110 protein-coding genes and 2 pseudogenes (1 of these 112 cut by a window edge) are annotated in these 114,205 nt (G+C 56.5%); 20 read left to right on the forward strand and 92 right to left on the reverse strand.

Translation table 11 applies throughout. The annotated features are described in order from the left end of the window. The 6 genes and pseudogenes from H6A20_RS05545 to H6A20_RS05570 form a co-directional block, all read right to left on the reverse strand. A pseudogene (locus H6A20_RS05545) lies at positions 1-210 on the reverse strand (23S rRNA (uracil-5-)-methyltransferase RumA); the annotation flags it as partial. An 88-nt stretch (positions 211-298) separates the two neighbouring features. Further along, positions 299-544, reverse strand: a complete 246-nt coding sequence (locus H6A20_RS05550; RefSeq protein ID WP_204906155.1) for a DUF4366 domain-containing protein — start codon at positions 542-544, stop codon at positions 299-301. Positions 545-680: 136 nt separating this feature from the next. Then, positions 681-2,918 carry a DNA helicase PcrA gene (gene pcrA, locus H6A20_RS05555; RefSeq protein ID WP_204906156.1) on the reverse strand — a complete coding sequence of 746 codons (2,238 nt, stop codon included), beginning with the start codon at positions 2,916-2,918 and terminating at the stop codon, positions 681-683. Positions 2,919-3,008: 90 nt separating this feature from the next. Next, positions 3,009-3,224, reverse strand: a complete 216-nt coding sequence (locus tag H6A20_RS13545) for a FeoB-associated Cys-rich membrane protein (RefSeq protein WP_243426142.1) — start codon at positions 3,222-3,224, stop codon at positions 3,009-3,011. 99 nt (positions 3,225-3,323) lie between these two features. Continuing rightward, positions 3,324-5,333, reverse strand: coding sequence for a ferrous iron transport protein B (feoB, locus tag H6A20_RS05565; protein WP_204906157.1), 2,010 nt, complete (start codon positions 5,331-5,333; stop codon positions 3,324-3,326). A gap of 48 nt (positions 5,334-5,381) precedes the next feature. Beyond that, the gene (locus H6A20_RS05570) at positions 5,382-5,594 is read right to left on the reverse strand and encodes a FeoA family protein (RefSeq protein WP_204906158.1); all 213 of its coding nucleotides are present in this window, start codon (positions 5,592-5,594) and stop codon (positions 5,382-5,384) included. A gap of 239 nt (positions 5,595-5,833) precedes the next feature. Here H6A20_RS05570 and H6A20_RS05575 point away from each other — a divergent pair, with 239 nt between their 5' ends. Further along, entirely contained in the window at positions 5,834-6,199 is a 366-nt protein-coding gene (locus H6A20_RS05575; RefSeq protein WP_204906159.1) for a metal-dependent transcriptional regulator, read from the forward strand. A gap of 95 nt (positions 6,200-6,294) precedes the next feature. Here H6A20_RS05575 and H6A20_RS05580 read toward each other — a convergent pair whose 3' ends face one another. Beyond that, the gene (locus tag H6A20_RS05580; protein WP_204906160.1) at positions 6,295-9,840 is read right to left on the reverse strand and encodes an ABC transporter ATP-binding protein/permease; all 3,546 of its coding nucleotides are present in this window, start codon (positions 9,838-9,840) and stop codon (positions 6,295-6,297) included. Between the two features lie 156 nt (positions 9,841-9,996). Between H6A20_RS05580 and H6A20_RS05585 the strand changes: the two genes are divergently transcribed. Continuing rightward, positions 9,997-10,626: an HAD family hydrolase gene (locus tag H6A20_RS05585; protein WP_204906161.1), complete on the forward strand. Its 630-nt coding sequence runs from the start codon at positions 9,997-9,999 to the stop codon at positions 10,624-10,626. 61 nt (positions 10,627-10,687) lie between these two features. Here the strand turns inward: H6A20_RS05585 and H6A20_RS05590 are convergent, their stop codons facing one another. Continuing rightward, the gene (locus H6A20_RS05590; protein ID WP_204906162.1) at positions 10,688-11,614 is read right to left on the reverse strand and encodes an AEC family transporter; all 927 of its coding nucleotides are present in this window, start codon (positions 11,612-11,614) and stop codon (positions 10,688-10,690) included. Beyond that, positions 11,611-12,531 carry an NYN domain-containing protein gene (locus H6A20_RS05595; RefSeq protein ID WP_204906163.1) on the reverse strand — a complete coding sequence of 307 codons (921 nt, stop codon included), beginning with the start codon at positions 12,529-12,531 and terminating at the stop codon, positions 11,611-11,613. The genes H6A20_RS05590 and H6A20_RS05595 overlap by 4 nt, the downstream gene beginning before the upstream one ends. A 160-nt stretch (positions 12,532-12,691) precedes the next feature. Between H6A20_RS05595 and H6A20_RS05600 the strand changes: the two genes are divergently transcribed. Then, positions 12,692-13,297, forward strand: coding sequence for a DUF1836 domain-containing protein (locus H6A20_RS05600; protein ID WP_204906164.1), 606 nt, complete (start codon positions 12,692-12,694; stop codon positions 13,295-13,297). Between the two features lie 50 nt (positions 13,298-13,347). Here H6A20_RS05600 and H6A20_RS05605 read toward each other — a convergent pair whose 3' ends face one another. Both H6A20_RS05605 and H6A20_RS05610 read right to left on the reverse strand, forming a co-directional pair. Further along, positions 13,348-13,653, reverse strand: coding sequence for a YerC/YecD family TrpR-related protein (locus H6A20_RS05605; RefSeq protein ID WP_204906165.1), 306 nt, complete (start codon positions 13,651-13,653; stop codon positions 13,348-13,350). A gap of 110 nt (positions 13,654-13,763) precedes the next feature. Continuing rightward, a complete protein-coding gene (locus H6A20_RS05610) occupies positions 13,764-14,495 on the reverse strand; it encodes a phosphatase (protein ID WP_204906166.1) in 732 nt (243 codons plus the stop codon). A 140-nt stretch (positions 14,496-14,635) separates the two neighbouring features. Here H6A20_RS05610 and H6A20_RS05615 point away from each other — a divergent pair, with 140 nt between their 5' ends. The 3 genes from H6A20_RS05615 to H6A20_RS05625 all read left to right on the forward strand — a co-directional run bounded on the left by H6A20_RS05615 (position 14,636) and on the right by H6A20_RS05625 (position 16,568). Further along, positions 14,636-14,860, forward strand: a complete 225-nt coding sequence (locus tag H6A20_RS05615; protein WP_204906167.1) for a hypothetical protein — start codon at positions 14,636-14,638, stop codon at positions 14,858-14,860. 64 nt (positions 14,861-14,924) lie between these two features. Beyond that, positions 14,925-15,401, forward strand: a complete 477-nt coding sequence (locus H6A20_RS05620) for a hypothetical protein (RefSeq protein ID WP_204906168.1) — start codon at positions 14,925-14,927, stop codon at positions 15,399-15,401. Between the two features lie 135 nt (positions 15,402-15,536). Continuing rightward, the gene (locus H6A20_RS05625; RefSeq protein WP_204906169.1) at positions 15,537-16,568 is read left to right on the forward strand and encodes an ABC transporter substrate-binding protein; all 1,032 of its coding nucleotides are present in this window, start codon (positions 15,537-15,539) and stop codon (positions 16,566-16,568) included. A 122-nt stretch (positions 16,569-16,690) separates the two neighbouring features. Here the strand turns inward: H6A20_RS05625 and H6A20_RS05630 are convergent, their stop codons facing one another. Both H6A20_RS05630 and H6A20_RS05635 read right to left on the reverse strand, forming a co-directional pair. Beyond that, on the reverse strand, positions 16,691-21,340 hold the full coding sequence (locus tag H6A20_RS05630) for a DUF4062 domain-containing protein (protein ID WP_204906170.1): 4,650 nt from the start codon (positions 21,338-21,340) through the stop codon (positions 16,691-16,693). Positions 21,341-21,431: 91 nt separating this feature from the next. Continuing rightward, positions 21,432-22,301, reverse strand: coding sequence for a hypothetical protein (locus H6A20_RS05635; protein WP_204906171.1), 870 nt, complete (start codon positions 22,299-22,301; stop codon positions 21,432-21,434). Between the two features lie 111 nt (positions 22,302-22,412). Here H6A20_RS05635 and H6A20_RS05640 point away from each other — a divergent pair, with 111 nt between their 5' ends. Beyond that, positions 22,413-23,420 (forward strand): hypothetical protein, encoded by a 1,008-nt coding sequence (locus H6A20_RS05640; RefSeq protein ID WP_204906172.1) that lies wholly within the window; start codon positions 22,413-22,415, stop codon positions 23,418-23,420. 83 nt (positions 23,421-23,503) lie between these two features. Here the strand turns inward: H6A20_RS05640 and fliB are convergent, their stop codons facing one another. Genes fliB through H6A20_RS05660 form a run of 4 tightly spaced genes read right to left on the reverse strand, consistent with a single transcriptional unit; the run spans position 23,504 to position 28,671 of the window. Then, positions 23,504-24,643 carry a flagellin lysine-N-methylase gene (fliB, locus tag H6A20_RS05645; RefSeq protein ID WP_204906173.1) on the reverse strand — a complete coding sequence of 380 codons (1,140 nt, stop codon included), beginning with the start codon at positions 24,641-24,643 and terminating at the stop codon, positions 23,504-23,506. A 23-nt stretch (positions 24,644-24,666) separates the two neighbouring features. Then, complete coding sequence (gene ptsP, locus H6A20_RS05650) at positions 24,667-26,292, reverse strand: phosphoenolpyruvate--protein phosphotransferase (RefSeq protein WP_204906174.1); 1,626 nt, start codon at positions 26,290-26,292, stop codon at positions 24,667-24,669. Positions 26,293-26,299: 7 nt separating this feature from the next. Beyond that, positions 26,300-27,232, reverse strand: coding sequence for a cysteine synthase A (cysK, locus tag H6A20_RS05655; RefSeq protein ID WP_204906175.1), 933 nt, complete (start codon positions 27,230-27,232; stop codon positions 26,300-26,302). 26 nt (positions 27,233-27,258) lie between these two features. Continuing rightward, positions 27,259-28,671 carry an amidophosphoribosyltransferase gene (locus tag H6A20_RS05660; RefSeq protein ID WP_204906176.1) on the reverse strand — a complete coding sequence of 471 codons (1,413 nt, stop codon included), beginning with the start codon at positions 28,669-28,671 and terminating at the stop codon, positions 27,259-27,261. Between the two features lie 259 nt (positions 28,672-28,930). Here H6A20_RS05660 and H6A20_RS05665 point away from each other — a divergent pair, with 259 nt between their 5' ends. Continuing rightward, on the forward strand, positions 28,931-29,131 hold the full coding sequence (locus H6A20_RS05665; RefSeq protein ID WP_204906177.1) for a cold-shock protein: 201 nt from the start codon (positions 28,931-28,933) through the stop codon (positions 29,129-29,131). Positions 29,132-29,302: 171 nt separating this feature from the next. On the opposite strand, the gene H6A20_RS05670 is transcribed toward H6A20_RS05665, so the two are convergent. The 17 genes from H6A20_RS05670 to H6A20_RS05750 form a co-directional block, all read right to left on the reverse strand. Next, positions 29,303-30,004 (reverse strand): P-II family nitrogen regulator, encoded by a 702-nt coding sequence (locus H6A20_RS05670; protein WP_204906178.1) that lies wholly within the window; start codon positions 30,002-30,004, stop codon positions 29,303-29,305. Positions 30,005-30,018: 14 nt separating this feature from the next. Further along, complete coding sequence (locus H6A20_RS05675) at positions 30,019-31,560, reverse strand: DUF1538 domain-containing protein (RefSeq protein WP_204906179.1); 1,542 nt, start codon at positions 31,558-31,560, stop codon at positions 30,019-30,021. A 15-nt stretch (positions 31,561-31,575) separates the two neighbouring features. Beyond that, positions 31,576-32,442, reverse strand: a complete 867-nt coding sequence (locus H6A20_RS05680) for a bifunctional 5,10-methylenetetrahydrofolate dehydrogenase/5,10-methenyltetrahydrofolate cyclohydrolase (RefSeq protein WP_204906180.1) — start codon at positions 32,440-32,442, stop codon at positions 31,576-31,578. A gap of 82 nt (positions 32,443-32,524) precedes the next feature. Continuing rightward, on the reverse strand, positions 32,525-33,154 hold the full coding sequence (locus tag H6A20_RS05685; RefSeq protein WP_330398064.1) for a cyclodeaminase/cyclohydrolase family protein: 630 nt from the start codon (positions 33,152-33,154) through the stop codon (positions 32,525-32,527). 58 nt (positions 33,155-33,212) lie between these two features. After that, positions 33,213-34,619: a dihydrolipoyl dehydrogenase gene (gene lpdA / locus H6A20_RS05690; RefSeq protein WP_204906181.1), complete on the reverse strand. Its 1,407-nt coding sequence runs from the start codon at positions 34,617-34,619 to the stop codon at positions 33,213-33,215. A 22-nt stretch (positions 34,620-34,641) separates the two neighbouring features. Further along, a complete protein-coding gene (locus H6A20_RS05695; RefSeq protein ID WP_204906182.1) occupies positions 34,642-35,640 on the reverse strand; it encodes a lipoate--protein ligase in 999 nt (332 codons plus the stop codon). Then, positions 35,637-37,079: an aminomethyl-transferring glycine dehydrogenase subunit GcvPB gene (gene gcvPB / locus H6A20_RS05700; RefSeq protein WP_204906183.1), complete on the reverse strand. Its 1,443-nt coding sequence runs from the start codon at positions 37,077-37,079 to the stop codon at positions 35,637-35,639. Before gcvPB ends, H6A20_RS05695 begins: the two co-directional genes overlap by 4 nt. A 3-nt stretch (positions 37,080-37,082) precedes the next feature. Continuing rightward, a complete protein-coding gene (gene gcvPA / locus H6A20_RS05705) occupies positions 37,083-38,393 on the reverse strand; it encodes an aminomethyl-transferring glycine dehydrogenase subunit GcvPA (RefSeq protein ID WP_204906184.1) in 1,311 nt (436 codons plus the stop codon). Positions 38,394-38,437: 44 nt separating this feature from the next. Then, the gene (gene gcvH, locus H6A20_RS05710) at positions 38,438-38,821 is read right to left on the reverse strand and encodes a glycine cleavage system protein GcvH (protein WP_087174094.1); all 384 of its coding nucleotides are present in this window, start codon (positions 38,819-38,821) and stop codon (positions 38,438-38,440) included. A 26-nt stretch (positions 38,822-38,847) separates the two neighbouring features. Beyond that, a complete protein-coding gene (gene gcvT, locus H6A20_RS05715) occupies positions 38,848-39,936 on the reverse strand; it encodes a glycine cleavage system aminomethyltransferase GcvT (protein ID WP_204906185.1) in 1,089 nt (362 codons plus the stop codon). A 243-nt stretch (positions 39,937-40,179) separates the two neighbouring features. Beyond that, positions 40,180-40,623 carry an amino acid-binding protein gene (locus tag H6A20_RS05720; protein WP_087174092.1) on the reverse strand — a complete coding sequence of 148 codons (444 nt, stop codon included), beginning with the start codon at positions 40,621-40,623 and terminating at the stop codon, positions 40,180-40,182. 16 nt (positions 40,624-40,639) lie between these two features. Further along, a complete protein-coding gene (locus H6A20_RS05725; protein ID WP_033126930.1) occupies positions 40,640-41,971 on the reverse strand; it encodes a phenylacetate--CoA ligase family protein in 1,332 nt (443 codons plus the stop codon). 42 nt (positions 41,972-42,013) lie between these two features. After that, the gene (locus H6A20_RS05730; RefSeq protein WP_033126929.1) at positions 42,014-42,433 is read right to left on the reverse strand and encodes an ACT domain-containing protein; all 420 of its coding nucleotides are present in this window, start codon (positions 42,431-42,433) and stop codon (positions 42,014-42,016) included. 35 nt (positions 42,434-42,468) lie between these two features. Beyond that, positions 42,469-43,047, reverse strand: coding sequence for an indolepyruvate oxidoreductase subunit beta (locus H6A20_RS05735; RefSeq protein ID WP_204906186.1), 579 nt, complete (start codon positions 43,045-43,047; stop codon positions 42,469-42,471). Further along, positions 43,047-44,801 (reverse strand): indolepyruvate ferredoxin oxidoreductase subunit alpha, encoded by a 1,755-nt coding sequence (iorA, locus tag H6A20_RS05740; protein WP_033126927.1) that lies wholly within the window; start codon positions 44,799-44,801, stop codon positions 43,047-43,049. The genes H6A20_RS05735 and iorA overlap by 1 nt, the downstream gene beginning before the upstream one ends. A gap of 1 nt (position 44,802) precedes the next feature. Beyond that, positions 44,803-46,113, reverse strand: a complete 1,311-nt coding sequence (locus H6A20_RS05745; protein WP_033126926.1) for a phenylacetate--CoA ligase family protein — start codon at positions 46,111-46,113, stop codon at positions 44,803-44,805. Positions 46,114-46,216: 103 nt separating this feature from the next. Continuing rightward, positions 46,217-46,708, reverse strand: a complete 492-nt coding sequence (locus H6A20_RS05750; RefSeq protein WP_243426143.1) for a pyridoxamine 5'-phosphate oxidase family protein — start codon at positions 46,706-46,708, stop codon at positions 46,217-46,219. A gap of 207 nt (positions 46,709-46,915) precedes the next feature. Here H6A20_RS05750 and H6A20_RS05755 point away from each other — a divergent pair, with 207 nt between their 5' ends. Further along, positions 46,916-47,590, forward strand: a complete 675-nt coding sequence (locus H6A20_RS05755) for a J domain-containing protein (protein ID WP_204906187.1) — start codon at positions 46,916-46,918, stop codon at positions 47,588-47,590. A gap of 78 nt (positions 47,591-47,668) precedes the next feature. On the opposite strand, the gene H6A20_RS05760 is transcribed toward H6A20_RS05755, so the two are convergent. Next, positions 47,669-48,481: a putative ABC transporter permease gene (locus tag H6A20_RS05760; RefSeq protein ID WP_204906188.1), complete on the reverse strand. Its 813-nt coding sequence runs from the start codon at positions 48,479-48,481 to the stop codon at positions 47,669-47,671. A 119-nt stretch (positions 48,482-48,600) separates the two neighbouring features. Here H6A20_RS05760 and H6A20_RS05765 point away from each other — a divergent pair, with 119 nt between their 5' ends. Further along, positions 48,601-48,843, forward strand: a complete 243-nt coding sequence (locus H6A20_RS05765; RefSeq protein ID WP_204906189.1) for a FeoA family protein — start codon at positions 48,601-48,603, stop codon at positions 48,841-48,843. Continuing rightward, entirely contained in the window at positions 48,827-50,869 is a 2,043-nt protein-coding gene (feoB, locus tag H6A20_RS05770; protein ID WP_204906190.1) for a ferrous iron transport protein B, read from the forward strand. Before H6A20_RS05765 ends, feoB (H6A20_RS05770) begins: the two co-directional genes overlap by 17 nt. An 8-nt stretch (positions 50,870-50,877) precedes the next feature. Here feoB (H6A20_RS05770) and H6A20_RS05775 read toward each other — a convergent pair whose 3' ends face one another. The 9 genes from H6A20_RS05775 to H6A20_RS05815 form a co-directional block, all read right to left on the reverse strand. Then, positions 50,878-52,245: an aldehyde dehydrogenase gene (locus tag H6A20_RS05775; RefSeq protein WP_204906191.1), complete on the reverse strand. Its 1,368-nt coding sequence runs from the start codon at positions 52,243-52,245 to the stop codon at positions 50,878-50,880. Positions 52,246-52,259: 14 nt separating this feature from the next. After that, a complete protein-coding gene (locus H6A20_RS05780) occupies positions 52,260-53,462 on the reverse strand; it encodes an iron-containing alcohol dehydrogenase (RefSeq protein WP_204906192.1) in 1,203 nt (400 codons plus the stop codon). A 90-nt stretch (positions 53,463-53,552) separates the two neighbouring features. Continuing rightward, the gene (locus H6A20_RS05785) at positions 53,553-54,383 is read right to left on the reverse strand and encodes a PHP domain-containing protein (RefSeq protein WP_204906193.1); all 831 of its coding nucleotides are present in this window, start codon (positions 54,381-54,383) and stop codon (positions 53,553-53,555) included. A 69-nt stretch (positions 54,384-54,452) separates the two neighbouring features. Then, positions 54,453-54,629 (reverse strand): hypothetical protein, encoded by a 177-nt coding sequence (locus tag H6A20_RS05790; RefSeq protein ID WP_204906194.1) that lies wholly within the window; start codon positions 54,627-54,629, stop codon positions 54,453-54,455. 78 nt (positions 54,630-54,707) lie between these two features. Next, the gene (locus H6A20_RS05795) at positions 54,708-55,538 is read right to left on the reverse strand and encodes an ABC-2 transporter permease (protein ID WP_204906195.1); all 831 of its coding nucleotides are present in this window, start codon (positions 55,536-55,538) and stop codon (positions 54,708-54,710) included. A 735-nt stretch (positions 55,539-56,273) separates the two neighbouring features. Then, the gene (locus H6A20_RS05800) at positions 56,274-56,714 is read right to left on the reverse strand and encodes a DUF6465 family protein (protein WP_204906196.1); all 441 of its coding nucleotides are present in this window, start codon (positions 56,712-56,714) and stop codon (positions 56,274-56,276) included. 194 nt (positions 56,715-56,908) lie between these two features. Beyond that, positions 56,909-57,589, reverse strand: a complete 681-nt coding sequence (locus H6A20_RS05805) for a TIGR00266 family protein (RefSeq protein WP_204906197.1) — start codon at positions 57,587-57,589, stop codon at positions 56,909-56,911. 23 nt (positions 57,590-57,612) lie between these two features. Further along, the gene (locus H6A20_RS05810; protein ID WP_204906198.1) at positions 57,613-59,124 is read right to left on the reverse strand and encodes a CoA-transferase; all 1,512 of its coding nucleotides are present in this window, start codon (positions 59,122-59,124) and stop codon (positions 57,613-57,615) included. Positions 59,125-59,138: 14 nt separating this feature from the next. Then, positions 59,139-59,783: a cytidylate kinase-like family protein gene (locus tag H6A20_RS05815; protein ID WP_204906199.1), complete on the reverse strand. Its 645-nt coding sequence runs from the start codon at positions 59,781-59,783 to the stop codon at positions 59,139-59,141. A gap of 168 nt (positions 59,784-59,951) precedes the next feature. Here H6A20_RS05815 and H6A20_RS05820 point away from each other — a divergent pair, with 168 nt between their 5' ends. Next, positions 59,952-60,311, forward strand: coding sequence for a CidA/LrgA family protein (locus tag H6A20_RS05820; protein WP_204906200.1), 360 nt, complete (start codon positions 59,952-59,954; stop codon positions 60,309-60,311). Beyond that, positions 60,311-60,991, forward strand: coding sequence for an LrgB family protein (locus tag H6A20_RS05825; protein WP_204906201.1), 681 nt, complete (start codon positions 60,311-60,313; stop codon positions 60,989-60,991). The genes H6A20_RS05820 and H6A20_RS05825 overlap by 1 nt, the downstream gene beginning before the upstream one ends. 164 nt (positions 60,992-61,155) lie before the next feature. Here the strand turns inward: H6A20_RS05825 and H6A20_RS05830 are convergent, their stop codons facing one another. The 4 genes from H6A20_RS05830 to H6A20_RS05845 all read right to left on the reverse strand — a co-directional run bounded on the left by H6A20_RS05830 (position 61,156) and on the right by H6A20_RS05845 (position 66,498). Then, a complete protein-coding gene (locus tag H6A20_RS05830) occupies positions 61,156-62,997 on the reverse strand; it encodes an ABC transporter ATP-binding protein (protein WP_204906202.1) in 1,842 nt (613 codons plus the stop codon). A gap of 1 nt (position 62,998) precedes the next feature. Beyond that, positions 62,999-65,185 carry an ABC transporter ATP-binding protein gene (locus tag H6A20_RS05835; protein ID WP_204906203.1) on the reverse strand — a complete coding sequence of 729 codons (2,187 nt, stop codon included), beginning with the start codon at positions 65,183-65,185 and terminating at the stop codon, positions 62,999-63,001. A 30-nt stretch (positions 65,186-65,215) separates the two neighbouring features. Beyond that, positions 65,216-65,719, reverse strand: coding sequence for a MarR family winged helix-turn-helix transcriptional regulator (locus tag H6A20_RS05840; RefSeq protein WP_204906204.1), 504 nt, complete (start codon positions 65,717-65,719; stop codon positions 65,216-65,218). Positions 65,720-65,937: 218 nt separating this feature from the next. Beyond that, positions 65,938-66,498 carry a nucleotidyl transferase family protein gene (locus tag H6A20_RS05845; RefSeq protein ID WP_243426144.1) on the reverse strand — a complete coding sequence of 187 codons (561 nt, stop codon included), beginning with the start codon at positions 66,496-66,498 and terminating at the stop codon, positions 65,938-65,940. Positions 66,499-66,597: 99 nt separating this feature from the next. On the opposite strand from H6A20_RS05845, the gene H6A20_RS05850 reads away from it, so the two are divergent. Further along, positions 66,598-67,281 (forward strand): Crp/Fnr family transcriptional regulator, encoded by a 684-nt coding sequence (locus H6A20_RS05850; protein WP_204906205.1) that lies wholly within the window; start codon positions 66,598-66,600, stop codon positions 67,279-67,281. 27 nt (positions 67,282-67,308) lie between these two features. Here the strand turns inward: H6A20_RS05850 and proC are convergent, their stop codons facing one another. From proC to H6A20_RS05880, 6 genes are all read right to left on the reverse strand, one after another. Further along, complete coding sequence (gene proC, locus H6A20_RS05855) at positions 67,309-68,112, reverse strand: pyrroline-5-carboxylate reductase (RefSeq protein ID WP_204906206.1); 804 nt, start codon at positions 68,110-68,112, stop codon at positions 67,309-67,311. Positions 68,113-68,140: 28 nt separating this feature from the next. Then, positions 68,141-69,055 carry a ketopantoate reductase family protein gene (locus H6A20_RS05860; RefSeq protein ID WP_204906207.1) on the reverse strand — a complete coding sequence of 305 codons (915 nt, stop codon included), beginning with the start codon at positions 69,053-69,055 and terminating at the stop codon, positions 68,141-68,143. A 152-nt stretch (positions 69,056-69,207) separates the two neighbouring features. Further along, complete coding sequence (trxA, locus tag H6A20_RS05865; RefSeq protein ID WP_204906208.1) at positions 69,208-69,519, reverse strand: thioredoxin; 312 nt, start codon at positions 69,517-69,519, stop codon at positions 69,208-69,210. Positions 69,520-69,639: 120 nt separating this feature from the next. Beyond that, positions 69,640-71,088: a hypothetical protein gene (locus H6A20_RS05870; protein WP_204906209.1), complete on the reverse strand. Its 1,449-nt coding sequence runs from the start codon at positions 71,086-71,088 to the stop codon at positions 69,640-69,642. A 2-nt stretch (positions 71,089-71,090) separates the two neighbouring features. Next, positions 71,091-71,480, reverse strand: a complete 390-nt coding sequence (locus H6A20_RS05875; protein WP_204906210.1) for a GntR family transcriptional regulator — start codon at positions 71,478-71,480, stop codon at positions 71,091-71,093. 101 nt (positions 71,481-71,581) lie between these two features. Continuing rightward, positions 71,582-72,127, reverse strand: coding sequence for a TetR/AcrR family transcriptional regulator (locus tag H6A20_RS05880; protein WP_204906211.1), 546 nt, complete (start codon positions 72,125-72,127; stop codon positions 71,582-71,584). A 162-nt stretch (positions 72,128-72,289) separates the two neighbouring features. Between H6A20_RS05880 and glgB the strand changes: the two genes are divergently transcribed. Further along, the gene (gene glgB / locus H6A20_RS05885; protein WP_204906212.1) at positions 72,290-74,080 is read left to right on the forward strand and encodes a 1,4-alpha-glucan branching protein GlgB; all 1,791 of its coding nucleotides are present in this window, start codon (positions 72,290-72,292) and stop codon (positions 74,078-74,080) included. A 48-nt stretch (positions 74,081-74,128) separates the two neighbouring features. On the opposite strand, the gene H6A20_RS05890 is transcribed toward glgB, so the two are convergent. The 22 genes from H6A20_RS05890 to H6A20_RS05995 all read right to left on the reverse strand — a co-directional run bounded on the left by H6A20_RS05890 (position 74,129) and on the right by H6A20_RS05995 (position 93,215). Beyond that, complete coding sequence (locus tag H6A20_RS05890; protein ID WP_204906213.1) at positions 74,129-74,986, reverse strand: 3-isopropylmalate dehydrogenase; 858 nt, start codon at positions 74,984-74,986, stop codon at positions 74,129-74,131. 341 nt (positions 74,987-75,327) lie between these two features. Then, positions 75,328-76,032, reverse strand: coding sequence for a TVP38/TMEM64 family protein (locus tag H6A20_RS05895; RefSeq protein ID WP_420846592.1), 705 nt, complete (start codon positions 76,030-76,032; stop codon positions 75,328-75,330). 21 nt (positions 76,033-76,053) lie between these two features. Then, positions 76,054-76,989 carry a sulfurtransferase gene (locus H6A20_RS05900; protein ID WP_204906214.1) on the reverse strand — a complete coding sequence of 312 codons (936 nt, stop codon included), beginning with the start codon at positions 76,987-76,989 and terminating at the stop codon, positions 76,054-76,056. A 129-nt stretch (positions 76,990-77,118) separates the two neighbouring features. After that, positions 77,119-77,559 (reverse strand): C-GCAxxG-C-C family protein, encoded by a 441-nt coding sequence (locus H6A20_RS05905; protein WP_204906215.1) that lies wholly within the window; start codon positions 77,557-77,559, stop codon positions 77,119-77,121. Further along, entirely contained in the window at positions 77,556-77,861 is a 306-nt protein-coding gene (locus H6A20_RS05910; RefSeq protein WP_204906216.1) for an ArsR/SmtB family transcription factor, read from the reverse strand. Before H6A20_RS05910 ends, H6A20_RS05905 begins: the two co-directional genes overlap by 4 nt. A 165-nt stretch (positions 77,862-78,026) precedes the next feature. Continuing rightward, complete coding sequence (locus tag H6A20_RS05915; RefSeq protein WP_204906217.1) at positions 78,027-78,893, reverse strand: rhodanese-like domain-containing protein; 867 nt, start codon at positions 78,891-78,893, stop codon at positions 78,027-78,029. Positions 78,894-79,031: 138 nt separating this feature from the next. After that, complete coding sequence (locus H6A20_RS05920; protein ID WP_204906218.1) at positions 79,032-80,054, reverse strand: phosphotransferase family protein; 1,023 nt, start codon at positions 80,052-80,054, stop codon at positions 79,032-79,034. A 15-nt stretch (positions 80,055-80,069) separates the two neighbouring features. Further along, positions 80,070-81,404, reverse strand: a complete 1,335-nt coding sequence (locus H6A20_RS05925) for a TIGR04283 family arsenosugar biosynthesis glycosyltransferase (RefSeq protein ID WP_338106601.1) — start codon at positions 81,402-81,404, stop codon at positions 80,070-80,072. Beyond that, complete coding sequence (locus H6A20_RS05930; RefSeq protein ID WP_204906219.1) at positions 81,405-81,833, reverse strand: C-GCAxxG-C-C family protein; 429 nt, start codon at positions 81,831-81,833, stop codon at positions 81,405-81,407. A 9-nt stretch (positions 81,834-81,842) separates the two neighbouring features. Next, positions 81,843-82,826, reverse strand: a complete 984-nt coding sequence (arsS, locus tag H6A20_RS05935; protein ID WP_204906220.1) for an arsenosugar biosynthesis radical SAM (seleno)protein ArsS — start codon at positions 82,824-82,826, stop codon at positions 81,843-81,845. Positions 82,827-82,829: 3 nt separating this feature from the next. Beyond that, complete coding sequence (locus H6A20_RS05940; protein WP_204906221.1) at positions 82,830-83,162, reverse strand: arsenosugar biosynthesis-associated peroxidase-like protein; 333 nt, start codon at positions 83,160-83,162, stop codon at positions 82,830-82,832. Further along, positions 83,162-83,872, reverse strand: a complete 711-nt coding sequence (locus H6A20_RS05945; RefSeq protein ID WP_204906222.1) for a TVP38/TMEM64 family protein — start codon at positions 83,870-83,872, stop codon at positions 83,162-83,164. Before H6A20_RS05945 ends, H6A20_RS05940 begins: the two co-directional genes overlap by 1 nt. Then, positions 83,869-84,867, reverse strand: a complete 999-nt coding sequence (locus H6A20_RS05950; RefSeq protein ID WP_204906223.1) for a (Fe-S)-binding protein — start codon at positions 84,865-84,867, stop codon at positions 83,869-83,871. The genes H6A20_RS05945 and H6A20_RS05950 overlap by 4 nt, the downstream gene beginning before the upstream one ends. Further along, entirely contained in the window at positions 84,854-85,537 is a 684-nt protein-coding gene (locus tag H6A20_RS05955; protein WP_420846593.1) for a TVP38/TMEM64 family protein, read from the reverse strand. The genes H6A20_RS05950 and H6A20_RS05955 overlap by 14 nt, the downstream gene beginning before the upstream one ends. Then, on the reverse strand, positions 85,527-85,976 hold the full coding sequence (locus tag H6A20_RS05960) for a hypothetical protein (RefSeq protein ID WP_204906224.1): 450 nt from the start codon (positions 85,974-85,976) through the stop codon (positions 85,527-85,529). The genes H6A20_RS05955 and H6A20_RS05960 overlap by 11 nt, the downstream gene beginning before the upstream one ends. An 81-nt stretch (positions 85,977-86,057) precedes the next feature. Next, positions 86,058-87,023 carry a sulfurtransferase gene (locus H6A20_RS05965; RefSeq protein ID WP_338106603.1) on the reverse strand — a complete coding sequence of 322 codons (966 nt, stop codon included), beginning with the start codon at positions 87,021-87,023 and terminating at the stop codon, positions 86,058-86,060. Between the two features lie 301 nt (positions 87,024-87,324). After that, the gene (locus H6A20_RS05970) at positions 87,325-88,047 is read right to left on the reverse strand and encodes an Rpn family recombination-promoting nuclease/putative transposase (RefSeq protein ID WP_204906225.1); all 723 of its coding nucleotides are present in this window, start codon (positions 88,045-88,047) and stop codon (positions 87,325-87,327) included. Positions 88,048-88,366: 319 nt separating this feature from the next. After that, a complete protein-coding gene (locus H6A20_RS05975) occupies positions 88,367-89,518 on the reverse strand; it encodes a double-cubane-cluster-containing anaerobic reductase (RefSeq protein WP_204906226.1) in 1,152 nt (383 codons plus the stop codon). 18 nt (positions 89,519-89,536) lie between these two features. Next, positions 89,537-90,319, reverse strand: coding sequence for an acyl-CoA dehydratase activase (locus tag H6A20_RS05980; protein WP_204906227.1), 783 nt, complete (start codon positions 90,317-90,319; stop codon positions 89,537-89,539). Positions 90,320-90,335: 16 nt separating this feature from the next. Further along, positions 90,336-90,596, reverse strand: a complete 261-nt coding sequence (locus H6A20_RS05985) for a putative Se/S carrier protein (RefSeq protein ID WP_204906228.1) — start codon at positions 90,594-90,596, stop codon at positions 90,336-90,338. 5 nt (positions 90,597-90,601) lie between these two features. Then, positions 90,602-91,876 carry a double-cubane-cluster-containing anaerobic reductase gene (locus H6A20_RS05990; protein WP_204906229.1) on the reverse strand — a complete coding sequence of 425 codons (1,275 nt, stop codon included), beginning with the start codon at positions 91,874-91,876 and terminating at the stop codon, positions 90,602-90,604. Positions 91,877-92,036: 160 nt separating this feature from the next. Beyond that, the gene (locus H6A20_RS05995) at positions 92,037-93,215 is read right to left on the reverse strand and encodes an aminotransferase class V-fold PLP-dependent enzyme (RefSeq protein ID WP_204906230.1); all 1,179 of its coding nucleotides are present in this window, start codon (positions 93,213-93,215) and stop codon (positions 92,037-92,039) included. A 97-nt stretch (positions 93,216-93,312) separates the two neighbouring features. Here H6A20_RS05995 and H6A20_RS06000 point away from each other — a divergent pair, with 97 nt between their 5' ends. Continuing rightward, positions 93,313-94,245 carry a radical SAM protein gene (locus tag H6A20_RS06000; protein WP_338106605.1) on the forward strand — a complete coding sequence of 311 codons (933 nt, stop codon included), beginning with the start codon at positions 93,313-93,315 and terminating at the stop codon, positions 94,243-94,245. A gap of 22 nt (positions 94,246-94,267) precedes the next feature. On the opposite strand, the gene H6A20_RS06005 is transcribed toward H6A20_RS06000, so the two are convergent. Continuing rightward, positions 94,268-94,849 (reverse strand): hypothetical protein, encoded by a 582-nt coding sequence (locus H6A20_RS06005; protein WP_204906231.1) that lies wholly within the window; start codon positions 94,847-94,849, stop codon positions 94,268-94,270. A 47-nt stretch (positions 94,850-94,896) separates the two neighbouring features. Continuing rightward, a complete protein-coding gene (locus H6A20_RS06010; RefSeq protein ID WP_204906232.1) occupies positions 94,897-95,124 on the reverse strand; it encodes a helix-turn-helix domain-containing protein in 228 nt (75 codons plus the stop codon). Positions 95,125-95,324: 200 nt separating this feature from the next. Between H6A20_RS06010 and H6A20_RS06015 the strand changes: the two genes are divergently transcribed. After that, the gene (locus H6A20_RS06015) at positions 95,325-96,008 is read left to right on the forward strand and encodes a response regulator transcription factor (protein ID WP_204906233.1); all 684 of its coding nucleotides are present in this window, start codon (positions 95,325-95,327) and stop codon (positions 96,006-96,008) included. Beyond that, a complete protein-coding gene (locus tag H6A20_RS06020; protein ID WP_338106607.1) occupies positions 96,005-97,048 on the forward strand; it encodes a sensor histidine kinase in 1,044 nt (347 codons plus the stop codon). Before H6A20_RS06015 ends, H6A20_RS06020 begins: the two co-directional genes overlap by 4 nt. A 61-nt stretch (positions 97,049-97,109) precedes the next feature. Here H6A20_RS06020 and H6A20_RS06025 read toward each other — a convergent pair whose 3' ends face one another. The 7 genes from H6A20_RS06025 to H6A20_RS06055 form a co-directional block, all read right to left on the reverse strand. Continuing rightward, a complete protein-coding gene (locus tag H6A20_RS06025; protein WP_204906234.1) occupies positions 97,110-98,546 on the reverse strand; it encodes a DUF4340 domain-containing protein in 1,437 nt (478 codons plus the stop codon). Continuing rightward, positions 98,543-100,006 (reverse strand): GldG family protein, encoded by a 1,464-nt coding sequence (locus tag H6A20_RS06030; RefSeq protein WP_204906235.1) that lies wholly within the window; start codon positions 100,004-100,006, stop codon positions 98,543-98,545. Before H6A20_RS06030 ends, H6A20_RS06025 begins: the two co-directional genes overlap by 4 nt. After that, complete coding sequence (locus H6A20_RS06035; protein ID WP_204906236.1) at positions 100,006-100,869, reverse strand: ABC transporter permease subunit; 864 nt, start codon at positions 100,867-100,869, stop codon at positions 100,006-100,008. The genes H6A20_RS06030 and H6A20_RS06035 overlap by 1 nt, the downstream gene beginning before the upstream one ends. Further along, positions 100,870-101,841 carry an ABC transporter ATP-binding protein gene (locus H6A20_RS06040; RefSeq protein ID WP_204906237.1) on the reverse strand — a complete coding sequence of 324 codons (972 nt, stop codon included), beginning with the start codon at positions 101,839-101,841 and terminating at the stop codon, positions 100,870-100,872. A gap of 111 nt (positions 101,842-101,952) precedes the next feature. Then, positions 101,953-103,113 (reverse strand): ABC transporter permease, encoded by a 1,161-nt coding sequence (locus tag H6A20_RS06045; RefSeq protein ID WP_204906238.1) that lies wholly within the window; start codon positions 103,111-103,113, stop codon positions 101,953-101,955. Further along, positions 103,110-103,787 (reverse strand): ABC transporter ATP-binding protein, encoded by a 678-nt coding sequence (locus H6A20_RS06050; protein ID WP_204906239.1) that lies wholly within the window; start codon positions 103,785-103,787, stop codon positions 103,110-103,112. Before H6A20_RS06050 ends, H6A20_RS06045 begins: the two co-directional genes overlap by 4 nt. Before the next feature lie 18 nt (positions 103,788-103,805). Further along, positions 103,806-104,897: an efflux RND transporter periplasmic adaptor subunit gene (locus tag H6A20_RS06055; RefSeq protein ID WP_204906240.1), complete on the reverse strand. Its 1,092-nt coding sequence runs from the start codon at positions 104,895-104,897 to the stop codon at positions 103,806-103,808. A gap of 199 nt (positions 104,898-105,096) precedes the next feature. Here H6A20_RS06055 and H6A20_RS06060 point away from each other — a divergent pair, with 199 nt between their 5' ends. Continuing rightward, complete coding sequence (locus tag H6A20_RS06060; protein WP_204906241.1) at positions 105,097-106,989, forward strand: DUF975 family protein; 1,893 nt, start codon at positions 105,097-105,099, stop codon at positions 106,987-106,989. A 192-nt stretch (positions 106,990-107,181) separates the two neighbouring features. On the opposite strand, the gene H6A20_RS06065 is transcribed toward H6A20_RS06060, so the two are convergent. The 4 genes and pseudogenes from H6A20_RS06065 to H6A20_RS06080 form a co-directional block, all read right to left on the reverse strand. Next, positions 107,182-108,510, reverse strand: a complete 1,329-nt coding sequence (locus H6A20_RS06065) for an ATP-binding protein (RefSeq protein WP_204906242.1) — start codon at positions 108,508-108,510, stop codon at positions 107,182-107,184. Between the two features lie 285 nt (positions 108,511-108,795). Then, positions 108,796-109,572 (reverse strand): IS21-like element helper ATPase IstB, encoded by a 777-nt coding sequence (gene istB, locus H6A20_RS06070; RefSeq protein ID WP_204906243.1) that lies wholly within the window; start codon positions 109,570-109,572, stop codon positions 108,796-108,798. Continuing rightward, positions 109,569-110,983, reverse strand: a pseudogene (istA, locus tag H6A20_RS06075) (IS21 family transposase). Before istA ends, istB begins: the two are co-directional and overlap by 4 nt. Positions 110,984-111,314: 331 nt before the next feature. Beyond that, positions 111,315-111,881, reverse strand: a complete 567-nt coding sequence (locus tag H6A20_RS06080) for a flavin reductase family protein (RefSeq protein WP_204906244.1) — start codon at positions 111,879-111,881, stop codon at positions 111,315-111,317. 111 nt (positions 111,882-111,992) lie between these two features. Here H6A20_RS06080 and H6A20_RS06085 point away from each other — a divergent pair, with 111 nt between their 5' ends. After that, positions 111,993-112,328 carry a winged helix-turn-helix transcriptional regulator gene (locus H6A20_RS06085; protein WP_204906245.1) on the forward strand — a complete coding sequence of 112 codons (336 nt, stop codon included), beginning with the start codon at positions 111,993-111,995 and terminating at the stop codon, positions 112,326-112,328. Between the two features lie 198 nt (positions 112,329-112,526). Here the strand turns inward: H6A20_RS06085 and H6A20_RS06090 are convergent, their stop codons facing one another. The 3 genes in view from H6A20_RS06090 to H6A20_RS06100 are tightly spaced (at most 37 nt apart) and all read right to left on the reverse strand, a layout consistent with a single transcriptional unit that may run on beyond the window. Further along, complete coding sequence (locus H6A20_RS06090) at positions 112,527-113,021, reverse strand: HD domain-containing protein (protein ID WP_008981870.1); 495 nt, start codon at positions 113,019-113,021, stop codon at positions 112,527-112,529. 37 nt (positions 113,022-113,058) lie between these two features. Beyond that, a complete protein-coding gene (locus tag H6A20_RS06095) occupies positions 113,059-113,799 on the reverse strand; it encodes a class I SAM-dependent methyltransferase (protein WP_204906246.1) in 741 nt (246 codons plus the stop codon). Next, positions 113,780-114,205 carry the end of a nucleotidyltransferase domain-containing protein gene (locus tag H6A20_RS06100; RefSeq protein ID WP_204906247.1) on the reverse strand. The gene runs 444 nt beyond the window's last position, so only the last 426 of its 870 coding nucleotides appear in the window; its start codon lies off the right edge, out of view; the stop codon is at positions 113,780-113,782. Before H6A20_RS06100 ends, H6A20_RS06095 begins: the two co-directional genes overlap by 20 nt.

The raw sequence follows: 114,205 nt of genomic DNA on the forward strand, positions 1-114,205 counted from the left end.
GGGGATCTCCAGCGGGGAGGGGGCCAGCACTTCCAGGAGCCTTCCCTGCGCCCGCCCCGCGCGGATCTTGTTCACGCAGACCTGTACCTTCTGTCCGGGGATGGCGTTCTTTACAGTCACCTCCCGGTCCTCGCCGGGGATGCGCACCCGCCCCTTGTTGGGAAAATCCACTCTCTCTACTGTTCCCTCCAGTATCTGTCCTTTTTTCATCTATCGTAAACTCCTTGTCTTTCTTTTCTTTATGGCAAAAAGAAAGACAGAACATCCGATGTCCTGTCTCCTCTTTTCCGCTTTGATCTTACACCTCGTCTTCTTCGTTAAAGAAGTCATCGTCAAAATCATCGTCAAAATCTTCTTCAAAATCCTCCAGATAATCGGGGGTAAAGAAGCAATATACCGCATACGCGATGGCCGCCACTGCCGCGATGGCTCCTACGATCGCCAGCACCCAGAGTACGGTCCTGCAGGTCTTGTCGTCTTCGTCTTTCCTGCGGATCAGCTCGTTCAGCTTTGTAGCTGCAATGATGTCCTCTACCTTGCTCATATTTCCCACACATCCTTTCTTATGCTTGTACTGCAAGTATAATCTGTTGGACTTATTATAACACCTTCCCGTGCATATTACTACTTCTTTTTGTGTGAAATTTTCAGAAAAATCATTTCGTATTGTATGTAAGCCCCTATATTTTCTGCAATTTTGCAAATGCAGCGAACATTTTTTTCGTGCCGAACCGGTCGAATTCCACGGTCACCTCGTAGTCCCGGCCGCCCTCCACGATGGCGGTCACAAGGCCGTCTCCGAATTTCACGTGGCGCACCCGGTCCCCCACATCATAGCCCGGCCCGTTCCCGCCGGCCACTTTAAACTGCTGCACCGGCTTCGGCGACGCGAAGGCCTTTGTGCGGAAGGCCTGCCTGGCCTGCTGCCAGGACGTCTGGATGCGCGGTTCCTCCTCCTTCTCCTGGGCCGCAAACGTTGCGCCGGTGGAGAGAAGGTCCAGGGGGATCTCCTTCAGGAAGCGGGACATCTTGTTGTACTGGGTCTCCCCGCGCACCATCCGCCTGCGGGCGCAGGTGAGGGTCAGCTTCTCCATGGCGCGGGTGATGCCCACGTAGCAGAGCCTCCGCTCCTCCTCCAGCTCCTCGGGATTGTCCGAGGTGACTGTCATATAGCTGGGGAAAAGGCCGTCCTCCATGCCTGCCAGATAGACGTGTGGGAACTCCAGCCCCTTGGCGCTGTGGAGGGTCATGAGGATCACGTAGTCGCTGTTCTCATCCAGGCTGTCCACGTCAGCCACAAGGGCCACTTCCTCCAGGAAGCCGCTCAGTGTCGGCTCCCCGCCCTGCTCCCGGCAGCTCTCCTCGTAGTCCGCGGCCTTGTTTTTCAGCTCCTCGATATTCTCGATCCGCGCCTCCGCCTCGATCTCTCCCTCGCTCTTCAGGTCCTCGATGTAGCCGGTCACGTCAAGGATCACCTCCAGAAGCTCCAGGATACCCTTCCCGGCCGCCTCCGCCTTGAAATGCTCCATGAGGGCGGCAAACGATTCCAGCTTCGCCAGACCCCTGCCGATGCCCGGTATGAGATCCGCGCACAGGAGCGCCTCGTAGAAACCGATCTCTTTGCGGAGGGCATACTCCTGCACCCGGTTCACGCTTGTCAGGCCGATGCCCCGCTTGGGCACGTTGATGATGCGCCGCACAGCCAGGTCGTCCTTCGCATTGTCGATGGTCTTTAAGTAGGCCAGCAGATCCTTGATCTCCTTCCTGGCATAGAAGTTGACGCCGCCCACCAGCTTGTAGGGCACGCCGGCGGACACGAGTTTTTCCTCAAAGAGACGGGACTGGGCATTGGTGCGGTAGAGGATGGCGTTCTCATTGTAGGAGCCCTCCCCGGCGCGCACGCTGTCCTGGATCTCCCCTACGATGTACTCCGCCTCCTCATACCCGGAGTCGAACTGGCGCACTTCGATCTTCTCCCCCTGCCCGTTCTCGGTCCACAGCGTCTTCTCCTTGCGCCCCCGGTTGTTCCGGATCACGGCGTTGGCCGCGTCCAGGATGGTGGAGGTGGAGCGGTAGTTCTGCTCCAGTTTGATGACGCAGGCGTCCCGGAATACCTTTTCAAAGTTCAGGATGTTTCCGATATCCGCGCCCCGGAACTTGTAGATGGACTGATCGTCGTCCCCCACCACGCACAGGTTCCTGTACTTTGCCGCCAGGGTGCTGACGAACTGGAACTGCACGCTGTTCGTATCCTGGTACTCGTCCACCATGATGTAGCGGAACCGCTCCTGGTAGTAGTCCAGCACGTCGGGCTGGGTCTGGAAGAGCTGGACTGCCTTCACGAGAAGGTCGTCGAAGTCCAGGGCATTGTTGGCCTGCATCTGCTTCTCGTACTCCTCGTAGACGGAGGCGATCTTCTGCCGGCCAAAGTCGCCCTCGGCGCGCAGGCGGTACTCCTGCGGGGTGACCATCTCATTTTTGGCAGCAGAAATGGCGGCCAGAAGATTCCTCTCTTTGTAGATCTTCGTGTCGATCTGGAGGTGCTTGCAGATATCCCGCATCAGCGTCTTCTGGTCGTCTGTGTCATAGATGGTAAAGTTCGTATCAAATCCAAGCCGGTCTATGAACCTGCGCAGGATGCGCACGCAGGTGGAGTGAAAAGTGCTCACCCAGATGCTCTCGGAGCCGAAGCCCACGATCTGGTCCACCCGCTCCCGCATCTCCCCGGCCGCCTTGTTTGTGAAGGTGATGGCCAGGATATTCCACGGATTCACGCCCTTCTCGTCGATCAGGTAGGCGATCCGGTGGGTGAGGACGCGGGTCTTGCCTGATCCGGCCCCGGCCAGGATCAGGAGGGGGCCCTCCGTATGGTACACAGCCTGTCTCTGCTGCTCGTTCAGCGTATCGTAAATGCTCATGTTCTCTCCTTTGGCTTCTGTGGTATGACGGGTTTCGTTTTATCGGTAAGGACTATCATACCACAGTTTCCCCCGGCTTTCCAGATGCATTTACGCCGCGCCGTCCTCCCCGCCGCCGGTCTGCCCCTCCTCTTTCTGCGACTGGCAGGCGCACGCCCTGCAGGAGTTCCCGCCGCCGTGGCAACTGCCGCCCGCCGGACACCCGATGCATTTGACGCCTCTTTTTTTCGCCCTCACGATATAGGTCACGGCGGCCCCGAGAATGACGGCCAGGACGGCCGCTACGATCACGTCTGCTGCTGTCATGTCTGTTCCTTCCTTTCTACTGTCTCAGTTTATCATACATACAGGAAGTGGACAAAGCCTTTCCTGCTCTGTCCACTGTCACTTTGCTCTTAGTTATATCTATGCCGTATGTGCGCTGTGCAGACTATAGGTCTGTGCGAATTCCCGGTCGGATATGCGGATCCGCCAGATGATCACCGCCGCGAACACGAGGACCGCGATCAGTCCCGGCACAAAGGCGGTTCCGAGAGACCCTGTCGTCACAAACGTCCCGATCTGATATACGCCGAAGGCTACCGTGTAGCCTGTCGCCAGCTGGAGGCAGATGCCGCCCAGCAGCCACTTTGAACTCTTCATCTCAGAGTTCATCGCACCCAGGGCCGCGAAGCAGGGCGGTGTGTAGAGGTTGAACATAAGGTAGGCAAGGGCTGCCACCTTCGTAAGCCCCATCACGGTCGCCACTTCATTGCCGCTTCCCACCAGGGCCAGCTCATCCGTGTCGATCAGGTTGGTGACGCCGTACACGACAGCCAGCGTGCCGACCACGTTCTCCTTGGCGATAAAGCCGGTCACAGCCGCTGCAGCAAGCTGCCATACGCCGAAGCCGAGCGGGATGAACAGGATGGAGATGGGATGCGCGATGCTGGCCAGGATGGATGTGTCCTCGGCTCCCTCCGCCACAAGCTGGAACTGCCAGTTAAATGTCTGCATGATCTGGACCACCGTGTTGCACACAAGGATGATGGTCCCGGCTTTGATGATGTACGCCTTGCCGCGCTCCAGCATGGAGACGCAGGCCCGCTTCAGGCTGGGGATCTTGTACTCCGGCAGCTCAATGATAAAGAAGGACTTGCGGTATTTCTGTCCGGTGATCCTCTTGACGAGCAGCGCGCCCAGAAGCACAAGCACGATGCCCACCAGGTACATGGTGGCGGACACCCACCAGGCGTCCGCGAAGAAGGCGCCGGCGAACAGGGCGATCACAGGGATCTTGGCGCCGCATGGCATGAAGGGCGTCAGCATGGCTGTCGTTCTTCTCTCCCTCTCGTTGCGGATCGTGCGGGACGCCATGACGCCCGGGATCGCGCAGCCGGTTCCGATCACCATGGGGATCACGGATTTACCGGAGAGGCCCACACGTTTGAAGATGGGATCCAGCACAACAGTGGCCCGCGCCATGTAGCCGCAGTCTTCCAGAAGCGCGATCAGGAAGTACATGACCATGACAAGGGGCAGGAATCCGACTACTGCGCCTACGCCGCCGATGATGCCGTCCACAAGGAGGGCGTACAGAAGCGGGTTTGCGTTCTCCATCAGGCCGCCCACCCAGCCCTGGAATGTCTCGATCCACGCCACAAGCCAGTCTGCGATCCAGGTTCCTACGGTTGTCTGCGATATGTAGAATACAAGGAAGATCACAAGCGCGAAAAGGGGGATGCCGATGATCTTGTGGGTGATCACGCCGTCGATCTGATCCTGGAAGTTCTTGTCTTTCGTGAAGACTTTCCTCTGCTCCACCTGTTTCACAATGCCGTTGACAAAGTCAAACCGCTTCCTGTCCGCGGCCTCGACCGCGGCTTTGTCTTTCAGGTCGATGTCCTCCTGCACATAGGGCGCTTCCTGGCCCATCCCGCACAGGGACGCCGCCTGGCTCACCGCCTCCTTCAGCCCCTCGTGCCCCGCAGAGGTGGATACAGTCTTCACCACCGGGCACCCGAGCTTCCTGGCAAGGAGCGCCTCGTCGATCTTTGTCCCTTTCCTGTCTGTGAGGTCGCTCTTGTTGAGGGCCACGACCACCGGGATGCCGAGTTCCAGAAGCTGTGTGGTGAAAAACAGGCTCCGGCTTAAGTTTGTGGCATCCACAATGTTGATGATGGCATCCGGGTTCTCATTTTTTACATAGCTGCTCGTGATGCTCTCCTCGGATGTAAACGGGGACATGGAGTAGGCTCCCGGCAGGTCGACTGCCACCAGATCCTCCCGCCCGTCACAGTAGATCCTGCGGATCGGGCTCTCCTTCCTCTCCACGGTAACGCCCGCCCAGTTTCCGACGCGCTCGTTTCTTCCCGTGAGCGCATTGTACATGGTCGTTTTCCCGCTGTTCGGGTTTCCGGCAAACGCAATTCTCATGATACGATTCTCCTCCTTCATCTCTGCTTTCCATTAGAAGCTGCTGTTTTATATTGATATAGCTTGCGCCAGATCAGTATCGATGTTGTATCTCCCGTCTTTGATGGAGACCACGCAGCCGCCCCGCATCCGGGACACAACTGTGATCGGCTCCCCGCTGTAGCAGCCGAGTGAAAAAAGAAAGGATTCCAGTTCTTCGTCATCTGTTCCGATGTCCCTGACAATATATTCCTTTCCCTCTTCGGCATCCAGTAAAGTCATCCTGCATCGTCCTCCTCTTCTATCTTTCTCCTGACAAAAGTCTTTTCTAACTATTATTATGCTCATCTAACACTAGGTAGTATAGACTAACTCTCTTTGTTTGTCAATTCCTTTCCGCAAAAAAACTGCCGCTGATTTCGGTTTGCGAGCCGCGGCCTTCTGTGGTATACTTGCTATATTATGAGAACGTACCTTTCTTCCCCGCCGGAAGGGAAGACGGATAAAGCGAGGTGAAGACGATGCACACAAACTCAAACGAATCTGCCGAGAACTACCTGGAGACCATCCTGATCCTGAGCAGGGAGCACCCCGTCGTGCGCGCCGTGGATATTGCCAATGAACTGGACTTCAAGAAATCCAGCGTCAGCGTGGCCATGAAAAAGCTGCGGGAGGGCGGGCACATCGAGGTGTCTCCGGAGGGGTACATCACGCTTACCCGCTCCGGCAGGGAGATCGCCGACCGCATCTACGAGCGGCATCAGCTCATCTCCACCTGGCTCATCCGGCTTGGCGTGGATCCTGACACGGCTGCGGCCGACGCCTGCCGCATGGAGCATGTGATCAGCTCCGAGAGCTTCGAGGCCATCAAGCGGCACATCAGATAGGATGTATGGAACGCACAAAAAAGGATATATCTGCCTGCGGCACGCACCGCTCACAGCAGATATATCCTTTTTATTTTCCTTTGTTTATACTTTTATTACTCTACCCGCAGGGCTGTCACCGGGTCGCTGCCCGCCGCCTTCCGGGACGGGATGAGACCTCCGAGCAGCGTGAGCAGGATGCTCAGCAGGATGAGGATCACAGCCGGGCCGGGAGCGAGCACCGCGCTCACATCGTCGGAGCCGGCCAGGTAGTGGATCAGGGCGTTGCCCGGGATCAGAAGGAGCAGGCTCAGCCCGATGCCGATCAGCCCCGCGCAGGCGCCGATGATGAACGTCTCTGCATTGAACACCTGGGAGATGTTCCGCTTGGAGGCGCCGATGGCCCGCAGGATGCCGATCTCCTTGCGGCGCTCCAGCACGCTGATGTACGTGATGACGCCGATCATGATGGAGGAGACGATCAGGGAGATGGCCACAAAGGCGATGAGCACATAGCTGATCACGTTCACGATGTTTGTGACTGAGCTCATCAGGGTTCCCACCATGTCCGTGTAGGTGATGACCTGCTCCTCCTTCCCCTCCGCCTCCATGCGGCTGTTGTAGGCGTCCAGGATGCCCACGGCCTCGTCCTTGCTCTCAAAATCCTTCGGGTAGATGCTGATGCCCGACGGCTCGTCAAAGTCCGCGTACCCCAGCGCGCGCAGGTTGCTGTCGCTGGTGGCGGTCCCGGATGTCTCCATGGACAGGAGCAGTTCCGTCAGCTGCTCCCCGTCCATGTTCATCTCAAAGGCGTTGCGGAACGCCTCCGGGTCCAGGCTGAGGGCGTTCTCAATGTTGCTGCCGATCTGAACGGCCGCGCTTTGCATGGCGGACTGAAGCCCCTCCGAGATCTGCGCCATCATGGCCTGCACTGCGGCGGTGATCTGTCCGGTCAGCGACTGGGCGGCCCCGCTCTCCATAACGGTCTGCATGTAGTCTTCCACAGCGCCTGTCAGCTGCTGCTCCAGCGCCTCTGTGTCCAGCAGGCCTGCCATGCCCTGGGCAAGCTGCTCCCGGGCGCTGTCCGTGCCCAGGTAGGCGAGGAAGCTGTCCTGCATCTTTGACGGGTCCGGCAGGCCGTTGGCCGCCGCGTAGGACTGGTAGCCTGCCGCCAGCTCCTGTGCCAGTTTTTCAAGCTGCTCCCCGGTGATGCTGATCTGCGCGCCTCCGGCAAAGACTTCATCCACCCACTGCTGCGCGATCTGCTGGGCCTCCCCGGTCTGGAGGTAGGCCTCCAGGTAGGCGTCCATCTGGGAGGGGTCCGTCATCCCCTGTCCCTGCGCGTATGCAAGGAATCCCTGCAGGATCCGTTTTGCGAGATCCCCAAGCTGCTCCGGCGTGACGGAAAGGCCGGATGACTCTATGATCTCCCGGATATGGTCCGCCAGCACCTGCCGGGCCTCCCCGGTATTCAGATAGGCAAGGAGCGCCTCCCCCAGGTTCGCGTAGTCTGTGGAGGGATCCTGGGCCGCATAGGCGAGGTAGCCGTCAAGAAGCCCGCCCGCCATGGCGCCAAGCTGCTCCGATGAGACGTCCAGGTTGAGGGCGCCGCTGATCTGGGACAGGTCAAAGCCCTCCATCTCCGGAAGCTGCTGCGCGATCTGCTCCAGATCGATCATGCCGGACAGGTCGAGGGATCCGCTTCCCGCCCCCTGAAGGCCGGACAGGTCAAGACCGCCCTCCAGCCCCGCCGTCATGGCCGTGGAATCAAAGGAAAACGCGTTTTCCAGCTCTTCCTCGTTGATGCCGAACATCTCTCCCAGATCCAGGTCCCCCTGGCTTACTTCCCCGAACGGTTTCCCCGTAAAGACGTCCGTGCCCGGATCCGCAAGCTGGTCCTGTACGATCTGGCTCTCTGCCGCCTTTTCCACCACGTGCTGCGTCAGGGAGGCCGGATAGCCGATGCCGGCAGAGAGCATCATGGCGTTCCCGTCTTCCGCCGGCTGTACGATGCCGACGATCTTCAGCTCTTCCCCGTTTTCCGCCAGATTTCTCACATAGGCTTCATCCCTTGATTTGTCCGTCCACACATGGTACTGGCTGTCATAGGTATAGTAATCCGTGCTGTCCACCAGTCTGAAGGTGGTGCTAAGGATATCCCCGTATGTGTAGGCGCGGCTGTCCTCCTTTGTCTCCACCTGCTCCTCGTCGATGAACTGCCGCACCATCTCATCCAGCTCCAGGGGATCCCTGAGCCCCAGCGCATAGAGCATCAGGTCGCTGACGCTCCCGCCCTGCGTGAGCACGACCACGCACTCGTTGTATGCCTGCGGCCACCTGCCCGCCTTCACGTCATACTGCCCCTCATAGAGCGCCGGGTTCTCCGGCATCTCGTAGAAGACATCCGTGCTCATCATGGTGGACATGAGGCTGCTGGAGCTGCTGGAAGAGCCGAACCCCAGCGCGTCAAAGGAATGGTCCGGGTTCACCTGGCGCACCTTCCCGTCCCCGACCCGGTAGATCTGGGGCGTCACATCATAGCTGTACTCCACGGCGTTTGTGCAGTCCTCGATGCCGCTTTTGCCGCTGTCAAAATACGCCTTCAGGGAGCCCAGGTCGTTGGAGTCCATCTTGGAAAACATATCCGTCGCCACGTTGATGACATTCACGTCACCGGACGACTCCCCGCCGCCTCCAGATGTGAGCAGCATGGAGGTCATGTCAAACCCCGTGCTCATGATCTCCAGCGGATACTCCGACAGGGTCTCCTCCTCCATGTTGTTGATGTACGTATTGACCCCGGTGGAGAGCGCCAGGATAAGGGCGATCCCGATGATGCCGATGGAGCCGGCAAAAGAAGTGAGGATCGTCCTGGCCTTCTTGGTCCGCAGGTTATTGAAACTCAGGGAGAGGGCCGTCAGGAAGGACATGGAGGTCTTTCCCAGATTCCGGTGCTCCGGCTCCCCCATGCCGCTCTCCTCCGGCACGAACGGATCTGAGTCCTCCCGGATCCGCCCGTCTTTGAGTTTCACGATCCTGGTGGCATATTCCACCGCCAGCTCCGGGTTGTGGGTGACCATGACGACAAGCCGGTCCCTGGCCACCTCTTTTAACAGTTCCATGACCTGCACGCTCGTCTCGCTGTCCAGGGCGCCTGTGGGCTCGTCGGCCAGCAGGATGTCCGGGTTGTTGACGAGGGCCCGTGCGATGGCCACCCGCTGCATCTGCCCGCCGGAGAGCTGGCCCGGCTTTTTGTGGATCTGCTCTCCCAGCCCCACCTTCTCCAGCGCCTCCACCGCCAGCCGGCGGCGTTTTGCCCGGCTCACGCCGGAGATGGTAAGCGCCAGCTCCACGTTTGCCAGGATCGTCTGGTGGGTGATCAGGTTGTAGCTCTGGAAGACAAAGCCGATCGTATGGTTCCGGTAGGAATCCCAGTCCCTGTCCTTATATTTTTTCGTTGAGACATCGTTGATAATAAGATCCCCGCTGTCGTACCGGTCCAGCCCGCCTATGATGTTGAGAAGGGTCGTCTTGCCCGACCCGCTGGGCCCGAGAATGGCCACAAACTCGTTGTCCCGCAGGCTCAGGCTCACATGGTCAAGCGCCTTCTGCACCAGGCTTCCCGTCCGGTATTCCTTACAGATATCTCTGATCTGAAGCATAGATTCATTCACGTCCTTTTCCGTTCTCATTATAGCGGGCGGGATTTTTACAGTCAACTAAGCCATTTGTTAAATTTTTATAACTTTCCTCCCCCAAATACGAAAGTATATGTTAGACTGGAATGGAAGTTTTCAATTCCGGGAAAGGATTTTGCTATGAAATATGAAACGATAATCTTTGATGTAGACGGAACCCTGTGGGACACAACCGAAACAGTCGCAGACGCATGGAATTATGCCGCCGCGCAGCTTGGACTTCCCCCGGCCGGCATTACCGGCGAGCAGCTGAAACAGGAATTCGGAAAGACGATGGACGTGATCGCCGAGGACCTTTTCCCCCACCTGCCCGTGTCTGAGAGGGAGGCCCTGATGGAGGTCTGCTGCCACTGGGAAGATGTCTTTCTGGACCGGCTGGATACGCCGCCCCTCTATCCGGGCGTCTGCGGGGCCATACAGGATCTGTCCCGGTGCCACCGGCTCTTTATCGTCAGCAACTGTCAGAGCGGCTATATCGAGCTGTTTCTTCGCAAGACGGGACTTGCGCCCTATATCACGGACATCGAATGTTTTGGGAACACAAAGAGGCCAAAAGGCGAGAACATCCGCCTCATCCTGGAGCGCAATGCGGCCGGCAGCGCCTGCTATGTGGGCGACACAGCGGGCGACGAGGCCGCTGCCGCGCAGGCCGGCATCCCCTTTATCCACGCCGCCTACGGCTTTGGAGAGGCCGCTGCTCCCGCCGCCTCCATCGCCTCCATCCGGGAACTTGCCGCGGTGGCAGACTGATCCCTGTCGCCAGTACAAAAAAAAGAAACGCTGCACGGTCTTTTGCGCCGCGCAGCGTTTCTTATGTCGGAAATACGGTATGGATGATGATGCTCCAGACCGGAATGGCCACCACAGACAGGAGCGTCGTGAGCACCACGCACTGGGTGGCGAACTCCTCGTCCCCGTGATACTTCAAAGCCAGGATCGCGGTCGTCGTGCCGGCCGGCATCGCTGCCAGGATCACGGACACGCCGGCCACCAGGGAGTCCACGCCGGCCAGACGGCAGCCGGCCAGGACCACGGTTGGGATGAGCACAAAGCGGATGCATGTGTACGCAGCCGTAAGCTTTGTCAGGATGTGCCGCAGGTCCGCATCCAGCAGGATCGTGCCGATGAGGATCATGGTGAGCGGCGTCGTACAGCTGCCGATGCTGTCGATGGCCGAGCTCACGATGCCGGGCAGCCGGATCTGCGTCAGCATGAGGAACACCCCGATGTAGACCGCCACAATACAGGGGTGGCGGACGACCTTTTTAAGCACTTCTTTTCTGCTCGGGCAGTCGGTAAAATAGGAGACCCCCGCAGACCACATGACGATCCGCTGCGGGATCAGGTAGAAGGACGCGTACAAAAGCCCGATAGAGCCGAACAGCCCCTCTGCCACCGGGTTGCCAAGGAAGCCTGCATTGGAGCAGACCGTGGCGTACTGCAGGACCATCCGCTTCCCTTTTGGCACCCTGCGGTACAGGATCCCGCTGATGCACGTACAGAAGATCTGGATCAGGATGGAGATCACGAGGATCTCCGCCTCCGCGATGAGCACGGAGCGGTCCATGGGCATATAAAACGCCGAGATGATGTTGCAGGGCAGGATCAGATCCAGCACAAGATCCGTCAGGACCGCCGTCCCCTCCCTTGGAACAATGTTTAGTTTCCGCAAAATGACCCCCACGGCCATGAGCAGAAACATCATGACCTGGAGATCGAAAAGTCCTTCTATCTTCATTTATGTTCGTCCTTCTTGCTGTAGATCACCCGGTTGTGCTCCCCGTCGTCCAGCACATGGACGCCCGGAAAACTCTGTATATACTGCTTGAGCTGGGAAAAGCCGTAATCCCTCACCTTGAAATCCCCGAACTTGTTGCGGATGCGGTTTCCGAGAACGCTCAGGAAAATGCCGTGTTTCCCGCTGTCCTTGATCTGCTTGAGGATGAACTCCTCCAGCCTCTCCTTCCTGCTCCTGTCCTCAAACTGGGTCACCGTGATCTGCGAGCCGGACTGGATAAGCTTCAGCTTGGGGAAGGACTCCAGGAAACGGGAAAGCAGGCTGTACCCATAGCGGCGCACGTCAAAATCCGGGTACAGTTTGACAAGGCGGCTCCCCACCTCGCCCAGACCGGTCTCCCTGCCGTTGTTCTCATTCTCTGTTATGATGCGGATCACGGCCTCCTCGATCTGTCCTCTTGCCACCGCATCGTTTTCACCTGTGCTGTCCTCCAGGAGAAGCTCCAGCACGGTGAAGATGTCGCAGGCTTTCCGGAAAGGCGCCGGCGTCTTGTTCTCGCCCATGCCGATCACCGTCTTGCCGCTCTCGCGCAGGCGGCTGGCCAGCTTTGTGAAATCGCTGTCGCTGGACACAAGGCAGAAGCCTTCCAGCTCGCTTGTGTACAGCATGTCCATGGCGTCGATGATCATGGCTGAGTCTGTCGAATTCTTCCCGTGGGTATAGCTGAACTGCTGGATCGGCGTGATGGAATTCTTGAGGAGTTCCTCCTTCCACCCGGCATTGTTGGTGCTTGTCCAGTCGCCGTATATTCTCTTATATGTCACATTCCCGTATTTTGAGAGCTCATCCAGAATGGGCTCAATGTATTTCGGAGACACATTGTCCGCGTCGATGAGCATGGCTATTCTGTCTTCCACGTTGCAACCTCCTTGTTCCTAACTGCACTGTGGCTATTATACCAGATTTCCGTTTCTCTCAAAAGAGATAGGCGGAAAATATATTCAAAAAACATTCCCGCACCGCTCTTGTCATCTGGTTTTCAATACTATATAATAGGTTTGTTGAGGTGGTGAACTTATGACAATTGACACAAAGGACATGCTGAACAGCATCCTGCAGAGCATCTCCCGGATCGACTATGTAAAGCCGCAGGATATTCCAAATATCGACCTGTACATGGACCAGGTCACGACATTCATGGAGAGCCAGCTCGGCTCCACCCGCCGGCACGGCGAGGACAAGATCCTGACAAAGACCATGATCAACAACTACGCCAAGAACAATCTCCTTCCGCCGCCGGTGAAGAAGAAATACTCCAAGGAGCACGTGCTGGTCCTGATCTTTATCTACTATTTCAAGAACATCCTCTCCATCAGGGACATTGAGACTCTGCTTGCGCCCCTCACGGAGAAGTACTTCCACAACGGCGAGGCCTTTGACATCACGTCCGTGTACGAGGAGGTATGCAGCCTTGAGAAGTCCCGGATCGACCAGCTTGCAAAGGATATCGCAAAGATGTACCACACAGCCTCCGGGACATTTGAGGACGCGCCCGCCGGGGACCGGGAAGCGCTGCAGCTCTTTTCTTTTATCTGCAGCCTCGCCTTTGACGTGTATGTGAAGAAGCTGCTCATGGAGAAGCTCATCGATCAGATGCCTGAGCCGGAGAAGAAAAGTAAATAGACGGTACGATACAAAAAGAAGATTGCGGGGTCTGTTCCGCAATCTTCTTTTTATTTCTGCTCTTCTTCTTTCGGATTGATCCGCTCGAACACCATGTCGTACCCGTCATTCCCGTAATTCAGCGAGCGGTTTACCCTGCTGATGGTAGCGGTGGACGCGCCGGTCTTCTCGGCGATCTCCAGATATGTCTTGTGCTCCCGGAGCATCTTCGCCACCTCAAACCGCTGGGACAGCGAAAGGAGCTCGTTGATGGTGCAGATATCTTCAAAAAAAATATAGCATTCTTCTTTATCTTTCAGACTCAGTATGGCGCTAAAGAGATAGTCGACCGCCTCGGTTCTGATCTTCTTGCTCATATTTATTCTCTCCTCCGAAACGAATTCATTGTATTTATTTTAGCACACTAAATTTATAAAGTCCATAGAATAGCTGAAAGATTTTAAAGCGGTGAAATCATAAAGCGCGCTTACCGCGTCTGCCGCCTGTTTCTTTTCAGATTTGAAAGGAGCTTTTCACAGGACGTATTGGCCACCAGTTCCTCCGGAAATCCCGCCTCTGCAAGGAGTCTGGCTGAGTAGTCCGTCCTGGCGATGTCCATGTCCACATGGGCGTCGCTTCCGAGCGTGATCATAGTGCCGTACTTTTTGCAGCACGCAAGCAGCTCCAGGGCGTTGTCGTGGGTGTTTTCCCGGAAACCGCCCGGCCGCAGGGAGGAGTTGTTGATCTCAAGGAGGGTGCCTGTCTCCTTCGCCGTCCGCGCGAGGACGTCGTAGTCCGGGGCGTACCTGCCGTCGTCCGGGTGCCCGATGATATCTACATAATCCAGATGCATGGCGTTGACATAGGTCCTTGTGTTCTCCGCGCGCCCGCCGCTTTTCCCGTAGCAGGGCGGGTGGATGCTGGCGATGGCAAGATCCAGACCGCGGATCGTCTCCGGCGGCAGATCCACAGTCCCCTCGGCATCCAGAATGTTCAGCTCCACGCCAAAGAGAAGGCGCAGGTCCGCCATGTGCCTCGGCACCACGGAGAGGTTCTGGAAATAGTACAGCCCGCAGCTTCCCGGCATTTTGGGCGCGTGTTCCGTGATAGCAAGCCCTTCCAGCCCCTTCTGCTTTGCCATGGCCGCCATTTCGCGGATCGTGTTGTAGGCATGTCCGCTGGCAAGTGTATGGGTATGTGTGTCGATCTTCACTTCCATTGTGTCTGTTCTCCTTTTTCCGGCGCGCCTGCCGTCTCCCCGACCGAAGGAAATCGCAGGCCAAACGTATAAGTTTTCATCTGTCCGGCAATTATTATAACGTATCTTTTGCTATTTATCAAATCAGGAGGTGTGTTTCCATGACTGAGAATAAAAAGCAGACGGCCCGGGAAGCCGCAGAGGAAAACCGGCGGATCATCGATTCCTTCGATTACCTCTCCGGCGCGGCGTCCGCCCATGAATGCACGGGGCTGATCCCGTCCCTGCCCGCCTCAGAGGCGGAGCGGCAGTCGTACCAGGATCTGTACGCCTACCAGTACCTGCCGCCGAAATTCCCGCCGGAAAAGGCACGCAAAGAGGAGTAGACAGCGGGCGGGCACATCCGCTTCCGCCCGCGCATATGGTAAAGAAAAAAGGATGTTGATCCTTATGGCAACTCAGACCCTCGTCCCGGTGAGCGGCATCGTCCAGCGCGTCACGCCTCTCTCCTCGGACTGCTGCTCCCTGCAGGTATCCGTTGTAAATGAAAACGGCGTTTCCGTCTTCATTGTCAGCCCCTCCACCTACGTGATCCAGGAGGTGCGCCTGCGGCCGGGAATGGCGGTGACCGCGTTTTACGACAGCAACGTGGCGATCCCCCTCGTGTATCCGCCTGAGTATCAGGCCGTGATCATCGGCCGCCGCAGTTCCAATGAGACGATCTACGCCGGCTGGTTCGACGGGGATCTGCTTTCGGAGGACCAGACACTGAAGCTGAACCTGGCGCCCTCCACACAGATCCTGACCTCCAACGGCCAGCCATTTGGCTGCAGCCTCGGCGGACATCTCCTCATTGTCTACTACACGGCAGCCACCATGAGCATACCGCCGCAGACGACTCCAAGACGGATTATTGTTGTCTGTTAATTGTAATTCCGGACGTAACACTTTTTAAAAGTGTTACGTCCGGAATTACATCAACTGGTGTGTAATTGTGTGTTTTGCTGGCACTTCTTTCCCTTCTGCATATACTATACCACAAATTGTTTTAGGGAGGATCTTATGAAGAAGCGTCTGTTACACATGTTTTTCGCGGCGCTGCTGGCCGCGTCCCTTCTGGCCGGATGCGCGCCTGGCAGGGAGGAGGACCGGTCGGATCCCGGGGAAAAGGAATCTGTGGATGTCGTACTGAATGAGGTGGCGCATTCCATCTTCTACGCGCCTATGTACGTAGCCATCGAGGAGGGCTATTTTGCCAAAGAGGGGATCGATCTCACTCTTGTCAATGGTTTTGGCGCAGATAAGACCATGACGGCGGTGCTCTCCGGCGAGGCTGACATCGGTTTTATGGGGTCGGAAGCCTCCATCTATACGTATAACGAGGGGGCCAACGACTACGTGGTCAATTTTGCCCAGCTCACCCAGCGAGCCGGCAATTTCCTTGTGGCCCGGGAGCCGATGGAAGATTTCTCCTGGGAAGACCTGAACGGGCACCTCGTGCTCGGCGGCCGCAAAGGCGGCATGCCGGAGATGGTCTTTGAGTACATTCTCAGGCAGAATGGGATGGACCCCGCAAACGATCTGACCATCGACCAGAGCATTGACTTCGGCTCCACTGCAGCAGCCTTTGCAGGCGGAAAAGGAGACTTCACGGTCGAGTTCGAGCCGGGCGCCACCAGCCTGGAGCAGGAGGGCCGCGGCTACGTGGTCGCCTCCCTGGGAACGGACAGCGGCTACGTCCCCTACACTGCCTTTTCTGCAAAAAAGAGCTATATGGAAGAGCACCCGGACACGATCCAGGGCTTCACAGACGCGCTCCAGAAGGGGATGGACTATGTAGCCGCCCACACGCCGGAAGAGATCGCTGCCATCATTGCCCCGCAGTTTGAGGAGACGGACCTGGAGACCATCACCACCATCGTGAGCCGCTACTACGAGCAGGATACATGGCCGGACTCCCTCGTCTTCTCCGAGGAGAGCTTCGATCTTCTGCAGGATATCCTGGAAGACTCCGGGGAGCTGGAAAAACGCGCGCCCTACGAAGCGCTTGTAAATACGGAATTTGCCGGGAAAGCCGCCGGACAAAACAGCTGACAACCTGCCTGTGCAGGCTGATCATATAGATCGCCGTACCGCATGACCGGACGGCGCGGGACTGCCGGTTCATACCGGTTCTGTACCCCGCAAAGCGAGAGGGAGACGACCTGTCTCCCTCCCTATTTCACTTCCTCCGCCAGTTCCCTTTCGACAGCGGCCAGTTCTTCCCTCCCTTTTTCCTCAAGCATCCGGTCAAATAACTCCTTCTCCGCTTCCGACATATGCCTGCGCAGCACTGCCCTCATTTGGACCTGTTTCTGAAACTTCATCCTTTTCAGATACTCCGGATCTTCAAGGATTTTCTCCCATACATTCTCATCTCTTGTCCTTTCGTAGTATTCGAGCAGCACTGCCACGTACTGTTCTTTCCACTCGTCCTGCAGAATGCTTCCACTGCACACCATCTGCTCGTACGCATACATTCCCATCTGCATTTCTTCCACAGTCATCTGTTTCGGATGGTTCCATTCTTTATAAAAGGTTTTTCTGTAATACGCTCCGGCCATATCCCGGTATTCTTCCTGCTCACTGGCGCGGAGCCGGTCCGCAATGTTTATCCTGATCTTCATCCTCCCGGCAGCCGTGCCAAGATTGCCGACAAATTCATCCAGCTTCCTGCCCAGGGCTGCCATGTCTTCCGCCGGGATATCCGCAAAAAAATCCTTTTCTTTCAGGAGCTCTGCCATCCGCGCCCTGCTCCTGTGCCGTGCCTGTCCAAAGAGCGGATCCGCATCCGTACCGAACGAAACGCACTTCAGCAGACGTCCCAGCAGTTCCCCCTTCTCCTTCCCCTCTGCCGCAAAAAGCATGGCCTCGTCTGCGGCAGACCGTACAAGCGATCCAAAGGGATCCGTTTCTTTTTCTGCCTTTCCGGATAATTCCTGGTAAAAGCGCATCTCTTTTACAGATTTTCCCAGAGATTTCTGTTTTTCCGGATCGCTTTCTCCTTCCAACAGGAAGAATCTGCAGAGCACGCGCAGCAGCCTTTGCTCCTCTCCATCGCCCCCACTCCAGCCGTTTTCCTCCATCTTCTCCAGGTAATCCGCCGCGAGTTCGTACTCCCCTGCCAGGAAGCAATTCCGTATGATCTGAGGAAGGTATGTAAAATCCCCCTTGCGTATCCTGTCGCCGACGCGCCCTGCCAGATATTTCTTCTTTCTCTGATCCTCATGCAGGGCCGCGCTTAGCAGACTCCAGTCCACTTCACCGGCGGACGGAGCGCTTTCCTCCCACTGCAATACGGTCCTGTCATAATATGAGCGTGCGGCCTGCCGCCACATGGCAGCGTAACTGCGAGGATGATCCGGAGCCTTCAGGGCTCTCCGTTCCCGGTACAGCTCTGCCGCACGGTCCGTAGCCCGCTTTTCAAGCAGGACCTGTATATACATATCATAGAGCAGATGTGCCAGAACCTTCTGTTCCGCCCATGCATCTTCGTCCAGTTCCCTGTACTCCCGGTACGCAGCCTCCAGGACAGGTTCCGGGTCTTTCCCGTTATGATATAACCCAAGCGCCTGATAGACATGGCTCTTAAACAGGCGCCGCCGGTTCCATTTTGCCGGTTTCTTTTCAAAAAGCCGGGATGACGCATCCGCCATGATCCGGGCGTCCCTCTCCATTTCAGAAAACCGGTCCAGGCTGGCAGACGCATCTGCCAGCAGTTCAAAGGCGTCATAAATATAGCGGTCAGGTCCCGTTTTCAGGAGGGTTTCCGCTACAGGACGGACCTCGCTCAGGATCTTCTCGCACACATCACGGCTGCCGTCAGACTCCAGTTCAAACTGCATGATCTCCAATTTACATTTGGAGAAAAAGCGCCGGTACTCCGGCTCTTCCGGGCATTCCTCCGCCAGTTCCCCATAGAGGCGGATGGCTTCCGCATACATCTTTCTGACATCTGGCTTCTGTGCCACAGCTGCGGAAAGCCCTGCTGCCCAGCATTGCCGCGCATACCCTTCCTTCGCATCCAGCGTGCCGCAGCTTTCATACATTTTCTTACAATACTGATATGCTTCCTGGTCAAACGGATATCTGGAATCTGTCCCCGCGGCATAAGCCACCTGCCTGAGGATCCTGACCAGCATACGCATGTTGTTCACAGCCGGATAGTTCTTCACGAGCTCCCGCGCCAGTTTCAGCGCTTCATCTGCGTAAGACCGGGACCGTCTCTCATCAAAATGTCCGCCAGCCCTGTCGCAGTAGCATACGGCCAGGTCTCCGAGCACTGCGATCCGCTGTCTCGCCAGATCCGAATGATCAAGATCTTTCTTATTCCTTAAGATATCCTGCAGGGAAGATTCCAGTATCTCCGGGCGGGTTTTCTGTTCTGTATCCGCATAATCCCAATACAGATCCTCTTTGACCCTTGCTTTCTGATAACAGATCTCTTCGTCTTCCGGCCTGCGCAGCTCTGCCCGCTCCAAATGTTCCAGCGCGCTCTTTTGGTATTCCATTGATCCCGCCATATCCTGATCAGCGAGGGAAGAAACCGTTGCTTTTATTCTGTACATGACCGCTGTCTGAAGTTCTCTCTCCGCTTCCGGCAGTTTGTCCAGCAGCTGTTCCATGTCCCTGATGCACTGCCTGACCTGCCCATACTCCTTCCGCCCCGCATAGAAGTCCGCTGCTTTTTTCAGGCATCTGCATCTGATCGCACCGCTGATCTCTTTCATCCCGCTCAGTTTCCGGAGCATCCGGATATGAAAGAGCGCGGTCTGCTTCCGGTATGCATATTTCCCGAATTTCTCCTGCCAGAATGCCGCAAATGCATCCGTCGGATACGCGTCTGCAAGCTCCAGGAAATACAGTTCATATGACGGATCACGCTCTGCCAGCTCCGCGACCGCTCCGCCCAGCCGGTCCGGTTCAAATCCGCCGCTGTCTTCCAGGATCTCACCGCCGAACCTGCTCTTTTGTTCCAGGACATAATAGAACCCTTCCTGCTTTAGAAACGCTTTGTTTTCTTTTGCATACTGAACAAAGCTCTCCATGCACCTCTCTTTTTCTTCCGCGCTCATCTGCCTTTGCAGGGCTTCCCTGAAAAGGCGGTGGCGGAACGTCCACTTCCCGTCCTCTTTCTGCACAAACGCCTCATAAAGATAGGAGGCAAGCTGCTGGAACCTGATCTGGGCGAATGCCTTCCCTTCGGTTCTCAGAAGATCTGAAAGCTCCGTCTCTGTTAACCCGGATCTGGACAGGGTGATGAGACACAGTACCTCATACAGATATTCCGCCTCAAAATGGTCCATTGCCGCTTTCAGGAGATAGAGCACCATGTCTTCCTGTCTGTCCGGCATTCCGGCCAAAAGCTTTTCCATATAGCAGTGGATGCCGTCCATTCCCGGGGCAAGTCTCTCTGCCTCCCCGAATTCTTTCCCGTCCATCATAAAAAAGCGCTGCAGGATACTGGACAGATAGAGGGGATTGCTGCTGCTTTCTTTCGCCGCGATATCCCCCATCAGGACATCGTCCAGCTTCTTCCCCCGTCTGCCGGCTGTGCGGAGCATCACCTGCTCCTGCCCGGACCGTGTAAGTTCCCTCACCTCTGTCAGCCACGGAAATATCGTCTTCCCGACCGGCACGGTATACGCAAAATCATCCAGAGAAGACACCACAAAGATAAGGTGGGGACAGATCCGGACAAAGTCCAGTTCCGGCTCCTTCTCCTTTTCATACAACTGATCCAGTGCATCGATGAAACAGATCACTTTCCTGTCTTTTGCTTCCGTATCCAGTTCAGATAATCTCTCATCCAACGTCATCCCGTCTTCCCTGTGGGGAGACTGCGTGATGCGCTCCAGCCCGCAGATCAGCATCTGCTTCAGCAGATCCGGGTTCTGGCATCCCGGGTTCCCTGCGAAATACAGGATAACCGGATAACCGGCCTTTTCCAGTCTCTGCGCGCAGGCAGCCATGAGCGCGCTTTTCCCGGTTCCGGCCGCGCCTTTTACTTTCACCAGATTGCACGACAGGCCCGCTGATCCCTGCAGGAAGACGGCAGCCTGTATGTTCCGGCACACACCTGCCTCCTCGACCGGTCTCTCCACATAGGAGGAGAGATACTGCTCTTTTGTCCGCTTTATTTCCAGCAATACGCGCTCCTGCCAGCCGGTTTCCCTGAAATCCTTATACTCCCTGCGGATCATCTGCTCAAGAATGCGGTACAGCTCTTCGCCAAATGTATCCAGTCCGCTGATCTTGCACCGGTCTCTGTCCCATTTCGCCTCATAATCGAGCACAACTGCATCTTCCATGCCCCGGATGGCCGCCTTCAGATCAGACAACTTCCTCCTGTGCTCTTCACTTTCGCTTTCATAAATGCTGCGGTACTCCGGGTCTATCTCTCCGATCACGGACGGACCGCGCATGCAGAACACACAGTGTTCCAGATCGCTTTTCTCCCGCAGCGCTCCGTACCGGATCTCCAGATTAGTGATGCTCATTCCCGGCTGATAGTACGCATCCACGCGCATGTCATTTGCGGAAGCGACAATCTCATCCCCGGGGATCCACCCGTAGCGCTCCCCGAGAAGCACAATGATATAAGGAACGCATCGGTCGATCGCATCGATGCAGACTTTCAGCACCATGTGTCCGCTCTCTTCTTCCGTCATGTCCGCCGTATCCACGCCCCAGCGGAGATCCAGCTCCTGCACATCCTCCCCGTACTCTGCAGCCATCCTCCTGAGCCGCGGGAATATTTTTTCATGCAGCAGATCCCTTTCCGCCTGCATATCCTTAAATGTACTGGAAATAAATACTGATTTCATCTTTTTGTCTCCCTGCTCCGGATTTTACTGTTTTTATCTTACCGCAATTATACACTTTTCACAACAATAAAGAGCTGCCGGCTCCCGCCCTTCAGATCTCCTCAAAATGCATCTCCCGCCACTTCCGCCCCGCCTCCTGGAGCTGACGGGTCACCCGGGCCAATTCCTCGTACTGCCGTCCGGCCCGGGCAAGCTGCTCCTCCTGCTGCCGGCGGACCTGGGCGAGCTGCTCCTCGTACTGCCGGCGTGCCTTTGCAAGCTGCTCCTCCTGCTGCCGGCGGACCTTTGCAAGCTGCTCCTCCTGCTGCCGGCGGGCCTTCGCGGCCTCCTCCCCGGGATCCGCCAGGCCGCGGAACCTCTCCCCGTCCCAGACAAAGCGCCTTGTCTTTTGGCCCGCTTCCGTCACGGCCAGCGCCGTCCCCGTCTCCAGCCCGGCCGCCTCGAAATCCAGGGAACCGTCTCCCCCGGCAACCACTCCGCACCGATCCGCCCCGGCCGCAAAAGGAAACCCAAGCCACAGCCTCCGGCGTTTCCCCCCGCCGTCCTCTGTCTCCTCCAGAAAAAGCAGTCCCGCCCCCTCCCCGGCCGGAAAAAGGAAGGGGTGCAGGATGCGCCCCGCCCTGGCGCTGTCTGCGCCGGACATCTCCGGCGGCGGACAGGTTTGGTAAGGGAACAGCTGACTTTGCCGGCTCATGCCGGGGCGCAGCGCCCCGGCAGGGAACACCCCGCAGACCAGTTCCCCGGTCCTTTGCACATACGCGCAGCAGATCCTGTCCCCCCGCATACAGGCGGCCGGCCCGGACAGGCAGTCTTCCGCCAGCACCGCCGCCCCCGCCTCCATCCTTCTGTCAAAGCCCCTCCCATATCTTCCAAACGGCGGCAGCCAGACAAATAAAAGCCTGCCTCCCGCGCTGTACAGCGCCGCCCTGCGCCCGTCCTTCGTCTGCAGCACACAGTCCATTCCTTCTCCACGCTCCCGGTGCGTCTTTGTCTATGTATATGGGATTTCCCGAACAGAAAGACATCTCGCGCATAAAATAAACTGAAGAACAAAAAAGAGAGGTCTACTCATATGGCAAAATATATTCCCAAGAACTGCAGATGTTCCGGGAAACGGCGCTATGTCAGCCCCGGCATCACCACCCACGCGGACTGTATCGATGTGTGCACCAACCCGGTCTGCGGGACGCCGGACACGCTCACGCTCCTGGCCCCGGTCGTCTATGATGAGATCGGCATCAACCTCTGCCGGGAGATCCCTCTGACCGGCACCATCACAGGCAATCCGCCCCTGTCAGCCTCCGCCCAGATCCTGGATGTGACGTTTGGCAGCACGGGGGCAGGCACGACCGTAAGCCCCATCCCCGGACGGCCCAACTGCTATCTGGTGACGCTCACCAACCTGTCCGTCAATTTCGCGGTCAATATCTACGACTGCTCCGGCAGGCTGATCAACACGCTCACGGAGACAGCCGTCTATCTCCCGCCGGCATCCGACACAGCGGACAGCCAGTACCTGGACGACGAGACCAACCCGTCCAGCGTGGAACTCGAGATCTTTGCGCCCTACGGGCTCTCCTACAGGGATGCCGCGGTAAGCGAGCCGGTGATCAACTACATCGGCTTCTCCACCACGAACAACGCCCTGCGCCAGGGCCTGAACATGATCGCCATCCCGCGGATCCTGAGCTTTGACCCGTCTGCCCCGTCCCTCACTCTGGGGATCAGCGTCTATATCAAGAGCGTGTACTTCTCACAGTACCTGTTCCCCAACAAGGGCAGGGCGTCTGTGCCGAAGGGAAGCATCGTACCGGATGAGGACACCATCTGCATGGATTTCGTGTCCGGCGAACTGCTGGACTATGAGATCAAGCCGCTGGAACTGGGCCCGCCCAAATGCGAGGAGAAGCTGAAAAAGGACTGCGCCTTCTGCACGCCCTGCTGTTCCTCCGTCACACAGGGAGACGAGACAGGAACCCCTTCCTCCGTCTCTTCACCAGCCGCCCCTGCTGCGGACACCGGATCCGGCGGGGCCGGCAGCGCGGGAACTGCCGCGGACACGGCCGGCACCGCCAGCTGACAGCAAAGCGGGCGCCGCACAGGAATGTTCTTCCTGCGCAGCGCCCGCTGCTTTTTTTCACATTGTCTTTTATCAAAGCCGCCTCACTGCCCCGGATGGGTCAGGTCCCAGAAATAATCCTCCAGGGCCAGCAGATTCTCATCGGAGTGCTCCACCTCCCTGGCCCAGCGGTACGCCATCCGGACAAAGGCCGCCCCGTCCGGCTCCTCCCCGTACAGATACCGGCGCGCCATGAGAAGCTCCAGGATCCAGTCTGCACTAAACAGCGCGAGCAGCACCTTCCCGTGGATGGAGTCATCGTAGACAGCCCCGCAGAAGTACGTGTAGATAAAAAACACAGCCAGCTTCTCCGGCAACCGCTCATCCAGCCCGGTCTTTTCAAGGAACGCCCCGCGCAGCTCCCGGTACTCCTCCCCGCTGCAGGATGAGAGAAACCGCCGCTCGTCCGCCATCAGGTCGTCCCAGGCCGGGTCCAGCCTCTCCAGGCTGCACAGAAGCCTGCGCTCCCTCTCCCGCTGCTTATGCCCGGGGCTGCGGCGCATCCACCTGTCCTTCGCAGGCCGGATCAGATCCGTCTGCCCGGATATCCCCGGCTTTTCCGCCGCTTCCTGCATCCTGCGGATCTCCTCGTCCATCCCGGAATAATCGCCCGCCTCGAGGCACTCCTGCAGGTCTCCCGCAAAGGCGAGACAGATCTCCCCCCGCTTTTCAAACGGGAGCTCCCGCTTCTGCAAAAGCGCAAAGAGCACCTCCCTTGCGTCTGCCAGCCTTGTGTAGAGAAGCAGGTCGAACCCCTCCTCAAAGCACTCCTCCTCCGGCGTGTCCTCTGTCAGGAGGGAGAAGGGACCCGTCTCCTCCAGGATCATGCGGGCGGCCACCGGGCAGGAGAGAGACAGGGAGTACTCCCGCACATTCTCAAACTCTTCCACATGGCGGGGATACTGCCTGCACGTCTCGCACAGCGCCTCCTCCCCCTTTTCCCGGATCAGGTCGCACAGCCCGCTGTCATCCAGCATGGCGCACCGGCCGTCCCGCTGCCGGAACACGCCCTCCTCCCAGGAGACGCAGCCCTGCATCCGCCTGCCAAAGTCCCCTGTATAGTCCCTGTACCGCTTGAGGGACTGCGCGTCGATCACGATCTGCCAGCCCTCGCAGCAGGTGGACGGGCACGCATCCGCAGCGCACCGGAACGCATCGTAATACGAAGGTCTCACATACCTCATATCCGCTCCTGTCCCCGGGGATCCTACCGGATCTCCCGGATCTTTTTCCGCAGCGGCAGCACCTTGCCCGGCGCCACGGACAGTTCATCGATCCCCATCTGTAGGAAGGTCTCCGTCATATCCGTGTCTGCCGCCAGATCCCCGCAGATGCTGATATGCTTCCCTTCCAGGTGCACATTGTTCGCCACGATCCGGATCATCTTGATGAGCGCCGGGTGATAGGGATTGTAGAACCCGGTCAGCTTGCGGTTGGTCCGGTCCATGGCCAGGGTGTGCTGGGTCAAGTCGTTAGTCCCGATGCTGAAGAAGTCGACTTCCCTGGCGAGCTCCCCGCTGATCATGACGGCCGCCGGCGTCTCGATCATGACGCCGACGCGGATATTCTCGTCATAGGCCGTCTTCTCTTCCTTCAGCTCCGCCTTGGCCCGCTCCAGAACCTTCTTCGCCTCCGTCACTTCCTCGATGGAGGTGATCATGGGGAACATGACCTGCAGGTTGCCGAACGCAGATGCCCGCAGGATGGCCCGCAGCTGGGTCTTGAACATCTCCCGCTTGTCCAGGGAGATCCGGATGCCCCTGTACCCGATCATGGGGTTGGCCTCCCCCTGGATCTCCATGCCCTCGGGCATCTTGTCCCCGCCCAGGTCCGCAGTCCTTATGACCACCTTCTTGGCTCCCATGGCCTCGGCCGCCAGCCGGTACACCTGGAACTGCTGCTCCTCGGTGGGCAGCCTGCCGGGCGTCTCCATGTAGAGGAACTCGCTGCGGAACAGGCCGATCCCGCCTGCGTCGCTGCGCAGGACCCTCTCAATGTCCTCCCGGCTGCCGATGTTGGCGCACACCTCGATCTTCTGGCCGCTCTGGGTGATGTTCTCCTTGCCCTTGAGCCGCTCCAGCGTCTCTACTTTCTGCATGTGCTGCTGCTTCTTCTGCTTCATCTTCTCCATGGTCGTCTGATCCGGCTCAATGTACAGCTTCCCGTCAAAGCCGTCGATGATGACCATTTTCCCCTCGTAGTCCTTCTTCAGGGCCTCTCCGAGCCCGATCACGGATGGGATTCCCTTTGTCCGCGCCAGCACGGCCGTGTGGGAATTGATGGAGCCGTACATGGTGACAAAGCCGAGGACTTTTGTCTTGTCGAGCCGGACCGCCTCGCTTGGGTACAGGTCCCTGGCCGCCATGATAAACGGCTCGTCCATGATCATGCGGTCCTTCCTTCCCCTGGAGAGGATGCGCAGGATGCGGGCCACCACATCGTGGACGTCCGCCTCGTGCCCACGCACGTAGCTCTCCGGCCTCGCCCCGCATGTCTTGAGGAACTCCCGGGCGGACTCCCGGACCGCGTACTCCGCGTTCAGCTTCTGCTCCGTGATGATCCGGACTACCTGGTTCAGGAACGCGTCATCCTCGATCACCATCTGCTGTACCTCAAAGATCATGGCGTTCGTCTCGCCCAGCTCGCCTGCGGACTCCTCGCAGAGCTCCTGCAGTTCTTCCGCGGTCCGCACCCGGGCCTTCTGGAAGCGCACCAGCTCCTTCTCCGCATCCTCCACATAGATCCGGCGCACTTCCCGCTCCCCCCTGTTGAAAAAGACGAGGCGGCCGATCACGATGCCTTCCGATACTTTTTTTCCTGTTAAAGTAATCATACGTATTTCACTCCTCGAAAAGTGGTGTGGACAGATAGCGCTCTCCTGTGTCCGGGAGCAGCGCCACGATCGTCTTCCCCGCAAATCTGTCCTGTCCTGCGAGAAGAAGGGCTGCATGAAGAGCCGCGCCGGAGGTGATCCCGGTCAGCAGGCCCTGCCGCGCTGCCAGCATCCTGGCTGCCCGGTACGCCTCCCGGGTCTCTACCCGGATGACGGCATCGTACAGGTCTGTATCCAGGATCTCCGGGACAAACCCGGCCCCGATCCCCTGCAGGCCGTGAGGCCCGGCTGCGCCCCCCGAGAGGACGGGGGAGTCCGCCGGCTCCACCGCAACAAGATGGATATCCGGATTTTTCTCCCTGAGGAAACGGCCCGTTCCCGTGATGGTCCCGCCGGTCCCCACGCCGGCCACAAACACATCCACCTGGCCGCCTGTATCCTCCCAGATCTCCGGCCCGGTCGTCTCATAGTGGGCCCGGGGATTGGCCCCGTTCACGAACTGCCCGAGCACAACCGCCCCTTTTGTCTCTGCCGCCAGCTCATCCGCCTTCCGGATGGCGCCGGCCATGCCCGCAGCCGCGTCTGTCAGGACGATCTTTGCCCCGTAGCCCTGCAGGAGCTTGCGCCGCTCCATGCTCATGGTCTCCGGCATGGTGAAGATGACCCGGTAGCCGCGGGAGGCAGCCACGGCGGCAAGGCCGATGCCGGTGTTGCCGCTGGTGGGCTCTATGATGGTGTCCCCGGGCCGGATCCGGCCCTTCTCTTCCGCGTCCAGGATCATGGAGAGGGCCGCCCGGTCCTTCACGCTCCCGGCCGGGTTAAAGAACTCCAGCTTGACAAGCACCCTGGCTTTCAGCCCCAGCTCCCTCTCCAGCGCGGCGGGCTCAAAGAGCGGGGTCCTGCCGATGAGTTCCTCTACCCGTGTATAGATTGCTGCCATATCGGTCCAACCTCTCCTTTTCGTTCTTATTCTTTCCCGTTAAAGCAGTAGGTGCACACTTTGCACGGCTCGATGCCGATAGAGGCCAGCAGGTCGTCCAGACGGTGATACCTAAGCGTCGTGAAATTCTGCTTCCTCCGGATCGCCTCGATCATCTTCGCATAGCGGCAGGAATCCGGATCCGTGTACTCCTCCAGCACTTCCTGCGGGCAGTCCGGCCCCTCCTCTTCCTGGATCACGCGCCGTGTGATGAGCTCCATCTCCGACTTGGAGCGGGAGAAGTTGAGGTACTTGCACCCGTACAAAAGAGGCGGGCAGGCGGGACGTATGTGCACTTCCTTCGCGCCGCTCTTATAGAGGAACTCCGTCGTCTCGCGAAGCTGCGTCCCGCGCACGATGGAGTCGTCGATGAGAAGCAGCTTCTTATCCTCGATCAGCTCCCGCACCGGGATCAGCTTCATGCGCGCGATCAGGTTCCGCTGGCTCTGGTTCTGCGGCATAAAGGATCTTGGCCACGTGGGCGTATATTTGATAAAGGGGCGGGCAAAGGGGATCCCGGATTCATTGGAGTACCCGATGGCGTGGGCGATGCCGGAGTCCGGCACGCCGGCCACGATGTCCGGTTCCACGTTTCCATCGTCCCGCTTTGCCAGCATGCTGCCGCAGCGGTAGCGCATGGCCTCCACGTTCACACCCTCGTAAGTGGAGGTCGGATAGCCGTAGTACACCCACAGGAAGGAGCAGATCTTCATCCTGTCCCCGGGTGGCAGCATGACTTCCACGCCCTCCGGCGTCACGTAGTCGATCTCGCCTGGTCCCAGCTCCCGGTAGTCTGTGTAACCCAGGTTGATGTAGGCGAAGCTCTCAAACGAGAGGCAGAACGCATCCTCCTTGCGGCCGATCATAAGGGGCGTGCGCCCGCAGAGATCCCGGGCCGCGTAGATGCCGTCCTTTGTCATGATCAGCAGGGTGAGGGAGCCGTCCACCAGCTCCTGGGCGTAGCGGATGCCCTCCACATAGGAATCCTTCCGGCAGATCAGGGAGGCCACCAGCTCTGTGGCGTTGATGACGCCGCCGCTCATCTCCTGGAAATGGGAATGCCCCTCGTCATAAACCTTCTTCAAAAGCTCGTCCATGTTGTTGATCTTCCCCACCGTCACGATGGCAAAGCTCCCCAGATGAGACTGGATGAGCAGCGGCTGGGGCTCGTAGTCCGAGATGCAGCCAATCCCCAGATTGCCCTTCATCTCCTCCACATCCCGCTCAAACTTTGTCCGGAACGGGGAGTTCTCGATATTGTGGATCGCCCGGCAGAAGCCGTCTTTCCCGTGGGCCGCCATACCTCCCCTCCTCGTCCCCAGATGGGAGTGGTAGTCCACCCCGTAGAAGAGCTCCAGCATACAGTCATTCTTAGATGCGACACCGAAAAGTCCGCCCATGTACGTTTCCTCCTTTTCTATTTTTCCCAAGTTTTTACATTTCTGTTCCCAATACTTTTCTATTATACTGGATTCTCCGTATTTGCACAAGGAAAACTGCACATGCTGTCTCCCGGAAGCCGCGGATTTTCTGTATATTTCTGTCATATAGATTGACTTTTAATTCGATTTATGCTACGCTGACAGAGTAAATTTACAGACAATTCTGTAGATTTATGAACCTTTTATCTTTTATTTATATTTTATGTGGAGGTAGTCTATGAGCAAAGGTACTGTAAAGTGGTTCAACAATCAGAAGGGCTATGGTTTCATCTCAGATGAGGAGGGAAAAGACATCTTCGTTCACTACTCCGGACTTCAGATGGACGGCTTTAAGACGCTCGACGAAGGACAGCAGGTAGAGTTCGATGTGACCGAGGGAACCAAGGGACCTCAGGCTGTCAATGTTGTGAAGCTGTAGAGGCCACAGACAAGGCATTAATCGGCATAAGATGTACCTTTTATTTATATAAACGGCAATTTCATTTAGATATTTAAAAGCAATACATGTAAACGCGATTAAAGCACTGCATCAGACGTGCACGAAAAAGAGGAGGCATAAACGCCTCCTCTTTCGTATGATCTCTGTGTGCTATACCTGCTCCCCGCTCTCGTCGTCCTCCTCGATGAGGCGCAGGCCGGCCGTGTCCGTGACAGGGAGGGAAAAGACGATGGCCTTTGCCTTCGTATCCATGCCGGCGCCCTGCATCACAGCCTGCATGATGGCGTTCTTTTTCTCCGTCTTCGCGACGATGAGCACAAGCTCCTTCTCAGAGACTAAGGAGACGCCCAGGAACTTCTCCGCCCGCTTCATCCCGGTCCCCCTGGCGTGCAGCACTGTGCCGCCGCCCGCGCCGGCCCTCCTGGCCGCGTCCATCACCATCTCGTTGTACCCCTGGTTTGCGATCACTACGATCAGTTCGTGTGCTGTATCCTTCAAGACTGTCTCCTCCCCTTTCTCAAAATTCTGCCCGTCCAGCAGGAACAAAAGCTCCCTCTTCCCGCCGATGCTGCTTACGGGAACCGTAAATGCGATGCCCGTACCGGGCACATCGATCCGGAACTTCTGCCGCAGGCCTTTTTTGACGGTCTGCCACACATCGCCTGTCACAACAGAGAGGGCGACCGCCTTCTCCGCATCCTCGAGCCCCAGGTAATCCAGGATCTCGCTGCCGGCAGTCCCCTTCCCCAGGGCCACGATCTGCACGTCCGCCTGCCTGCCCGCGTAAAACTCCAGAAATCTTTCCGTATCTTTCCGGTCGATGACCGTCACCATCATATATACTTCACTCATAGCTGTACCTCTCCCTACAATTCAATAACCGCGTCATCCGCATAGGCGTCCAGGGACATGGGCGCGCCCGCGGCAGCCGTCGCCTGCGCCCTGCGCTCCTGAAGCCGGTAGATCAGGCCGATCACCTGGATCGTGATCAGGGGCGTCATGGCCACCATGGCCACCACGCCGAAGGCGTCCGCCACCACGTCTCCCCCCACCGCCAGGCAGGCGCCTGTGGCAAAGGGAAGCAGGAAGGTAGCCGTCATGGGCCCGGAGGCCACGCCGCCGGAGTCAAAGGCCACGGCCGTGAAGATCTTCGGCACGAAGAAGGACAGCCCGATGGCAAGGGCATAGCCCGGCACAAGGAGCCAGAAGATGGAGATCCCCGTCAGCACCCGCAGCATGGCAAGTCCGACGGAGACCGCCACGCTGATGGACAGGCCCGTCTTCATGACGCCGCTGTCGATGGCGCCGTCCGTCAGTTCCTCCACCTGCCGGGTCAGCACGTACACGGCCGGCTCCGCCATGACGATAAAGTAGCCGATCAGCATGCCGATGGGGACGATGATCCACCGGTAGGGAAGGGCCGCGATCATCTGGCCGAGGTAGTTCCCCGCCGGCATGAACCCTACATTCACGCCCGTCAGGAACAGAACAAGCCCGATGTATGTGTAGAACAGCCCCACCAGGATCTTGATCAGGGGCCGCTTTTTCAGCCGCAGGGAAAAGATCTGGAACAGGGCGAAGAACAAGGCGATGGGAAGCAGGGATACCGCGATCTCCCCCAGGTACTCGGGGAGCGCGTGCAAAAACAGCCTGCCAAGCTCAATGGAGTCCCCCACCTCCGTGAGGGCGGACTGGCTGTAGGCGCCCCCGTCCGTCTCGTAGATCAGCCCCAGGATGAGCACCGCCAGGATCGGGCCGATGGAGCAAAGGGCCACCAGTCCGAAGCTGTCATCCGCCGCGTGCCGGTCGCTCCGGATCGCGGCGATACCGATGCCCAGCGCCATGATAAAGGGCACGGTCATGGGGCCCGTCGTCACGCCGCCCGAGTCAAAGGCCACGGCGAGGAATGCCTTCGGCGTAAACGCCGCCAGCGCAAATACGATAAGATAGAACACCACCAGCATCCGCGGCAGGGGGATGCCAAACAGCATGCGCAGCAGGGCCACCACAAGGAAGAGCCCCACGCCTGCCGCCACCGCCAGGATAATGACCATGTTCGGGACCGCCGGCACCTGCTGGGCCAGCACCTGCAGATCCGGCTCCGACACGGTGATGATAAACCCGAGTACAAAGCCAAGGATGACCATCACCCACAGCTTCTTCGAGCGGGTCATACTGCTGCCCACCCTCTCCCCCATGGGGGTCATGGCCATCTCCGCCCCCAGGGTAAAGAACATCATCCCCAGCACAAGCATGGCCGCACCGATGATATATTCCAGCAGAATACCGGGCGACAGGGGGACAATGGTAAAACACAGCGCCAGCACGATGACGATGATGGGAAGCACCGCGCTGACCGCCTCTTTTAATTTCTCTTTCAGTCTCTCTGCTACTGTCTCTCTGCTCAAAAACCGTCTCCTTTCCTACTCTTTCTTCCGTTTCCCGCACACTGCCTGCGCCGCCCGCACCACGTGGGCGGCCAGCACGGAGGTCGTCACGCTCCCCACGCCTCTCGGGACCGGGCTGATCAGGGAAGCCTTCGGCTCCACCGCCTCAAAGTCCACGTCCCCGCAGAGATGTCCGTCCTCATCCACGTTGATGCCCACGTCCACCACCACAGCGCCTTCCCCTGCCATGGGGGCTGTGACCATCTTCGCCTTTCCGGCGGCAGCGATGAGTATGTCCGCCGCCCGGCAGGTGCCTGTCAGGTCCTCTGTCCGGGTGTGGCAGATGGTGACTGTGGCGTGCCGCTTAAGGAGCAGCATGGCCAGGGGTTTGCCCACCACCATGCTCCTTCCGATGACAGTCACCTTCTTTCCCTTTGGATCAATACCGTAGTGGTCCAGCATCTCCATCACCGCCTCCGGCGTACAGGGCGCATAGCCGCTGTCGTCCCCGGAAAAGACCTTCGCTATATTGACAGGACTCAGGCAGTCCACGTCCTTGACCGGGTCGATAAGGCTCTTTAGGGGCTCTTCGTCCAGATGCCCGGGAAGGGGGCGGAACACTAAGATCCCGTGTACGGAAGGGTCCCTGTTCAGCGCTTCCAGCGCCTCCTCCAGCTCCCTCTGGGAGACGTCCTCCGGAAGCTCTGTCACCTGGCATCCGATACCCGTCAGCTCCATCCGTTTCTTTGCTCCCCGCTCATAGGAGAGGTCGTCCGGCCTTGCCCCCACCCGCAGGATCGCCAGCTTTGGCTCTGTCCCCCTCTCCTTCAGCGCTTCTGTCCTCTGTATCAGGCGCTCCTTCATGGCCTTCGCCACTTCGGTTCCCAACATCACTGTTCCCATCTTTTTGTCCCTCCTGTGTTGTGTCTGCATGCTGCTTCCGCATGTCGTCCGTCCACCGTCAGGCTTCCGGATCGGTACCGCTCTATTTTACACTCTGGAGCACCTGGCTGTAAATACGCTCTTTCTTCTCCCGGCCCTCTGCGATCATCCGGTCAGCCCGGCCGTTCAGCTCCTCCGCCCGGCCTCTGTCCTTCATGAGCCGTGTGTTGATAAAGACATTTAAGGAGGCTCCCTCCAGGGCCGCCTGGGCAAAGAGGATGCCCACCCCCACGTCACTTAAGGCCAGCCTGCTGCCCTTCTCCCCCAGGACCTCCAAAAGGTCCATGGAGGCGAGCACGGTCTCCATGATCTCCAGCGGGGCCACGCTGGCGTCGTAAAGGGCGGACTCCATGACTTTCTCCCTGGCAGCCTTCTCCTCCTCTGTATTTTTCGGGAGCCCGTAGGCCCTGGACAGGGGCTCAAAGGCCTGGGCGTCCCGGTCTGTCAGGGCGACCAGCCTGTCCCGCAGCTTCCCCAGCTCCTCCAGGGCCGCCAGGATCTCCTCCTCCACTGCCGCGTATTTCTTTTTCCCCACAGTCAGGTTCGCCACCATCATGCCAAGGGCAGCCCCGAAGGCTCCCACAGCGGCGGAGGCTCCCCCTCCCCCGGGCACGGGGGCCTTGGAAGACAGCTCCTCAAGGAACTCCGTAGTCTTCATCTCCAGCATCATCATAGTCTTTCTCCTTCTCTTTTTGTCTCTGTCCTTCTGTCTGTTCTCTCTGGCTCTTCTGCTATCTCTTCTTTCTGGGCATCACATGGATGGCTCCGCCCTTCAGCTCCTCCAGCGCCTCCGCCACGCCCTCATTGTAGGTGGGGTGGGGACGCATGGCCCGGAGCACCTGGGAAGCCGTCAGATGGTTTTCGATAGCGCTGACAAACTCACCGATCATGTCTGTGGCCCGGCCGCACATCATCTGCACGCCCAGTATCTCCTCTGTCTCCTCATGGATGACCACCTTGATAAAGCCTCTCTCCTCCTTTGAGATGAGGGATTTCCCGTTGGCGCTCATGATGAACTTGCCTGTCCGCACAGGGATCCCTTCCCCTTTGGCGGTCTCCTCGTCCAGCCCCGCCGAGGCGATCTCCGGCTCCGTGTACACGCAGCCCGGCACCACCGCCAGGTCCACAGAGGGCTCCTGTCCTGCCAGCAGCTCCGCCAGCACCATGCCCTGGGCGCTGGCAGCGTGGGCCAGCTGTGCGCCCGGGATCATATCCCCGATGGCGTAGACGCCCGGGATGCTCGTGGCAAACCTGTCATCCACGAGAACGCGGCCACGCTCCATATCCGGGACTGCACCCTCCCCAAAAAGTCCCTCCGAGGCGGGCCGTCTCCCCACGGCGCAGAGCACATACTGTCCGGAGACGGACTGCTCTTTTTCCTTCTCCTCAAACCGGCAGACAAGTCCGCCCGCCGCCTCTTCCACAGACCGGACTGCCGCTCCCGTGTGGATATCCACTCCTCTCTTCTTCAGGATCATCTTCAGGTTCTGGGAGATTTCTTTGTCCATGTTTGGCACCAGCCGGGGCATGGCCTCCAGGATCGTCACCTTACAGCCAAGGGAGGAATAGATGGTGGCGAACTCCACGCTGATGACGCCTCCCCCTATGATGACCAGGCTCTCAGGCACCTCCCGCAGCGCAAAGAGCTCGTCGCTTGTCAGGACACCAGGCAGATCCATGCCCGGGATGGGCAGGATGACAGGTCTTGAGCCGGCCGCCAGCACCACTTGCTCCGCCTGGTACACCTGCTTTTCTCCGTCCTTCTCCACTTCCACCTGTCTTCCCGGGAGGAGCCTTCCCCTGCCCGCCAGACAGGTCACGCCGCCTCCCTTAAGGAGCTGCTCCACTCCCTGCACCAGCTGGTCTGTGGTCTCCTCCTTGTAGGCCAGGATCTTCTCAAAGTCAAAGCTGACTCCCTCTGCCTTTACCCCGAACCGCTCCGCCTGCCGGATCTCCCGGTAGAGTCCGGAGGCGTGGAGCATGGCCTTGGCCGGGATACAGCCCCGGTTCAGGCAGGTCCCCCCCGCCCGGCTCTCCTCCACAACGGCCGTCTTCAGCCCCAGCTTTGCGGCCTTGATGGCGCACACATAGCCCCCGGGCCCCGCGCCTATGATGATCAGATCGAATCTTTCTTCCATATCCTCTTCTCCTTTTGTCTCCCTATATCTCCTCCGACGCGACCCACCGGATGACATCCCGCAGCATCTCTGCCTCAGCCGGGTCGGCCGGGTGGAGCAGGCCAAGCTGCCTGCAGAGGGCCTTCCTGCTGTACCTGGCGTTTTTCAGACAGTCGGGAAGAGCCAGGATAAGCCCCGGCTTCAGGGCGTCTGAATAGACCGCCGCGTCTGTCACTTTTCCCTGATCCACCTTCAGCTCCACAGAGAGGCTCCCCCAGGGAAACCGGTGAGACAGCTCAAACTGGAATTCCAGCCTGCGCCCAAATTTCCACTCCCAGGATGCAAAATATTCCTCGTCGGCCTTCAGCCTCTCCCCGTCCAGCTCCTCCTCTGTCAGGGGAGTGCTCCTCTGGCCGTACACCTCCTCAAAGGCCTGCCGCAGTGCTGCCTTCAGCCTGTCTATAGTCAGGTCCGGGACAAATTCCCGCAGGTTGGCCACTCTGGAGCGGACAGAGTCCACACCCTTGGACTTCAGCTTCTCCTTATTCACCGTGAGATAGCTGCCCAGCACCTCCTTGTCCACGTCCACCATCAGCGTACCGTGGTGATAGCAGTAGTCTCCCTGCTCATAGTAGGCATTCCCGGAGAATTTCCGCCCGTCTGCCAGAAGGTCGTTCCTGCCCGACCGGACCGCAGGGATGCCCAGGGCCCTGACCGCCCGCAGGATCACCTCGGTCTGCCTTTCCACGCTGTAATCCTTCTTTCTCACAAGGAAAGTAAAATTCAGGTTCCCCAGGTCATGGTAGACAGCACCGCCTCCGGAGAGCCGGCGGGCCACATACCCGCCGTCCTCTTCCAGGCGGCTCACCCTGCACTCCTTCCAGGCATTCTGGTTCCTCCCGATGACAACCGTCCTCTGGTTCTGCCAGAGATACAGGATGCACTCCCTCTCGCCGCAGGTCTCCAGAAGATATTTTTCCACAGCCAGATTGTGGTAGGGCACAAACTGCCCGCTCTCTGTATATCTGATGGTGTCGATCATACTTCTCCCTCTGCTCCGAAATCATAGGTGAGGACCGGATGTCGGGCCGCCTCCACCTCGTCCAGCCTTGTGACCGGCGTGGTGACAGGCGCCTCGTGCAGTTTCTCCGGATCTGTCTTCGCCAGCTCATACAGGCTGCGGAACACCTGGATGGCATCGTCCAGCGTCTCCTTTGACTCGGTCTCCGTGGGCTCCACCATGAGGGCCTCCTCCACGATCAGGGGGAAGTACATGGTCGGCGGGTGGATGCCGTTGTCCAGCAGTCCCTTGGCAATGTCCATGGCCGAGATGCCGGTCCCCTTCTTCAGGTCCGCAAGGCTCATGACAAACTCGTGCATGCAGGTCTCGTCATAGGCCATGGTGTACAGATCCTTCAGGGCGCATCTCATGTAGTTGGCGTTCAGCACCGCGTTCTGGCTGGCCTCCCTGATGCCCTCTCTCCCCAGGGTGAGGATGTAGGTGAGGGCCCGCACCACCACAAGGAAATTGCCGTAGAAGCTCTTCATCTCCCCGATGCTCCGGGACGGCCTCTCAAACCGGCAGCAGTCCTCCCCCGTCACGAGAACGGATGGAAGGAAATCTGTCAGCAGCTCCCTGCAGCCCACCGGACCGCTTCCCGGGCCGCCGCCTCCATGGGGCGTGGAAAAGGTCTTGTGGAGGTTCAGGTGGACCACGTCAAAGCCCATGTCACCCGGGCGCACAGTGCCCATGACCGCATTCAGGTTCGCCCCGTCATAATAACACAGTCCGCCGCATTTGTGCACGATATCTGTGATCTCAAGGATATTTTTGTCAAACAGTCCCACTGTGTTGGGATTGGTCAGCATCAGGCCCGCCACGTCATCGCCGGCCGCCTCCCTCAGCTTCCCGATGTCCACACAGCCCTCCGCGTTGGAGGGGATGGTCACCACGGAGTAGCCTGCCATGGCCGCGCTGGCCGGGTTGGTGCCGTGGGCCGAGTCGGGAACAAGTATCTTCGTCCTCTTTCCATCCTTCCTGCTCTCATGGTAGGCCTTGATGAGGAGAAGCCCGGTAAATTCCCCGTGGGCTCCCGCCGCGGGCTGGAAGGTCATACGGTCCATGCCGGTGATCTCACACAGATATTTCTCCGCCAGGCGCAGCACCTCCATACAGCCCTGCACCGTGTCCTCTCCCTGGAGAGGATGGATCTCGGTAAATCCGGGAAGGGAGGCCACCGCCTCGTTGACTCTGGGATTGTATTTCATGGTGCAGGAGCCCAGGGGATAAAAACCGTCGTTGACCCCGTGGGTCTTCCTTGCAAGCTCCGTGTAGTGCCGGGAGATCTCCACCTCGGACAGGGCGGGCAGGTGGAGCTCCTTCCCCCGTCTGTCCCCCTCCGGCAGGCTCACGGTCTCCACATCGCAGGGAGGAAGCGCAGGGCATCCTCTGCCTGGTCTGCTCTTTTCAAATACTAACATGCCTTACACCTCCTTCAGGATGCGGACTGCCTCGTCCATCTCTTCTTTTGTGTTCATCTCCGTGCAGCACCAGAGGATCCGGTGGTCGTCCAGGGGAAGTCCACCCAGGATGCCGTGCTCCTCTAGGGCCTGCAGCGCCCGGCCGGACTCCTTCTCCGACACGGTCACGAACTCGTGGAAAAACCCGCCCCTGTTCTCCAGCTCAAAGCCCGCCTCTCCCAGCCTTTTTGCAAAGTAGTGGGCCTTGGACAGGCAGGAGGAGGCGGCTCTTTCAAGCCCCTCATTTCCCATGGCTGTCAGGTAGACGCCCACCGCCAGGGCGCAGAGGGCCTGATTGGAGCAGATGTTGCTGGATGCCTTCTCCCTGCGGATATGCTGTTCCCTTGCCTGCAGGGTCAGCACGTAGCCGGTCTTTCCGTTCCGGTCCTTCGTCTGTCCCACGATCCTGCCCGGCAGCTTGCGCATCATGGCCCTGGTGGCGGCCATAAAGCCCAGGTAGGGTCCGCCGAAGGCGAGAGGAAGTCCCAGAGGCTGCCCCTCTCCCACCGCCACATCGGCCCCGTACTCGGCCGGTGTCTTCAGGATACCCAGCGAGATGGGATTCACGCTCATGATGAATTTGGCCCCCGCCTGGTGGACTGCCTCGCCGATCTCCTTTGCCGGCTCCAGGTTCCCGTAGTAATTGGGGTGCTGGATGAGGACGCAGGCTGTCTCTTTATCCAGGTGTGCCTTCAGCCACTCCACATCTGTCACACCGTCTTTTTCCGGTATCACCTCCAGCTCCATCCCGTTCCCAAAGCAGTAGGTCTTTACCGTCTCAAGGATGCAGGGAAGGACCGCGGCGGATATGCAGGCCCTGCCGCGCTTCCTCTCTCTGCACATGGCCACTCCTTCTGCCGCGGCTTCAGCGCCGTCATAGACGGAGGCGTTGGAGACATCCATCCCGGTCAGGTCACAGATCATGGTCTGGTATTCAAAGATGGACTGCAGGATTCCCTGGCTGATCTCCGCCTGATAGGGGGTGTAGGCAGTCTGCAGATTTTCCTTGGATGTCACGCTGCCCACCACGGCCGGGATGTAGTGGCGGTAGGCCCCCGCCCCCCGGAAGATGGTGGGGAACACTTTGTTCTTTGCAGCTATGGACTGCATCTTTCTCTTCACTTCCAGCTCAGAAAGCCCTTCAGGTATGTTCAGTCCGCCCTTCAGCTTCACCTCCTCCGGGATATCCCGGAACAGGTCGTCCATGGACGCATAGCCGGCGGCCTCAAGCATTGCCTGCCGTTCCTCCTGGGTGTTCGGCACATAGCTTCCCATATATTTCCCTCCTTCTTCTCTCCTTCTGCTTTCCTCCTCTGCTCTTACGCGTCCTTCTCACTCTCCACAAACGCCTCATACTCCGCCGCTGTCAGCAGCTCCTCCCGGTCAGAGATATCTTTGACCCTGACAAACCAGGCGTCGTAGGGTGCCTCGTTGATGGACTCAGGCGCATCCAGGAGTTCCTCGTTCACAGCGCTCACCACGCCGGTCACCGGGGAGTACACATCCGACACAGCCTTGACAGACTCCACGTCCGCAAAGCTCTCTCCTGTGGCCACCTCGTCGCCCTCCTCCGGGAGATTGACAAACACAAGGTCGCCCAGCTCAGACTGGGCGTAGTCTGTCAGTCCGATGAGGACCTCATCGCCCTCCTCTTTTACCCACTCGTGTGATCTTGAATACAGCAGTCCTTCTCTTAATTCCATGATCTTCTCCTTTCACTCTCTGTTTTCTATTTGCTCCTCTTGTAAAACGGAAGGGACACGATCTCGGCTTCCACCCGACGTCCTCTCACGTCCGCCTCCACCTTTGTCCCCGGCTCTGTGCAGTCCGCATCCACCAGGGCCATGGCCACCGGGCAGCCAAGATAGGGGCAGTGGGTGCCGGAGGTGGTGCGGCCGATGAGCCGGTCACCCAGGTATACGTCCTGATGCTCTCTTATGATGCCCCGGCCGGTCACTCTCAGTCCGATGCGCTTTCTTGCCGGTCCCCCCTTCTCCTCAAGGGCCCTCTTTCCGATGAAGTCCTCTTTTCCCATCTTCACCGCAAATCCCAGACCGGCCTCAAGGGGTGTCACCTGGTCGTCCATCTCGTGTCCGTAAAGAGGCATGGCCGCCTCCATCCGGAGTGTGTCTCTTGCTCCCAGGCCACAGGGGATCAGTCCCTCCTCCTCCCCGGCCGCAAGGAGAGCATCCCACATTTCCCGGGCCCTTGCGCTGTCCAGGTAGAGCTCCACCCCGTCCTCGCCGGTGTATCCGGTCTTTGAGATAACGCAGGGAATCCCCGCCGCCTCCGTGTCAAACACGGCGTGATAGTACTTCTTCGGGATATTTTCCTCTGCTGTGACCTTCCTCAGGATCTCCATGGCCTTCGGCCCCTGGAGGGCCAGCTGGGCGTACTGGTCCGACACATCGGTAAATGTCACCTCGCCGAACTGATGGTCCAGCATCCACTGGTAGTCCTTGTCCCTGTTGGCCGCGTTGACCACGATAAAATAGTCCTCATCGGCCTTTTTGTACACGATCAGATCGTCCACCGTGCCCCCCTGCTCATTGCACATGGGGCTGTATCTGGCCTGACCGTCTGTCAGATCGTCAAAATTGTTGGTCAGCATCATCTGCAGGTTGGCCAGGGCGTCCTTCCCCTGGCAGAGGATCTCCCCCATGTGGGACACATCAAAAAGCCCCGCCCGGGTGCGCACTGCCATGTGCTCTTTGATCACGCCCTCTTTGTACTGTACCGGGAGAAGATAGCCCCCAAAGGGCACGATCTTCCCGCCCGCCTCCACATGTGCCTCGTAGAGCGGTGTTTTCCGTTCCATTTCTCCTTTTCCTCCTTTGCCAGACTTTTTTATTGATGAGACAAATGAAAATAAAAAGGGAGAGACCGTCTTCTTCCCTTGAAACCAGTCTCTCCCTGTCCGTTCATCCAGAGCCTCGTCCAGATCGTAACACCTGTCTCATTAAATCTGGCTCTATTATAAACGCCCCGAAATTTTCTGTCAATAATTGTTTTTTATTTGACATTTCGTACAATTGTTTATTTTTTCACAACTATACAGTTTTTATACATTTGCCCGGTATGCCTCGTCAGCAGTGTACACGTCAAAGCCGCTTCCCTTCAGGATATCGATCACTCTTCCCGGCTCATCGCTCTTGAGCACTGCCGCGGCGTCGCTTCCGTTGGCAAAGGCGTACATGTACTCAATGTTGACCTCGCCCTCCACAAGCTGGTGCATGGCTTTTGCCAGCGAGCCCGTGGCGTGAGGCACCCGCAGGGCCACCACGTCCGTGAGCATGGCCGTGATCCCCTCCTCCTTCAGGACCATCCGTCCCTTGTGGGGGTCCGATACGATCATCCGGAGCATACCATACTCGGAGGTGTCCGCCAGGCTGAGGGCCACGATATTCACGCCGCCCTTTGCCAGCGCTGCCAGCACCTCGTCCAGACGTCCCTCCCTGTTCTCCAGAAATACGGATAACTGCTGTACTGTATTACTAATTCCCATGATATTCCCCTCCTTCTTACATCTGCCTGTTGTCGATGACGCGCTTGGCCTTGCCTTCGCTTCTCTGGATGGTCTTCGGCTCTACCAGCTTCACGCGGACAGATACGCCGAGCGCCTGCTTCAGCACAGCCGCCACCTTGTTCTTCAGCTCGTCCAGCTTGCGGATCTCGTCGGAGAAATATCTCTCGTCCACTTCCACCATGACAGTGAGCACGTCCATATTGTTCTCCCTGTCCACGATCATCAGATAGTGGGGCGCCACGCCTCCGCCCATAGACAGCAGGGCCGTCTCCACCTGGGTCGGGAATACATTCACGCCGCGGATGACCTTCATGTCGTCGGTGCGTCCTGTGAACTTGTGGATCCTCACGAGCGTTCTTCCACACTTGCAGGTGCCGTGGGTCATACTCGTCAGGTCCTTTGTGCGGTAGCGGATCAGGGGCATTCCTTCCTTGGATAGGGTTGTGAACACCAGCTCTCCCGTCTCTCCGTCCGCGCAGGGCTCGTAGGTCGCAGGATTGATCAGCTCCGGATAGAAATGGTCCTCGTATACATGGAGTCCCTCGTGGTGGATGCAGTCCAGGGCAACGCCCGGTCCTGTCACCTCACAGAGGCCGTAAATATCAAAGCAGTTGATATGGAGGATATCTTCAATCTTTCTGCGCATCTCCTCCGTCCAGGGCTCCGCACCGTGGATGCCCGCCTTCAGCTGCATGCGGTCCACAAGCCCTGCCTCCTGAATGGACTCGGCCAGGTAGAGGGCGTAGGACGGGGTGCAGGCGAAGGCTGTGGCTCCGAAATCCTCCATGCACATCATCTGTCTCTGGGTATTCCCCGCAGACATGGGAATGGCCATAGCTCCCAGCTGCATAGCGCCATAGTCGAGCCCCATACCTCCCGTGAAAAGCCCGTACCCGTAACAGATGTGGATGCGGTCCTCGCTGGTAAGGCCGGCCATAGTGAGGGCCCTGGCCACGCACTCACCCCACACCTCCACGTCATACTTTGTGTAGGAGGCCAGTGTCAGCTTGCCTGTCGTGCCGGATGTTCCCTGTACCCGGGCGATCTTCTCCTGGGGCACTGCCAGCAGACCGAAAGGATAGTTGTCTCTCAAGTCCTCCTTTGTGGTGAAGGGCAGCTTTCCAATATCCTCAATCCCCCGGATATCGCCGGGCTCCACGCCTTTTTGCTGCATTTTTCTCCGGTAGAAGGGTACGTTCTCATACACTCTCTTTACCTGCTTAACAAGCTTTTCACTCTGCAGGGCGCTCATTTCGTCCCTGCTCATACACTCGATCTTCGGATCCCTGATCCTCTCCTGCCAATTTTCTAATGATACTCCTGCCATTTTCTTTTACTCCTATTCTTGATACTTTTGGTGCGGCCAGGCCTACAGGTCTGACTCGTCTACCATCTTCACACCTGCATCCTTAAGAATGGAAGCTGCTTTCTCATAATCGTCGGTGCTGAAAACCAGAACCGGAGCGCGTCCTTCGCGGATTACAAATGAATAGATGTAGCGCACGTTTATGCTGTTTTCTGCAAGTACTGCCAACATCTGATTGAGATTGCCCTTTTTGTCCTCCAGCTCTGCGCCGATGACATCATTCACTCTGACGACAAATCCCCTCTCAGTGAGATAACCCTTCGCCTCTGTTGGCTTATCTACTACGAGACGAAGGATCCCAAACTCCGGAGTATCAAAAGACGCGACGGCCCGGATGTTGATGTGTGCTTCTGTGAGCTTGGATGTAACCTCCATCAGGCTGCCCGGCTTATTCTCCACGAAAACTGATAGCTGCTTGATCATGTGACACCTCCTTTTTTCTGGTCCTTAAATCTATATCATCTTGCAGTAAGGTGATATCCTGTGTCAAATGCCTTCCTGTTGATATCTATTGTCTTTGGCGGCACTGTATTTTCAATGACCCTGTACCAGTCCTCCTTGCTGAAATCCATGTGCTGCGCCGCCACGCCCAGCACGATCATGTTGAACACCTTTGGATTGCCCAGCCTCTTGGACTCCTCCGTGGCATTGACCGCGTACACCTTGTGGGTCTTCCCCAGCTCCTCCAGGATGCCCTCCGGATAGCTGGCGCTGCCGATCACGACAGGCATGGGGTCTATCCTCCAGTCATTGACTACAAGGGCCCCGTCCTTTTTGAGGAAATGGGCGTACCGCATGGCCTCCAGTCTCTCGAAGGCGATGATCACGTCCGCCTGCCCTTCCTCCACGATGGGCTCCGCCACCTTGTCTCCGTAGCGCACAAAGGTGACAACGCTTCCGCCCCTCTGGGCCATACCGTGCACCTCGGACAGCTTCACGTCATGGCCCCCGGCGATGGCCAGGCCTCCCAGGACACGGCTGGTGAGCAGGGTTCCCTGGCCGCCCACGCCTACGATCATAATATTTTTTACTGCCATTATCTGTCACCTTCCTTTACCAGTTCGATCGCCCCGAATTTGCACAGCGACTGACACAGTCCGCATCCGGTGCACATCGTATCGTCAATATGGATGGTTCCGTCTTCGTTTCTCGTCATGGCCGGACATCCCGGCTTCATGCACATGCCGCACTTCTTGCATTTGTCCGCATGTACGGTGTAGAGAGGCTTCTTCGCCTTGGACAGGAGCACACAGGGGGTCTTTGTGATGATGACCGACACCTCGTCCCTTGCCACCTCTTCCCTGATGGCCTTCTCCAGAGTGTCAATGTCCAGAGCGTTGATCTCCTGCACGTGCTTCACGCCCAGCGCCCGGCAAAGTCCCGGGATGTCGATGGCGTAGGTGGGGTCGCCCTGGAGCGTCTTGCCCGTGGCCGCGTGGTCCTGATGTCCTGTCATTCCGGTGGTGGAATTGTCCAGGATGATCACCGTTCCCGTGGCCTTGTTGTACATCATGTTCATGAGGGAATTGACACCTGTATGTAAAAATGTGGAGTCGCCGATGACGGCTACCCAGTTTTTAATATAGTCTTTGCCCTTCGCCTTTTCCATTCCGTGGAGAGTGGAAATGCTGGCGCCCATACAGACGGTGGTGTCCACCACGCTCAGCGGCGCTACCGCTCCCAGCGTATAGCATCCGATGTCGCCTGCCCCGTGTATCTTCAGCTTGTTCAGCACATAGTAGACGCTGCGGTGGGGACATCCCGGGCAGAGGATAGGCGGGCGTCCCGGCACCTGGGCCGGCGCATCAAGCTGCAGGTCCTCATGGAGGATGGCTTCTCTGAGCATATTGGCGCTGTACTCGCCCTGCACGGTAAAGATCTCCTTGCCGATGGCTTTAATGCCCCAGGACTTCACCTGCTCCTCGATCACCGGATCCAGCTCCTCCACGATATAGAGCGTTTCCACCTTTGACGCAAAGTCCTCGATCAGCTTTCTCGGCAGAGGATTGACCATGCCAAGTTTCAGCACGGATGCCTCCGGCAGCACTTCTTTTACATACTGGTAGGGAATACCGCTTGTGATGACGCCGATCTTCGTATCGTTCATCTCCACCCTGTTGATGGAAAGTGTGTTGGCTGCCTCAGCCAGCTCCTCCATCCGCCTCTCGATGACCACATGGCGCCCCTTCGCGTTGCCCGGCATCATGACGTTCTTGGCCGGGTCTCTCTCGTAGGGCTTATCCGGCACTTCCTCTCTCTCACACAGCTCTACCAGCCCCTGGGAGTGGGCCAGCCGGGTAGTGGTCCGGTACACGAAGGGCCGGTCAAACTGCTCGCTCAGGTCAAAGGCCAGCTTCATGAACTCCTTTGCCTCCGCGCTGTCGGAGGGCTCCAGCACCGGCAGGTGGGCCGCCCTTGCCACCATCCTTGTATCCTGCTCGTTCTGGGAGCTGTAAAGTCCCGGATCGTCGGCCACCACGATGACAAGGCCCCCGTTCACTCCCATGTAGGAGACGGTGTAGGCCGGGTCTGCCGCCACGTTAAAGCCCACGTGCTTCATACAGGACATAGCTCTCGTCCCCGCTATGGAGGCGCCGATCGCCACCTCTGTGGCCACCTTCTCGTTGGGAGACCACTCGCAGTACAGGTCGTCTCTGTACTGTACAAGATATTCGCTTATCTCCGTGCTCGGCGTACCCGGGTAGGCGGCTGACACCTTCACTCCCGCCTCGTAGGCGCCTCTGGCAATGGCCTCATTGCCGAGCATGATCACTCTCTTTGACTCTGACATTTTACAGTCCATCCTTTCTCAAATCTGTCACTCTCTTTGCCTTTCCCTCAAACCGCTTCAGGGAGTAGGGAGCCACCAGCTTGATCTGGGTGGCAAGGCCCAGCTGGGACTTCAGTCCCTTCCTGATCTTCATCTCCAGCTCGCTGAGCTGCGCGTAGCTGTCAAGCAGCCTGTCGTCCACCAGCTCCACGGTGATGGTCATGACATCCAGCCGGTTCTTTCTCTCCACCAGTATCTCGTAGTGGGGTCCGATCTCCGGTATCTGGAGCAGCACCTCCTCGATCTGGGTCGGGAATACATTCACGCCTCTGATGACCAGCATGTCGTCCGCCCGGCCGGAGATGTTCTCCATGCGCACGGTCGTCCTTCCGCATCTGCAGGGCTCATACATGAGCCTTGTCATATCCCCTGTCCGGTAGCGCACAAGGGGCAGCGCCTCTTTCCCGAGACAGGTGACCACCAGCTCGCCTCTCTCTCCGGGAGGCAGCACTTCCTCTGTCTTTGGGTCGATGATCTCCGGGATAAACCAGTCCTCGTTGACATGCATGCCCACAAGCTCCTCGCACTCTCCGGCCACGCCCGGGCCGCACAGCTCGCTCATGCCGTAGTTCTGGGTGCACAGAAAGCGCTGGCCCCACACCTTGTGCATCTCATCCCGCATGGGCTCCGTCATGCCCTCGCCTCCGAAGAGACCGATGTGCACCTTCAGGTCCTTCTCCGGGTCCAGGCCTCTCGCCCGTATCTCCTCCCCCAGGTGGAGCGCATAGGAGGGGGTGGCCACCAGAAGGGTCACGCCCATATCCTGCAGGAACATGATCTGCTTCTTCGTGTTTCCCGAAGACATGGGAATGACAGACGCGCCGATCTTCTCAAGACCTCCATGGAGTCCCAGGGCCCCTGTGAAGGTCCCGTATCCAAAGGAAATCTGGGCCACGTCATCGGCTGTGGCGCCGCCCATACAGGCGATGCGGGCCACGTTTTCCAGCCACATGTCCAGGTCATTCCTTGTGTATCCCACCACCGTGGGCTTTCCTGTGGTCCCTGAGCTGGCGTGGAACCTGACCAGCTCCTTCTTGTCCACGGCAAAAAGCCCCATGGGGTAGTTGTCTCTGAAATCCGCTTTGTATGTAAAGGGCAGCTTCGTCAGATCCGCCAGTGTCTTTATATCCTCCGGCTTCACCCCTGCCTCGTCCATTTTCCTGCGGTAGGGAGCAACCCTCTCATAAATATAGGGCACCGTCTCCTTCAGCTTCTTCAGCTGGATCGCTTCTATCTCGCCTCTTGGCAGGGTCTCTTCCTTCGACCAGATCATGACATTTCCTCCTTCAATTTTACGCTTCCGCGTCGTGCTTCCCTTAGTATAGCACAATACTTTCGCAAGTTAAAGCATTAATTTGCGAAAAATACAGATTTCCTTAATTTGTCCCGTCGTAATGCTTGCAGGCGTACTCGTCCAGCTCCACCTTCAGGACTTCCACCGCGTTCACCCACTTCTCGTCAAAGTTGTCGAATTCCTTTCCCGTCTGATGGCGCATCACTTCCTTAAGACCATGGAGCTTCTCCTCAAATGTCTTAAGGACCCGGACCTTCCCTGTCCCGATCAGGCTGGCGTAGTAGTAGCTGTGGCTGCAGGGGAGCTCCGCCTCCTTAAGGCCGTGGCGGCAGTCCAGCTCGATGCACACCTCCGGCTCCTCCTTAAGCGTTCCGATCTTGCGCCCCACCTTGGCGCTGTGGAGGTAGAATGTCAGCTTGTCCCCCCGGCTTTCATACCCGAAGTTCATGGGGACGACATACACCTTCCCCTCGCTCACCATGCCCACCCGGCACACCATGCACTCGCCGATCATCTTCGTGATCTCACCTATATCCGTCATTCTCCTCTTTGGTCTTCTCATCTCATATTTCATACTGTATCTCTTCCTTTCTCTCCCGCGCGGCCCGGCAGGTTTCTTTGCATCCCCGGCTCTCCTTTGGAAGGCCCGCGCCTTTATGGTCAGTTTATCACTCTTTGCGCGGAACAACAAGCTGAATTGCCGATTGATTTCCCGGCCCCTCTGAAGTATTATAATAGGTGGGAGTATATAAATCATTCGTATCAGTAAGGGGAGAAGTATATGAAAGATTGTACCTATTATGACCTTCTTGGCGTTTCCATGGATGCAGATGAAAAAGAGATCGCGGACGCCAAGAATTTTTTAGTGAAGAAACTGCATCCCGACGCAAATATAGACAGCCGGTTTGACACTACGTCCTATATCCAGAACGTGCTGACCGCCTACCGGATCCTGAGCAACCCGGACAGCCGGAGAGTCTACGACCGCCGGATCCGCAACCCCGTCCGCAGGGAGACGCAGGCGGAGCGGGCCCGGGAGCGGGAGGCCATGGGCGCCCGGCCTCTCTCGCCGAACTTCGCGCCCTATTGGGAGGCGGCGGACCGGCTCAACGGGCTTGTCAGCGAGAGCGCGCCGCTCCTGAAGCAGAAGAAGTTCAGCCGGCAGGAGCCGGACGCGGAAAAGCTGGCCGCCATCGCCGAGGAGGCGCATCCCCGCATCCTCGTCCTGCAGGACGGGGAGATCCCCCGGCGCTACTGGTTTTCCCACGCCATGAACTGGCTGCTCTTCCAGTGGAGCCAGAACAGGGATCTGCCCTACCCGCTCCTCTACTCCATGTACGACAGCTATCTGGAGCAGCGCAAGTCCGCGCTGGAAAAGAGAAAGATCGCAAATCAGAACACGCTGTTCCTGCACAATCTGGACCGTCTGATCTCCTACCGGCAGCTCAGGTCCTGACAAAAAAAGCGGGCGGCGGATAGCCCCGGAACAGACCGGGGAATCCGCCGCCCGCTTTTTATGATGCCGCACGTTGGATCAGCGCCTGTGCGCCGCCTCCTCCAGCCGTTTTCTCAGCTCGTCCAGCAGGTCCCTGTGATGTCTGGACTGCATCTTCGGGAACGCCCGCACAAGGCGGCGGCTGGCCTGGAGCGTCGCGCCGGTCAGCACCGCATAGCGGCCCCGCAGCTCGTCGTAGCGCTTCCGGAGCTCCTCATAGCGCTCCCGCGGCTCGTCGCCAAGATAATCCAGCCCCTCCATGACGTTCTCGTATATATTGCTTCCCATCCGGTCTGAGATCTCCCGGAGCTCCGCGCCGATCCGCTCCAGCATGTCGAGACGGCGGTTCAGCTTCAGGATGCCGGCGGTGGTGACAGCCACGTCCGCCGCAAGCCCAGCCAGGAACACGCAGGCCAGCGCCAGCCCCGCCGAGACATGCAAAAGCCCCACCGCACTGCCGATCAGGGGATGGACCGCCTTCACGATCACCACGCAGGCCAGCCCCCACACAAGGGAGAAGGGCAGGCACACGTAGCCGCCGATACTCAAGGGGAGGCCGGTGTAGTCCCACCATTTGTGGTGGAAGAGCCGGTCCATGACAAAGCCCGTCAGCCCCTCGATCAGCGTCACCAGCACAAAGGAGGACAGGTACAGAAGGACCGCCCTGTCCCGAAAGGGCGCAAGAAGCACGACGACCGACGTCACCCCCACGCCGTAGATCGGGCACAGGGGGCCGTTCAGGAAGCCCCGGTTGACGAACCGGCGCTCCTTCACTGTGGCGAAGGCCACCTCGGCGCACCAGCCGAGGAAGCTGTATATAAAGAAATAAAGGATCAGTTCATATATCTGCATACGGATCTCCTGCTCTCTTTTCAGAATGTCAGAAAGATTATACTTCACATTGCCACGTCCGTCAAATGATGCTATAATTTTCACCTGGAGATAATTATTCTCAAAAAGGAGACTTACGAATGATACTCAAAGAAGGAAAGAACCTCTGTACTTACCGCGTCTGCGGGATCCATACACAGATGAAACTGGAGCGGCGCCTGGAGGCCCTCGGGCTTACACAGGGCGCTCTCATCACTGTTTTAAATAATGACAAAAAGGGCGCCCTCACGGCCAAGTTCCGCGGGACGCGCTTCGCGCTGGGCCGGCAGATCGCCGACCACATCGATGTGGAGGAGGTGTCGGAAGATGGCAGGGACGATTAATGTCGCCTTCATCGGCAACCCGAACTGCGGCAAGACCACCCTCTTCAACGCCTACACGGGGGCCAACCTGAAAGTCGCCAACTGGCCCGGCGTGACCGTGGAAAAGAAGGAGGGCCACGCCACCTACCAGGGCCAGGATTTCCGCCTCATCGACCTGCCCGGCATCTACAGCCTCACCTCCTACACCATGGAGGAGACCGTGTCGCGGGAATGCATCTTAAGCGATGATGTGGACATCATCGTGGATGTGGTGGACGCCTCCTGCCTGGAGCGGAACCTCTATCTGACGCTTCAGCTCATCGAGCTCGGCAAGCCGGTGGTGCTCGCCCTGAACATGATGGACATTGTGGAGGAGCGGGGCATGGAGATCGACCTGCACCGCCTCCCGGAGATGCTGGGCATCCCGGCCATCCCCGTGTCCGCCCGGAAAAAGACCGGCCTGTCCATCCTGCTGCACGCAGTGGCGCACCACAAGGACCACGCTTCCCAGAGCCCCTTCATCCACCATCACCACAAGGAGCACTCCTCCCACCGGCACGACCACCATCAGGAGTACGCCATGGTGTACCGGGACGATATCGAGGACAAGATCGACCAGGTGATGGAGCAGATCCGCAGCCGCTATCCGGACATCCCCAACAAGCGGTGGCATGCCATCAAGTATCTGGAGGGGGACAAGAACGTCAACGAGAAGTACCCTCTTGATCTGTCCGGCATCCTGGACCGGGATTACGAGAAGGAGATCATCAACGAAAAGTACGACTTTATCGAGGAGATCATTGCGGAGGTGCTTGTCAACAAGTCGAAGAACGCGGCCCGCACGGACCACATCGACCGGTATCTCACCGGGAAATGGCTGGGGCTTCCCATCTTTCTCGCCATCATGGCCCTCGTCTTCTTCCTCACATTCACGGTGGGAGATTTCCTGAAGGGCTACTTTGAGATCGGGCTGGACGCCTTCTCCTCCCTGGTGAGCAGCGGCCTGGCCGGCGTGCACACAAGCCCCATGCTCACTTCGCTGATCGTGGACGGCATCATTTCCGGCGTGGGCGGCATCCTGACCTTCCTGCCGAACATCTTCATCCTCTTCCTGGCGCTTGCCATCCTGGAGGACAGCGGCTACATGTCCCGCGTCGCCTTTGTCATGGACGACATCATGAGCGGCCTGGGACTTTCCGGGCGGGCGTTCATCCCCCTGCTCCTCGGCTTCGGCTGCTCCGTCCCCGCCATCATGGCCTCGCGGGCGCTGGAGCACCGGAAGGACAGGCTGAAGACGATCCTCATCACGCCGTTCATGTCCTGCAGCGCAAGGCTTCCCATCTATGTGCTCTTCTCCTCCATGTTTTTCGGGGAGAACGCCATGCTTGTCTGCTACTCCATGTACCTGCTCGGGATCGTGGTGGCCATCGTGTGCGCCTTCCTCATCTCCCGCTTTGACGGGAGCCGGGCGGAGCACGCCCTCCTCATCGAGCTGCCGGAGTACAAGTCGCCCAACGCGCGGACCATCGCAATCTACGTGTGGGAGAAGATCAAGGATTACCTGACCAAGGCCGGGACCGTCATCTTCATCGCCTCCGTGATCATGTGGGTGCTCCTCAACTTCGGACCCGCCGGCTATGTGACAGACATAAGCGCCAGCTTCGGCGCCTGGATCGGAAAGGCCATCGTGCCCGTCTTCCGGCCTCTGGGCCTTGGCTACTGGCAGATCGTGGTGGCCCTCATCGCCGGCATCGCCGCCAAGGAAGTCGTCGTATCAAGCTGCAGCGTGCTCTTCGGCATCCAGAACATCACCACCTCCCACGGCATGACCGCCATGGCCGGCACGCTGGGCGCCATGGGCTTCGGGGCCGTGAACGCCTACGCGCTGATGGTGTTCTGCCTGCTCTACATTCCCTGCACCGCCACCATCGCGACGATCCGCAGGGAAACAGAAAGCAGGCGTCTCACCGCCTGCTTCGTGTGCTTCCAGTTTCTCGTGGCCTGGGTGGTCAGCTTCGCTGTCTACCACATCGGCCTGCTGCTGTAAGTCTTCTCTTACTGGATCTTCTTCAGAAGATCCAGTTTTTTCTTAAACGGGGCGTATCGGACAGGGATGTCGATGAGCCCCGATTTTTTCATGATGCTCTTCTGGTGCGTGAAGGTGTCGAAGCTGGCCTTGCCATGGTAGCCTCCCATCCCGCTGTCCCCCACGCCGCCAAAAGGCATGTGGGACGTGGCCAGGTGCACGACCGTGTCGTTGATGCATCCCCCGCCGTAGGAGAGATGCTTCAGCACCCACGCCTCACGCTGCCTGTCCCTTGTAAAGAAGTAGAGGGCCAGCGGTCTGGGCCGCGCGCTGATCTGGGCCGCCGCCTCCTTCAGGTCGTAGAACGTCAGGACCGGCAGGACCGGCCCGAAGATCTCTTCGCGCATGACCGGATGCTCCCATGTCACCTGGTCCAGGATGGTGGGCTCGATCTGCAGCGTCTCCTTCCTGCTGCCGCCCCCGCAGACCACATGGGCGTCCCGGATCAGGCCGAGCACCCGCTCAAAATGCTTCTCGTTGATCATCTTCGGGTACTCCTCGTTCCGGCACGGGTCCTTCCCGTACATCTTCCGTATCTGCTTCTCCATCTGCCGGAGCAGCTTCTCCTTCACATTCTTCTGGACGAAGATATAGTCCGGCGCCACGCAGGTCTGCCCGCAGTTGAGGAATTTCCCCCACACGATCCGCTTTGCCGCCAGGGAGATATCCGCCGTCTCATCCACGATGCAGGGGCTTTTCCCGCCCAGCTCCAGGCTCACCGGCGTCAGGTGGGCGGACGCCTTCTCCATCACATACCGCCCCACGTTTACGCTTCCCGTGAAGAAAATGTAGTCGAACTTCTCATTCAGAAGGGCCTCGTTCTCTTTTCTGCCGCCCAGTATGACGCTCACATACTTGTCCGGGAACAGCTCCCCGATCATCCGGGCAATGAGGGCGGAGGTGCGGGCCGAGTAGGCGGAGGGCTTGACCACGGCGCAGTTGCCGGCGCTCAGGGCACCGACAAGAGGCGCGATGGTGAGCTGGAAGGGGTAGTTCCAGGGGGACATGATAAGCGCCACGCCGTATGGCTCCGGGTAGATGAAGGACTTTGACGGGAACTGGGTGACGGGCGTGGGCACCCGCTTCGGCCTGGCCCAGCTCCTGATATGCTTCAGCGTATAGCGGATCTCCTCCTTCACGATGCCGATCTCTGTGGCGTAAGCCTCGAACGGCGACTTGTGGAGGTCCCCCTTCAGGGCGTCCATGATGTCCTCCTCATTGTCCTGGATCCACTTTGCCATCCGCTCCAGCTGACGGACGCGGAACTCCACGCTCTTCGTCTCCCCGGTGCGGAAATACTCCCGCTGCCTCTGCAGCATTGCTTTATATTCTGCCATATTCCTTTTCCCTCCTACGCACGTATCCGGTAATAGATTTCCTTCAGTTGGTCCCTACGCATGATCTTCGGGACCGGGTACAGCGGGTTGGCCTCCCGGGCCGCCCGCTTTGCCAGCATATCGATGTCGTCCTCCCGGATGCCCTCCAGCTTCTCCGGTATGCCCATCCTGCGGTTCATGGCGCGGATCTCTGCGATAAAGGCGTTCGCCTTCTCCTGGTCGCTCTCCAGGTCCTGCCCGATCTTCACAAGATCGGCCAGCTCCGCCAGGGACATGTACACCGCGCTCCCGTAGGCCTCCAGCACATAGGGCAGGATCACCGCGTTGGCAAGGCCGTGGGGGATCCCGTACTCACCGCCCAGGCTGTGGGCGATGGCGTGGACATAGCCAACATAGGCCCTCGTGAACGCCGCGCCGGCCAGGAAGGAGGCCTTCTGCATGTTCTCCCTCGCCTCCATATCCGAGCCGTCCCGGTAGGCCCGCTCCAGGTTCTTAAAGATCAGCCGGACGGCCGCCACGCTGTCCTCGATGGTCTGGGCCGTGTTGCTCTTTCCGATGTACGCCTCCACCGCGTGGGTCAGGGCGTCCATGCCGGTGGCCGCCGTGATATGGGGCGGCAGCCCGCGGGTCAGCACCGGATCGAGTACCGCGTACTTCGGGATCAGCACAAAGTCGTTGAGCGCGTACTTCTCATGGGTCCGCTCGTCTGTCAGCACGGCCGCCAGCGTCGTCTCGCTGCCGGTCCCGGCTGTCGTCGGAACCGCGATGAGAAGCGGGATGGGCTTTAAGATCTTCAGCTCCCCGCGCATGGCGGAGATCTTTTTGTGGGGCCGGGCCACCCTCGCCCCCACGCCCTTGGCGCAGTCCATGGGCGAGCCGCCGCCGAAGGCGATCAGCGCGTGGCAGCCGTGTTCCCTGTAGAGTTCCAGCGCCTCCTCCACGTTGGCGATGGTGGGGTTGGCCGTGGTCTTATCGTAGACCACGCACTCGATCCCGCCCTCCCGGATCCACGCAAGAAGCTGCTCGTGGAGACCCAGGGCGGCTATGCCCGGGTCCGTCACCAGCATGACGTTTTTTATTCCCTTATGCTTCAGCATGTCCGGGAGCTTCCTCAGGCTGTCCCTCCCGGTGATCATCTTCGGCTTGCGCCAGAACGGCACAAGATCCATCGCAAGTTTCATCACCTTCTGAAACAGCCGGCACCACAGTATGTACATCTTTTTTCCTCCTTCTTTGCACAGCACCGGGACAGGCCGCTTCCACAGCCTGTCCCGCATCTTTTTTTCTTCTCTTGTCTTTTTCGCCTGTTATTTCTTCCGGATCCCGTCCAGGTAGGGGATCTCAATGGGGTCAATGGGATTCATGGGATTCTCGATCTTTCCCTTCTGGTTCCGCTTCCTGCGCCGCAGCAGTTCGCCGCCCTTATTGTAAAACCAGAAGGAGTAGGGCAGGATCTTGTTCATCTTGCCCAGCTTCTCCTTTGTCGTCTTGCCGTACAGCGTCCCGCCCGCCTGGATCTCGGCTTTCTCCCGGATCAGCGTGATCAGCTCCGTCTCGCAGGTGACATGCTGGGGCAGGATGGTATACCCCTGTCCCACGCACTCGATCTTGTGGGAATCGCTCCCGCCGATGCCCGGCTTCCTGTACTTCTGCGCCAGTTTCCTGGCACGTGCGTTGGACTCCTCCGACTCGCAGGAGTTGAAAGCTTCGATAAAGTCGAACCGCTTGATCGTCTCCGGGGAACTGAAATACTTCTTCGTGTTTGTAAAACTTAAATATTTCTCCCCGCATGGATGGGCCGGCCCCAGGATACCGCCGTGCCTGTGAACAAAGTCGATCAGCATCTGCACCGACATCCCCTTCAGTTCCAGGAGCCGCATCTTCACGCCTTCCGGCATGATGCACAGGATATGTCCCGCATCGCAGGTATCGTACTCGATCCCTTTGAGAACGACAAAGTCTTCGTGCACCTTCCCCTTCATATTGTACTTCCAGTGCCTGTACCCCTTGTACGTATCATGATCCGTGATGAGCATGCCGTCAAAGCCTTCCTGCTTCAGCTTCGTAATATACTCGTCCAAGCTTACTTTACTGTCCAGAGACCCTTCCTTTACATGACAATGCATATCCAGCTTCATAAGTAAGCCCCCTTTGTGCTTTTATCTGTCGTGTATAGTATAACACAAAGCGGGGAAAAAATAAATCCGTCACCTTTCTTCGGACAGCCCCCTGCTGGGGAAATAGATCAGCGCCAGACCGAGAAGGCACACCGCCATATACACGCTTCCCGGCAGACTTGTCTGCATAAACCCGAAGGAGAGCGACGCACCGGCCGCCAGGACTGCGCCCGCCCCCATGGATATGATCCTGCTTTTTCTGTACATAAAAGAACACCTCCTCTTTCCATGGTCCTACCATAGCAGATAAGGTGTTCTATAAATCCGACTTGTATTCCGTCTCTGTTACTTTTCTTTCCCCGGCTCCTCATCCGGATCTTCATCGTCCAGATACATGATCTCAAGATCTTCGTCGTCCGGATCCTCCCCCGGCTCCCCGCTGTCCGGTTCCTCATCGTCCGGTTCCTCCGGGAGGTCTCCGTCCAGAAGCATCCGGGCTTTCTCCACTTCTGTCTCCACGGACTTCTCCTCCTTTACGGCCTGGGAGAAGCGCTTCTCTTTCCTTCCCACCTCGCGGGATTTCATCATGAACTGCACAATCATTCCAAGAACGGCGAGCGCTGCGCAGGCCCCGTAGACAACAAGGACGTTCACATCCACGCCGGCCAGCTCAAATGCGGCGTGTCCGGCCATCACGCCTCCCCATATGGAGGAGATGACGATCAGAAGCGGGTCCATCAGGATCGCCGTGATGATCGCGAGGACAAGCCCCACGCCCACGCAGATCAGATGGAACGGAAGGGACTGCGGCATCAGGAGCAGTTCCATCGCACCGGTCGTGAGCGCGCCAATAAAGAGGAAGCCGCCCACTCTTCTTATGATCGCGCCGAAGCAGGCAAACAGCACCGCGCCGACGGCCATCGCGCCTAAAAAAGCGCCTCCCTGCAGGGCGAAGATCCAGGAGAAGACTGCGCCCAGGATGATGCCGACAAAGATACCTGTTATAGCCGCAAGGACACGGATCAGCTTCAGTCCGAAGAAGCAGATGACAAGTCCCAGGACAATCCCTGTAACAGTGGGAGCCAGACTGCTGTGAAGCGCCTCTTTCATCATCTCCACGAACTGTGCCGCTCCCCCTTCGGCCACTTGGTTCACCATTGACATGATTTTGTCCATATCTTTCTCCTTTGTTCCTGTATAAATTAGACAGGGGTATTATAGCATCTTTTTTTCGTCCTGTTAAGACATATTTTTACACACAGCAGTAGAGACGGGCATCAATTTGTTGTAAACTAACGCCCGTCCCTACTTAACTGTTTCAATCATTTTTCTTCCTTTCCCTGCACATGTACAGTAAAAAATGATTTTCTTTTGTGTACTGATCTTCTTTACTTTCATCGTATGACTTTTAACTGTCCGCTATAAACTTCCTGATACTCTTGATCTTATTTCTTTTCCGATATCCGGATATCTTCTGAAATACTATCTTTTCTCAGTACTCTGGCTTTCAGCTTTCAGCCTTTTTGGATTTTTTCATTTGGATCAGTACAGATAGTTTAATCTTTTGGCGGTCCGTACCTCCTTTGCTTAAACTATTTACTTTGAAGTCTGAGGTCTGTCTGTCTATTTTATCTGAACGGGATTTCTTATTATCCAACTGTAACAAGTTCATCTCTCTGTTCATTTTATAAACAGATGGCTTTCGTCCTTCAAAGATTTTTATTTGTGAGTTTATATTACCACTCTGGCCCTGATTTGTCAATATATTTTATTATAAATTTTTATTTATCTATTAATTTTCTTTTTGTTTTAAAATATTCCGTAAATTAATACAGAGGCGGACTTTGTCTCGCCGCCAGTACAAAAAAAGGTGCGCATCCGCGCACCTTTTCGCATATGTTCTGTTTCGAATTAGTAAGCGACAGAGCCTGTGTCTGTTCCGTTTACCACATAGTAAACAGCGCCCTCTTCCGGCTTGATGTACAGGTCGATGGACTTGATATCCGCAACCTTCTTGCCGGCAGCCTTCGTCCAGGCCTTCTTGACAGAGGCGATCATATCCTTCTCCTCTACCTCTTTGCCCATGTACTGTACGAACGCTTTTACCTTGATCTCCTTCTTGGCGGCTGTCCTCTTCGCAGGAGCCTTCTTTGCAGCCGTCTTCTTCTCAGCCGTCTTCTTCTCAGATGTCTTTGTCTCTGCTTTCTTTGTCTCAGCAGCCTTTGCAGCAGTCTCCTGCTTCTTTACAGTCTCTTTTGTATCTGCTTTTGCGGCAGCGGCAACCGGCGTTGTCTTAACCTCTTTTGCAACTGTCTTTGCGCTTGCTACTGTCTTTGCACTTTTTGCAGCCATCTCATTTCCTCCTGAATACTCTCTTACAATATATTTTTTCTCTTTATGCCGTTCCTCGCTAAGTCGTCAATATTATAACACACTCTTTGGAAATTGCAATGGCTCTCAGACACTGCTGTGAAAACTGCTCAATATTCAGACAAAACCCGGTTTGCACTTAGTATTTCTGCCCATAAAAATCCTGCGTTTTTCCGCTAATTCGAGGTCGGGATATATTTCCGGATCACGCCTGCCACATTGCTGATGGGCATCGTCTGCAGCCAGATCCTGCCCGGACCGCTGACGACGGTGTTGAAGAATCCCTCGCCGCCGAAGAGCATGTTCTTCACGCCCGGCACGCTCTTGATCTCCATCTGGCAACTGGCAGTCATGCCGGCCAGATGCCCGGTGTCCACCACGATCTGCTGCCCGGCCTGCAGTTCGTACTCGACCACATGGCCGTCAAACTCCGCGAACACGATGCCGTTCCCGCTGAACTTCTGCATGATGAAGCCCTCGCCGCCAAACAGGCCCGCGCCGAGCTTCTTGTTAAAGAAGACCGAGACGTCCACGCCCGCCTCCCCGGCCAGGAAGGCGCTCTTCTGGAAGATCATCTCGTTGCCAGGGGTGATCTCAAACGCACGGATGGATCCCGGAAAGCTGGACGCAAAGGCGATCATGCCCGGCCCGCCCATGGCGGTGTAGTTGTTCTGGAACATGGCCTCCCCGCTGAACATCCGGCCGAACGCTTTGCCCACGCCGCCGTTGCTGGAAGTCTCCATCTTCATGTTGGGCGACATCCAGGCCATGCCGCCTCCCTCTGTGATCATCTTCTCCCCGCCCTCCAGTTCGCAGATCACGACCGGAAGGGTGTCTCCGTAAATCTGATACTTCATTTCCTGTTCCTCCTCATACTTTTTTATAGTTCTATCTCAAAGGGCAGACGGTCCAGAATATCCCGCTGCACATCCACGCCCGGGTACACCTCGATCAGCTTCAGCCCCTTGGGCGTCAGCCGGAATACGCACCGCTCCGTCACATACAGCACTTTCTGGCCGTTGGCGATAGCCCGGCCCGCCGAGAAGCTGACACTTGTCACCCGCTCCACGAACTTGGGGATCTCCCCCTCCCGCTCGATGGTGACTGTTCCCTTCTTCTGGGATACCTCCAGCCCCTTCGTGTCAAAGGTGAGGCAGAAGACAACGGTGGGCGTCTTCGCCGTGATGTTGGCGAACCCGCCGATGCCCGCAAAGGCTCCGGGCCCCCGGTGGGCGTTGACGTTCCCCTTTCCGTCCACCTCCAGGGCCCCCATGAAGCAGATGTCCAGGCCCCCGTTGTCATAGAGGTCAAACTGGTTGGCCATATCGTATACGGAGGCGGCGCCTATCATGGCTCCGAAGGCCTCCCCCGACACCGGGAAGCCGCCGATGCCGCCGGACTCCACCGTGAGGGTCACCAGATCCAGCATGCCGTTTTTGCGGGCGTGCCGGGAGACCATCTCCGGCAGACCGATGCCGATGTTGACGATGTCGTCCACCCGGAGCTCCTTCGCCGCCCGCCTGCCGATGATGTTGGCCGCCGCACTGTTCTTCCTCTGCCCGGCGGAGGCGGTGTCGATCTTCTCGCTCCAGGCGCTCCACTCCTCGTAGGGGATCTCGAAACTGCCGGTGAGGGCCGTGTAGGCCTCGTTGCGCTCCTCCGGCTCCGCCACGACGATGGCGTCCACCAGGCAGCCGGGTATGATGGCGTTCCTCGGGCGGGACGGCGTGCCCACCAGCCTGTCCACCTGCACGATCACCCTGCCGTGGTTCGCCTTGACCGCCTGACAGATGGAGAGCGCGTCGCCGGACATGAACATGTCGTCAAAAGAAATATTTCCCTTGCGGTCCGCGGCCGTCCCCTTGATCAGGGCCACCGTGATCTTCGGCAGTTTGTAGTAGAGGAATTCCTCCCCGTCCACTTCCACGTATTTCACGAGGGAGTCGTCGATGGAGAGCCGGTTGATCCCCGGCCCTTCCTTTCTCGGGTCCACAAAGATGTCGAGGCCCACCTTGGACAGGGCCCCCGGAAGTCCCCCGGCCTGGGCACGGATGGCGTGGGAGATGCAGCCCAGTGGGAGGTTGTAGGCCTCAAAGCGGTCCTCCAGCACCAGCTTCTTCGTGCTCGGCATGGCCCCGAAGTGGCCGCAGATCAGCCGGTCCACCGCCCCGTCGCGTATGTACCCCTCCGCGCTGCGGTTCTCATCCCAGACGCCGAAACCGGCGCTGGAGATGACCGTCAGGTGGCTGGGGGACTGCATCCTCTGGTACCGGCGCTGCAGCGCCTCGTGCAGCTCCACCGGGTTCTCGATCCCCACAAATGAATTGACGCAGATGCAGTCTCCGTCGCGGATCAGGCGGATCGCCTCGTCAGAACTCATGATCTCATACATAGTTGCCGGTCTCCTTACTTCTCCTTCTTTGCCAGTTTCGCTTCCCTGGCGCGGTACATGGCCTCCAGTGCGTCCACGATCCCGTCCACGCCCATCAGGCTGGCGTTGAAGAGGATCTGATGGGATTCAATGCTGCCCCACTCTCTTCCCGTGTGGGTCTCGTAGTACAGTTTTCTCTCCCGGTCCGTCCGCCGGATCTTGTCCCAGGCCTCTTTTTCGCTGAGCTTGTAGATCCTGGAGATGCGCCGGATCCGGTCGTCTTTGAAGGCGTGCACGAACACATGGATGCAGTTGCTGTAATCCCCGAGGATATAGTCGGCGCACCTGCCGACGATCACGCAGGAGCTGCGCTGAGCCAGCTTCTTCACCAGTTCTGTCTGCGCCCGGTACATCTGGTCGCTCAGGGGCTCCGCGGCGTCCCGGCTCATGAACGCGGTGTAATCGCCAAGGCTCATCACGTAAGCGGACAGGAAGCGCCCCAGCACCGTCTCGTTGATATTCTCCGCAGCCTCGTTTGTAATGCCGATCTCCTGGGCTGCCATATGGATCAGATTCTTGTCGTAGAGAGGAATGTCAAGACGTTCCGCCAGCTTGTTGCCGATCTCGTGGCCTCCGCTTCCGAACTGACGCCCGATGGTTATGATTGTATGCTCTGTCATATGGATCCGCTCCTTTCCCTATCCCCTCCGAAGAGGGAGTTTTTCTTCTGCCTTTATTATACTTCACCCCGCATGGATAAGCAAAAGATTTCGCAAATCTTCCTTGCGCGGAGCATGATTTCCAACTTATAATGGAGGAAGCCTATACGAAAGAAAGGATCTTGTTCTATGAAAATCATCAAACAGGTGGGGATCATCTTCCTGCTGTGCTGGGTCAGCCTGGTCATTGAAGCGCTCCTGCCCTTCTCTTTCCCGGCCAGCGTCATCGGGATGATCCTCCTTTTTCTCTGCCTGCTCACCGGCGTGCTGAAGATCGGCCACATCCAGGAGAAATCCGATTTCCTGCTCTCCAACATGGCCTTCTTCTTCGTGCCGGCCGGTGTCAGCATCATGAATTACCTGGATCTGCTGGCGGACAGCGTTGTGCCGCTCCTCCTGATCTGCGTGGTCTCCACGGTCATCACCTTTGCCGTCACCGCCTGGAGCGTGCGGCTGACCGCGGCGGCAATGAGGAGGTGGAAAAGATAGTGAGCGATGTATTTTCTTCCCCGTTTTTCGGCATTTCCCTGAGCATACTGGCCTTCTGGGCCGGGGAGAAGGTGCAGAAGAGATTCCGTCTGACGGTGCTCAACCCCCTGCTGATCGCCATCGTGCTCGTCACAGGGATCCTGCTCCTCTTCGACATCCCCTATGAGGCGTACAATGAGGGCGGACAGATCATCAATATGTTCCTGGCGCCTGCCACCGCCTGCCTGGCCGTGTCCATCTACACGAGGATCCGGCTTCTTAAGGAGAACTGGCTCCCCATCCTGGTGGGCTGCACCTGCGGCTCCCTCGCCTCCATGGGCAGCATCTTTTTCATGTGCCGCCTCTTCGGGCTGGATGAGAAAGTGAGCCTCTCCCTCCTCTCCAAGTCGGTGACAACGCCCATCGCGGTGAGCATTACAGAGCGGCTGGACGGCGTGGTGCCCGTCACGGTGGTGGCGGTGATCATCACCGGAACCCTGGGCAGCATCCTGGCTCCGGCCTTCATCCGCCTCTTCCGGGTGAGGGATCCGCTGGAAGCCGGCCTGGCCATCGGCGCCTGCAGCCACGCTGTCGGGACCTCCAAAGCCATTGAGATTGGCGAGACAGAGGGGGCCATGAGCGGCCTGGCCATCGGGATCTGCGGCATCGTGACCGTCCTGTTCTCCCTTTTTATCTCGTAGCGTGCACGATCAAAAAGCAGCGCGGCCCAAAAGAGAGGGCTGCGCTGCTTTTTTCAGAAATGACATCTGCAGATGCAGGCAGAGATGGTGTCGACATATACGATATTAACATAAGGATTTATGTTTTTCAATCCCGCTTCGCAAAATGCGACATAATGTGCTGATTAGGCACTTTTCTCAAACTGGGAGTTGTAAAGCTCCGCATAGAAGCCGTTCCGGGCCAGGAGTTCTTCGTGCCGGCCCTGCTCGATGATATCCCCGTCTTTCATGACAAGGATCAGATCCGCGTCCCGGATCGTGGACAGGCGGTGCGCGATGATAAAGCTGGTCCGCCCCCGCATCAGGTTGTCCATGGCCTTCTGGATGCGGACCTCCGTCCGGGTGTCCACCGAACTTGTGGCCTCGTCCAGTATGAGGATCTTCGGATCCGCCAGGATTGCCCTGGCGATGGTCAGGAGCTGCTTCTGGCCCTGGGACACATTGCTGGCCTCCTCGTTGAGCACCATATCGTAGCCGCCGGGCAGCGTCTGCACAAACCGGTGCACATAGGCGGCCTTCGCCGCTTCCACCACCTCCTCGTGGGTGGCGTCCAGCCTGCCGTAGCGGATGTTTTCCTCGATGGTGCCGTTAAAGAGCCAGGTGTCCTGCAGCACCATGCCGAACAGCCCGCGCAGGTCGTGGCGGTCGAACTCCCGCAGGTCGTGGCCGCCGACGCGGATGGAGCCGCTGTTCACGTCATAGAAACGCATGAGCAGTTTGACCATGGTCGTCTTGCCGGCGCCGGTGGGGCCGACAATGGCGATCTTCTGGCCTGGCTCCACCTGCGCGCAGAAGTCGTGGATGATGATGTGGTCCGGGTTGTAGCCGAAGTGCACATGGTCGAATTCCACCCGGCTCTCCAGGCCGTCTGTGGACGCCGGACAGTCGGCTGTCTTCTCCTCCTCTTCCTCCTCCAGGAAGGCAAAGACCCTCTCGGAGGCCGCTGCCGTGGACTGGAGCATGTTTGCCACCTGGGCCACCTGCTGGATCGGCTGGGTGAACTGGCGCACATACTGGATAAAGGACTGGATGTCGCCCACCTCGATGGCGTTCTTTATGACAAGCCAGCCGCCCAGGATGGAGACCGCCACATAGCCGAGGTTTCCCACAAACTGCATGATGGGCATCATCATGCCGGAGAAGAACTGGGACTTCCAGGCGGACTGGTACAGGATCTGATTCGTCCCGTCAAAGGTCCGGATGATGTCCTCCTCTTTGTTGAAGGCCCGGACAATGTTGTGGCCGCCGTACACTTCCTCCACCTGGCCGTTTATATGGCCCAGATATTCCTGCTGGCTCTTGAAGTACCGCTGGGAATGCCTGACGATCACAGAGATCAGCCCCATGGACAGAGGCAGGATCAGAAGCGCGATGACCGTCATCAGGGGACTGATGCTGAGCATCATCACAAGCACGCCCAGGATGGTCGTCACGGAGGTGATCACCTGGGTGGCGCTCTGGTTCAGGCTCTGCCCCAGCGTGTCCACGTCGTTGGTGATGCGGGAGAGGATCTCGCCGTGAGTCATGCGGTCAAAATACTGCATGGGCAGGCGGTCGATCTTCTCTGAGATCTCCCTGCGCAGCCGGTAGGTCATCTTCTGGGAGATGCCGGTCATGATGTAGCCCTGCACGAAGGAGAGGGCCGCGCTTACCAGATAGAGGGCCAGCACGCAAAGGAGGATCCTGCCCACCTTGCCAAAGTCAATGCCGTCCCCGCCGGAGACGCGGCTCACCAGGCCGTTGAAGATCTCCGTGGTGGCGTTTCCCAGGATCTTGGGGCCGATGATGTTGAAGGCCGTTCCTCCCACTGCAAAGAGCATGACAAAGAGGATGGCGATCCTGTACCTCCCCAGGTATGCCAGGAGTTTTTTCATGGTCCCTCTGAAATCTTTCGCCTTCTCGCCGGGCATCATGTGCCGGCCGCCGCCCATGTGGCCGCGGCCTCTCATCTGTCTTTTTTCCGCCATGTTAAACCGCCTCCTTCATGTCGCGCGCCAGCTCCTCTTCGGAGAGCTGGGATGCCGCGATCTGGTAGTATGCCTCACACTGTTTCAGGAGTTCCCTGTGGGTGCCCATGCCGGCGATCCTGCCGTCGTCCAGGACAAGGATCTGGTCCGCGTGGAGGATCGTGCTGATCCGCTGGGCCACGATGATGACCGCCGCATCCTTTGTCTTCCTGGCAAGCGCGCTGCGCACGGCCGCGTCTGTCTTGTAGTCCAGCGCGGAAAAGCTGTCGTCGAAGATGAATACCTTCGGGCGTTTTGCGATGGCCCTGGCGATGGACAGCCTCTGCTTCTGCCCGCCGGAGACGTTGGCGCCGCCCTGGGAGATGGGGCTTTCATATTTCTTTTTCTTATGTTCTATAAATTCTGTGGCCTGGGCGATCTGCGCCGCCTCCTCCATCTCCTCCTTCGATGCTCCCGGGTTGCCGTACAGAATGTTGGAGGCAATGTCGCCGGAGAAGAGGATCCCCTTCTGGGGCACATAGCCAAGCTGCGCCCGCAGGTCGTGCTGGGTGAGGCTGCGGATGTCGCGGCCGTCCAGGGTGATGGCGCCCTCCGTCACGTCGTAGAATCTGGGGATCAGGTTTACAAGCGTGGATTTGCCGCTGCCCGTGCTGCCGATGATGGCTGTCGTCTGCCCCGGCTTCGCCGTGAAGCTCAGGTCGTGGAGCACATCTTCTTCTGCGCCCGGGTAGCGGAATGACACATGGTCAAAGCAGATCTCGCCGCGGCAGTCCTGCAGCTTTTCCGGCTTTTCCGGATCGCGGATGGACGCCTCACAGCGCAGGATCTCATCCACACGCTCCGCGGAGACAGCGGCCCGGGGCAGCATGACAGAGATCATGCAGATCATGAGGAAGGACATGATGATCTGCATCGTATACTGGATGAACGCCATCATGTCGCCCACCTGCATGGCGCCCTCGTTCACGCTGTGGGCGCCGGTCCACACGATGAGCACGGAGATGCCGTTCATGACAAGCATCATGACAGGCATCATGAAGGTCATGGCCCGGTTTACAAACAGGTTCAGCCGGGTCAGATCCCGGTTTGCCGCATCAAACCGCTCCTCCTCGTATGTTTCCGTCCCGAAGGCCCGGATGACCTGGATCCCTGTCAGGATCTCCCTGGACACCAGGTTTAAGCGGTCCACCATTTTCTGCACGACCTTGAATTTCGGCATGACAACCAGGAAGAGGACGATGACGACCATAAAGATCAGCGCCACGCCCAGGGCGATGATCCAGGTCATGTCCACATTTGTGTTCAGCACCTTCCAGACGCCTCCCACGGCCATGATGGGCGCGTACAGCACCATCCGCAGGATCATGACGGTCAGCATCTGGATCTGCTGGATATCGTTGGTGCTCCGGGTGATCAGGGAGGCGGTGGAGAACCGGTCGAACTCCCCGCTGGAAAAGCCGACGACTTTGCGGAATACGTTCCCCCTTGCCTCTCTTCCCACGCTGGCCGCCACCCGCGAGGCGATCAGGCCGACCGTGATGCTTGCAAGCATGCCAAGGGCGGCCAGGGCCAGCATTTTCCCGCCGGTCAGAAGGATGTAGTTTGTCTGGATGGCGTCCATGTCCATGCCGAGTTTCTCATAGACGGAACGGATATACTGGACGGCCGCCTGGTCCGTCATGGTGTCTGGTATATCCTTCATGCCCTCCTCCATTTGGGCGAGCACCTGGTCCCTGGATGCATCGTCCAGCACCTTGAATGTCTCCGGGTCCGGTACGCCGGCTTCCGCCTGGCCGGAAGCGCCGTTTTCAAATGTATAGGCCAGCAGCATCGGCTGTCCCAACACGCCGGCCAGTTCCTCCAGCTCCTCTTCGCTGTCTTTTACCTCTTCCTTCAGTTCCAGAACGGTGCCGCCGTATGCGGGACCGCTATCTTTTGCCTCCTTGTAGGCGTCTCTTACGGCGTCCTTCTCACCAGAGGGCACGAAGAGGAGGAGGCGCTCCAGCTCGTCCTCCCCGATCTTTTCCGGCACGGCCTCGTCAATGCCGCCCTGCTGGATGCCCACATTGACGATGTCCGACGTGTAGGACGGCAGGGACAGGTCGCAGAAGGCCTGTACGATCAGCACGCACAGGACCGCGAACACGGCGGCTGCGTGCGGTTTCAGAAATTTCAGTAATTTACCCATAGATTTTTGTCACTCCTTCTTTGCTGCGGGTCAGAATTCATTTTTCTGGTGCATGCGGCGGAAGATCCCGGACAGATCCGCCTCTTCCATATCCCCCGAATGCAGGATGTTGTCTTCGATCTGCAGGAGGAACCGGCGCAGAAGGAGCTTTTCCTCCTCGCAGAAGCCGTCCAGCATGCGCTCCTGCGTCCTATATAGGAGCTGCCTCATATCCCCGATCCGGGCCCGCCCCGCATCGGTCAGATCGATGCGTATCTTTCTCTGGTCATCCGCATCCGGCGTTCTTCCGATCAGGCCCTTCTCCTCCATCTTGCGCAGCGCCACCGTCATGGACGGCGGCGAAATGCCCGCGATCCGCGCCAGCTGGCGCTGGCTCAGGTTCCCGTAGCGCTCCAGAATGAACAGGACGCCCACCTGCCCCGGGTTCATATCATACTGTTCCAGAAGGGAGAACATCTGGTATTTCAGCAGATGCCCGCTGCGCATCAGAAGCATCTGGATCGGCATATTTTTCCCGTTTAGTCTGTCACTCAAAATCCGGCACCTCACTTTTCGTTAGTTAACTAACGGATATTTTAGTAACAGATACCAATCCCGTCAATAGTATATGGTCATTATTCACACTTTTTTCACGTTCTTTACAATTATTTATTCATTTGGCTAACGGAAAAACGCAATTGCGGACGTAACACTTTTTAAAAGTGTTACGTCCGCAATGACGGTAATGACGGTAATGACGGCAATGACGGCAGCTATGAACTTTTTATCCGCTTGTCGATCCCGTGCTCCCGGATGTACTGGTACACGCACCGGGGAACCAGGTGTTCCCACTCCTCGCCGGTGGCGATGCAACTGCGGATCCAGGTGCCGGTGACGCCGCACTCTTCGCCGGTGCGCCGCCACAGTACCTCTGTCTCAAGCCCGAGTCCCTTCAGGATCTTCAGTTTCTCCTCATCCCAGCCGTCGCAGATCCCCAGGTAGTACACGGCATCTGCCGGCGTATACTGGGTGATGTACTCGGGACGGTGGATCGGAAATGGCACGATCTCGTAGTCGGACCTTGGAACGCCGAACTCCTCCATACTCGCCTTGATCATCTCGAAGCGCTCCAGGTACGTGAGCGGGTTCGCCTCCGGCGTGGAACGGATCTCGTCGTTGACGGATTCCCGCACGCAGGACGGATCCGGGTTCGTGATGCCGATGTACAGCTTCCGGCAGCGCATCTTCGCCGCCAGGACATACTCGATATGCTTCAGGTGCGGGATCTGGAACCTCGCGTTCACCACACCTGTCTCTGTCATCTGTATTCCCATGTCTTCTGCCTTCTTCCTTCTTGTACTTTCTGTTCTTTTAAGATACACTATAAATTACATTTACACAATATTCACGACAAACAATGGAGGCACATGATCATGCTGAACGAAACGGAACGCGCATTCCTTGTAACTTCTCTTCCTTTTTTCCAGAAGCTTTCTCCTTCTGAAAAAAAAGTGCTGCTCCAGCACGCCGGAAGCACGGCATACCGGAAAGGAGAGTCCATCCACAGCGCGGACTACAAATGCCTGGGGCTGCTTCTTGTAAAAAGCGGTTCCCTCCGGGTCTACATGATGTCCGAGGACGGCAGGGAGATCACCCTGTACCGCATCTACCCGGGCGAACTGTGCATCCTTTCCGCCTCCTGCGTCCTGTCGGCCATCACCTTTGACGTGTACATCGACGCGGTGGACGACTGTGAACTGATCCAGATCAGCTCCTCTGCCATCTCCCTTCTGATGCACGACAACATCTATGTGGAGGCCTTTGCCAACAAGGCTGCCGCGGAGCGTTTTTCGGACGTCATGTGGGCCATGCAGCAGATCCTCTTTATGAGCTTTGACCGGCGGCTCGCCATCTTTCTCCTGGACGAGTCCGCTTCCCTTGGCACAGACGAGCTGAAGCTGACCCATGAGCAGATCGCCAGGCTCATGGGCAGCGCCAGGGAGGTCGTGACGCGCATGCTGAAATATTTCTCTCAGGAAGGGTATGTGGAACTCTCCCGCGGCGCGGTCCGCCTGACGGACAAGGCCGCCCTTCGCAGGCTGGCCTCTCAGGCGTAGCGCACAAAGAACCGGTCTTTCTTCTGCCTATTCTTCATATTTTCCCATGGCGGCCTGTACTGCGCCGATCACTGCACTGCGCAGCCCCGCCTTCTCCAAAGCTGCCACACCGCGGATCGTAGTGCCTCCGGGAGAGCAGACGTCATCCTTCATCTGTCCGGGATGCCTGCCCTGCCCAAGCATCAGCTTCCCCGTGCCGGCAAGCATCCCGGCCGCCAGCTCATACGCCTGGGATCTTGTAAGCCCGTACATGACGCCGGCGTCCCCCAGCGCTTCCGCGAACATACTGGCAAACGCCGGGCCGCACCCGCTGATCGTATTGGCAATATTCACCTTTGCGGTCTCCACCTCTGCCACCAGACCGATCCTGGAGAGCATACTGCAGAAAAAAGCATGCTCGTCTCCTGTGAGGGAATGCTTCTTTTCGCAGGTAAAGATCCCCTCCCCCACCGCGGCAGGCGTACTTGGGATCGCGCTGATATGATGGATCCCCGGCGGCAGCATCTTCTCAAAATCATCGAACATGACACCGGCTGCCACGGACCACAAGATCTTCCCTTCCAGCATATCTTTCACCGGTTCCAGCACAGCGCCGACCATCCACGGCTTCACGGCCAGCACGACCACATCCGCCCATTCCACTGTCTGCCTGCTGTCTGCAAAAGAGTGCATGCCTCTCGCCTGCGTATTCTTCTTCAGTTTCTCATAATCCTGCGCGCAGGCGCCCATCTGCGAGGGGCCGAGGGCCTCCTTGTAGAGAAATCCGTCTGCGATCGCCTGCCCCATATTTCCAAACCCGATAAATCCGATCTTTACACTGTCTGTCGTCATACCTGCTCCCTTCTGCACGCATCGTCTTTTATGTATATGCCTGCTCCATCTTTTTGATCGTCTCATATAAAAAAACATTGGCCGGCACCGGAATGCCGTGCGCCCCGGCCATGGGGATCACCGTCCCCGCGAACATCTCCACCTCTGTGGGGCGCTTTGACACCGCGTCCTGCCGCATGGACGGCATCCCCTCCGGCGACAGGGTCTTTAAGATGTCCACATATTCATCCAGATCCTGCTCGGAGAGCCGGATCCCCTCCGCATTGGCAAGGGCGATGACCTCCCGCATGGCGGCCAGCATCGTCCGGTTCGCACCGCTTCCCTCCGCCAGCGCACCCCCGTAGTTTGTCTCGTAGGCCATGCAGGTCTGGTTGACGCCCACGTTCAGCATGAATTTGCCCCACAGGCGGTGCAGGATATCTTTCTCGACCGTGTAGGGCATCCCGATCTCGTCAAAGTACGCCGCCACAAGCCGCAGGTTCGCCTCCTGGCTTTCATCCTCGGCGCCGATCCGCAGCTCCCCCCTCTTTGTATACGTGAGCCTGCTGCCAAACTTCATGGCGTCCATGCCCTGGGCCACTGTGTCAATGAGGCGGCCGTGTCCGTACCGCTCCCCGATGATCTTCTCGCTGCTGATGCCGTTCATCACGGACAGGATCACCGTATCTTTTCCCACACAGTTTTTCATCGTGTCAAGGGCGGCCGCAAGTCCGTTGTACTTCACCGCCACGATCACCAGATCCGCGGGAGATGCGTCCTCACAGCACTCCATGGGGAACGTCTTCTTCTGCCCGTTGCAGTCAAAGACCATCCCCCTGTATTTCTCAAGCCTCTCCCGGTCCATCACAAAAGAAACGCCTGCCGGGCCTTTTGCAGACGCGATGATGTCCGCGTAGAGAAGTCCCAGCGCCCCCATACCGATAATGGCTGTCTTCTGTATCATCCCGTCACTCCTCCTGTCTTTTCTTTTCTCTGTAAAAAAGGATACCACGGCCCGCCTGGCGTGTAAATAAAAATGCAGGGACTTTCACATCCCTGCATATCTTCATAATCTTTGAGAGGTTTGAGAGGTTTTTGAAACTTTTTTATATCTTTTTATACGCCGAGAAGCTCTTTGATCTCTTCTTTGCTCTTGGCGCCGATGGCCATGTTCACCTTTTTCCCGTCCCTGAAGACGATCAGAGTCGGAATGGACATGACTCTGTACTGTTTAGCCAGCTCCATCTCCTCATCTACATTGACCTTGCCGATCTTCACACCTGTGAGCTCGCCGGCAAGTTCCTCGATGATGGGGAGCACCATCTGGCACGGTCCGCACCAGGATGCCCAGAAATCTACGAGAACCGGCACATCTGCCTGTAATACTTCCTTCTCAAAATTGTCCTTTGTGAAATGTAATGCTGCCATATTCTATTCTCCTTTTCTTTTTTGTTCTATCTGTCCCCGGGGCTTATCTGCCTCAGCTTCTGTCTCTATTATACACGGTTTTCTTTCTTTTTCCGTGACCTGGTCACAAATACTGTTTCTTTATCCTGCCGTGTGCACCGTCCCCCGGCAGCTCTTTTGCAGGCTTTCGTACCACTCCTTTGTCGTCTCCCCCCTGTCGCTGTTGGCAAATACAGTCATATCGTCCAGCCGGATCTCCAGGAGGGGGCTGCTGTCATTGTACAGGAACATCATGCACTTCCCCGTCTCGCGTCCGCGGAAATACCCCACATTGTACTTCTCCGTGCTGCCCCCGTTGGTCCGCGTGAAGCTCTCATCCGGCAGGGCGTTGATCAGCCGGACAGACCGGATCTCATCTGCCGTGAAGGTGCAGTCGTATCCCGCCGCCTCAAAACTCCAGGAATCCCCCTCCCTGGAAAACACCACTTCCACATTGACAAACTCCGCCAGGATGGTGGCTGTCCAGATCAGCACCCCGGCCACCACAGCCGCCATCACAATAGTAAAAACCTTTGCCGCAGGCCGGCCGTAATTGAGGGACAGGTTCATGCTGTTGAAGCGGTCCTGCACAAGAATGTGGGGATCGTAAGGATTGTTGTACCACCCTTTTTTCCAGTACTCGTCATCGTCTATGTAGCAGGCGGACGTGTCCGCCTCCAGCACCTCCCGCCTTTTCCCCACCGAGAGAGCCACCGGTACGATAAGCGCTGCTATCGAGGCAAGCAGGAGCACTGTATAGATGCCAAGGGAAAGCCAGGACATATCAAGTCCGTACCAGTAATATGAGATTGCCAGATAGATCCATGCAATGCCGTTCAGCCAGGATCCGTAGACAAGCCCCTCCGTCCAGGAGCGCTTCATGATCTGGTTCGCTGCCAGGTTAATATCCGTATTCTCGCTGTACACCCGGTTTGGGTGACGGGCGATTCCCACATGCACGACAAGAAAGAGCAGGCAGATGCCCACTCCGGCGGCATAGAGAAGCCAGAAGGGCCACGCCTCCTCCGTGCCGACTGCAAATCTTCGCGCCGCCCCCACGTTCAGAAGACCGGAGAGACCGGTGAGGACCAGGATGGGAAGGTGCCACTTCCAGTCCAGCGCCAGCTTTCCGGCGGCCGCAGAGACCGCCGTGTCGATGCGGACGATCTTCCGGCTCCGCTCGTCGGTCCACCCCTCCCTGACTTTCAGCCGGTACATCAGGCGGTGGGGGACAATGACGAGGTACTCCAGCCCCGCCATGTACTCCAGAAGCCAGAGCGTCCACAGGATCATAAAAAGTATGATATCGGCAAAGCAGAGCAGACAGAGGGCAAGGCTCACGATCAGGTTGACCCGGTGGAACCGGTTCCAGTCCCGCTCTGTTTTTTTGCAAATCTTCTCCACCTCCGGATGCCGGACGCAGGTGGCCGGGATGTGGACGCCGAGCATCATCCCCTCCCGGTACTCCCATTTCTTTCCGTAACTGTACTTGCAGAGAAGTACGACGATCAGATCTGAAACAAGAAATATAAGAAACATTAATATTTCCATAGTTATCCCTCGCTTTCTCTTGGATGCATACTTGTAAACATTTCTTCACAGATCTGCATAAACTCGTCTTTGTTCATGCCCCTCAGGCAGGCTTCCGCAGACAGAAGCTCGAGATCCGCCTCCAGCTTCTCCCGGATGCAGTCTGCCTGCTGTCCCGCCGGCAGCACCGTAGCCCCCTTGCGCCTGTCGATCTCGATAAACCCTTCCGCCTTCAGGATCTGATAGGTCTTGTTGACAGTCATGGTGTTGATGCCCGCATCCCTGGCCATCTGCCGGACGGAGGGAAGGGGATCCCCGGCCCGCAGCTCCCCCTTACCGATCCCTGTGACGATCTGGTTGCGCAGTTGCAGATAGATGGGTACATCGCTGCTCATATCAAGAGAAATGATCATATACGCCCGCCTCCTCTCAAAAAAGTATCATCTGTATTAATATATATAATACAGATGATACTTTTTTACAAGACTTTTAAAAAAATATTCTTCCACGCCCCTCAGAACAGAGGCTGCAGGCAGCGGACGATCTTCTCCACCGTCCGGACAAACGCATCCGTGTCTGCGGCCGCCCCGTGAAGACAGGTGTTCAGATAGGCGTGGTAGGCTCCCTGGATGCAGTAGGACAAGAGGACCTCCTTCTCCGGGTCCCCCTCATACCGGGGATACCTGCGGTAGATCACCTTCTTCAGCTCCCGCTCCAGCTGGCTCCCGAGATGGTTCTGTTCCTTCCCTGCAAAGAGGACGCGGATCAGGGAAATATTGGAGAGAAAGGCAAGGCAGAGCGCCCGGGTAAAGGCGTCCGGATTCCGGGCAGAGTGCGCCTTCAGATCCGGGATGCTGTTCACGATGGATAAGACCGTCTCCCGCTCCAGCGTCTCCGACAGCGCGTAGATATCGCTGTAGTGGGCGTAAAACGTGGACTTGTTGATCCTGGCCCTCTGGCACAGCTCTTTGACGCTGATCTTCTCCAGCGGCTTCCCGGCCCGCAGCTCCATAAACGCGTTGCGCACCGCCTTCTCTGTCTTCTCAATGCGCAGATCCATCTTCTATTCTCCTTCCCGCATCATAAGATCCCGTAAAACGACGATTCCCCCAAAATGTCGGTTTTCCGACAGACCGGCAAAATCGTCGGTGGACTTCCCGCCTCAGATATGATAAGTATAAGCCATAAACCGACGGATGTCTATTATCTTGGGAGGACTGTTATGGATTTTTACGGATTTTACACAGGAAAGGTCTTTGACGCATACAAGTATCTTGGCGCCCATGCAGAGGAGACGGGCGTGGTCTTCCGGACCTTCGCCCCTGCGGCCGGGAGTGTCGCCCTGATCGGGGAATGGAACGGCTGGCAGGAGATCCCCATGGAACGGGTGCACGACGGGAATTTCTGGGAAGCGCGGGTGGAAGGGGCAGCCCCCGGCATGCTGTACAAATACAGGATCCGCAGCGGGGACGGCCGCTGCATCGATCACTGCGATCCCTACGGCTGCGGCATGGAACTGCGCCCGCACAACGCCTCCGTCATCCGGGATCCGGACAGCTTTCAGTTCCAGGACAGGTCCTGGCTGAGACAGCGCTCCGACTGCCGTGACAGAGCCCTCAACATCTATGAGCTCCACCTCGGTTCCTTCCGGAAACCCTCTGACGAGCCGGACGCCTGGTACTCCTACACAGAGATGGCGGACATCCTCATCCCCTATCTTAAAAAGGCCGGCTACAACTATGTGGAACTCATGCCCCTATGCGAGTACCCAAGCGACGAGTCCTGGGGCTACCAGACCACCGGCTTTTTCGCCCCCACCTCCCGGTACGGTACGGCGGATCAGCTGAAAGCCTTCGTCAATGCCTGCCACCTAAGCGGCATCGGCGTGCTCCTTGACTTTGTGCCTGTCCATTTCGCCGTGGACGATTACGCCCTCGCCCGCTATGACGGCACCGCCCTCTACGAGTACCCAAACGCCGCCGTCGGCCAGAGCGAGTGGGGCAGCTGCAACTTCATGCACTCCCGGGGCGAGGTGCGCAGTTTCCTCCAGTCCGCGGCCTGCTACTGGCTCACCGAGTACCACATGGACGGCCTGCGGATGGACGCCATCAGCCGGGCCATCTACTGGCAGGGACAGCCGGAGCGGGGCGTGAACCAGAACGCCGTCGCCTTTCTGCGGCACATGAACAGCGGCCTGAAAAAACTTCATCCGAACGTCATCCTGGCGGCCGAGGACTCCACCTCTTTCCCGGATATCACAAAACCGGCGAAGGAAGGCGGGCTTGGCTTTGACTACAAATGGGACATGGGATGGATGAATGACACCCTGGACTACTTCCGCACCGCGCCGGCATACCGGGCGGGAAACTACCACAAGCTCACCTTCTCCATGGCCTACTACTACCAGGAGCGCTACCTGCTGCCCCTCTCCCACGACGAGTCCGTCCACGGCAAGGCCACGATCCTGCAGAAGATGCACGGGGACTACGACGGGAAATTCCCCCAGGCCCGCGCCCTCTACCTGTACATGTACGCCCATCCCGGGAAAAAGCTGAATTTCATGGGCGGCGAGATCGGCCAGCTCAGGGAGTGGGATGAGAAGCGGGAGCAGGACTGGAGCCTCCTTACCTACCCCATCCACTGCGGCTTCCGGGACTTTATGACGGATCTGAACCACTTCTATCTGAAGCACAGCTCCCTCTGGGAGATGGATTATGAAGCGGACGGCTTCCGGTGGCTGGACTGCCACCAGGAGGCGCGGTGCATCTACGCGTTCGAGCGCCGGAGCCGGGGGGAGCGCCTCGCGGCTGTCTTCAACTTCTCCGACCGACCGCAGGGCGGGTATCTTCTGGAGGTTCCGGGTGCAGAAACGCTTGCCCCTGCGCTCTCCAGCGATCTGATACGGTACAGCGGCAAAAGCCGGGAGATGCCCCCGGCAGAAAAGACGGACCGGGAGGGCGTCTTCCGGCTGGATCTGCCGGCGTATGCGGGGGTGTACTTTCTGATAAAATAAAGGCATCGGATCTCTCCGATGCCAGGGCTCCCGCCGCAAAAGTCTTCCTCACTCTTTTATATCTTTCCTTATCCTCTCGATCTGCTCCTCGCTAAACCCGCTGGCCTCCCGGATCATATTCAGATCCGCGCCGGCTTTTAGGAAAGCCCGCACCATCTCTCTTTGTCCTTCCGCCCTTCCTTCTGTCCTGCCTTCTGTCCTGCCCCGGCTGTCAGCTTCCTTCAATTCCTCTGCAAACAATTCTTTCAGTGCATCGCACATCTTTTTCTCCACCTCCATCTGTTCCCAGTTTGCCCGCGTGATCAAGTCCATCACGGCAGCATAATCCTGGGATTTCCTGTGTTTTTCGTATTCTGCCATTAAGGTCTGTATTTCCTGTCCTGCCCGCAGATCTGTCCGCATGCTCCGCAGCCAGTAATTTTCAGTCCCTGCCAGTTTCGGTGCGATCAAAAGCTGCATGGGGATCGGATCTCCCTTCAGATAATATATCCCGTCACCCTGATATTCCGCACTTATTCCCCGGGCATCTTTCAAATGCCGGAGCAGTCTTTGCGGGTAATGGCTGCATACGAAGGTAATCGTAAGTTCTTTCGGATCAACCTCATTTACACGATCTGTATCGGACTGATAAATACAGGCATATCCGTATACTTTATAAAAATCATTGATACTCAGATAATCGTCCGGCGACTTGTACTCTATGATATTGTATGTTCTGAACATCCGGCCGATCCGGTTCTGGATTGCGATATCCCGCACCTTTTTAATGATCAGGACGTCCATCTGCAGCGGCTTTTTACTCAGCAGATGTTCCTCCTGCATTTCCAGATATTCCATCTGATCCTGCATAGCGATCCGCAAAGCCGCGCAGAAGCCGGGATGCCACTGTAGCTTTCTCTTTGTCATTTGTTCTTCTCCAGTATAATACATCTTGTTTCCTGCGTGCAACCTTATCTTACAAACTGATTATGTAGTTTTATACCGGCATGGGAACCACCCCCGCATCCTTTCAGCATCGTAAAAAAATGGAAAAATTACAGATACAACAGAAGTGAATTGAAAAATAGATCTGATCTGTCTCAGAAGATACAGACAGGATAACATATACAGGGACATAATGCAATCTTTTTAGAACTGTACATACCTGTGGTCTGCCTAGGGCGCTGGCAGGCACGGACTCTGGCCCGTCGCCAGTACAAAACAAAATGGCACCGGATATTTCCGATGCCATTGCTCCCTCCACAGAATCATTCCCTCTTTTCAGCAGAAGCACTGCCTTTTTCACTATATATCTTCCGCACCAGAGAGATAAATATAAAAAGTGCAAACAGAATCAAAAGCGCTGTCACTACTGTCTTAACGCTACCTGTCAGCATTCCGCCGACATAGGAATAAACAAGTGTCGCAGGAAGCTGGCCTATACCTGTAGCAACTATAAACGGAAGCGCCTTCATAGATGTCAGTCCCGCCGCATAACTTACAAGGTCAAATGAAACGAAAGGAAGAAGACGACAGATCAGGATGGTATGCCTGCCATATTTCTCAAAATAAGTGTCCACACTGTCCATCGCAAACCGGGATGTCAGCTTCTCCACAACGTCACGACCGGCGATCCTTGCGATCAGGAAACAGACCAATGCACCTGCCATGGCGCTGGTCCAGGACAGGATCGCGCCTCTCCACCATCCGAAAACAGCAGCATTCGCAAAAGTGATCAGAAATGCGGGAAGCGGAGCTGCTACGGACTGAAAAATCATCAGTAGAAAGGAAATCGCCGCTGCATATGGTCCATAAGATCTCAGATATCCTATGATGCTTTCCACACTCAGAGAACTGAACAGCATGAATATATAGTTCACTTTTGAATTAACTACAGGGATCCACATATACATTCCGGCAAAAACAAGAATAACCAGGAGCAATATAAGTTTAGGAGCATACTTTTTCACCAATCTGTCCTCGTCTTTTTCTATTTATTCTACCTCTTCCACAGCACACCATCTGTAGTATGACTCATCGTAATTCTTAGTATTTTCAAAACCACACATTTCCAGAATCAACTGCATATATGCTGAGCGGATTCCCGCCGTACAATATGTAACAATCTGATCTTCTTTTGAAAGCCCTGCATCCTCAAAAAGCTGGACAATCTCGTCGTTGCTCTTTAACGTGCCATCATCCTGGAAAAGATCTGTATAACGGATATGGATCGCACCTGGAAGGTGTCCGCCCTTTACTTCCCCGTAAAGAGTCTCTCCGTCATATTCTTCATCAGCCCGGACATCAACCACTTTATAATCGTCATAATTTGCTTTCAGTTCATCGGTATTGATCAGATGTGTCTCGTCAATCGCTTCTACTGTAACGTCTGCCGGCTCCGGCGTTGTCCCACCCTTCTGTGTCTCGATTCCAGCCTCTTTTAACGCATTGAAGCCCCCGTTAACCAGTTTTACGTCATCGTATCCTGCCGCAAGTAATTCCCAGCCAATACGTCCGTCATCTCCCCAGCCGTCCTGTGCGGCTGCAAATAACACAATCTCTTTGTCCATATCAAGACCCTTTTCACTTAGGCGGACACTCAGGCGCTCCGGATCAAGGATACATCCCCAGTTTGCATCTCCTGATACGCCATCCTCGCAGGTCGCAAGGTACTGCCACATAATCGGAACAGCTCCTTTAATCGTTTCCTCTGCTGCTGCCTCATCTCCGCGGGCATCCACTAAAATAATGTCATCCAGATTTTCTTTTACGTAATCTGCATCTACAATATACTCCCCTTCAAATGGCTCTGCGGCCACTTCCCCGGTCCCTGCGCTGTTATTTTCAGCCGCAGGATCTTCTGTCGTTCCCCCGCATCCCACGAGACCAACTGTCAAAATAAGTGCCAGAAATAATGCTGTCTTTTTCATTTGTTTTCCTCCAAATAAAAATATTGATATATCTAAATATTTAGATATATCAATATTAGCACCCTGCAAAAAGCATCGTCCAATTGATAATAGATATAAACCAGCGTTTTTATTTAAGTCATCTATAACTCATGCCTGTATGACTTCTTCCAGCACCTCATTGACATCTGCCACCAGTTGAGGACAAAATGTGATCATTTTCTGTTCCTCCCTGATTTTCCTTGCTCCCTCAGGCGTAGAAAAATCTGCTCCCAATAATTCCCTGCACATTGTAGAAGGATATTTTTCAAGGAACTTCTGTCGAAACTGAACATCTTTCATAACCGCCAGTACCTTTTGCTCTTCTCCCTCCTGCCCGGCCTTGTAATACCCGTATCTCAATCCGAGCGCCATATATGCTCCTATGACAGCTCCACAGGTTTCTCCCTGAAACATACCTGCACCAAAGCCGGTAGAAAGCTTATACGCAGTCTCGCTGTCCATACCGGCCTTTTCAGCCCAGTACTGGAAAATCACCTGACAGCAATCATACCCTTTTTCAAATTCTGCCAGGACATCTTCTTTGGTCATATCTCTTTCCTCCCCCTGCTTTTATATCCTTCTATTTTGACGAGCGCATCGATCACTTCTTTTATATGACTGCCCTCTGCCGCATTAATGGAATAGTAAGCATATTTTCCCCTTTTCCGCAGACTTACCACCCCGGAATCACACAAAATCTTCATGTGATGCGAAAGTGTGGACTGCCCGATATCAAGCTGCTCGATCAGATCTTTCGCACACTTTTCCCCTGATCTCAGTTGATCCAGTATTTCCAACCGTCTTTCATCACAAAAAGCCTTGAATAATTTTGCCGTCTCACAATGATCCATATTTATCCACTCTTCTTTTTATTAAATCTTTTCTTTATCATTTTAAAAAGAAATCATGGCATTAGCAACTGTTTATTATACTTATTCCCGAGAATCCCCTTTCTGTGAAACCGCAAAGGACACACAAACAGAGGCCGCAAAAGCGGCCTCCCTGTCATTTATTTCTTAGTCTGTCACAAACGCTGCGGATACGTCTGCATCCTTGGCGCCGTTCTCAATGATGAAAAGGTTCTCAAGCGGGAATCCTGCGTCTTTCAGGACAGAGATACCTGTCTTCGCGCAGTTGTTTCCGCTGTAGCACAGAAGGTACACCGGATTCTCCGGATCCATCTCAGAGGTGGCCAGCTCGTACATTGCCGTCTGGGCAGCCGGATCTTCGATCTCCTTCAGATTGCACTGCAGGGATCCTTCCAGATGGCCCTGTGCATATGTATCGTCGTCGCGCACATCCAGGATCTGCACGTCCCCGCCGCCTGCCGCTTCAACAGCCTCTGCGCCGGACACATACTGCCATTCGATGCTGTCTTCCGTACGGTTCGTTGTGAGCGCTCCGTCCACCTCAGCCAGCGCCTTGGCTCCGCCCTCGACGGTAAACAGTCTCGCCGCATCAATACCTGCCTCCTGCAGGACTTCCGTGGCCTTCTGGGCTCCCTTCTGTCCGCTGTTGCAGATGATGTAGATATCTTCATCGTCCTGGAAATTCTCTTCCGCGTAAGCTGTCATTCCCTCTGCCAGGGAGTCGTCCTCCAACGGGAAGATAGGGCACCACTCGGAGTTGATCACCCTGCCCTCCACATAGTTCGCCCACTCGCGGACATCCAGCACATGCGTGCCGCCGGCCTTCGCCGCCTCGACCGCGTCCTCGGCTGACACATATCCGTCGCTGGCTGCGTCCTCCTCTTCTGCCGCGCCGTCTTCTGCGGCCGTCTCCTCAGATGCGGATGTCTCCGCCGTCTCCTCAGAGCCGCACGCTGTGATCATGGCTCCTGCCATTGCTGCTGCCAGTAAGACAGCTACCATTCTTCTCTTCATAACCACCTGTATCCTCCTTATCTCATGGTGTACATCAATTATAAAAGGTCTCCCGTACCTGTTCAAGCGAATTGTCAGAATTGTTTATTGATTTATGTTATATACATATAGACAGGTTCTATACCCGTCCGCACCCCACTATCTCTCGATAAACGCCCCGATCCTGTCAAGGAAATCCGAGCTTAAATAAGCCTCCAGTTTCCTCCGGGTGGACTCGTTTACCAGATCGCGGCCCGGCTCCTGATACTCCACCCAGGCCATGGCGCACCAGGTGATCCCGCGCAGACAGGTCACCGTCATGTAGACGCAGGTCCGCTCCCAGAGATCATCTGTAGGAAATCTTCCGTTCACGGCTTCCATATACCGGTCTGTAAAAGCCCGCATCCGCACTTCGTCCAGGATCACATCCGTCTTCCAGAAGGTTGTGGTGGGCGCCAGGAAATGCCCCAAGTCCTGGGCCGGCTCCCCGCAGAGCGGCTTCTCCCAGTCAATGAGGTAGTCCCGTTGCCCGCTGCCTCCCATCAGGAAATTGGTGGAGTTGAGTTCCGTGTTGATGCAGCAGCGGTAAGGCGCGGGCCCCAGCACATCCGCCTCCCGCCACACCCGGTCGAGGAGCCGCCGGATTACGGCCTTCTTTTTCGGATCCGCCAGCGGGCTGTCCATGTACTTACCGGCCATGGCCTCGCACTCCTCCAGGATAGCCTTCACCGGATTCTCCGGCGCGACAAGGCTGTATCCTTCCGGGAGCGGTACGCTGTGGATATCCGCAAGCACTGCTGCCGCCCGGCACAATTCAGTCTCATAGTCCAGCGCATGCCCCGGCAGGTACTCCATGACCATCACGCCGTTCGGAAGCCCACGGCAGCTTCCGTCCACATAGAAAGGACGGGGCGTGCGTCCGGACGCCTCCAGCAGTTTCAGGGCGTGGTACTCGTACTCGATCTGGCGCTCCAGATGCATCTGGCTGCCGAAATTAATCCGCAGCACCAGCTCCTGTCCGGTCAGCGGGTGCGTGAACACATAGTTCCGGTTGTATTCCCCCTGAGCCAGCAGACGGTATTCCTCCTCCGTCCCGGCAGGCAGGCCGAGGGCCTGCCGGTAGCCGGGCGACCTCACATAGGCAGCCAGCCCTTCCGTCAGATCCAGATCTTTACTTTTCATAACCCGCCTCCTCTCTCAGCGCACATCCCGGTACAGATCTGCGATCTTCTGAATGTCCACGCCGTCCCGGTACATCTTGCGCAGCCGGTTCATCTTCCACATCAGCTTGAGCTTCGGCACCGTTCCCTTCGGGAATCTCCGGTCCGACGTGTAGATCCGCCGGTCAGCGATCCCCAGCTTTACGCCCATCTCCTTCAATGTGAGTGAAAACTGGTAATCCTCCATGACCGGGAGTTCCGGGAACATGCCCGCCTGGAAGAAAAGATCCCGTTCCAGGAAGATCCCCTGGTCGCCAAACATGACTTTCCGGTCTTTGACGCGGTGGTTGGAGATCACACGGCAGGTGAACATGAAAAAGTTCTTTGAATGAAAGGCAATGCCAAAACACCCGGCGCGGTGGTCCCGCATCACTTTCTTCAGTCTGGCCAGGGCGTGGTCCGGCAGTTCGCTGTCGCAGTGCAGGAAAAACAGGATATCTCCCGTGCTCTGCCTGGCCCCCTCATTCATCTGCCTGGCCCGCCCCTTCGCGGAGCGGATCACGGTGAATGCCGGATCGATCTTCGCCAGCGTGTCGTCCGTGCTGCCGCCGTCCACGAAAAGGATCTCGCACTTTCCAAGAAGGGGCGCAAGCTGCTCCTGCATCCGCCCGATCGTGGCGCTCTCATTGTAGACAGGCACAATGACCGATACCTTGCGGATCTTCGCCAGGTATCTTCCGGTAAAGCTCCTGCGCATCGCCCTGTTTCCACACATCCGGACTGTATATCCCCGCAGATCCCCGCAGGTGTCCATGTCCGAAAGTGTGTCCGTGCAGCCGACGCTCAGGCCCGCCTGCCCCATACTGCGCAGGGTCTCCTCCAGTACTTTCCCATGGCCGTACTCGTCCAGGGCGAACGCTTCCTTCAGGGGACGCTTCATCCCCACCAGGTAGTAGCCGCCGTCCGCTGTCCGGCCAAACACGGCGTCCTTCTCCTCCAGCACCCGGAAAGCCTTCTCCAGATGCTCCGCTTTCAGCTCCGGCACATCGGTGCCGATGAGCAGGCAGGCGTCATAGCCCAGGCCAAGCACTTCCTCTATCGCTGTGTACATGCGCGCCCCCAGCGTGTCGCCCCTCTGCGCCATCCACCCCTTTGCCGGGCCGAGGATCCCCTCCAGCTTTCCGCGGCCGCCCTCCGGCGTAAAGCTCACGAAAATATCTGCGCCGCTCTTCCTGCACTGCGCGGCGATATCCATAAGAAAGCAGGTGTGGAGCCGGGCGCACTGCCCCGGCGTCAGATGGGGCATCATCCGCGTCTTGGTCTTTCCCGGTTCCGGGACTCTTGTAAATAGGATCACTGCCTGTTTCATCATTTATACTATCTTCTCCAGTATCTCTATCGTATCCTTCACGACCTGCGGGCAGAAATCAAACATCAGGCCTTTCTCCAGCACCTTCTCCATCTCCCCCGGTTTGGATATATCATGTCCGAGAAGCTCCCGGCACATGCAGGAGGGGTACTTTTCAGCAAACAGCTTTTTGAACTCTGCCGTCTTTGCACTCATGACCGCCTTCTGTTCCTGGTCGCCTTCCTCTGCATGGCCGCAGACCATGCCGATGACCATCAGCGCGCCCGTCACGGCCCCGCATGTCTCGCCGCACATCATGCCGCCGCCAAAGCAGGCGGACATCTTTCTGGCCGTCTCCCGGTCAACTCCCATCCGTTCTGCGAATGCCCCGGTCACCACCTGGGAGCAGTCGATCCCGCTTAAAAATAAATTCTTGATCTCTTCTTTCGTCATGCCCTTCTCCTATTCTGTCGCCCCGCCGCAGCTTGAACCCTGCCCTGCCGTACAGCCGTAGCAGTGGTTGGCCAGACAGATCTTTCTCTTCTGGTATGGTCTGCCCGCCATGTCAAAGATCGTCTCCCCTGTCAGCACCGGCAGGTCTGCCGCCTGGTTGAAGTCACAGTCGTAGACCTGTCCGTCATATCCCACGGAGATCTGGTATCTGCACATCAGCCCCGGAAGCGTGCCCGGATTGAACGCATCGGAGAGCTTTTTCATGTAACTCTCCAGGTTGCCCGTGCGCTTCAGGAATGCCTCGAACCGCCCCATGGGATTGTTTGTGATTGTAAATAAGTTATTAAAAACAATTCCATAGTCATCCCAAAGTTTCTTTTTGTACTCCTTCTCCATGGCATCCTGGGCCGGCGGGAAGAAGGCGCCTGCCGGATTGTAGACCATATCCAGCTCCAGTCCGTCCTCTTTCCCGTAGCCAAGGGCATTCAGCTCCTGAATGACTTCAACCGCTTTGTCAAACGTGCCGCTGCCTCTGACCCGGTCCATCTCCTTTGCCCGGTAGTAGGGGAGGGAGCAGACGATGTTCACCCTGTGATCCGCATAAAACTTCGGCAGATGGCGGTATGCCTCCTCCTTCAGAATGACCAGATTGGTCCGCACGATCACGTGGCTGCAGATCTTGCAGCTCTCCGCCACAAGCCACTCAAAATCCGGATTCATCTCCGGCGCGCCGCCTGTGATGTCGATGGTGCCCACCTGCTGCTCCCGGGCCACGGCAAGACAGGCTTCCATGACGCTGCGGTCCATGACTTCCGTCCTGGCCGGCCCCGCCTCCACATGGCAGTGCTTGCAGGCAAGATTGCAGCGTCTGCCCACATTGATCTGCATCACATCCAGGCTGTCTGTCGTATACCCGTATTCCTCCTCTGTGATCCGGTCCGCAAAGGCCGGTATGTTCGTCAACTCTTCCACATCTTTTAACGCCTGATTCATATCTTACAGCTCCAGTTTCTTTACAATATTTTTCATCTGTACGCCGTGGACCAGTGTGGCGCCGCCGCGGATGGCCGCCGCCACATGCACCGCCTCCGTCATCTCCTCCTCGCTGACGCCCTTGTTCAGGCAGTCGTTTGTGTAGGAGTCGATGCAGTAGGGGCACTGGACCGTATGGGCCACTGCCAGGGCGATCAGGGACTTCTCCCTGGCTGTCAGGGCTCCCTCCGCAAAGACCGCTCCGTAGTAGTCAAAAAACTTCTCCGCAAGCTGCGGCGCCTCCTCGCCGATGGTGCCGAATTTTGCAAGATCCTCCGGATTGTAGTAGGTTTCCATTACTTTGTTCCTCCTTTTTTACTCTTTTGCCTGTCCATATATATCTTCCTTAACATCATAATAAGTGCTGATAAGGCAAACAGGATCAGAAGTCCGGTCATGAGGAGCTGCGCCCCTCCTGTCAGCATGCCGCCCACGTAGGAATAGACGATGGTAGCCGGAAGCTGTCCGATGCCCGTGGCGATAAAAAAGGATTTGAAGGACATGGACGTAAGCCCCGCCGCATAGCTGACGATATCAAATGAGACAAAGGGAAGCAGGCGGCAGATCAGGATCGTGTTCCTGCCGTACTTCTCGAAAAACGTGTCGATCTGGTCGATCCCGGCCTTGCTTGTCAGCTTCTCCGCCACGTCCCGCCCCAGGATGCGGGCGATGAAAAAGCAGACTGCCGCGCCGGCCATGGCGCTGCTCCAGGAAAGGATGGCGCCCTGCCACCAGCCAAACAGATTGGCGTTGGCAAGTGTGAGCAGGAACGCCGGGAGCGGCGCCGCCACCGACTGGAAGATCATGAGGAAGAAGGACACCGCCGCCGCGTACACGCCGTAGGACGCCACGAAGTCCCGCACCACATCAAAATCTCCGCTGGCGAACATGCCGAACACCCGGTTCATCGCGCTTTTGACAGACGGCACCAGGAAATAGACCGCCACGCACACGGCGGCGATCGCCACAATGACTACTTTTTTTACCCAGTTTTTCTTTTCCTTCATTCCTTTTTCTCCTTCCGGTATGTAAACTTCGCCCTGTTGAGAAGGGACTTCCTCGTATCCGGCGTCTCCCCTGTCCCGAGGAGTTTTACCAGGATGTGCTCCGCCCGGCATCCCTTCCTCGCCAGGTTCCCACAGCAGGAGGCGCAGTATGTGTACACCAGCTCCTCCCGCAGCAGAGGATCCGTCAAAGCGGCGGCCAGATCCGGTTCTTTTCCCGCCGCACATCCTCCCAGGCCGCAGCACTGCACTCCATCCAGGATTTCTGGATCTTTCTTTAGAAACATTTTAATATCTTTTAACATTTCCTGCTGGACCCGGTCCGGACAGGGAAGGAAGAACGAAAGAGAGCCTTTCATCTCCTTTGTCCGGATCCCGAGCTCCTGAAGCTTTCTGTAAATGCTGACAACCCGGGCACGGAGCTTTCCTTTCAGGAAATGATAACAGTTCGGACAGACGAGGATCAGTTCCTCTATGTCCTCCCCGGACAGACGCGCGTCAAGCTCCCGCAGGATCGTCTCCTCCCGGTCCGCCATGCCAAGCTCCGCCACCGGTTTGCCGCAGCAGTCGTACACCGTGCCGATCCCGGCCCTCTCCTTAAGCAGCGCGGACAAATATTTCGTCGTCTCAGGGTAAAAGGAGGGAAAGTTACAGCCCGGGAAAAGGACGGATGTCCCCGCCGCGTTCCTGTAATTCCGGAATTTGTAATCCGCCTTCTCCCACAGGAGCATCCCGTACCCCTTCGGTCTCCCGCCCTCTTTCGCCGCGTGCTCCCGGCGCATAGTAAGGACGACCTGCCGGCCGTCTATCCCTCTCGGGCAGACCGCCGTACAGGTACCGCACAGGAAGCAGTGATAGGCAAGTTCCCGCAGGCGTCCGGTATCGCCGATATCCATGCCGTACTTCTCTAGAAAAGCGCAGCTCTTCCGGCACAGATGGCAGTGCACGCAGGCGTCCGCCGCTGCTTCCGGCGAAACCACTTTCTCATTCTCCTTCATCTGTCTCCTCCCCTATGTATTTTTTCTTTAAAAGCATCCCTGTCACGATCACTGCCACCGCAATGGCCGCCGCGATCCCGATGTACAGGACCCGGTTCCCGGCATCCGCAAGCCCGGCCGTACCGACTGTGTACATAGCTGTCCCCGGTATCATGAACAAAAAGGATCCCACCGTGTAGGTCCCAAACCCGATGTCCGTCACCCCGTAGGCAAAATTCTGCAGATTGTAGGGGAAAATGGGCACCAGTCTCGTGATCATGAGCACGAAAAGCTGGTTCTTCCCCGACTCGTCAAACAGCCACTTCTTCAGATACTTATTTTTCATCGCTGCCGGCCGGATGCTGTCCCGCAGGAAAAAGCGGCCTGCCAGGAAGGCGAGCACCGCCCCCGCTGTTGCCGCCACCGCGCAGAGTACGGTGCCCAGAAGCGGTCCGAACAGAAAGCCTGCCAGGATGGCGAAGGTGACGCCCGGCAGGGCCAGGACCACGCTTCCGATCACGGTCACTGCCAGGTAGACAGCGATGGCGGCCGCCAGGTTATCCCTGATCAGGTCCTTAAGGAACGCCAGGTTATCCGCATCCCCCAGATACCCGGACCAGCCGAAGATATGATTCAGGATCATGATAAGGAGAACGAGCCCGATGAAGATCCACAGCTTCTTATTCTTCACTGCCCTTCTCCTTCCTTCTTCCCAGCGCAAAGGTGGACAGTCCCGTCTTCACGATCTGCACCGCCGCAGCCAGCAAAAAGAGGCCGCTGATAAAATAGTAATCCGCCATCACTTCTTTTGAACACCCCAGCGCATACCCCGCATAGAGGGCTGTCAGGACAACCATGGCTGCGTTCATGGCTGCCGTGAGCCCGGTCAGCTCCCGCCGTCTCTTCAGAAAGGCAAGCAGGATCAGCACCGTCAGCACGACCGCCGCGGCTGCGCAGACTGTCGTAAGGATTTCCACCGGGTAGTCCCGCTCCCAGCTCATGTTCTTAAAGTTCACATACCGGACCATGCCCAGCTTCCGTTTGGTAAAATAGTGAATGATATACGCTCCGGTCAGTGCGGCGGCCTCCAGCACCACAGCCGCTATATACAGGATCCTCTTTGCGTTCATGTCTTCTTCTCCATTTCCTGATCGTAAAAATGCGCTGCCATCCTTTTACAAATAGCAGCGCCGCTGTCTTTTATATCCTACTTATTTAGCTGCTTTTCCTGTCGGGAGCTCGCCCACTGTCGTGTGCTCGCAGTCATCACTTGCGGGGTCGCCTACCTGTACCGGGTAATCGTCATGCATCAGCCACTCATACCAGCCGCCGTCATACACGGAGATATTGTCGTATCCGTTCTCGTAGAGCACCAGGAAGGGAACGCATGCCCTCCAGCCTGTGCCGCAGTAGAAGGAGAGCTCATTGTCCAGCGTGAAATCGCAGTCCGCCCACTCTTCTTCAAATCCTGCCAGGTCTTTCACTGTGCCGTCGTCATTGAGGAAGCCGTTTACATCTGTTGAGGACTCAGATCCCTTGCCCCAGACAGCGCCCTCCGGCTCGCCGGCCTTATCCATATAGTTGTATCCGCTCGTCTCTCCAAGGAACTCTTCCTCGCTCCGGATGCTGACAAGTTTAAAGTTGTCGTCTGTCTCAAGCTTCTCTTTGGCGTCCTCGATATCCAGACGGTACTCCGGATGAGCCGGGGCCTCCACGCCGAAATCCTCCGCGGGCTCGCCCTCGTTTACCTCTGTCTCCGTGTCGTATCCGGCGTCTTTCCAGGCTTCAATTCCGCCGTTGATGACCTTGACATCCTCGACGCCCGCCCACAGATAGGCAAATGCCTGCCTGGCAGTTCCGCTGACATCCCCGCCGTAGAGAACGACTTTCGTGTCTTTTGTGATGCCGTGGTTCAGCATATAGTCAACTACTTCCTCTGCTGCCAGAAGGTTGTATGCCCCCTCCTCGCTTCCGGTGGCATCCTCCACCTCGCAGTTGTCCACATAGATGGCTCCCGGCACATGCCCCTCGTTGTAGGATGCGCAGTCCGCCACATCACCGTAACCAACTTCCGCGATCAGGATATCCTCATACCCCTCCTGCTCCCCGTCCAGCGCGCTCTGCACCCACTGGGGCGTCACATAGACCGTCTTCGTCTCCACCGGCTCCACTTCCACATCTTCCGCCTCCGCGGCGTCATCTGTGGTCTCCTCTGCAGCTTCCTGCGTCTGCTCCTACTCTGCGGATGTGTCTGTACCGCAGCCCGCCAGCATGGACGCTGTCATTGCCATGCAGAGGAACGCCGCTAATACTCTTTTCTTCATAATACGTATACCTCCTGCTCATAAAAAATAGAATGAGTCCGGGCAGACATGCTGCCCTCTATTTATTCTATAGACGGAAGAAATGGTTGTCCAATCGGTATAGATAATAAGCAGGGGCTGTATATAGATAATTTCTATACACAGCCCCTGTACTCTAGTTCCTGTTTTCCCTGCACATCTGCCCGATCTCCGGATCGTCTGCATCCGGATTTTTCTCCAACAGATCAACAACATTCTGCACATATACTTCATCCAGTTCCAGCCATTCTGCAATTTCTTTTGCAGATAGTCCTTTCCCCCTCTTCCTTCGGATAATCCCGATCAACTCCGCTTCTTTTCCACTTGTGTAACCGTCTTCGCGTATCATACGCTCCCTCTCAAATATCTTCATATATTCCAGTGACACCTCCCTGTCATGCTTGACCTTCTGCACCATCTGATGGATGGCCATAAGATCTGCATCTTTTGCATTTTCTTCCCTGGAATCTTCAAGATACTTCAAGAGTCTCCGGAGCTCTTCCGGCGGATTTCCTTTTGTCCCCTTTGTATAGAGAAATATCGTTCTCGCTCCATCTTCATAAGACAACTCCGGCTCTTCTATACAACTGTTTTTGATCGTATATACCATCCGATTTAACTGAAACGGATCATACGGAGAAATAAAGATCACAGCTACATTTTTCAACTGTCCATAATCTTCTCCCGATGCCAGACTGTCCGCATCTATCTTGGCATGATAGAATCGTGCACGCTTCGGCAGTATATGACGAAGTGTTTCCCTTCCGTCTTTATCCGGCTCAATGTCATAGACCATGTCTATATCATCTTCCCTGGATTCTTCTGCATATACATCCAGCCGGATACCATCCTCCTGCACACTTCCGGTCCGATTCCCGGATAGCTCAACACGCTGCCCATCAGAAAATCATCCAGTAAATTCAGCTCTTCAAGATTCCTTTTCTGCATTCTTTTCTCCTTTCATTGTAGTGCTTTTGCCTGGAAAAGCCAATATTAGTTTTTTCTTTTTTGAATGGAATAGTTCCGCGATACAGCGGCTGATACGTATCAAGATAAAATACAGAATATCTCTGAATTTTGTTTGTGAATGGATTATAGCAAGGGAAAAGCGCTTCTGTCAACAAAAAAGATGGACATACAGAACATCTCCATATGTCCATCCTCCTGATCTCCGCGATCTACAGCATCTCAATAAACGCCGCGATCCTCGTGTTCAACTGGCCAATGTCAGCCTGGGAGTAGTCTGTCTCCACATTGATGTAGGGGATCCCCTTCTCCTCGTTGACGAACTTGCGGATGCCGAACGCCTCCACGTTGTAGGTGTGGCAGGCCTGCAGCGTCATCTCCACCACGCCGTCCACCTTGTACTCGTCGATGAGCCGGCCCAGCAGTTCCAGACGGTTCGGGTTCGGCGTCATGACAGAGCACCCGATATTGAGATACCGCTCCGCCAGCGCCTGGTATACATCCGGGTTGTCCTCGTCCACCAGCTTGTCAATGGATTTGGCGCCGCTGCAGTTCTCAAATGTGACGACCACGCCGCCGTTCTGCTCCACCGCGTCGATGACCTTCTCCGTCGCGCCGCCGATGGGGCAGCCGGAGATGAGGATGCGGGGCTTTTTCTCCAGCATCTTGCCGTCCGCGTACTCTTTTTTGATCTTCTCAACCAGGGCGTCCACTTCGCCCGGGATCTCTTTCCTGTCAAACTTGAAGGTGCTGCCGTACAGGACCTTAAAGAGATCGTGGCCCGTGATCGGCACCGGGTCGTTCTTCATCACCTCGTACAGGTGCTTCAGGGACGCGCGGCCTGCGTTGTTGACGCGGATGGCGTCCCGGATCTCATCCTCCGTGATGGTCACGTCAAACTTCTTCTCCAGGTACTCCTTAAAGCGGATGATCTCGCTCTTCCACAGCTTCAGCGCCTCCGGGCCCTGGGTGTTGGGAAGCTCCATGATAAACACGTCCTTGAACTGGGACATGTACTCGTACATCTTCTTTTTGCCGTCGCAGGTCGTCTCCCCCACCACCACGTCAGAGAAATAGAAGAACGGACATTTCTCCGTCTTGGCAAAGCCGTAGCTCGACTTGATCAGGGGGCACAGGTTCTTCGGCAGATCCCGCTCCGCGTCCGGGATCGTCTCGTCAGACGTGGAGCAGAGCCCTACGGTCGCCGCCCCCATGGCCATGGCGATCTCCTGGGGGAAATACGTGCAGTAAGCGCCGACGATGGGGACGCCCTGCTCCTTTAACTTCTTCACGCCCAGGAAAGAGTTTTTCCTCTGCTCTGCAAATTCTTCAAATACTTCCGGTAAATCTTTGATCAGTTCCATGCTGTCTTTCTTCTCCTCCTATCTGTTCTTTGCCGCTGCGCGCATGGTCTTTTCCCTCGCCAGCAGCGCCGCCCCGAGAGCACCGGCATAGCGTCCGTAATCCGTGGGGGACACGGTCTTTCCGATCTTCTGGGACAAAATCTTTGTGAAATACCGGCTGGAGGAGAGCCCTCCTGTCAGTATGATCTGGTCCGGCAGTTCCTTGCGCATGGCGAGCTGCGCCACCTTGGCCGCCACGGAATCCACCACGCCGGCGGCGATGTCTTCCCGCCTGCGGCCCTCGCCGATGTAGTTGATGACCTCCGACTCCGCGAACACGGTGCACAGGGAGCTGATGGCCAGGGTCTCCCCCTTCTCCGCCATATCAAAGAGCTCGCCAAGGTCCACGCCCAGCCGGTTGGCCATGATCTCCAGGAATTTTCCTGTCCCGGCGGAGCACTTGTCATTCATGAGGAAATCCTGCACGACGCCGCGGCTGATGAGGATGACCTTCGTATCCTGGCCGCCCACGTCGATGACGGCGCAGTCGTCGCTCCCCATCTCCCGCCCGCCTCTGGCATGGCAGGTGATCTCCGTGATCACGTAGTCCGCGTAGTCCACAGCCACGCGTCCGTAGCCTGTCGCCACCACCTTCGCCGTCTCCCGGGACACGTCGATGCCGTCTTCCCGCAGGCGCCCTGCGATGGTGCGCGCCGTCTCCTTGCTGCTCCAGCCGGTTGGGAGGGCAAATTCCAGCTCATGGTCTCCGCGGGCCACCACCTTGGCGGCCGTGGAGCCTATATCGATTCCTATGTAATCCATCCTGCACTCCTTCCTGTCAGCAGTAGCGGTCCCTGCCCGGGTTCACGTCTTTCTCAACTGCCGCTATCTCCAGTATCTCAATGCCGTTCTCCTCCACGCAGGCCCGGATCTTCCCCAGATCTTCCTCCTTTACAAGGAGGGAGATGCCGCAGCATTTGCTGGCGCTCCTCGGGGTGGGCGCGATCACGGACCGCACCCCCTCCTTCTTCAGCTTCTGGTAGAGCCGCATGCCGTTGTCATGGTTGGGAAAGAGCACGTAATACTGTATCTCTTTCATCTGTCCTACGCCCCCAGCATCTCGATGAACGCGCTGATCCTTGTACGCAGCTGCTGGGCGTCGCTGTCCACGTAGTCTGTCTCGATGCCGAGCACCGGGATGCCTGCCTTCTTGAGCTCGCGCTCCACCGTGTAGCCCTCCACATCGTACAGGCTGCAGAACTTCAGGTTCACATCGATGACGCCGTCCACCTTGTACTCCTTTGCCAGGCGAATGATGTCGTCGATCCTTGCATGGTTCGGGGTGAAGCATGCGCAGTTGATGCCCATATACCGCTCCGCCAGGGCGTCGATCTGCTCGTCCACGGTCGTCTTCGTCTCGTCCACGAGGCGCTCGAAGTAGCGTGTGCCGGTGCACATCTCCTCACAGACAACAGCGCCGCCGCTCGTCTCCACCAGGTTGTGGAGCTTCCAGTTGGGGATGGCGAGCGGTGTGCCGGTCAGCATGATCCGCTTCGTCCCTGCCGGGAATACACTGACGCCTTCCGCCACCCTCTTCTCCAGCTCGTCGCAGAGTTTGTTCGTCATCTCCGTAAATCTGGCCGGATCGTCGTAGAACGCGATCTGGGAGATGAGGAGCACATCCTTGCCGCTGATGGGGAGCTTCTCGTTCCTGCGGAACGCATACAGTCTCTCCAGCGCTTTTCTCTTGTTGTTGATCAGATGGATGCTGGCCGCCAGCTTGTCGGCCGTGATGGTGTTGCCGGTGAACTCCTCCACTACTTTCTTAAAAGTGCGGATCTCATCCGCCCAGGAACAGACGTCCTTCTCCCGCTTCATCTGGGGCAGGTCCATCACATGCACGGGCACGTCCTCGCCCAGGATCTCCCACGCCTTCTTCTTGCCGTCGCAGGTCGTCTCGCCCACATACATATCCGCAATGCGGAAGAAGGGGCAGGTCCGGTCAAGCCTTGCGCCGACAGACGCCTTGATGAGGGGACAGGTGTTGGTGGGAAGGACTTTCTCGCCGCCGGGAACCCAGAACTGGGAGCCGCCGCACAGGCCGGTGGCGATGGCGTCCGCCGCGAACACGATCTCGTCCGGCACATACACGCAGAAGGTGCCGAACACCTTGCCGCCCTTCTTCTGGTGCTCGATAAGCTCCGCCGGGCGCACGCCGTGGATCTCCGCCACGACAAAGTTAAAATAGTCCATGGCTTCCGGCCGGTTCTCCTGGGAGAGATAGACATCCCCGAACGCCTGGGGCAGCACTTCGCAGAGCTGATCGTGCGTATCTACATCCATGCCCAGATCTTCCCACATCTTTCTGTAATCTGCCATAATAAAAAACCTCCTCTTTCGTGCGGGAAGCCGGCGTTCCCCCGGCTTCCCTGCATTTTCCTGTATACTACGGTATCACGTTTCGTATAGAGGAACAATTGGAATGAGAAGGTTTCATAATAGATTTTTCTGATAGAAATTCCTGATTTATTGTTTTTTTCTATATGCCGTCCTCCGGCTGGTCCAGCAGCCTTTCAAGGGCCCGGATGCACGCGTCCACCTCCGCCTCTGTGTTGGCCGCGCTGAAGGCAAAGCGCACGGTCCCCTGAGGGAAGGTCCCAAGAGCCCGGTGCGCCATGGGCGCGCAGTGAAGCCCCACCCGGGTCATGATGCCGTACTCCTGCTCCAGGGCAAAGGCCAGCACTGCATTGTCCCTGCCCGGGAAGTCCAGGGATACCACCGCCACCCTGCCGTCCGTCCCCTGCCGCCCGGCGATCCGGACGCCCGGAAGCGCCCTGACCTGTTCCAGGAAGCGGGCCGTCAGCTCCATCTTCCTTCGGTGGATCACATCCAGCCCGGTCTTCTCTATGTAGGCGAGCGCCGCGTGCAGGCCGATGATCCCCGGCAGGTTCATGGTGCCGCTCTCATACTTGTCCGGCAGCGTCCGGGGCATGGAGAGGCTGTCGGACATGCTCCCGGTCCCGCCTGCGATCAGCGGCTCCATCTCCTTATCCAGCGCCCCGGAGATGACGAAGCCGCCGATTCCCTGGGGGCCCAGAAGCCCCTTGTGCCCCGTGAACGCCAGGAAGTCAATGCAGGCCGCCTCCATATCCACCGGGATGGTGCCGGCGCTCTGGGCCGTGTCCACCACAAAAAAGACGCCCCTCTTCCTGCAGATCCGCCCGATCTCCCCGATGGGGACAATGGTGCCGCACACGTTGGACGCGTGGAGGACAATGACCGCTCTCGTCCGGGGCTGCAGCATCCGCTCCACATCCGCCGGGTCCACACCTCCCTCCCGGTCCGTGGGCAGCGCCTCACAGACGACGCCCTCCTTCTCCATACAGTGCAGGGGCCGCATGACCGCGTTGTGCTCCATGCCTGTCACAAGCACGTGATCCCCCCGCTTCAGGAAGCCGCGGATAAAGTAATTGAGGGAGTAGGTGATGCCCGGCGTAAAGATCACCCGCCGGGAGTCCGGCGCATGAAACAGGCGCGCCAGCTGCTCCCTCGTCTCCAGCACCGCCGCCTCCACCTCGTAGGCGCCCTCGTAACTGCCCCGGTTGATGTTGAAAGCGCCGCTTTTCAGCAGCTCCCCCACCGCCTCCGCCACGCCGGGCGCCTTGGGAAAGGATGTGCTGCCGTTGTCAAAATAGATCTTTTCTCCTGTCTCGTTCATGTTTCTTCCGCTCCTTACAGCCTGGATTTCTCTTCTATCAGCTTATACCTTTTTCCGGCGGGGGACAAGCTTGCTTTTTTGTATTATAATAGTCGTATTGGATAAAAACACGCTGGAGGTTCCCATGAAAGACCTGTCTTCCCTGTATGAAAACTGCACACTCTGCCCCCGCATGTGCCATGTGGACCGGCGCGCCCGCACAGGCGTGTGCGGCTGCGGGACGGACCTGACTGCCGGGAGGGCCGCGCTCCATCTCTGGGAGGAGCCCTGCCTGTCCGGCCAGGGCGGCAGCGGCGCCGTCTTTTTCTCAGGCTGCACCCTGAAGTGCTGCTACTGTCAGAACTACCCCATCAGCCAGGAGGGGGTCGGGAAAATCCTCTCCCAGGAAGAGCTGGAGAGGATCCTTCTTAACCTGCAGGAGCAGGGCGCCCAGAATATCGACCTCATCACAGCCACCCAGTTCCTGCCCTCCCTCCTCCCCGTGCTCCGGCGGGTCCGCCCGAAGCTTGCCATTCCCATTGTCTGGAACTGCGGCGGCTACGAGCGGATGGAGACGCTGCGGATGCTGGAAGGGTATGTGGACGTGTACCTGCCGGATCTGAAATACTGCTCCCCGGAGACGGCAAAAAAATATTCCGGTGCGCCGGACTATTTCCTCCACGCCCGGGAGGCGGTGAAAGAAATGATCCGGCAGACCGGAACACCTGTGTTCGCCGCGGACGGGAGCCTGCAAAAGGGCACCCTCATCCGCCATCTCGTGCTGCCCGGACAGCGGGAGGACTCTGTCCGCATCCTCAGGTGGATGGCCGCGTCCCTTCCAAGAGGGCAGTTCCTCCTCAGCCTCCTGAGCCAGTACACCCCCTTCTACCAGGCCGCCCGCCATCCGGAGATCAACCGCCGCGTCACCTCCTACGAGTACGGCAGGGTGGTGGACGCCGCCCTGGCCCTCGGGCTGGACGAGGGGTTCATGCAGGCGCGCTCCAGCGCAAAGGAGGAGTACACGCCGCCCTTTGACCTGGAGGGGCTGTAGGCGCGCCATGAAAGAGCGGGGTTTAGCGGATCTTTACCACGGAAAGATTCGTCTCCCCGTACACGAAGCTGCCGCCCTGGGCCGCCACGTTCAGCGTCGCCGGCGCGTCTGTCACCTGCACGATCTGGGAGAACGGCAGGACTGCCGTCGTCCCCTGGGCCGTAAAGGTATGGACCGCCGACGCGCCCGCCACCTCGCTTCCGTTCTCTGTCAGGTACAGCCGGATGCTTGCGGGGACGGATGCGCCGGTTCCCGGGCTCACGGAGGCCTGGAAGGACACATAGTAGGTCCCCGGTTCCTGCAGGACCACATCCGGGCTGTTGGCAGCGTGGGAGATGGCGTTCCCGCTGACTGCGCCGTTCCTGTCAAAGATCAGATCCGTCCCGTCCGCACCGGTCTGGGGCGGCGTGGCGTAGGCGCTTAAGAAATCGTCCGTGCCGCCTGCCGGCCCCTGTTCGCCCGCAGGTCCCTGGGGGCCCGCCGGCCCCGGCTCGCCTTGCGGCCCGGGCGGGCCGGGACGGCCGTTTCTTCCCCTTGGCCCCCTCCGGCAGGGCTGCTGCCCCGGACATCCTGTCTGCTGTGTACAATAATCGCTGCACTTCATACTCTGGCTCTCACATCTTTTTTACTACTATATGCCGGATGCCGCGGCTATTCTAATTCCCGGACATCTTCCTGCGGCCGGTACTCCAAAAGATCCCCGGGCTGACATTCCAGCGCCTTACAGATCGCGTCCAGGGTGGAGAAACGGATCGCGCTGATCTTCCCTGTCTTTACCCGGGATAAATTGACATTTGAAACCCCCACCCTCTCTGAAAGTTCCTTCAGTGACATCTTCCGGTCCGCCATGACCCGGTCCAGTCTCAAAATGATCGCCATACTCTCACCTACCACACTTCATCCAGTTCACTCTGCATGGAAAACCCTTCCCGGATGATCCCCGCAAAAATGAGCAGCAGTTTTTTATGAAATATCTGTGAACTCCCCTTTTCTAAACAGAATGGTCACGATTTCCTGCTATACTTCCTGTCAAAGCAAGCTGTCTGTTTTACAGCTTAACAGCGGAATGGAGGTTTCTTATGTTTCAGATCCTTGTTGTAGATGATGACAGGAACACCCGGCATCTTCTGCGCGCGCTCCTGACGGACGCCGGCTACGAGCCCTACAGCGCTTCCTCCGCAGGCGAGGCGCTCTACCTGCTCAAGAAAGTGCCTTTTGACCTGCTGATCGTGGATATCATGATGCCCGGCATGGACGGCTACGAGTTCACAAGGCTGCTCCGGGACTGCCGCTACGATCTCCCGATCCTCATGCTGTCGGCCAAGCAGCTCCCGGACAACATCAAGCACGGCTTCCTGGCCGGGACGGACGACTACATGACAAAGCCCGCCGACGAGGAGGAGCTGCTCCTGCGCATCAAGGCGCTCCTGCGGCGCGCCCGGATCGCCTCCGACCACAGGCTGACCGTGGGCGACACGGTCCTCGACTACGACTCCCTGACCGTGGGGCGGGACGGGGAGAGCTGCACGCTCCCCCTCAAGGAGTTCCTGCTCCTCTACAAGCTGCTCTCCTACCCGAACAAGATCTTCACCCGGATCCAGCTTCTGGAGGACATCTGGGGCCCGTCCACGGAGTCCATGGAGTCCACGGTGAGCGTACACATCAACCGTCTGCGCAGCCGCTTCGCAGACAATCCGGACTTCCGGATCCTGACGGTCCGGGGCCTGGGATACAAAGCACAGATAAAGGAGGCAGACCTGTGAACACGAAAAAAAGATCCAACGCACCCATCATTTTGTTCTGTACCGGACTTATCTTTATCCTTCTGTTCCTGACCACCCTGATCAGCAACTGGATCATCATCATGGGCGTGCAGGCCGGCCTCATCACCGGCCGCCCGGGGACGCCCCTTTTCCCCTTCCTGATCCAGACAGGCATCGTCAGCATCCTGATCGGCGTCCTGCTCACCCTTGTCCTCAGTCACTTCCCCCTGCGCCCGCTCGGGGAGCTCATGGACGGGATCCACGCGGTCGCCGGCGGCGATTTCCACACGAAGATTCATCTGAAGCACCCGAAGGCGTTCCGGGATCTCTCGGAAAGTTTCAACCAGATGACAGACGAGCTGGCCGGGATCGAGCTGCTCCGCTCCGACTTTATCAACAACTTTTCCCACGAGTTCAAGACGCCCATCGCATCGATCCTTGGCTTCGCCAGGCTCCTGAAGAAAGAGACGGTAAGTGCAAAGAAACGGGCACAGTACCTTGATATCATCATCTCCGAATGCCGGCGCCTAAGCGCCCTGTCCTCCAACGTGCTGAGCCTGTCCAAGGTGGAGAGCATCAGCGTGCTGGCGGACGTGGCCGCCTGCCCCGCCGCCGAGCAGATCCGGGAGGCGATCCTGCAACTGGAACAGAAGTGGGAGAAAAAAATGATCGAATTCGACCTCCATCTGGCTGACTGCAGGATCCATGCAAACCCGGACCTCCTGAAGCAGGTGTGGGTCAACCTGATCGACAATGCGGTGAAGTTCTCCCCGCCGGGAGGCGTGATCTCGATCCGCGCCGGCCGGGAGCGCGGTACCTTCTTCTTCCGGATCACCGACCAGGGCGCGGGCATGGATCCCGGGACGCAGGAAAAGATCTTCGACCGCTTTTTCCAGGGGGATCTCTCCCACGCCACGGAGGGAAACGGGCTGGGGCTCTGCCTCGTCAAAAAGATCGTATCCCTCCACCGCGGAGCGGTCCGTGTCAGCAGCAGGCCCGGGGAGGGCAGCACCTTTACCGTGACCCTCCCGCAGCCCTAGATCCGGCAGATAAAGGCCGGCGCCTTTTGCGGGGCGCCGGCCTTTTTATCTGTCCTTCTCTCTATTCGTCCGCGCCGCTGTCCAGGATCGCCGCGCTGATCTTTTCCTTCAGATCGACCACGGAGGAGCGGTTTGTATAGTGCATCTCCTCCCCGTCCAGGACGCTGATGCAGTACGACCCGTCATACTGGTAAAATTCCAGTTCCACTGTATCGTACCTGTCTGTATTGCGGTGGAAGGTAAGTTTCAGCTCGGACTTGTTGTCCTGAAGCGCCGGCTCCTCCTCCGGCACGTCTGTGTCTTCCTCCTCATCGCCGCTGTCCTCTGCAATGGTGATATCCAGAAGTCTGTCCAGGACATCCTGGAAGGCGATCTCCTCCCCGCCCAGCGTGCAGGTATAGCCATCGTCCTCCCCGTCTTTCCCGATCTCTACGGTATAGACATTCCCATCCAGCTCCGCTTCCACGCTGTCCACCGTATCCCAGTCAAGGAGGATCACCTCGTCCGGTTTCAGCTGCTCATAGGAGGCATTGACTGCCGCGTTGTAGAGATCCTGGGTGACGCTGTACACGATATGGGAATCGGTGAGCTTTGCATAGAAGGCATTGTCTTTGGTCCCCACCTGGTAGCTGAACGTCTGCTCCTCCTCATCTTCCGCCTCTTCGCCGTCATCCGTCTCCTCTTCGTCCTTCGCCGGCACGTAGGTGATGGTCACCTCCGCCGCAGGCTCCGCCAGGCCGTAAGCCGCAAGCTCCGACTCATCCGCATAGTAGTCCGCGCAGGCGTCCCAGGAAAAGACGGAAAGCATGGTGAGGGCATTTTCCGTATTCGTATTGTCCAGGTTCCGGTACGTATCCCCGTCCTTCAGATAGTAGGTGTACGCGTCGCTGTAGCAGTAGCCGGCGTCCTCCTTATACACGATATCCGCCGCGGCCTCGTTGTCCACCCGGACCTCGGATATACTCTCCATCTCCGGGATCTCCTCCTTCTGGACGCAGTCCAGCAGCATGTAGGAGATATGGTCGGTCAGGCCGGCGTCTGTCAGATAGACATAGTCGTCGCCGCTTGAAATGTAGACTTCACCGTCCGAGAATGTCTCGTCCCCCACCTCGATCTGCCAGGTGTCGTCCTCTGTCCCGATGGTGACCGTGTAAGCCGGATCACTGAGTCCGTAGACGCCCAGGCTCTGGACCTCCTCCACCATCTTGTCTGAGGTGATGTGGGACAGGTTTTCCGCGATCTCGTCCAGCAGGTCCTGGTCCACGGACATCTTTGCGTCCGCCTCGTAGGACCAGGCGCCGTCCTCCCGGGTAAAGGCAAGCTGGTCGTCCCCTGCGTTCCAGGACAGGCGGGTGATGTCCCCGCTGTCCACATCCACGATCGTCGTCTCTTTCCCGGTCATCTTCTCCTCGAAATCCATCCGGGAGACCCCCACGGCTCCGGCGACGCAGACCACGAGGACGCCGGAGAGGATCAACAGTTTCCGTTCTCTTTTCATCTGCGCTTCCTCCTTACTACAACTACAATGCCAAAGATCAGATAGGCCGCCGGGATCACGGCGATGGTCACGATCTTGATCAGCGAGGAGGCGCTCGTGCTGACGGTGAGATACTCGTTTGTCAGGCTCTTGGAGCGCACGGATACGCTGTCCTCCTTCCCGCACATCATCTCCAGCGCGTTGAGCACAAAGTCCTCGTTTGCATCAGACGAATACTGGTTGTAGGCGTCGTCCAGCATCACCGAGGATGCGATCCACACAAGCTGCATCTGCCCTTCGCCGTCTTCCGTCTCCTTCGCCGCCAGGGCTGCCAGCGTCAGCGGGCCCTCCGTGTCCCCGTCCTCCTTCTCGTAGGTCCCGATGTTGTACCCGTCCTCTTTCAGGTAGGACCCCTCCGAGGATGTCAGAAGGGAAGTGACCGTCACATTGCTGTCTGTCTTAGACAGATCCAGCGCCTTCGCGACCGGCATGATCACGTGATAGTTGTCGTCGATCAGCGGGTCCGTGATCTCGCTGGACTCCAGATCCGGCATCAGCAGGACAGGTGTGTTAAACACATAGTGATCCGTGTCCGACTCTACCACGACGCCCTCCATGACGGAGATGCCGTAATACTCTGCCACCGCCTTCAGGTTGGGCAGTTCGTCTTCCGTGTTGGTCCCGCTCAGGATCAGGACTCTCCCGCCGCCCTCGAGGAATTCGGTCAGCATATCCTTCTCCTGCTCCGAGATGTCCGTGGAGGGCGCGTTGATCAGGATGCACTCCACTTCCTCCGGCACAGCCTCGCCGTTCAGGAGGGAGAGCGTCTCCGTCTCCAGGTTGTCAGTCTCGACGGCCTCTGCAAAGCTGTCGGAGAGCGCCGTCTCGCCATGTCCCTCCAGCACGTGGATCACCGGGATATCCTCGGTCGTGCAGTAGGAGACCGCCGAGGTGATCAGCTTCTCGCCGGAGAACTCATCCGCGGCCGTGTACATGGAGTAGGCGTCCGTGCTGCTCGTGCTGTACATGTCCTCGTAGCTGATGTACCGGTACCTGTCACCGCACTCCACGATGACAGAGTTGTTGTAGATCTCCTCGTCCGTATAGGCGTTGGTAAAATCCGGGTTCAGGTCCGGATCCTTCTTCTCCACCTTGACCTTGCTGCTGTAATCCTCATAGTTGTGCAGGAGCTTTTCCACAAATTCATCTTCCTGCCCCGCGGTCACGATCCAGTAGATCGTGATGTCATCCTTCAGCGAGCTGAGCATGACCTTGGACTGGCTGGAGATGGAATAGAGCTGGTTGGCCGTTAAGTCCGCCTGCGCGTAGCTGTCCGGCAGAAAGCCAAGCGCGGCGTTGACTGTGATCAGGATCGCCAGCACGACGGCCGTCAGGATAAAGCTGTAGCTTCCCACCTTGCTGGACCGCGTCCCGAACTGCTCCCGTATCGTTGTGATATAGTTTTTGATCGTCTCTTTCATCAGTTATATCTCCTTTTCTCAAGTGACTGGACCGTTAAAAACAGGAAAAATACAATGACACTGACAAAGTACACTACATGGGTGTAATCAAAAACCCCGTCCACAAATTCATAGAACCGCTCGTAGACGGAAATATTCTCCAGTATCTTTGGAAACAGTCCTTCAAACCAGTCCGTCCGGAAGAGGTAGACCGCCGCCGTCCCCAGCATGGCCACGCCCCCGGTCAGTTCCGCCAGGAAGGAATTCCCCGTCATATGGTTGATCAGAAGGGCCAGGATGAACTCCATGACAATAAGCGCCACAAGAGAGCCGAACGCCGACGACGTGGCGTACTGCGCCAGCTTGACCATGTAGTAGTTCAGCACCATGGCCGCAAAGCAGATTCCCGCCGCCATGGGCTGGGACTCCGTGAGGGAGGAGATGAAGATCCCGATCGCCAGGAGGGAGGCCGTCAGCATGATATAGCCGGCGAGCGCACCCCAGGCGGTGGGAAGATACAGGCTGCCGTACTGCTTCAGGATGACCGGGTACGCCACCACAAAGACAAGGGGGATCACGGACGTCAGAAGCAGCGCCAGGAATTTGCCCACCACGACCTGCGTCGTCGAGACTGGCAGGGAATAGAGAAGCTGGTCTGTCTTCTGCTTCTTCTCCTCCGCGATGACCCGCATGGTGAGGATGGGGATCATGATAAGGAGCGCAAAGGACGCGCCCGCAAGGGCGTACTCAAAATTGGCGTACCCCATGCTTAAATTGTAGTACATCATATAGATCGCGACTGCCAGCAGGGAAAACATCCCGTACACGTAGGCGGTAAGGCCTGAAAAAAGCAGACGCATCTCATGTCGGAACACGGCTGTCATTTATGCTTCCTCCTCTCTGTTCTCTTCCGGTCCGTCCGGCTGCGGGCTCGTCAGCTCGATGAAGATCTCCTCCAGATTCGCCTTGAGCTTGTCATTCCTGAGCACCGCCCTGTCGATGGCCGCGAATTTTCTGGAGAGCAGCTTGCGGATCTCCAGCTCCTTCTCCGGGACTGTCGTAAGGCGGATCAGGAGGAGGCCGTCCTCCTGCGCATACTGCGCCGACTCGATGCCTGCGATCTGCCCCAGCACAGCCCCGCTCTCCTCCCGGGTCGCGTCGGTCAGCACCTCCAGCGTCACCTTGGGCTGCAGGAGCTTCTCCAGATTTTCCGCCGTATCGTAGGCGATCAGCTTCCCTTTCGCTATGATGATGATCTCATCGCACATCTGCTGTACTTCCGAGAGGATGTGGCTGCTCAGGATGACCGTGTGCCGCTTCCCCAGGTTCTTGATCAGGTCGCGGATCTCCACCACCTGGATCGGGTCGAGCCCGACGGTGGGCTCGTCGAGGATGATCACCTTTGGGTTCCCCAGCAGGGTCTGGGCAATGCCGACCCGCTGCTTATATCCCTTGGACAGGTTCTTGATGAGGCGGTCCGCCACATCCAGGATCTGCGTCTCCTCCATCACCCTCTCGATCTCGCCTTTTACCTTCTCCCGCGGCACCTTCTTCGCCTCGGCGATGAACCGCAGGTATTCCCGGGGCGTCTCCTCCAGATAGAGCGGCGGCTGCTCCGGCAGATAGCCGATCAGCTTCTTAGCCTCCATGGGCTCTTCAAATATATCGTGCCCCCCGATCGTCACCGTTCCGTCCGTGGCCGACAGGCAGCCGGTCATGATGTTCATGGTGGTGGACTTCCCGGCTCCGTTGGGGCCGCAGAAGCCGCAGACCGTCCCGTCCTTGACGGAGAAACTGATGTTGTCCACGGCTTTGTGGTCGCCGTAAAATTTCGTCAGGTTCTTGACTTCTATCATTTCCTTCTCCTTCCTGATACAGTTCTTTTCAGCAGCTATTCTATGACCGGAGTTTAAACTAAATTTAAACTTCTCCCGGATTTCACAGTATTTTCATACTCTCCCCGTTATCTAGGAACGGCGGAGCGCATCGATGGGCTGCAGCCTGGACGCTTTTGCCGCCGGATAGCTGCCAAACACGACCCCGATCCCGGCGCAGAACAGGATCGATGCCAGCGCGACCGCCAGGTTGACCGTGCTCCCGCTCCCGGTCAGAAGGTCGTAGCCCCGGATGCACACAAAGGACAGCACAAGGCCCGCCGCCCCGCCAAGCACGGACAGCACGCAGGATTCACACAGGAACTGCAGCAGGATATGCCGCCGCTTCGCGCCCACCGCCTTCCGGATGCCGATCTCCATCGTCCTCTCCGTCACGGATACAAGCATGATGTTCATGATCCCGATCCCGCCTACCACGAGGGAGATCGCCGCGATCCCCCCGAGCAGGAGGGACATGGTCCCGCTCACATCGTCCATCGTGTCCAGAATGTCAGACTGGTTGTTCACGGTGTAGGCGTCCTCATCCCGGGTGGCCTGTAGAAGGAACGCGTCCACGATGCTGACCGCCGCCTCCACCTCCTGCTCCGAGGAGGCGCGGACGTAAAAGGTGCTCACGCCCGTCTGCCCCGTCATCCGCTCTGCGGTGGAATAGGGGATGAGGATCCGGCTGTCGTCGGATCCGGCAAGGGAACTCCCCTGCTCTTCCAGGACGCCGACGACCTGGAAGGTCCTGTCCCCGATGCGCACTGTGCCTCCGACCGCGTCCCATGTCCCGAACAGGTCTGTCGCCGCCTCCGTGCCGAGAACGCACACCCTTGTGCAGCACTCGTCATCGGACGGCGCGATCTTCCTCCCTCTCTGGACGGCAAGATCCTGCACCTCAAAGTACTCCGGCGTGACCCCGACGATGCTGTAGGTGCCCGTCTCCTCCTTTTTCTTCACGGTCTCGCTGAAGGTGTTCACAGCCGCCACGCCGCTGACCGCGCTGTACGTATGCAGCTCCTCCACATCCGCCGCGCTGACGGAGGCGTCCTCGTCCGTGATGGTGGCTGTGATCTGCTGCGAACCCATATCGGAGATACTGTCCGTGATCCCGGCCGCCGCGCCCTGGGTGATGGACACAAGGGTCACAACAGCCATCACGCCGATGATGATCCCAAGCACAGTGAGAAAGGACCGCATCTTATTGTGAAAAATGGTTTTCAGTGAAAGCCTGATAATCTTCCTTGTCATATGTCCTCCTCCCTGTCGCTGAGCACTCCGTCGCGCACGTAGACTTTGCGCTGGGCCTCATTGGCCACATGGATGTCGTGGGTGATCAAAACGATCGTATTCCCCGCCTGCCACAGCCCCCGGATGATGTCCATGATCTCTCTTCCCGAGCCGGAATCCAGGTTGCCGGTGGGTTCGTCCGCCAGGATGATGGAGGGCCGGGCCGCCAGAACGCGGGCGATGGCAACCCTCTGCTGCTGCCCGCCAGACAGCTGCGCCGGCTTGTGGGTCATCCGGTCGGCCAGGCCCACCCTCTCCAGTGTCTCCTCCACCCTTGCCTTTCTCTCTGCGGCAGGGATCTTGTGATAGAGGAGAGGCATCTCCACATTCTCGTAGGCTGTCGCATCCGGCAGCAGATGAAACTGCTGGAAGATAAATCCGATCTTCTTTCCCCGGATCTCGGCCAGTTCGTCTTCCCCGCACGATTCGACCGGCTGCCCGTCCAGCAGGTACTCTCCCTCGTCTGGCACATCCAGACAGCCGATGATGTTCATCAGCGTTGTCTTCCCGCTGCCGGAAGGCCCGAGAATGGAGAGAAATTCCTGCGGCCTGACATGCAGGTTGATATCTTTCAGAACAGGGACAGCCATGCTGCCCATCCTGTAGCTCTTGTAAATATGTCTGAGTCTGATCATACGAATCCCTCCTGGCGCCTAGTAGCTGCCGCCGCCCGGGAACATGCCTCCCGGTCCGCCTCCCTCGGGCAGCTCAGACGGATCGATATCGCCGAAGTCAAAGTCCCCGAAGTCCATACCGTCCGGGAATTCTCCCGGCTGGCCGCTGCTCTGCGCGCCTTCCTCCTGTCCCGTCAGGGAGGAGGTCACCTGCGTGATGACAATGAGATCCCCCTCCTCCAGCTCTTCGCTGTCAATGCGGATATACGTGCCGTCCGACATGCCGGTCTCCACTGTCACCTTCGTCAGTTTCTCCGGGTCCAGATCGTCCTCCTCATACACGTCGCCCGCCTCAGCTCCCTCAGGCGCCAGGCAGACGTAGCTGTCGTCGCCCGATGTGCCTACAGCCTCCACGGGCACGATCATGCCTTCCCCGCTGTCCTCCGTCACGATCTCGGCCGACGCGCTCATCCCCGGATATACATCTTCCACATAGTCCAGCTTCACGGTCGCCTGGTACGCCGTCGTCCCCCCATTCGAGCTTCCGTTGTAGGAGATCTCCGAGACGGTTCCCGTCTGCTCCCCGGAGACGGCGTCAATGCTGACGGCCACTTCCTGGTCCTGTTCAATGGCCGCTATATCCAGTTCATCCACAGCGATGTCCAGGGTAAAGCCGTCCTTTCCCATGATCATCGCCACCTCGCCGCCGGCTGACACAGAGTCTCCTGCGCGGACGGGCACTTCCGTCAGGATCCCGTCATAGGGCGCCTTGATCTCCCTGCTCCCGCGGGCGTCGCTGTCGATCACCGCGATCACCTCGCCCTCCGAGACGCTGTCCCCTGCGCTGAAATTCACAGAAGATAACTCTGCCCCGAATTCCGCAGTGAGTGTCTGCTGGGATATAGGCGAGAGCGTCCCGCTGCCGCTGACAGTGGACGAGACATCCCCTACCGTCACTTCGTCTACCAGGTAGGATGTGGTGATCTCATTTTCATTGCCCCGCCCTGCAAGGCGCGGGACGAGGATAAACGCTGCTGTCCCGGCCGCAAGAAGGACCGCAGCACAGAGCAGGATGCGCCTGACCCGCTTTCCTTTTTTCTTTTTGTTGTCTGCCGCACTTGTTTTTCCCATGTCGTCTCCTTTTCCTGTGATTTTTTATGATTATTTTAGGGGGCACAGTTAAACTGAACTTAAACTTTTGCCGGATTTCACAGGATGTTCATGATCTCCCCGCAAAACCCGGCTTTCTGTTGCTATTCCTTCCTGTTTCCTATATACTGTCTGTAGATCAACAAAGGAGGAACCGGCGCAGACGCCGGACATACACACAATGAACACAAGAAAAAAAATGAAAGAACTCGGCAGGCGCTCGCTGAAGAAGCACTATACCGTCTTCGTGGCCGCCTGTCTTATTGCGGCCTTCCTCGGAGCGGAGTTCAAAAGCTCCCTCGACTTTGCATCCGCCCAGAAGCGGGAGGAGACCGCACAGGAATTTGAGCGGAACCTGGAGGGGGATTTCTCGCCCCAGGTGAAGACGGAAGTAAGCGGCGTCTCCTGGGAGGATGTGCTGATGACCATCGCGGAGAACAATACCCAGGCCGGCCGCGAGATGACGCAGGAGATCGAGGAGGAAGAGATCCGCGACGCGGCGGACGGGAATCCCATATTCGGCCGCACCCGCGGCGTCCTGTCCGGCGTCGTCAATGATCTGAGCTCCGGCTCTATCCTCGTGACGCTGGTGGCCGCCGGCGCCTCTATCACCGGCTCGGAGAGCCTGGCCATCATCCTTCTCATCCTGCTGGGCGCGCTGGGCGCTTTTGCCTTCTGGTTCTTTGTCGTCAACGTATTCCCGGTGGTGACCCGCAGGATCTTCCTGGAGGGCCTGGTCTACGACCGCGTGACCGCCCAGCGGTTCACCTTCCTGCTGCGGATCCGGAAGTGGACGCGGGCCTCCTGGATCATGTTTGTAAAATATGTATTTTACTCTCTCTGGAGCCTGACGGTCGTGGGCGCGGTCATCAAGCGCTACTCCTACTACCTCGTGCCCTACATCGCGGCGGAGAACCCGGACATGAAAGCCAGGGACGCCATCACCCTCTCCCGCAGGATGATGAACGGGCACAAGTGGGAATGCTTTGTCTTTGAGCTGACTTTTGTCGGCTGGCAGATCCTGGGCATCCTGACCATGGGGCTTTTCAACATCTTCTACACCAACCCGTACAAGACCGCCTCATTCACGCAGTACTACGCGCAGCTTCGGGCAGCGGCGCTGGCAGAAAACCTGCCGGGATCCGAGCTCCTGCACGACACCTGTCTCTATGAAAAGGCAGACGGGGCGCTGCTTGAGGAGACATACAGGGATGTGATCCAGGTGATGGACGCCCCGGAGGCGAAGCCGGAGAAGCTGGCCGGCTGGCGCGGCTTCCTCGCCAATAACTTCGGCCTGCTCCTTATGCGCCGCCGGGAGGACCGCGCGTATGAGCGGCATCTGGCAGAATATGTGCGCATCCAGGAGATGGTCGACGATGCCCGGGGAGAGGCCTACCCGGTCCGCCTCTATCCGATCGCGGAGGAGGAGCGCCGCAAACTGGTCCAGTCCCTGAACTATATGCGCCACTACTCCGTGTGGTCGCTGCTCGCGATCTTCCTTGGCATGTCCTTCTTCGGATGGCTGTGGGAGGTGGGCATGCACCTTGTCACCAACGGTGAGTTCGTCAACCGGGGCGCGCTCCACGGGCCCTGGCTGCCGATCTACGGGACAGGCGCTGTGCTGATCCTGCTCATCCTCAACCGGCTCCGCAGAAATCCGGCCCTCCTGTTCCTCGCCACCGTGCTCCTGTGCGGCTGCCTGGAATACACCACCTCCCTCGTCATGGAGATCGCCACCGGCGGCACAAAGTGGTGGGATTACAGCGGATACTACCTGAACCTGAACGGAAGGATCTGTGCGGAGGGGCTGCTTGTATTCGGCATCGGCGGCCTGGCGATCACGTACGTGCTGGCCCCGATCATCGACAACCTGCTGGCCCGGGTAAATGAAAAGCGAGTCATGGCTGTATGTTCGGTCCTGATGATCGCGTTTGCCGCGGACGCCGTGTACTCCCAGTTCCATCCGAACGCCGGAAAGGGCGTCACAGACATCGCGCAGGACGCCTGCCTTCCGGACGCCGGCTCCCCGGCCGTCCATCCGGAAAGCGCCCGGCATATACCGGCACAGATGTAGACAGGCAGACAAAAAAATCCGGCGGGAAACCTCGAAAAGGATCCCGCCGGATTTCTCTGTCTTATTTTTTGTTCTTCCTACTCTTCGATCCTGGATGCAACAGAGTAGATCGCCACGCCAAAGGCAGTCAAATGTGCTGAATGTGTCGTTTGTGAACTGCTGATAGACAAGGGATGCAACCGCAGAAGTTTGTTACGTTAAAAATGGCATCAGATAAAACGGTTTCAATAATAAATTTTCCTCTTTCCCAACATCTTTCTGTGACAGTAAATATATGTTATGCACATTTCCTGAAAACTTTCTGTAAAACTCTTTAATCGACTCGTGCTTTCCCACGCCAGAAGACTTTATCTCAAAGGCATTTATTTTACTTCCCTCTGAGATCAGGAAATCAACTTCATAGTAATGTGTACTTCCGGCTTTCTCCCAGGTATGATAATAGAGTTCTCTTCCTGATGCAGCAATCATCTGAGCAACGAGGTTTTCATAAAGATATCCTAAATTTGCCGGCAATTTATCCGAAAGCAATTTTGCATATACATCATTGTCCGTTACCGGCCGGTCTATAAACATCAGAGTCACAAATAAGCCTGTATCTGAAAGATATAATTTATAACTGGTAAAATCTTTTGTATCTGCCAGACTGACCCTTGGATCTGTTGAATTATAACATGGTAAAACTGTTTTTGAATCTATCAGCTCATATAGCAATTCATCTGCTCTGGTATTGGTTTGCTTTCCTATGGCAGTTGTGATCCTGTATTTCCGGGGATCTTTTGACAATTGAGCAGGAATTGAATGATATAATGCCGATATTCTTCCTGATGCATCAATCTTTTTGAAATCTTCTTCATAAAGAGAAATGATCTGTCTTTTTACCATATCAATTTGCGAAAAGTTTTTCCCCGCTATATACGCTTCCACCGCCTGCGGCATTCCTCCCACAGCCATATAGATTCTCAAATCCCGCATTAATTTACGGTTTGTTGCCTGTCCAATAGCTGAATCCATCTGATAAATCTGCTGTAAAAGTTCATAATTACCCCCGGCAGCCTTGCAGAATTCTTCATAGTCCATCGGATAAACCTGTATTTTCATTTCTTCTGATGGGATCAGAATATCTTTTACATTTTTCTTTATCGATATCAAAGACCCGGTTTCCAGATAATGATACCTGCCATCTGATACGAGATGCTTTATAGCCTGTCTCGCCTTAGGAAAGAGCTGCACCTCATCAAAAATGATCAATGATTCATGCTCATATAAAGTTATCCCTGTTTCTGCCTGCAATCTCAAAAAAAATATATTTAAATTCCCGATATCTTCAAAACAATTGCGTATCGTGTCCGTTGTTTTTGAAAAATCGATCAAAATATAAGACTTATATTCATTCTGTGCAAAATGCTCTGCAATTGTCGATTTGCCAACTCGTCTGGCTCCTTCAAGCAAAACAGCATATTTATCCGCATATTCCGCTTTCCATTCCGTCAGTTTTTTATATGCCTTTCGTTCAAAATACATGATTTACCTCCCGCAGCCGCCTTTATGAGTATGTTATATCATAAAAATCATTTTTCTTCAATGTTGTTATCTCGACTTTTGCACTTTTCTTCAATATTTTTAATCTGTATTTCATACTTTCCTTCCATGTTAATTGTCTGTCTTTGAATTCCGCTCCCTGTCACTTTAATCCCGTAATATTCCGCCGCCTGCCTGGTAGTCATTGTGAATATTACGGTGCGGCAGGGCCGCCAGTCCGGCGTGGCGTGAGCCACCTGTCCGGACTAACGGAGCCACTATTTATAGTTACTCGGCCTGAGCAGGATCCAAGCCATATACCTCTCTCATGGAAAGGTCTTTCGATGGATCGATGCTCTCAATGTTGATTTTATATGAATCGTAAGAAATACGATCCATGATAGCATCTGCAAGAGTACTCTCACCGCTGCAGATCTGCTGGTACCACTCGCTTTCCCGGAACTGGGAGCAGAAGATGGTCGATGACTTCTTCCTGCGTTTATGGATCAGCTCGAAAAGATTTCTGGCTTCGGACTCGGTCAGTTTGAGCAGGAGCCATTCATCAATGATCAGCAGGACTGGCTTGGTGTATTTCTTTAGTACACTGGTAAAAGTACCGGAATCTCTGGCTGCCTGGAGATCAAGTAACAGGTCTGGAAGCCGGACATACTTCACGGTGTAATAATGTTTGCAGGCCTCCATACCAAAGGCGCATGTCATATATGTTTTGCCGCTCCCTGTAGCGCCGGTAATAAAGATGTTACGGTATTCCATAATGTATTCACAGGTTGCCAGACGGCTGATTAAAGCTTTATTCAGTTTCCGGCCAGACTGATAATCGATTGCTGCAATGCTTGCATCCGGCTGTTCCAGTTCTGCTTTGCGGAGCAGCCTTTTTAACCGGTTGTTTTTACGGTTTGTATATTCAACATCAACAAGCATTCCGAAGCGGTCTTCAAAAGGGACTTCTTTCATAGAAGGATCATTCATCTGGATTCGGAATGCATCTGCCATAGATGACAGCCGCATTTCAATTAGTTTATCTATGGTACTTTGATTGATCATGATTGTTTACCTCCGTAGTATCTAGCACCTCTGGTAATGCCATGTGCCTGTGATCCTGCTGAAAGTTGATTCGAATCCTGAGATGCGGATTCGGGATTCTCTTTCATGGCAGCTAATAGATTTTTGATACTTTTATAGCTGGGTGTCCTGGAGTAAAGAAGCGCCCTTTTACAAGCCTCTTCCAGTTTTGTGAGAGAATGCTTCTCAGCCAGTTTCAACAGTCCCATACAGCTTCTGTAGGTCTGTTGTTCCACCCTGCCGGAGGTCAGAATCGCATCAACTGCTTTCCTTGTGTTGATCCCAATCGAATCTGCCCACCTGCGGAAACGGTCGCCGTTCCATTCCAGATACTTTTGATGATCTGACGGCATATGTTCCGTTACCGTAGAATACTGGCCGCTCCTGCCATGGAGACGGCGGTGTGAGGCAATCCGGTTGTGATGATAAAATATTTCAATCGTTGTTTCTGTTATACGCACATCGACCTTATCTTTGATATACTGATAAGGCACGGAGTAGTACATCTTGTCTACTGCGATGTGATAGTTGAACTGGACAGTGGCTTGTTTCCACTCAGCCAGTTCGAAAGGTGTAGCAGGCAGCGGTGCCAGCAATGGCTTTTCTTCCCCAAGAAATAAACTGAGCCTGCTGCATTTGGTTTATCCTTGGGTTTCCGGACTCTTGCCGGAATAATGGCGATATTATAATGTTCTGCCATCTCATGATAAGTAGTATTCAGTGCGGTGGTATACCAGTCACTTTTCGAATGATTCACTGCCGTAGAACAGTTATCTGGAATAAGCATCGGTGTAACGCCGCCGAAAAATTCAAACATCTGGATATGCGCTTTGATCCAGTTGTCTGTCTTCTGGTTCAGATATGCCTTTACAAAGGTATACTGGCTATAAGTAAGGACTCCTACAAAGATCCATGCCTCCGTGATCTCACCGGTGTCCGGATCGATGAGCTGTGCCGGATCACCGGCCCAATCTACTTCGATCTGCTCACCCGGTTTCCGTGGGATGTGCATGGTTGCCCTGCGTTTTTCTTCATCCTTCTGGATGTAATAGCAGAACTGGGAATACATAAGAGGTTCTTCACCGTTCATGCGGCATTCCTCACAGTATTCTACCCACAGGAGCTTCTTATTGACTCCATTACGCAGAAGTTCTCTGCGGATGTAGTCATAATCAGGCATCCGTTTATTGGTTGCTGATTTTGTCTTGGGGAAAAGCATTTCCTCAAGTGTGCTGTCGGTCATGTCATGATCCAGTGGCCAGGAAAGTTTTATTTCCGCAGCCTTTTTGACGACCTTGGCAACTGTGTTACGGGACACACCGCAACTATGCGCGATGTTCCGTTCACTGAATCCTAAGCTTTTCAGGCGAAGAATTTCTCGATATTTGGTCATAATGGTGACCTCCTTTAACTGTATTCACATCAGACGATGTGTTCTTACAGTATAAAGGAAATATATGTAATAGAGCCTAAAGTGGCTCTGAATTACCGGAATATGTGGCTCTCATACTCCGGAATGGTGGCTCACAAAGTCCGGACAGGTGGCTCAAAGAGCCCCGGAATAATCAACCGGTAGTATCGCCGCCGATCTCCACGGTAATACCCTTAATCCGATTCGCCACACCCCTCACCTCCTTAAAAATGGGCATGAAAAAAGCCCGGATTACCTCCGAGCATGAAAAAAGCACCGATTATTGCTAACCGATGCTTATGTAAAAACAAAATTATTTTTTTAACTGAAGGCCATCTTTAAATGCCTCGCCAACTCTTTCAGTGACCTTATAGTAGCCATGCGTATATGGATCAAAAGCGATGGCATCCACTTTTGAAATGTTAACTTTATCACCATCCATCACTTTTTCGTCAGCGGTCGTATTTACAACCTTTCCAATAACTCCACAGCCATATTCACCATCTTGGTACTCTATAAATTCACACTCCATGCACAGCGGGAATTCCTGTATAATAGGCGCATCAACATGTTCAGATTTTACGGCAGTCAATCCGCTGTTTTCAAATTTTTTCAGTGTTTTATTTCCGGATTCCACTCCAAAATAATCCGCTTCCACTACATGAGAAGCGTCTGCTATGCTGACTGTAAATGCTTTCCGTGCCTTGATATTCTGAACGGTTTTGTGTGTTTCCGTCAGATTCAGTACAACATGGTCTCTTTCCTGCATAGTCCCCCATGCAGCATTCATCACATTTACACTGCCATCTTCATTATAGGTAGCCACCATAAGTACAGGCATCGGGAAAATGGCTTCCGTTGTTTTAATATCTTTTCTCATCGTATCAGCCTCCTGTTTTTATTGCCTTCCGGCTAAATCTATGATAACATAGCACCGAAGCAATTAAAAGTACCCACATGAACGTAAGGTACTTTCTTAGAGGTAAGTTAAATGAGTAAAAAAGATATTGAAAACGCAAATTTTGAAGATACCGGTTATAGTTACACGCTTTCACTGATAGCGGGGAAATATAAACCTATCATTCTTTACTGCCTGATGGAATATGAGCCTGTCCGTTTCAATGAAATGCAGCGTTATTTAAAGAAGGTATCTGATAAAACCCTTAGCCAGAACCTAAAGGAACTGGAAGCCGACAATTTAATCATCCGCAAAGTATATCCGCAAATCCCACCTAAAGTAGAGTATTCTCTTTCCGAGAAAGGCCGTTCTCTCATGGCGGTATTAGATCAATTATGTGTATGGGGAATGGAACACCGCAATGCATAATCCGGTTGTTTTCATTCCCCACAAGCCTATAATCTTTCTTAAAACTTATCAAAGTCCTCCTGAGTGGCAAGTCTTTTATATTTCACGCCGTCATTGGATTTTTCCGTCCACATATCCAGAACCAGCCCAATCGTGAGCAGATCCAGATCCCGGATGGAAATCCCCAGTGTCTAATTGCATAACTGTAATAATCTACTACTAATCTAAAATAAAGCGATTATAGGCTATCCTTTTTCCTGTGTTTGTTTTAAAGTTTTCATCTATACACTTTTTTATCTTTTCCTGTTCTTTTTCTTTATCCATAACCGTTAAATTTTCAAGTAAATCAGCTTCCCATTGTATTTGAAAATCAAGTCCATCAATTTTAGATGGAGTATGATGGTTGCCTATTATAAAGCATATTCTATCAATATTTTTGTTATAGCCTACCTTTTTTAATATTTCTTTCGCTACTTCTGGTCCTTCCTTTTCTTGATAGACACCATCAATAGAACCGTATTTTTTTTGTGCTTCAACCGCACCAATATCATGTAGTATAGCAATAATACTGATGAATTCTTTTTCTTCCTCTCCGATATTTTCTCCTTTCATTATATCTTCTGCATTTTTCAAAACTTTGAGAGTATGCTCTATGCCAAAGGGAATTTCTTTGAATACTTCTTTCATCTCTATAATAATTTTTTCTTTAAACATAAATTACCTCCATTTATACCTTATAGGTGTTTTAGTTCTATCTATCCACTTTTTTGTTCGCCGATACAATCAGCATCATGGGACGGCGCATTTCATCCTGCATCCCCGGAATATCCATCATGTTTTCCGCCGGCTGCGGCTCCACAATATGATTTATTATAAAACCATTTGAAAGCAGTGTATTTAGATATGTGGTCAGTGTTCTATGATATTTTGTAACCTTTTCTCCCAAAAACACAGCTGTCCGTTTGCCCTCATAATAATAATTATCCACCGGAAAATGCAGTATTTCTCCTTTTTCGTTATAATGCCAGTCTTGTGTTCCATAGGCAGTAAAAACAGGATGTTCAACCGTAAAAACTAGCTTACCACCAGACTTCAGTATTCTATATATCTTTTTTACTAAAATCTCATAATCTGCTACATAGTGAAACGCAAGTGAACTTAATATTACATCAAAACTCTCCTCTGGGAATTCCACATCTTCTATAGCACAGCATTTATATTCAACCTGTGGAAAATGTGTTTTTTCTTTGGCTACCTCGAGCATTTTATGAGAAATATCAACACCTACAACAGAAGACGCTCCGTGTTCCATCGCATAAATACAGTGCCATCCATAGCCGCATCCTAAATCAAGCACACGCTTATCTTTAAAATCCGGCAGCAGCTTTCTCAATGTTTCCCATTCTCCTGCACCGGCTAGTCCCTGCTGTGAGCGACTCATTTGACTGTATTTTTGAAAAAATATATTATCATCATATTTGTTTTCTTTCATCTGAATTCCCCTCGTTTAAAAAGTTATTTATCTCCGTTGCAATTTTTTTCACTTCTTTATAAAGCTTCTCGGTCATATCGTAGCATTCAAAAAGTGAAAGACCGAGTACTTCAAAAATATGATTAACCCTTTCGGCATATTTTTCAGGTTTATATTCAAAAGTTTCAAGCAGTTTTATAGCTTTCTTTTCGTTAATGCAATAAGCATTATTACATGCAAATAGTACTTGATTTAAGCATGAAATAATACGAAAAACATGGCCTGCAATATAATATTTATCCTCTGCTCCCGCATTTGCTTTTACAAACATTAAAGAGAACTCTGCTTCAAATATAAAAAAGTTTATCAAGTTCTTCTTTAGAGCACCAGGGTAAATTTCTGCCTGATTTTTTAATTCGCATAAGCG

The organism is Mordavella massiliensis (assembly GCF_016901695.1).
Taxonomy (GTDB): Bacteria; Bacillota; Clostridia; order Lachnospirales; family Lachnospiraceae; genus Claveliimonas; species Claveliimonas massiliensis_A.

Bases quoted from the DNA above. Each gene is read 5' to 3' on its own strand.
- H6A20_RS05550 (WP_204906155.1), bottom strand. From the start codon at position 544: ATGAGCAAGGTAGAGGACATCATTGCAGCTACAAAGCTGAACGAGCTG.
- pcrA (WP_204906156.1), bottom strand. From the start codon at position 2,918: ATGAGCATTTACGATACGCTGAACGAGCAGCAGAGACAGGCTGTGTAC.
- H6A20_RS13545 (WP_243426142.1), bottom strand. From the start codon at position 3,224: ATGACAGCAGCAGACGTGATCGTAGCGGCCGTCCTGGCCGTCATTCTC.
- feoB (WP_204906157.1), bottom strand. From the start codon at position 5,333: ATGAGAATTGCGTTTGCCGGAAACCCGAACAGCGGGAAAACGACCATG.
- H6A20_RS05570 (WP_204906158.1), bottom strand. From the start codon at position 5,594: ATGACTTTACTGGATGCCGAAGAGGGAAAGGAATATATTGTCAGGGAC.
- H6A20_RS05575 (WP_204906159.1), top strand. From the start codon at position 5,834: ATGCACACAAACTCAAACGAATCTGCCGAGAACTACCTGGAGACCATC.
- H6A20_RS05580 (WP_204906160.1), bottom strand. From the start codon at position 9,840: ATGCTTCAGATCAGAGATATCTGTAAGGAATACCGGACGGGAAGCCTG.
- H6A20_RS05585 (WP_204906161.1), top strand. From the start codon at position 9,997: ATGAAATATGAAACGATAATCTTTGATGTAGACGGAACCCTGTGGGAC.
- H6A20_RS05590 (WP_204906162.1), bottom strand. From the start codon at position 11,614: ATGAAGATAGAAGGACTTTTCGATCTCCAGGTCATGATGTTTCTGCTC.
- H6A20_RS05600 (WP_204906164.1), top strand. From the start codon at position 12,692: ATGACAATTGACACAAAGGACATGCTGAACAGCATCCTGCAGAGCATC.
- H6A20_RS05605 (WP_204906165.1), bottom strand. From the start codon at position 13,653: ATGAGCAAGAAGATCAGAACCGAGGCGGTCGACTATCTCTTTAGCGCC.
- H6A20_RS05610 (WP_204906166.1), bottom strand. From the start codon at position 14,495: ATGGAAGTGAAGATCGACACACATACCCATACACTTGCCAGCGGACAT.
- H6A20_RS05615 (WP_204906167.1), top strand. From the start codon at position 14,636: ATGACTGAGAATAAAAAGCAGACGGCCCGGGAAGCCGCAGAGGAAAAC.
- H6A20_RS05620 (WP_204906168.1), top strand. From the start codon at position 14,925: ATGGCAACTCAGACCCTCGTCCCGGTGAGCGGCATCGTCCAGCGCGTC.
- H6A20_RS05625 (WP_204906169.1), top strand. From the start codon at position 15,537: ATGAAGAAGCGTCTGTTACACATGTTTTTCGCGGCGCTGCTGGCCGCG.
- H6A20_RS05630 (WP_204906170.1), bottom strand. From the start codon at position 21,340: ATGAAATCAGTATTTATTTCCAGTACATTTAAGGATATGCAGGCGGAA.
- H6A20_RS05635 (WP_204906171.1), bottom strand. From the start codon at position 22,301: ATGGACTGTGTGCTGCAGACGAAGGACGGGCGCAGGGCGGCGCTGTAC.
- H6A20_RS05640 (WP_204906172.1), top strand. From the start codon at position 22,413: ATGGCAAAATATATTCCCAAGAACTGCAGATGTTCCGGGAAACGGCGC.
- fliB (WP_204906173.1), bottom strand. From the start codon at position 24,643: ATGAGGTATGTGAGACCTTCGTATTACGATGCGTTCCGGTGCGCTGCG.
- ptsP (WP_204906174.1), bottom strand. From the start codon at position 26,292: ATGATTACTTTAACAGGAAAAAAAGTATCGGAAGGCATCGTGATCGGC.
- cysK (WP_204906175.1), bottom strand. From the start codon at position 27,232: ATGGCAGCAATCTATACACGGGTAGAGGAACTCATCGGCAGGACCCCG.
- H6A20_RS05660 (WP_204906176.1), bottom strand. From the start codon at position 28,671: ATGGGCGGACTTTTCGGTGTCGCATCTAAGAATGACTGTATGCTGGAG.
- H6A20_RS05665 (WP_204906177.1), top strand. From the start codon at position 28,931: ATGAGCAAAGGTACTGTAAAGTGGTTCAACAATCAGAAGGGCTATGGT.
- H6A20_RS05670 (WP_204906178.1), bottom strand. From the start codon at position 30,004: ATGAGTGAAGTATATATGATGGTGACGGTCATCGACCGGAAAGATACG.
- H6A20_RS05680 (WP_204906180.1), bottom strand. From the start codon at position 32,442: ATGGGAACAGTGATGTTGGGAACCGAAGTGGCGAAGGCCATGAAGGAG.
- H6A20_RS05685 (WP_330398064.1), bottom strand. From the start codon at position 33,154: ATGATGATGCTGGAGATGAAGACTACGGAGTTCCTTGAGGAGCTGTCT.
- lpdA (WP_204906181.1), bottom strand. From the start codon at position 34,619: ATGGAAGAAAGATTCGATCTGATCATCATAGGCGCGGGGCCCGGGGGC.
- H6A20_RS05695 (WP_204906182.1), bottom strand. From the start codon at position 35,640: ATGATCGACACCATCAGATATACAGAGAGCGGGCAGTTTGTGCCCTAC.
- gcvPB (WP_204906183.1), bottom strand. From the start codon at position 37,079: ATGTTAGTATTTGAAAAGAGCAGACCAGGCAGAGGATGCCCTGCGCTT.
- gcvPA (WP_204906184.1), bottom strand. From the start codon at position 38,393: ATGGGAAGCTATGTGCCGAACACCCAGGAGGAACGGCAGGCAATGCTT.
- gcvH (WP_087174094.1), bottom strand. From the start codon at position 38,821: ATGGAATTAAGAGAAGGACTGCTGTATTCAAGATCACACGAGTGGGTA.
- gcvT (WP_204906185.1), bottom strand. From the start codon at position 39,936: ATGGAACGGAAAACACCGCTCTACGAGGCACATGTGGAGGCGGGCGGG.
- H6A20_RS05720 (WP_087174092.1), bottom strand. From the start codon at position 40,623: ATGGGAATTAGTAATACAGTACAGCAGTTATCCGTATTTCTGGAGAAC.
- H6A20_RS05725 (WP_033126930.1), bottom strand. From the start codon at position 41,971: ATGGCAGGAGTATCATTAGAAAATTGGCAGGAGAGGATCAGGGATCCG.
- H6A20_RS05730 (WP_033126929.1), bottom strand. From the start codon at position 42,433: ATGATCAAGCAGCTATCAGTTTTCGTGGAGAATAAGCCGGGCAGCCTG.
- H6A20_RS05735 (WP_204906186.1), bottom strand. From the start codon at position 43,047: ATGGCAGTAAAAAATATTATGATCGTAGGCGTGGGCGGCCAGGGAACC.
- iorA (WP_033126927.1), bottom strand. From the start codon at position 44,801: ATGTCAGAGTCAAAGAGAGTGATCATGCTCGGCAATGAGGCCATTGCC.
- H6A20_RS05745 (WP_033126926.1), bottom strand. From the start codon at position 46,113: ATGATCTGGTCGAAGGAAGAGACCCTGCCAAGAGGCGAGATAGAAGCG.
- H6A20_RS05750 (WP_243426143.1), bottom strand. From the start codon at position 46,708: ATGAAATATGAGATGAGAAGACCAAAGAGGAGAATGACGGATATAGGT.
- H6A20_RS05755 (WP_204906187.1), top strand. From the start codon at position 46,916: ATGAAAGATTGTACCTATTATGACCTTCTTGGCGTTTCCATGGATGCA.
- H6A20_RS05760 (WP_204906188.1), bottom strand. From the start codon at position 48,481: ATGCAGATATATGAACTGATCCTTTATTTCTTTATATACAGCTTCCTC.
- H6A20_RS05765 (WP_204906189.1), top strand. From the start codon at position 48,601: ATGATACTCAAAGAAGGAAAGAACCTCTGTACTTACCGCGTCTGCGGG.
- feoB (WP_204906190.1), top strand. From the start codon at position 48,827: ATGGCAGGGACGATTAATGTCGCCTTCATCGGCAACCCGAACTGCGGC.
- H6A20_RS05775 (WP_204906191.1), bottom strand. From the start codon at position 52,245: ATGGCAGAATATAAAGCAATGCTGCAGAGGCAGCGGGAGTATTTCCGC.
- H6A20_RS05780 (WP_204906192.1), bottom strand. From the start codon at position 53,462: ATGTACATACTGTGGTGCCGGCTGTTTCAGAAGGTGATGAAACTTGCG.
- H6A20_RS05785 (WP_204906193.1), bottom strand. From the start codon at position 54,383: ATGAAGCTGGATATGCATTGTCATGTAAAGGAAGGGTCTCTGGACAGT.
- H6A20_RS05790 (WP_204906194.1), bottom strand. From the start codon at position 54,629: ATGTACAGAAAAAGCAGGATCATATCCATGGGGGCGGGCGCAGTCCTG.
- H6A20_RS05795 (WP_204906195.1), bottom strand. From the start codon at position 55,538: ATGGACAAAATCATGTCAATGGTGAACCAAGTGGCCGAAGGGGGAGCG.
- H6A20_RS05800 (WP_204906196.1), bottom strand. From the start codon at position 56,714: ATGGCTGCAAAAAGTGCAAAGACAGTAGCAAGCGCAAAGACAGTTGCA.
- H6A20_RS05805 (WP_204906197.1), bottom strand. From the start codon at position 57,589: ATGAAGTATCAGATTTACGGAGACACCCTTCCGGTCGTGATCTGCGAA.
- H6A20_RS05810 (WP_204906198.1), bottom strand. From the start codon at position 59,124: ATGTATGAGATCATGAGTTCTGACGAGGCGATCCGCCTGATCCGCGAC.
- H6A20_RS05815 (WP_204906199.1), bottom strand. From the start codon at position 59,783: ATGACAGAGCATACAATCATAACCATCGGGCGTCAGTTCGGAAGCGGA.
- H6A20_RS05820 (WP_204906200.1), top strand. From the start codon at position 59,952: ATGAAAATCATCAAACAGGTGGGGATCATCTTCCTGCTGTGCTGGGTC.
- H6A20_RS05830 (WP_204906202.1), bottom strand. From the start codon at position 62,997: ATGGCGGAAAAAAGACAGATGAGAGGCCGCGGCCACATGGGCGGCGGC.
- H6A20_RS05835 (WP_204906203.1), bottom strand. From the start codon at position 65,185: ATGGGTAAATTACTGAAATTTCTGAAACCGCACGCAGCCGCCGTGTTC.
- H6A20_RS05845 (WP_243426144.1), bottom strand. From the start codon at position 66,498: ATGGGAATACAGATGACAGAGACAGGTGTGGTGAACGCGAGGTTCCAG.
- H6A20_RS05850 (WP_204906205.1), top strand. From the start codon at position 66,598: ATGCTGAACGAAACGGAACGCGCATTCCTTGTAACTTCTCTTCCTTTT.
- proC (WP_204906206.1), bottom strand. From the start codon at position 68,112: ATGACGACAGACAGTGTAAAGATCGGATTTATCGGGTTTGGAAATATG.
- H6A20_RS05860 (WP_204906207.1), bottom strand. From the start codon at position 69,055: ATGATACAGAAGACAGCCATTATCGGTATGGGGGCGCTGGGACTTCTC.
- trxA (WP_204906208.1), bottom strand. From the start codon at position 69,519: ATGGCAGCATTACATTTCACAAAGGACAATTTTGAGAAGGAAGTATTA.
- H6A20_RS05870 (WP_204906209.1), bottom strand. From the start codon at position 71,088: ATGGAAATATTAATGTTTCTTATATTTCTTGTTTCAGATCTGATCGTC.
- H6A20_RS05875 (WP_204906210.1), bottom strand. From the start codon at position 71,480: ATGATCATTTCTCTTGATATGAGCAGCGATGTACCCATCTATCTGCAA.
- H6A20_RS05880 (WP_204906211.1), bottom strand. From the start codon at position 72,127: ATGGATCTGCGCATTGAGAAGACAGAGAAGGCGGTGCGCAACGCGTTT.
- glgB (WP_204906212.1), top strand. From the start codon at position 72,290: ATGGATTTTTACGGATTTTACACAGGAAAGGTCTTTGACGCATACAAG.
- H6A20_RS05890 (WP_204906213.1), bottom strand. From the start codon at position 74,986: ATGACAAAGAGAAAGCTACAGTGGCATCCCGGCTTCTGCGCGGCTTTG.
- H6A20_RS05900 (WP_204906214.1), bottom strand. From the start codon at position 76,989: ATGAAAAAGACAGCATTATTTCTGGCACTTATTTTGACAGTTGGTCTC.
- H6A20_RS05905 (WP_204906215.1), bottom strand. From the start codon at position 77,559: ATGACCAAAGAAGATGTCCTGGCAGAATTTGAAAAAGGGTATGATTGC.
- H6A20_RS05910 (WP_204906216.1), bottom strand. From the start codon at position 77,861: ATGGATCATTGTGAGACGGCAAAATTATTCAAGGCTTTTTGTGATGAA.
- H6A20_RS05915 (WP_204906217.1), bottom strand. From the start codon at position 78,893: ATGAAGAGAAGAATGGTAGCTGTCTTACTGGCAGCAGCAATGGCAGGA.
- H6A20_RS05920 (WP_204906218.1), bottom strand. From the start codon at position 80,054: ATGAAAAGTAAAGATCTGGATCTGACGGAAGGGCTGGCTGCCTATGTG.
- H6A20_RS05925 (WP_338106601.1), bottom strand. From the start codon at position 81,404: ATGATGAAACAGGCAGTGATCCTATTTACAAGAGTCCCGGAACCGGGA.
- H6A20_RS05930 (WP_204906219.1), bottom strand. From the start codon at position 81,833: ATGACGAAAGAAGAGATCAAGAATTTATTTTTAAGCGGGATCGACTGC.
- arsS (WP_204906220.1), bottom strand. From the start codon at position 82,826: ATGAATCAGGCGTTAAAAGATGTGGAAGAGTTGACGAACATACCGGCC.
- H6A20_RS05940 (WP_204906221.1), bottom strand. From the start codon at position 83,162: ATGGAAACCTACTACAATCCGGAGGATCTTGCAAAATTCGGCACCATC.
- H6A20_RS05945 (WP_204906222.1), bottom strand. From the start codon at position 83,872: ATGAAGGAAAAGAAAAACTGGGTAAAAAAAGTAGTCATTGTGGCGATC.
- H6A20_RS05950 (WP_204906223.1), bottom strand. From the start codon at position 84,867: ATGAAGGAGAATGAGAAAGTGGTTTCGCCGGAAGCAGCGGCGGACGCC.
- H6A20_RS05960 (WP_204906224.1), bottom strand. From the start codon at position 85,976: ATGAACGCAAAGAGGATCCTGTATATAGCGGCTGTGGTGCTGGAGGCC.
- H6A20_RS05975 (WP_204906226.1), bottom strand. From the start codon at position 89,518: ATGGAACTGATCAAAGATTTACCGGAAGTATTTGAAGAATTTGCAGAG.
- H6A20_RS05980 (WP_204906227.1), bottom strand. From the start codon at position 90,319: ATGGATTACATAGGAATCGATATAGGCTCCACGGCCGCCAAGGTGGTG.
- H6A20_RS05985 (WP_204906228.1), bottom strand. From the start codon at position 90,596: ATGAAAGAGATACAGTATTACGTGCTCTTTCCCAACCATGACAACGGC.
- H6A20_RS05990 (WP_204906229.1), bottom strand. From the start codon at position 91,876: ATGGCAGATTACAGAAAGATGTGGGAAGATCTGGGCATGGATGTAGAT.
- H6A20_RS05995 (WP_204906230.1), bottom strand. From the start codon at position 93,215: ATGAACGAGACAGGAGAAAAGATCTATTTTGACAACGGCAGCACATCC.
- H6A20_RS06005 (WP_204906231.1), bottom strand. From the start codon at position 94,849: ATGAAGTGCAGCGATTATTGTACACAGCAGACAGGATGTCCGGGGCAG.
- H6A20_RS06010 (WP_204906232.1), bottom strand. From the start codon at position 95,124: ATGGCGATCATTTTGAGACTGGACCGGGTCATGGCGGACCGGAAGATG.
- H6A20_RS06015 (WP_204906233.1), top strand. From the start codon at position 95,325: ATGTTTCAGATCCTTGTTGTAGATGATGACAGGAACACCCGGCATCTT.
- H6A20_RS06025 (WP_204906234.1), bottom strand. From the start codon at position 98,546: ATGAAAAGAGAACGGAAACTGTTGATCCTCTCCGGCGTCCTCGTGGTC.
- H6A20_RS06030 (WP_204906235.1), bottom strand. From the start codon at position 100,006: ATGAAAGAGACGATCAAAAACTATATCACAACGATACGGGAGCAGTTC.
- H6A20_RS06035 (WP_204906236.1), bottom strand. From the start codon at position 100,869: ATGACAGCCGTGTTCCGACATGAGATGCGTCTGCTTTTTTCAGGCCTT.
- H6A20_RS06040 (WP_204906237.1), bottom strand. From the start codon at position 101,841: ATGATAGAAGTCAAGAACCTGACGAAATTTTACGGCGACCACAAAGCC.
- H6A20_RS06045 (WP_204906238.1), bottom strand. From the start codon at position 103,113: ATGACAAGGAAGATTATCAGGCTTTCACTGAAAACCATTTTTCACAAT.
- H6A20_RS06050 (WP_204906239.1), bottom strand. From the start codon at position 103,787: ATGATCAGACTCAGACATATTTACAAGAGCTACAGGATGGGCAGCATG.
- H6A20_RS06055 (WP_204906240.1), bottom strand. From the start codon at position 104,897: ATGGGAAAAACAAGTGCGGCAGACAACAAAAAGAAAAAAGGAAAGCGG.
- H6A20_RS06060 (WP_204906241.1), top strand. From the start codon at position 105,097: ATGAACACAAGAAAAAAAATGAAAGAACTCGGCAGGCGCTCGCTGAAG.
- H6A20_RS06065 (WP_204906242.1), bottom strand. From the start codon at position 108,510: ATGTATTTTGAACGAAAGGCATATAAAAAACTGACGGAATGGAAAGCG.
- istB (WP_204906243.1), bottom strand. From the start codon at position 109,572: ATGATCAATCAAAGTACCATAGATAAACTAATTGAAATGCGGCTGTCA.
- H6A20_RS06080 (WP_204906244.1), bottom strand. From the start codon at position 111,881: ATGAGAAAAGATATTAAAACAACGGAAGCCATTTTCCCGATGCCTGTA.
- H6A20_RS06085 (WP_204906245.1), top strand. From the start codon at position 111,993: ATGAGTAAAAAAGATATTGAAAACGCAAATTTTGAAGATACCGGTTAT.
- H6A20_RS06090 (WP_008981870.1), bottom strand. From the start codon at position 113,021: ATGTTTAAAGAAAAAATTATTATAGAGATGAAAGAAGTATTCAAAGAA.
- H6A20_RS06095 (WP_204906246.1), bottom strand. From the start codon at position 113,799: ATGAAAGAAAACAAATATGATGATAATATATTTTTTCAAAAATACAGT.